General features: G+C 67.2%; 97 protein-coding genes, 3 tRNA genes and 2 pseudogenes. 35 read left to right on the top strand and 67 right to left on the bottom strand.

All coding sequences use genetic code 11. The annotated features are described in order from the left end of the window. The 5 genes and pseudogenes from DIE16_RS19635 to DIE16_RS19665 all read right to left on the bottom strand — a co-directional run. Window positions 1-308, bottom strand: a pseudogene (locus DIE16_RS19635) (cytochrome ubiquinol oxidase subunit II); the annotation flags it as partial. Between the two features lie 329 nt (window positions 309-637). Next, window positions 638-2,167, bottom strand: coding sequence for a NuoM family protein (locus DIE16_RS19645; protein WP_124488279.1), 1,530 nt, complete (start codon window positions 2,165-2,167; stop codon window positions 638-640). Between the two features lie 450 nt (window positions 2,168-2,617). After that, a complete protein-coding gene (locus DIE16_RS19655) occupies window positions 2,618-3,991 on the bottom strand; it encodes a hypothetical protein (RefSeq protein WP_124893269.1) in 1,374 nt (457 codons plus the stop codon). 185 nt (window positions 3,992-4,176) lie between these two features. Beyond that, window positions 4,177-4,270, bottom strand: a tRNA-Ser gene (locus DIE16_RS19660). Between the two features lie 111 nt (window positions 4,271-4,381). Beyond that, complete coding sequence (locus DIE16_RS19665) at window positions 4,382-5,635, bottom strand: aspartate kinase (RefSeq protein WP_040144529.1); 1,254 nt, start codon at window positions 5,633-5,635, stop codon at window positions 4,382-4,384. On the opposite strand from DIE16_RS19665, the pseudogene DIE16_RS37550 reads away from it, so the two are divergent. Next, window positions 5,618-5,855 (top strand): annotated as a pseudogene (locus tag DIE16_RS37550) (hypothetical protein); the annotation flags it as partial. The gene DIE16_RS19665 and the pseudogene DIE16_RS37550 sit on opposite strands and share 18 nt — an antisense overlap. 122 nt (window positions 5,856-5,977) lie before the next feature. Here the strand turns inward: DIE16_RS37550 and tilS are convergent. From tilS to cysS, 4 genes are all read right to left on the bottom strand, one after another. Next, window positions 5,978-7,384 carry a tRNA lysidine(34) synthetase TilS gene (gene tilS, locus DIE16_RS19670; protein WP_124522113.1) on the bottom strand — a complete coding sequence of 469 codons (1,407 nt, stop codon included), beginning with the start codon at window positions 7,382-7,384 and terminating at the stop codon, window positions 5,978-5,980. 43 nt (window positions 7,385-7,427) lie between these two features. Continuing rightward, window positions 7,428-8,399, bottom strand: coding sequence for an acetyl-CoA carboxylase carboxyltransferase subunit alpha (locus DIE16_RS19675; RefSeq protein ID WP_006478433.1), 972 nt, complete (start codon window positions 8,397-8,399; stop codon window positions 7,428-7,430). A 99-nt stretch (window positions 8,400-8,498) separates the two neighbouring features. Beyond that, on the bottom strand, window positions 8,499-9,368 hold the full coding sequence (locus DIE16_RS19680) for a DNA-3-methyladenine glycosylase (RefSeq protein ID WP_124488283.1): 870 nt from the start codon (window positions 9,366-9,368) through the stop codon (window positions 8,499-8,501). A 43-nt stretch (window positions 9,369-9,411) separates the two neighbouring features. Then, entirely contained in the window at window positions 9,412-10,809 is a 1,398-nt protein-coding gene (cysS, locus tag DIE16_RS19685) for a cysteine--tRNA ligase (protein WP_044847975.1), read from the bottom strand. 234 nt (window positions 10,810-11,043) lie between these two features. On the opposite strand from cysS, the gene DIE16_RS19695 reads away from it, so the two are divergent. The 4 genes from DIE16_RS19695 to DIE16_RS19710 all read left to right on the top strand — a co-directional run bounded on the left by DIE16_RS19695 (window position 11,044) and on the right by DIE16_RS19710 (window position 13,788). Further along, a complete protein-coding gene (locus tag DIE16_RS19695) occupies window positions 11,044-11,766 on the top strand; it encodes a tetratricopeptide repeat protein (protein WP_185735488.1) in 723 nt (240 codons plus the stop codon). A gap of 39 nt (window positions 11,767-11,805) precedes the next feature. Beyond that, window positions 11,806-12,381, top strand: a complete 576-nt coding sequence (locus tag DIE16_RS19700; protein WP_012364186.1) for a peptidylprolyl isomerase — start codon at window positions 11,806-11,808, stop codon at window positions 12,379-12,381. Between the two features lie 88 nt (window positions 12,382-12,469). After that, complete coding sequence (locus tag DIE16_RS19705) at window positions 12,470-12,961, top strand: peptidylprolyl isomerase (protein WP_006483987.1); 492 nt, start codon at window positions 12,470-12,472, stop codon at window positions 12,959-12,961. A gap of 26 nt (window positions 12,962-12,987) precedes the next feature. Further along, entirely contained in the window at window positions 12,988-13,788 is an 801-nt protein-coding gene (locus DIE16_RS19710; protein WP_044847977.1) for a UDP-2,3-diacylglucosamine diphosphatase, read from the top strand. 48 nt (window positions 13,789-13,836) lie between these two features. On the opposite strand, the gene cysE is transcribed toward DIE16_RS19710, so the two are convergent. Together cysE and DIE16_RS19720 are read right to left on the bottom strand one after the other, a co-directional pair. After that, window positions 13,837-14,610, bottom strand: coding sequence for a serine O-acetyltransferase (gene cysE / locus DIE16_RS19715; RefSeq protein ID WP_044847978.1), 774 nt, complete (start codon window positions 14,608-14,610; stop codon window positions 13,837-13,839). 335 nt (window positions 14,611-14,945) lie between these two features. Then, a complete protein-coding gene (locus DIE16_RS19720; RefSeq protein WP_124522115.1) occupies window positions 14,946-15,770 on the bottom strand; it encodes an RNA methyltransferase in 825 nt (274 codons plus the stop codon). 281 nt (window positions 15,771-16,051) lie between these two features. Between DIE16_RS19720 and DIE16_RS19725 the strand changes: the two genes are divergently transcribed. From DIE16_RS19725 to DIE16_RS19745, 5 genes are all read left to right on the top strand, one after another. Beyond that, a complete protein-coding gene (locus tag DIE16_RS19725; RefSeq protein WP_044847980.1) occupies window positions 16,052-16,855 on the top strand; it encodes an inositol monophosphatase family protein in 804 nt (267 codons plus the stop codon). A gap of 66 nt (window positions 16,856-16,921) precedes the next feature. Next, window positions 16,922-18,544 carry an NAD(P)/FAD-dependent oxidoreductase gene (locus tag DIE16_RS19730; RefSeq protein WP_124893271.1) on the top strand — a complete coding sequence of 541 codons (1,623 nt, stop codon included), beginning with the start codon at window positions 16,922-16,924 and terminating at the stop codon, window positions 18,542-18,544. 211 nt (window positions 18,545-18,755) lie between these two features. Continuing rightward, window positions 18,756-19,661 carry an AraC family transcriptional regulator gene (locus tag DIE16_RS19735; protein WP_124893273.1) on the top strand — a complete coding sequence of 302 codons (906 nt, stop codon included), beginning with the start codon at window positions 18,756-18,758 and terminating at the stop codon, window positions 19,659-19,661. Window positions 19,662-19,996: 335 nt separating this feature from the next. Next, complete coding sequence (mutS, locus tag DIE16_RS19740) at window positions 19,997-22,654, top strand: DNA mismatch repair protein MutS (RefSeq protein ID WP_124893275.1); 2,658 nt, start codon at window positions 19,997-19,999, stop codon at window positions 22,652-22,654. After that, window positions 22,635-23,909 (top strand): hypothetical protein, encoded by a 1,275-nt coding sequence (locus DIE16_RS19745; RefSeq protein ID WP_124893276.1) that lies wholly within the window; start codon window positions 22,635-22,637, stop codon window positions 23,907-23,909. The genes mutS and DIE16_RS19745 overlap by 20 nt, the downstream gene beginning before the upstream one ends. Here the strand turns inward: DIE16_RS19745 and DIE16_RS19750 are convergent. Further along, entirely contained in the window at window positions 23,889-24,431 is a 543-nt protein-coding gene (locus DIE16_RS19750; RefSeq protein WP_044847987.1) for a peptidylprolyl isomerase, read from the bottom strand. The genes DIE16_RS19745 and DIE16_RS19750 overlap by 21 nt on opposite strands. Before the next feature lie 32 nt (window positions 24,432-24,463). On the opposite strand from DIE16_RS19750, the gene DIE16_RS19755 reads away from it, so the two are divergent. Both DIE16_RS19755 and DIE16_RS37555 read left to right on the top strand, forming a co-directional pair. Beyond that, the gene (locus DIE16_RS19755; RefSeq protein WP_124893277.1) at window positions 24,464-25,684 is read left to right on the top strand and encodes a cupin domain-containing protein; all 1,221 of its coding nucleotides are present in this window, start codon (window positions 24,464-24,466) and stop codon (window positions 25,682-25,684) included. A 54-nt stretch (window positions 25,685-25,738) separates the two neighbouring features. Next, window positions 25,739-25,984, top strand: a complete 246-nt coding sequence (locus DIE16_RS37555; protein ID WP_011657350.1) for a hypothetical protein — start codon at window positions 25,739-25,741, stop codon at window positions 25,982-25,984. A 20-nt stretch (window positions 25,985-26,004) separates the two neighbouring features. Here DIE16_RS37555 and DIE16_RS36650 read toward each other — a convergent pair whose 3' ends face one another. From DIE16_RS36650 to DIE16_RS19815, 11 genes are all read right to left on the bottom strand, one after another. Continuing rightward, complete coding sequence (locus DIE16_RS36650; RefSeq protein WP_185500420.1) at window positions 26,005-26,187, bottom strand: hypothetical protein; 183 nt, start codon at window positions 26,185-26,187, stop codon at window positions 26,005-26,007. 122 nt (window positions 26,188-26,309) lie between these two features. Then, window positions 26,310-27,086 carry an MBL fold metallo-hydrolase gene (locus DIE16_RS19770; protein ID WP_124893278.1) on the bottom strand — a complete coding sequence of 259 codons (777 nt, stop codon included), beginning with the start codon at window positions 27,084-27,086 and terminating at the stop codon, window positions 26,310-26,312. A 4-nt stretch (window positions 27,087-27,090) separates the two neighbouring features. Then, window positions 27,091-28,236, bottom strand: coding sequence for an outer membrane protein assembly factor BamC (gene bamC, locus DIE16_RS19775; protein ID WP_044847990.1), 1,146 nt, complete (start codon window positions 28,234-28,236; stop codon window positions 27,091-27,093). A 111-nt stretch (window positions 28,237-28,347) separates the two neighbouring features. Then, the gene (dapA, locus tag DIE16_RS19780; RefSeq protein ID WP_044847991.1) at window positions 28,348-29,253 is read right to left on the bottom strand and encodes a 4-hydroxy-tetrahydrodipicolinate synthase; all 906 of its coding nucleotides are present in this window, start codon (window positions 29,251-29,253) and stop codon (window positions 28,348-28,350) included. Window positions 29,254-29,300: 47 nt separating this feature from the next. Further along, the gene (locus tag DIE16_RS19785) at window positions 29,301-29,903 is read right to left on the bottom strand and encodes a bifunctional 2-polyprenyl-6-hydroxyphenol methylase/3-demethylubiquinol 3-O-methyltransferase UbiG (protein WP_124522129.1); all 603 of its coding nucleotides are present in this window, start codon (window positions 29,901-29,903) and stop codon (window positions 29,301-29,303) included. Between the two features lie 9 nt (window positions 29,904-29,912). Further along, window positions 29,913-31,115: a tryptophan--tRNA ligase gene (locus DIE16_RS19790; protein ID WP_044847993.1), complete on the bottom strand. Its 1,203-nt coding sequence runs from the start codon at window positions 31,113-31,115 to the stop codon at window positions 29,913-29,915. 8 nt (window positions 31,116-31,123) lie between these two features. Beyond that, on the bottom strand, window positions 31,124-31,786 hold the full coding sequence (locus DIE16_RS19795) for a site-2 protease family protein (protein WP_044847994.1): 663 nt from the start codon (window positions 31,784-31,786) through the stop codon (window positions 31,124-31,126). 45 nt (window positions 31,787-31,831) lie between these two features. After that, window positions 31,832-32,464 carry an L-threonylcarbamoyladenylate synthase gene (locus tag DIE16_RS19800; RefSeq protein WP_124522131.1) on the bottom strand — a complete coding sequence of 211 codons (633 nt, stop codon included), beginning with the start codon at window positions 32,462-32,464 and terminating at the stop codon, window positions 31,832-31,834. A 79-nt stretch (window positions 32,465-32,543) separates the two neighbouring features. Then, on the bottom strand, window positions 32,544-33,374 hold the full coding sequence (locus DIE16_RS19805; protein ID WP_124488296.1) for a 3',5'-nucleoside bisphosphate phosphatase: 831 nt from the start codon (window positions 33,372-33,374) through the stop codon (window positions 32,544-32,546). An 82-nt stretch (window positions 33,375-33,456) separates the two neighbouring features. Further along, window positions 33,457-34,347: an alpha/beta fold hydrolase gene (locus DIE16_RS19810; protein WP_124522133.1), complete on the bottom strand. Its 891-nt coding sequence runs from the start codon at window positions 34,345-34,347 to the stop codon at window positions 33,457-33,459. A 208-nt stretch (window positions 34,348-34,555) separates the two neighbouring features. Then, window positions 34,556-35,413 (bottom strand): ferritin-like domain-containing protein, encoded by an 858-nt coding sequence (locus DIE16_RS19815; RefSeq protein WP_124570259.1) that lies wholly within the window; start codon window positions 35,411-35,413, stop codon window positions 34,556-34,558. Between the two features lie 144 nt (window positions 35,414-35,557). Here DIE16_RS19815 and DIE16_RS19820 point away from each other — a divergent pair, with 144 nt between their 5' ends. From DIE16_RS19820 to DIE16_RS19830, 3 genes are all read left to right on the top strand, one after another. Next, a complete protein-coding gene (locus DIE16_RS19820; RefSeq protein ID WP_057925213.1) occupies window positions 35,558-36,082 on the top strand; it encodes a gamma carbonic anhydrase family protein in 525 nt (174 codons plus the stop codon). Between the two features lie 25 nt (window positions 36,083-36,107). Next, a complete protein-coding gene (gene hslO, locus DIE16_RS19825; protein WP_124488299.1) occupies window positions 36,108-37,058 on the top strand; it encodes an Hsp33 family molecular chaperone HslO in 951 nt (316 codons plus the stop codon). A gap of 137 nt (window positions 37,059-37,195) precedes the next feature. Then, window positions 37,196-37,555: a hypothetical protein gene (locus tag DIE16_RS19830; RefSeq protein ID WP_124667269.1), complete on the top strand. Its 360-nt coding sequence runs from the start codon at window positions 37,196-37,198 to the stop codon at window positions 37,553-37,555. A gap of 94 nt (window positions 37,556-37,649) precedes the next feature. On the opposite strand, the gene ftsB is transcribed toward DIE16_RS19830, so the two are convergent. From ftsB to DIE16_RS19875, 9 genes are all read right to left on the bottom strand, one after another. Further along, a complete protein-coding gene (ftsB, locus tag DIE16_RS19835; protein WP_044848176.1) occupies window positions 37,650-38,075 on the bottom strand; it encodes a cell division protein FtsB in 426 nt (141 codons plus the stop codon). A gap of 82 nt (window positions 38,076-38,157) precedes the next feature. Further along, window positions 38,158-39,441 (bottom strand): phosphopyruvate hydratase, encoded by a 1,284-nt coding sequence (gene eno, locus DIE16_RS19840; protein WP_011885396.1) that lies wholly within the window; start codon window positions 39,439-39,441, stop codon window positions 38,158-38,160. A gap of 106 nt (window positions 39,442-39,547) precedes the next feature. Next, window positions 39,548-40,402: a 3-deoxy-8-phosphooctulonate synthase gene (gene kdsA / locus DIE16_RS19845; protein WP_124488301.1), complete on the bottom strand. Its 855-nt coding sequence runs from the start codon at window positions 40,400-40,402 to the stop codon at window positions 39,548-39,550. 3 nt (window positions 40,403-40,405) lie between these two features. After that, window positions 40,406-42,058 (bottom strand): CTP synthase, encoded by a 1,653-nt coding sequence (locus DIE16_RS19850; RefSeq protein ID WP_124488302.1) that lies wholly within the window; start codon window positions 42,056-42,058, stop codon window positions 40,406-40,408. Window positions 42,059-42,233: 175 nt separating this feature from the next. Further along, complete coding sequence (locus tag DIE16_RS19855; protein WP_044848179.1) at window positions 42,234-43,079, bottom strand: alpha/beta fold hydrolase; 846 nt, start codon at window positions 43,077-43,079, stop codon at window positions 42,234-42,236. 330 nt (window positions 43,080-43,409) lie between these two features. Beyond that, window positions 43,410-45,917 (bottom strand): DNA internalization-related competence protein ComEC/Rec2, encoded by a 2,508-nt coding sequence (locus tag DIE16_RS19860; RefSeq protein WP_124893279.1) that lies wholly within the window; start codon window positions 45,915-45,917, stop codon window positions 43,410-43,412. A 57-nt stretch (window positions 45,918-45,974) separates the two neighbouring features. After that, entirely contained in the window at window positions 45,975-46,763 is a 789-nt protein-coding gene (locus tag DIE16_RS19865; RefSeq protein ID WP_044848181.1) for a TatD family hydrolase, read from the bottom strand. 64 nt (window positions 46,764-46,827) lie between these two features. After that, window positions 46,828-47,586, bottom strand: a complete 759-nt coding sequence (gene lolD, locus DIE16_RS19870; RefSeq protein ID WP_081051465.1) for a lipoprotein-releasing ABC transporter ATP-binding protein LolD — start codon at window positions 47,584-47,586, stop codon at window positions 46,828-46,830. After that, window positions 47,579-48,832 carry a lipoprotein-releasing ABC transporter permease subunit gene (locus DIE16_RS19875; protein ID WP_124893280.1) on the bottom strand — a complete coding sequence of 418 codons (1,254 nt, stop codon included), beginning with the start codon at window positions 48,830-48,832 and terminating at the stop codon, window positions 47,579-47,581. Before DIE16_RS19875 ends, lolD begins: the two co-directional genes overlap by 8 nt. Before the next feature lie 146 nt (window positions 48,833-48,978). Between DIE16_RS19875 and DIE16_RS19880 the strand changes: the two genes are divergently transcribed. The 5 genes from DIE16_RS19880 (at window position 48,979) to DIE16_RS19900 (ending at window position 55,753) form a co-directional block, all read left to right on the top strand. Further along, a complete protein-coding gene (locus DIE16_RS19880; RefSeq protein ID WP_185735489.1) occupies window positions 48,979-50,055 on the top strand; it encodes a regulator in 1,077 nt (358 codons plus the stop codon). 10 nt (window positions 50,056-50,065) lie between these two features. Further along, window positions 50,066-51,763 carry a single-stranded-DNA-specific exonuclease RecJ gene (gene recJ / locus DIE16_RS19885; RefSeq protein ID WP_124893282.1) on the top strand — a complete coding sequence of 566 codons (1,698 nt, stop codon included), beginning with the start codon at window positions 50,066-50,068 and terminating at the stop codon, window positions 51,761-51,763. Between the two features lie 181 nt (window positions 51,764-51,944). Beyond that, window positions 51,945-53,049 (top strand): peptide chain release factor 2 gene (prfB, locus tag DIE16_RS19890; RefSeq protein WP_124488306.1). Its coding sequence is split into 2 segments (ribosomal slippage): window positions 51,945-52,025 and window positions 52,027-53,049, totalling 1,104 coding nucleotides; the frame shifts between segments, so codons are not numbered across the junction. A gap of 75 nt (window positions 53,050-53,124) precedes the next feature. Continuing rightward, complete coding sequence (gene lysS, locus DIE16_RS19895; RefSeq protein WP_124488307.1) at window positions 53,125-54,651, top strand: lysine--tRNA ligase; 1,527 nt, start codon at window positions 53,125-53,127, stop codon at window positions 54,649-54,651. A gap of 346 nt (window positions 54,652-54,997) precedes the next feature. Further along, a complete protein-coding gene (locus tag DIE16_RS19900; protein ID WP_124522148.1) occupies window positions 54,998-55,753 on the top strand; it encodes a glycine zipper 2TM domain-containing protein in 756 nt (251 codons plus the stop codon). A gap of 126 nt (window positions 55,754-55,879) precedes the next feature. Here DIE16_RS19900 and iscX read toward each other — a convergent pair whose 3' ends face one another. From iscX to DIE16_RS19960, 12 genes are all read right to left on the bottom strand, one after another. Beyond that, a complete protein-coding gene (gene iscX / locus DIE16_RS19905) occupies window positions 55,880-56,089 on the bottom strand; it encodes a Fe-S cluster assembly protein IscX (RefSeq protein WP_040144569.1) in 210 nt (69 codons plus the stop codon). Window positions 56,090-56,133: 44 nt separating this feature from the next. Beyond that, on the bottom strand, window positions 56,134-56,475 hold the full coding sequence (gene fdx, locus DIE16_RS19910; RefSeq protein ID WP_040144570.1) for an ISC system 2Fe-2S type ferredoxin: 342 nt from the start codon (window positions 56,473-56,475) through the stop codon (window positions 56,134-56,136). Window positions 56,476-56,563: 88 nt separating this feature from the next. Continuing rightward, window positions 56,564-58,432, bottom strand: coding sequence for a Fe-S protein assembly chaperone HscA (gene hscA, locus DIE16_RS19915; RefSeq protein ID WP_044848190.1), 1,869 nt, complete (start codon window positions 58,430-58,432; stop codon window positions 56,564-56,566). A 54-nt stretch (window positions 58,433-58,486) separates the two neighbouring features. Next, window positions 58,487-59,014, bottom strand: a complete 528-nt coding sequence (gene hscB / locus DIE16_RS19920) for a Fe-S protein assembly co-chaperone HscB (protein WP_044848201.1) — start codon at window positions 59,012-59,014, stop codon at window positions 58,487-58,489. Window positions 59,015-59,108: 94 nt separating this feature from the next. Beyond that, on the bottom strand, window positions 59,109-59,432 hold the full coding sequence (gene iscA, locus DIE16_RS19925) for an iron-sulfur cluster assembly protein IscA (protein ID WP_011885413.1): 324 nt from the start codon (window positions 59,430-59,432) through the stop codon (window positions 59,109-59,111). 64 nt (window positions 59,433-59,496) lie between these two features. Further along, a complete protein-coding gene (iscU, locus tag DIE16_RS19930; RefSeq protein WP_009691729.1) occupies window positions 59,497-59,904 on the bottom strand; it encodes a Fe-S cluster assembly scaffold IscU in 408 nt (135 codons plus the stop codon). A 68-nt stretch (window positions 59,905-59,972) separates the two neighbouring features. Then, entirely contained in the window at window positions 59,973-61,196 is a 1,224-nt protein-coding gene (locus tag DIE16_RS19935) for an IscS subfamily cysteine desulfurase (RefSeq protein ID WP_044848191.1), read from the bottom strand. Between the two features lie 63 nt (window positions 61,197-61,259). Then, window positions 61,260-61,799: a Fe-S cluster assembly transcriptional regulator IscR gene (gene iscR / locus DIE16_RS19940; RefSeq protein WP_006760276.1), complete on the bottom strand. Its 540-nt coding sequence runs from the start codon at window positions 61,797-61,799 to the stop codon at window positions 61,260-61,262. Window positions 61,800-61,916: 117 nt separating this feature from the next. Beyond that, window positions 61,917-62,399 carry a low molecular weight protein-tyrosine-phosphatase gene (locus DIE16_RS19945; RefSeq protein WP_124488311.1) on the bottom strand — a complete coding sequence of 161 codons (483 nt, stop codon included), beginning with the start codon at window positions 62,397-62,399 and terminating at the stop codon, window positions 61,917-61,919. A 101-nt stretch (window positions 62,400-62,500) separates the two neighbouring features. Further along, window positions 62,501-62,728 carry a hypothetical protein gene (locus DIE16_RS19950; protein ID WP_044848193.1) on the bottom strand — a complete coding sequence of 76 codons (228 nt, stop codon included), beginning with the start codon at window positions 62,726-62,728 and terminating at the stop codon, window positions 62,501-62,503. A 127-nt stretch (window positions 62,729-62,855) separates the two neighbouring features. Continuing rightward, window positions 62,856-64,268 carry a lactate utilization protein B gene (locus tag DIE16_RS19955; RefSeq protein WP_044848194.1) on the bottom strand — a complete coding sequence of 471 codons (1,413 nt, stop codon included), beginning with the start codon at window positions 64,266-64,268 and terminating at the stop codon, window positions 62,856-62,858. A gap of 35 nt (window positions 64,269-64,303) precedes the next feature. Next, complete coding sequence (locus DIE16_RS19960; RefSeq protein ID WP_044848195.1) at window positions 64,304-65,026, bottom strand: (Fe-S)-binding protein; 723 nt, start codon at window positions 65,024-65,026, stop codon at window positions 64,304-64,306. A gap of 182 nt (window positions 65,027-65,208) precedes the next feature. Here DIE16_RS19960 and DIE16_RS19965 point away from each other — a divergent pair, with 182 nt between their 5' ends. After that, a complete protein-coding gene (locus tag DIE16_RS19965) occupies window positions 65,209-66,018 on the top strand; it encodes an IclR family transcriptional regulator (RefSeq protein WP_124488314.1) in 810 nt (269 codons plus the stop codon). A gap of 99 nt (window positions 66,019-66,117) precedes the next feature. Here the strand turns inward: DIE16_RS19965 and pbpG are convergent, their stop codons facing one another. After that, the gene (pbpG, locus tag DIE16_RS19970; RefSeq protein ID WP_044848196.1) at window positions 66,118-67,269 is read right to left on the bottom strand and encodes a D-alanyl-D-alanine endopeptidase; all 1,152 of its coding nucleotides are present in this window, start codon (window positions 67,267-67,269) and stop codon (window positions 66,118-66,120) included. Window positions 67,270-67,924: 655 nt separating this feature from the next. Here pbpG and DIE16_RS19975 point away from each other — a divergent pair. Beyond that, window positions 67,925-68,491, top strand: coding sequence for a phasin family protein (locus DIE16_RS19975; RefSeq protein WP_044848197.1), 567 nt, complete (start codon window positions 67,925-67,927; stop codon window positions 68,489-68,491). A gap of 207 nt (window positions 68,492-68,698) precedes the next feature. Here DIE16_RS19975 and lpdA read toward each other — a convergent pair whose 3' ends face one another. From lpdA to aceE, 3 genes are all read right to left on the bottom strand, one after another. After that, entirely contained in the window at window positions 68,699-70,468 is a 1,770-nt protein-coding gene (lpdA, locus tag DIE16_RS19980) for a dihydrolipoyl dehydrogenase (RefSeq protein ID WP_124488315.1), read from the bottom strand. 274 nt (window positions 70,469-70,742) lie between these two features. After that, the gene (aceF, locus tag DIE16_RS19990) at window positions 70,743-72,395 is read right to left on the bottom strand and encodes a dihydrolipoyllysine-residue acetyltransferase (RefSeq protein ID WP_124488316.1); all 1,653 of its coding nucleotides are present in this window, start codon (window positions 72,393-72,395) and stop codon (window positions 70,743-70,745) included. 70 nt (window positions 72,396-72,465) lie between these two features. After that, window positions 72,466-75,162 (bottom strand): pyruvate dehydrogenase (acetyl-transferring), homodimeric type, encoded by a 2,697-nt coding sequence (gene aceE, locus DIE16_RS19995; RefSeq protein WP_044849249.1) that lies wholly within the window; start codon window positions 75,160-75,162, stop codon window positions 72,466-72,468. Window positions 75,163-75,432: 270 nt separating this feature from the next. Between aceE and fixL the strand changes: the two genes are divergently transcribed. The 4 genes from fixL (at window position 75,433) to DIE16_RS20015 (ending at window position 82,058) form a co-directional block, all read left to right on the top strand. Next, window positions 75,433-77,949 (top strand): oxygen sensor histidine kinase FixL, encoded by a 2,517-nt coding sequence (gene fixL, locus DIE16_RS20000; protein ID WP_124488317.1) that lies wholly within the window; start codon window positions 75,433-75,435, stop codon window positions 77,947-77,949. Further along, window positions 77,946-78,584 carry an oxygen response regulator transcription factor FixJ gene (gene fixJ, locus DIE16_RS20005; protein WP_006493245.1) on the top strand — a complete coding sequence of 213 codons (639 nt, stop codon included), beginning with the start codon at window positions 77,946-77,948 and terminating at the stop codon, window positions 78,582-78,584. Before fixL ends, fixJ begins: the two co-directional genes overlap by 4 nt. 244 nt (window positions 78,585-78,828) lie before the next feature. After that, on the top strand, window positions 78,829-79,686 hold the full coding sequence (gene folD, locus DIE16_RS20010; RefSeq protein WP_124893283.1) for a bifunctional methylenetetrahydrofolate dehydrogenase/methenyltetrahydrofolate cyclohydrolase FolD: 858 nt from the start codon (window positions 78,829-78,831) through the stop codon (window positions 79,684-79,686). A 284-nt stretch (window positions 79,687-79,970) separates the two neighbouring features. Continuing rightward, a complete protein-coding gene (locus DIE16_RS20015) occupies window positions 79,971-82,058 on the top strand; it encodes a M3 family metallopeptidase (protein WP_124893284.1) in 2,088 nt (695 codons plus the stop codon). A gap of 60 nt (window positions 82,059-82,118) precedes the next feature. Here DIE16_RS20015 and dinB read toward each other — a convergent pair whose 3' ends face one another. Continuing rightward, window positions 82,119-83,528, bottom strand: coding sequence for a DNA polymerase IV (gene dinB / locus DIE16_RS20020; protein ID WP_124893285.1), 1,410 nt, complete (start codon window positions 83,526-83,528; stop codon window positions 82,119-82,121). 209 nt (window positions 83,529-83,737) lie between these two features. Here dinB and DIE16_RS20025 point away from each other — a divergent pair, with 209 nt between their 5' ends. After that, complete coding sequence (locus DIE16_RS20025; protein ID WP_124893286.1) at window positions 83,738-84,430, top strand: aspartate/glutamate racemase family protein; 693 nt, start codon at window positions 83,738-83,740, stop codon at window positions 84,428-84,430. Between the two features lie 83 nt (window positions 84,431-84,513). On the opposite strand, the gene DIE16_RS20030 is transcribed toward DIE16_RS20025, so the two are convergent. After that, window positions 84,514-84,590 (bottom strand) — tRNA-Met (locus DIE16_RS20030). A 181-nt stretch (window positions 84,591-84,771) separates the two neighbouring features. On the opposite strand from DIE16_RS20030, the gene xth reads away from it, so the two are divergent. Continuing rightward, window positions 84,772-85,548, top strand: coding sequence for an exodeoxyribonuclease III (gene xth / locus DIE16_RS20035; protein ID WP_124522161.1), 777 nt, complete (start codon window positions 84,772-84,774; stop codon window positions 85,546-85,548). A 25-nt stretch (window positions 85,549-85,573) separates the two neighbouring features. Here xth and DIE16_RS20040 read toward each other — a convergent pair whose 3' ends face one another. From DIE16_RS20040 to glnA, 4 genes are all read right to left on the bottom strand, one after another. After that, a complete protein-coding gene (locus DIE16_RS20040) occupies window positions 85,574-87,691 on the bottom strand; it encodes a prolyl oligopeptidase family protein (RefSeq protein ID WP_124893288.1) in 2,118 nt (705 codons plus the stop codon). An 81-nt stretch (window positions 87,692-87,772) separates the two neighbouring features. After that, window positions 87,773-89,296, bottom strand: a complete 1,524-nt coding sequence (gene ntrC, locus DIE16_RS20045; protein ID WP_124893289.1) for a nitrogen regulation protein NR(I) — start codon at window positions 89,294-89,296, stop codon at window positions 87,773-87,775. A 46-nt stretch (window positions 89,297-89,342) separates the two neighbouring features. Continuing rightward, window positions 89,343-90,485: a nitrogen regulation protein NR(II) gene (gene glnL, locus DIE16_RS20050; protein ID WP_044849106.1), complete on the bottom strand. Its 1,143-nt coding sequence runs from the start codon at window positions 90,483-90,485 to the stop codon at window positions 89,343-89,345. Between the two features lie 161 nt (window positions 90,486-90,646). Beyond that, window positions 90,647-92,062 (bottom strand): type I glutamate--ammonia ligase, encoded by a 1,416-nt coding sequence (gene glnA, locus DIE16_RS20055; RefSeq protein ID WP_044849105.1) that lies wholly within the window; start codon window positions 92,060-92,062, stop codon window positions 90,647-90,649. Window positions 92,063-92,467: 405 nt separating this feature from the next. Here glnA and DIE16_RS20060 point away from each other — a divergent pair, with 405 nt between their 5' ends. Beyond that, window positions 92,468-92,932, top strand: coding sequence for a rhodanese-like domain-containing protein (locus tag DIE16_RS20060; protein ID WP_044849104.1), 465 nt, complete (start codon window positions 92,468-92,470; stop codon window positions 92,930-92,932). 147 nt (window positions 92,933-93,079) lie between these two features. On the opposite strand, the gene DIE16_RS20065 is transcribed toward DIE16_RS20060, so the two are convergent. From DIE16_RS20065 to hrpA, 5 genes are all read right to left on the bottom strand, one after another. After that, window positions 93,080-93,895 carry a molybdopterin-binding protein gene (locus tag DIE16_RS20065; protein ID WP_124893290.1) on the bottom strand — a complete coding sequence of 272 codons (816 nt, stop codon included), beginning with the start codon at window positions 93,893-93,895 and terminating at the stop codon, window positions 93,080-93,082. Next, on the bottom strand, window positions 93,892-94,719 hold the full coding sequence (locus DIE16_RS20070; protein WP_044849102.1) for an EI24 domain-containing protein: 828 nt from the start codon (window positions 94,717-94,719) through the stop codon (window positions 93,892-93,894). Before DIE16_RS20070 ends, DIE16_RS20065 begins: the two co-directional genes overlap by 4 nt. A 111-nt stretch (window positions 94,720-94,830) precedes the next feature. Beyond that, a complete protein-coding gene (locus DIE16_RS20075) occupies window positions 94,831-95,805 on the bottom strand; it encodes a sterol desaturase family protein (protein WP_124488325.1) in 975 nt (324 codons plus the stop codon). 16 nt (window positions 95,806-95,821) lie between these two features. Further along, window positions 95,822-96,811, bottom strand: coding sequence for a beta-propeller fold lactonase family protein (locus DIE16_RS20080; protein ID WP_044847670.1), 990 nt, complete (start codon window positions 96,809-96,811; stop codon window positions 95,822-95,824). A gap of 179 nt (window positions 96,812-96,990) precedes the next feature. Further along, complete coding sequence (hrpA, locus tag DIE16_RS20085) at window positions 96,991-101,196, bottom strand: ATP-dependent RNA helicase HrpA (protein WP_124893291.1); 4,206 nt, start codon at window positions 101,194-101,196, stop codon at window positions 96,991-96,993. A gap of 23 nt (window positions 101,197-101,219) precedes the next feature. On the opposite strand from hrpA, the gene argA reads away from it, so the two are divergent. Together argA and DIE16_RS20095 are read left to right on the top strand one after the other, a co-directional pair. Beyond that, window positions 101,220-102,599, top strand: coding sequence for an amino-acid N-acetyltransferase (gene argA, locus DIE16_RS20090; RefSeq protein ID WP_044847668.1), 1,380 nt, complete (start codon window positions 101,220-101,222; stop codon window positions 102,597-102,599). A gap of 49 nt (window positions 102,600-102,648) precedes the next feature. Then, on the top strand, window positions 102,649-102,924 hold the full coding sequence (locus DIE16_RS20095; RefSeq protein WP_006478357.1) for an oxidative damage protection protein: 276 nt from the start codon (window positions 102,649-102,651) through the stop codon (window positions 102,922-102,924). A gap of 250 nt (window positions 102,925-103,174) precedes the next feature. On the opposite strand, the gene DIE16_RS20100 is transcribed toward DIE16_RS20095, so the two are convergent. The 3 genes from DIE16_RS20100 to DIE16_RS20110 form a co-directional block, all read right to left on the bottom strand. Further along, window positions 103,175-104,587 carry an MFS transporter gene (locus DIE16_RS20100; protein WP_044847675.1) on the bottom strand — a complete coding sequence of 471 codons (1,413 nt, stop codon included), beginning with the start codon at window positions 104,585-104,587 and terminating at the stop codon, window positions 103,175-103,177. 190 nt (window positions 104,588-104,777) lie between these two features. Next, window positions 104,778-106,016 (bottom strand): CaiB/BaiF CoA-transferase family protein, encoded by a 1,239-nt coding sequence (locus tag DIE16_RS20105; protein WP_124893292.1) that lies wholly within the window; start codon window positions 106,014-106,016, stop codon window positions 104,778-104,780. Next, window positions 106,013-107,767 (bottom strand): acyl-CoA dehydrogenase family protein, encoded by a 1,755-nt coding sequence (locus tag DIE16_RS20110; protein WP_124893293.1) that lies wholly within the window; start codon window positions 107,765-107,767, stop codon window positions 106,013-106,015. Before DIE16_RS20110 ends, DIE16_RS20105 begins: the two co-directional genes overlap by 4 nt. A 173-nt stretch (window positions 107,768-107,940) precedes the next feature. On the opposite strand from DIE16_RS20110, the gene DIE16_RS20115 reads away from it, so the two are divergent. After that, window positions 107,941-108,843, top strand: a complete 903-nt coding sequence (locus DIE16_RS20115; RefSeq protein ID WP_124522172.1) for a LysR family transcriptional regulator — start codon at window positions 107,941-107,943, stop codon at window positions 108,841-108,843. Window positions 108,844-108,887: 44 nt separating this feature from the next. On the opposite strand, the gene DIE16_RS20120 is transcribed toward DIE16_RS20115, so the two are convergent. The 4 genes from DIE16_RS20120 to DIE16_RS20135 form a co-directional block, all read right to left on the bottom strand. Next, entirely contained in the window at window positions 108,888-110,306 is a 1,419-nt protein-coding gene (locus DIE16_RS20120) for an amino acid permease (RefSeq protein ID WP_124893294.1), read from the bottom strand. Between the two features lie 92 nt (window positions 110,307-110,398). Continuing rightward, window positions 110,399-111,469 (bottom strand): porin, encoded by a 1,071-nt coding sequence (locus DIE16_RS20125; protein WP_409364461.1) that lies wholly within the window; start codon window positions 111,467-111,469, stop codon window positions 110,399-110,401. Between the two features lie 100 nt (window positions 111,470-111,569). Continuing rightward, a complete protein-coding gene (locus tag DIE16_RS20130; RefSeq protein ID WP_124667281.1) occupies window positions 111,570-111,956 on the bottom strand; it encodes a RidA family protein in 387 nt (128 codons plus the stop codon). A 30-nt stretch (window positions 111,957-111,986) separates the two neighbouring features. Next, window positions 111,987-113,201, bottom strand: a complete 1,215-nt coding sequence (locus DIE16_RS20135; protein WP_044847661.1) for an amino acid aminotransferase — start codon at window positions 113,199-113,201, stop codon at window positions 111,987-111,989. Between the two features lie 191 nt (window positions 113,202-113,392). Between DIE16_RS20135 and DIE16_RS20140 the strand changes: the two genes are divergently transcribed. The 3 genes from DIE16_RS20140 to cysC all read left to right on the top strand — a co-directional run bounded on the left by DIE16_RS20140 (window position 113,393) and on the right by cysC (window position 114,848). Continuing rightward, window positions 113,393-113,875 (top strand): Lrp/AsnC family transcriptional regulator, encoded by a 483-nt coding sequence (locus tag DIE16_RS20140; protein ID WP_124488334.1) that lies wholly within the window; start codon window positions 113,393-113,395, stop codon window positions 113,873-113,875. An 83-nt stretch (window positions 113,876-113,958) separates the two neighbouring features. After that, a tRNA-Val gene (locus tag DIE16_RS20145) sits at window positions 113,959-114,033 on the top strand. Window positions 114,034-114,308: 275 nt separating this feature from the next. Beyond that, the gene (gene cysC / locus DIE16_RS20150) at window positions 114,309-114,848 is read left to right on the top strand and encodes an adenylyl-sulfate kinase (RefSeq protein WP_124488335.1); all 540 of its coding nucleotides are present in this window, start codon (window positions 114,309-114,311) and stop codon (window positions 114,846-114,848) included. Between the two features lie 18 nt (window positions 114,849-114,866). Here the strand turns inward: cysC and DIE16_RS20155 are convergent. Beyond that, the coding region (locus tag DIE16_RS20155) for an aminotransferase class III-fold pyridoxal phosphate-dependent enzyme (protein ID WP_124893296.1) at window positions 114,867-115,263 on the bottom strand (397 nt) is incomplete at its 5' end.

Here is a 115,263-nt window from a genome sequence, read left to right on the forward strand (position 1 = left end):
CCGAGGAACAGGATGATCAGCGTCGGCACCGTCCAGATCACGACCTCGATCGCGGTCGAATGCGACCAGTTCGGCGCATAGGCGGCGTTGCGGTTCGATGCGCGGTAGCGCCATGCGAACCACAGCGTGAGCAGGATCACCGGCACGACGACGATCAGCATCGCCCATGTCGAGGTCGCGATCAGCGCCTTTTCGGCGGCCCCGACGCTTCCTTTCGGATTTAGTACATCTAAATTACAGCCTGACAGGCTCAGCGCCGCGCCGATCGATATCAGCGCCGTCCAGCCTTTTGAAGCTCTTCTTTTCATCACACAGCCCGAGGGTCATTGAATCCGTTGCGTTTGCCCGATGCGCATTCGATCCACGAAAGTGGCCGAATCATACGTCGCGCGGGCGCGGCGAAAAACCGGTGGGTGCGACAAATCATCATTGCAGAATCCGCAGTGAGACAGATTGTCGCGGGGCAATTTCACGCAGCCGGGAGGCGGCCGCGGGCCTCGGGTCTCACGCCGAGGGCCTTGAGACGGCCGAAATCGGCGAAAAACCGCGGGCTCGTGTCCGCCCTGCCCCGATGAATGCGCGCGCAACGAGGTCCGCATCGGCACGCGATGCGGACCTCGTGCGCGGCGTCACGCGCTCAGCCGTGCGCCGCGGCCATGTACGCCGGCTGCGCCGGTGCGCCGCCGTCCCCGGCCGGCAGCTTCGAACGGCTCGCTTCCTCGATCAGCCGTGCGACGGTCGGATCGATCGCGTCGGTGAACGGCTTCGGATCGACGCCCACCATCAGCACGATCAGCGCGAGCGACGCGAACATCACGATCTCGCGACGGCTCAGGTCGGCGAGCTTCGCGATACGCGGACCCGCGATCTTGCCGAACACGACGCGCTTGACCATCCACAGCGTGTACGACGCGCTGAGGATCAGCGTGAGTGCCGCGATCGCGCCGATCCAGAAGTTGACGCGGATCGCGCCCATGATGACCATGAACTCGCCGACGAAGCCCGACGTGCCCGGCAGGCCGACGTTGGCCATCGCGAACAGCAGCGCGAACGTCGCGAAGCGCGGCATCACGCCCGCCACGCCGCCGTACGCGGCGATCTCGCGCTGCTTCGTGCGATCGACCAGCACGCTCACGCACAGCAGCATCGCGCCCGCGACGAAGCCGTACGACACGAGCTGCACGATCGCGCCTTCGACGCCGATCTGGTTGAACAGGAACAGCCCGAGCGTGACGATCCCCATGTGCGCAACCGTCGAATACGCGAGCAGCTTGCCGAGATCGGTCTGGGCGAGCGCGATCAGGCTCGCGTAGACGATCGCGAACAGCGACAGCGCGATCACGGCCGGCGCGAAGAAGTGGCTCGCGTCCGGCGTGATCGGCAGCGCGAAGCGCAGGAAGCCGTAGCCGCCGAGCTTGAGCATCGCGAGCATCAGCGCGGCACCCGTCGGGCCGTCGGTGTAGACGTCGCGCAGCCACGTATGAACCGGCCACATCGGCACCTTGACCGCGAACGCGGCGAAGAAACCGAGGAACACCAGGAGCTGCGGCGCGAAGCCGAGCTGCAGCGTGCGCCATGCGTTCATGTCGAACGTATGCGACTTCGCGTACAGGTACAGCATCGCCATCAACAGCAGCAGCGAACCCGCGAACGAGATGAAGAAGAACTTCACGGCCGCGTAGACGCGATGCTCCCTGCCCCACGTGCCGATCAGCAGGTACAGCGGAATCAGCGTCGCCTCGAAGAAGATGAAGAACAGCAGCCCGTCCTGCGCGACGAACACGCCGACCATCAGCCCCGACAGGATCAGGAACGACGCGTAGTACTGCGCGACCCGCACCGTCACCGCTTCCCACGACGCGATCACGACGACGAGCGTCGTGAAGGCGGTCAGCACGACGAGCCACAGCGACGCGCCGTCGATCCCGACACGCCAGCCGGCGTTGAAAGCCGCCAGCCAGTTGCGGGTTTCGGCGAACTGCATCGCGGCCGAGTGCGAATCGAAACCGGTGACGAGCGGCACGACGGCGGCCAGCCCCGCGAGTGCGCCGACCAGCGCGATCAGCCTCGTGCGATGCGGATGACGGTCGGAACCGGCGCGCAGCAGGCACGCGCCGAACAGGATCGGAACCCAGATCGCCAGGCTCAGAAAGGGGAAATCATGCATGTCAACAGGCCTTGAGAGGGTCGCGCGCTGCATCGGAAACAGGCGTGACGAAGGAAACGAAATCAAATCGACAGATAGATTTCGCGGACCGCCAATGTTGGCAAAATGTAAAGCGGAATCAGGGCAAAGCTTGACGCCGCTCAAGCGCAATCGGGTTAACCAGCATAAGGCGAATGATTATTTTTTGCATCGCAGCAGAGGAGCTTTTCACGACGCCCGGATAGATCGCTGATTTTTATGTGTAATTTTTCGTATTGTGATGCGACGCCGAGCGCACGAATCGGTGCGATGCCGCATTTTTGGCCGGAAGACCGATTCTTCGGGGCGCAAGCGTGGAATGCGGGGAAGGATGAATGAGAGCGATTCAAACCTTACACGGATACTTTCATTTTTATTTCACCGGCCGCCGATCGCCGCGATCCGGAACACCGGAAATCGCGGCGCATTCCGTCAGCGCTGATGGCTCAGCCTGTCCCATACGCGCATCGTCACCGCGCGATAGTGGTTGTGTTGCGCGGGGAAATGGACGAAGCGGCTGTCGCGCGTCGCATAGACCGGCGATGACGCGAGCGACATCGCATCGACGATGTAGCGCGCGTCGATCATGCCCGCCTCCAGCAGTTCGACATAGATCGCCTGCTGGTCGCCGCCGCTCGCATAGACCGACGACCGATCGCCGATGCGCTCGATCCGCGCACATATGCGTTCGACCAGTTCGCGCATTGGTGCGACGTTACGCACGCCGATCATGCACGAGTTGATCGCCCAGGCCGTGTGGTCGGTGCCGATCACGAAATCGCGGCCGTCGACCACGCCGTCGACCGTCTGGCGCTGGTCGATCGCGAGGATGTCGGCGTCGACCCAGAACACGAACGCGTGATCCGGCAGATGTTCGCGAATCAGGTGCAGCTTCGCCCAGTTCGCATCGACGCCGGCCGGCAGGAGCGCGGGCGGTTCGCGATACGCGTGGTACGCATAGCCGTGTCGCGTGCAGTAGCGAACGAAGTTCTCTTCGTGAAGATCGCCGTAACCGGCGATGTGCGACGTGTGCAGGCTCACGAACGCAATGCTTGCATGCGGGTTCAGGTGTCGCGCCGGTTCGCGCGGGCGTTGCTGCGCGGTGCGCCAGTCGTCCATCGCGCTCGGCTGCTCGCCCCGCTGGACACGCGCCGCGTCGTCGACGAGCGCGAGCACGTAGCGAAAGTCGTAGTCGGGCGTCGGCGCCCATACGCCATCGATCTGCTGCCATTCGGGCGCCTGGTGCGCCACGAGCGGATGCGCGCCGACGACCGCGTCGATCGCTAGCCCGTCGCGCCATACCGTCTGGGCCGACGCGAAATGGCCGGTCGCGAGCGGCTGATCGAACGGCAGCGGCGGGAAGTGCTCGGCAAGCAGCGTCGCCTCGCATGCGTGTTGCCGCTCGGGCAGGCGCATCGCCCACTTGCCGAGCTCGACCACCAGCTTGCGCAAGCACTCGCGCACGTCGGGCACGTTGCGAAAGATCATGCCGCTCGCGGCGGGCAACGACGACTTCGAGGTCTGCGTCGTGACGATCGCGTCATAACCGTCCGCGACGGCCGGCAACGCATGCTGGCCGAACACGACCGAGAACGGATCGAGCACGAGCAGCAACGCGCCCTGCTCCATCGCGACGAGCTGCGCGATGATCGCGTGGTACTTGTGCAGCACCTGCTGGCGCTCGCCGTACACGTGCGTGCCGTCGACGATCGCGTGCCGGTAGCCGTGGGCCCGCGCGTAACGTTCGTGATTGTCGACGAGCCCGTCGACGGGACGGTGCGAAAGGATGGTCAGTACGGAATGCATGCGTGCCGGAACTCCCGATTGAGCCGCGCGAGGCGATACGCCTATTTAGCGCATGAGCGCCGCTCGAGTCGAGCATTGATTGGCTGTCCGGACGAAGCGTGGCGCCGGGCGGTGCGTGCGGAAACGACGCCGGAAAAGAAAAAGCCCCGCAAGTCCGAGAACTTGCGGGGCTTTGTCACCGCTTTTGGCGGAGACGGAGGGATTCGAACCCTCGATCCAGGTTTTGGCCCAGATGCTCCCTTAGCAGGGGAGTGCCTTCGACCTCTCGGCCACGTCTCCCAAACTTTCGCTCGCACCAGGGAGGCAGTGCGACGAGAACGAGATAATATAGGGTTTCGAACCGTGAGTCAATTTCCGTGATGCATTTTCTTCAATGCATCACGAAAAAATTCACGCGGCCTGGTCGAGTTCGAATGCCTTGTGCAGCGCGCGGACGGCGAGCTCCATGTATTTCTCGTCGATCAGCACCGAAATCTTGATTTCGGACGTCGAGATCATCTGGATGTTGATGCCCTCTTCCGACAGCGTGCGGAACATCTTGCTCGCGACGCCCACGTGCGAACGCATGCCGACGCCGACGACCGACACCTTCGACACCTTCGGGTCGCCCTGCACGCGCTCGGCGCTCACATGGCCCTGCACCTGGTTGGTGAGGATGTCCATCGCCTTCTGGTAGTCGCCGCGGCCGACCGTGAACGTGAAGTCCGTCTTCCCTTCGACGCTCTGGTTCTGGATGATCATGTCGACGTCGACGTTCGCGTCGGCGACCGGGCCGAGGATCTGATACGCGATGCCCGGCTTGTCGGGCACGCCCATCACCGCAATGCGTGCTTCGTCGCGCTGGAACGCGATGCCGGAAATGACTGCCTTTTCCATGGTCTCGTCTTCTTCAAAAGTAATCAGGGTGCCCGAGCGCATTTCTTCGTCGAGCGCAATCAGCGGATCGGTCAGGCTCGACAGCACGCGCGTCTTCACCTGGTATTTGCCGGCGAATTCGACCGAGCGGATCTGCAGGACCTTCGAGCCGAGGCTGGCCATTTCCAGCATTTCCTCGAACGTCACGCGATCGAGGCGTCGCGCCTCTTCGACCACGCGCGGGTCGGTCGTGTAGACGCCGTCGACGTCCGTATAGATCAGGCACTCTTCGGCATCCAGCGCGGCCGCGACCGCCACCGCCGACGTGTCCGAGCCGCCGCGGCCCAGCGTCGTGATGTGGCCGTCCGGATCGACGCCCTGGAAGCCCGTGATGATCACGACCTTGCCGGCGTTCAGATCGGCCTTCACGCGCTCGTCGTCGATCGAGTGGATGCGCGCCTTCGTGAACGCGCTGTCCGTCTTGATCGGCACTTGCCAGCCGGCATAGCTCACGGCCTCGACGCCGATTTCCTGCAGCGCGATCGACAGCAGGCCGACGCTGACCTGCTCGCCGGTCGACGCGATCATGTCGAGCTCACGCGGGCTCGGCTGGCTCGAAATCTCTTTCGCGAGACCGAGCAGACGGTTGGTTTCGCCGGACATCGCGGACGGCACGACCACCATCTGGTGCCCGGCCTGATGCCATTTTGCGACGCGTTTCGCGACGTTCTTGATGCGCTCGACCGAGCCCATCGAAGTGCCGCCGTATTTGTGTACGATGAGTGCCATTGTCGTTCTGAACTGGAGGAGAAGCCGCACGGGCGCGCTGGGCAGGCCGCGTTGCCGTTCGGTCACGCGGCTTGTGGCTGTGGACGGACGACGAGGGGGACGGCTGGGACGCAACACGCAAGCGTGACGGATTTTGCCCGGAAGGCCGATCAGGCCGCGCAAACCGGGTACGTCACGCGGAAAACCTGCACAAATCGCTCAAAAATCGAGCCGAGCAAACGACCGAGCGTACCCGATAGAGGCCCGCTTGACAAGCCGCTCGCCGGTTCGGCAAGCGTTCCGGCGCTGTTTACCAAATGGTGAAAACCGGCGCGCGATCGCGCGGCGGCAAGCGTGTCGCCGCTATGCGATCAGCAGGTCGGGACGCCATTCGATCCGGCGCCACGCGCCGGCATCGGCCAGCCCGTCGCCGTGATTCACGCCGAGCCGCGGCACGTAGACGAGCCGCTCGCCCGCAAACAACAGCGGCACGTCGCGCTGCCAGGCCGGCACGCCGCGCTCCTGGAACAGGTTCTTCAGCGTGCGGCCCGGGCCGCCGGGCGACGTACGCAGCCGCTCGCCGCCCGCGCGGGCGCGCGCGGCGAGCGTCGCGCCGCGCAGCAGCGCCTCCGGCACCGCGCCGTCGCTGCCGGCCTCGGCCGGCGCGAACACGAACGTGCCGCGCCATGCCGGCACGCGCCAGACTTCCTGGCCGTCCCACGCGAGCGAGGATTCGGGATGCGGCGTTCCGGTGCCGTCGTCGGCCGGCTCGGCGCTGTCGCCCGCCTCCCAGTACACGGTGTCGCGATAGAGCCGCAGGCACTGCCCCGCGTGATCGACCCGCAGCGCATGCGCGTCGTGCGCGGCGCGCAGCTGCCGCATCATGTTCGCCAGCCGCCCCGCCGACGCACCGGGCAGCCCGAGCCGGCGCATCCAGAAACGCAGCAGGTTGGCGCCGCGCGTATCGTCGAACGCGACCAGCGCATCGCGCGACAGCGCGCGGCCGTCGTCGCGCGCGGCGCCGGCGAAATCCAGTTCGGCGAGATCGTCGAGCAGCCGCTGCGCGGCGGCCGCATGCTGGGCCGCGCGGCCCAGCGCATCGCGAAAACCCGGGAAATGCACGGCGAGCGCCGGCAGCACGTCGATGCGCAGCGCATTGCGCGCGTAGCGCGTGTCGCCGTTCGATTCGTCGTCGATCCACGTCAGCGCGCGCTGCGCCGCATAGCGCTCCAGTTGCGCGCGCAACAATCGCAACAGCGGCCGCACGCGCTCGACGCTTGCGCCGTCAGGCCGATAACGCGGCGCCATCGCGGCCAGGCCCGCGATCCCCGCGCCGCGCAACAGCTGAAGCAGCACGGTCTCCGCCTGGTCGTCCGCATGCTGCGCGACCCAGAGCGCGGCCACGCCGTGGCGCTCGCACATCGCGTCGAGCGCCGCATAACGGCGCTCGCGCGCGGTCGCCTCGATGCCGAGGCCGCTGTCGCGCGGCACATCGACACGCTCCGACTCGAACGCGACGCCAAGTTGCCCGGCCGTCGCCTGCGCATGCGCGACCCATGCGTCAGCGTTCGCGCTAAGGCCGTGGTGCACGTGCAGCGCGACGCAACGCGCGGCGCCCGCCACACGCACGGCCGCGTCGAGCAGCACCGTCGAGTCGAGGCCGCCGCTGTACGCGATCGCGATGCGCGCATCGGCCGGCAGATCGGCAAGCGCAACGCCGACCGCGTCGAGGACGACACGGTCGGCGGAGAATTCGGTCGGGGGGATCACGAGCGAGACGCGCGCCGGACGGCGCGCGATGCGAACACGCCGGTCATGCGCCGGGCGTGGTTTCCTTGAACTTGCCGTAGGCCATCAGGCGCTCGAAGCGGCGCTCGCGCAGCGCATCGATGCTCATGCCCTGGAACTGGCGCAGCGAATCGGCGAGCGCACGGCGCAGCAACGCGGCCATGCCCTTCGGATCGCGGTGCGCGCCGCCGAGCGGCTCGTTGATGATCTTGTCGATCAGGCCCAGCGCCTTCAGGCGATGCGCGGTCAGGCCCAGCGCTTCCGCGGCCTCGGGCGCCTTCGCGGCGCTCTTCCACAGGATCGACGCGCAGCCTTCCGGCGAGATCACCGAGTAGGTCGAGAACTGCAGCATCATCACGGTGTCGGCCACGGCGATCGCGAGCGCACCGCCCGAACCGCCCTCGCCGATCACGGTCGTGATGATCGGCGTCTTCAGTTCGGCCATCACGTACAGGTTGCGGCCGATCGCCTCCGACTGGCCGCGCTCTTCCGCGCCGATGCCCGGGTATGCGCCCGGCGTGTCGACGAACGTGAAGATCGGCAGCCCGAATTTCTCGGCGAGACGCATCAGCCGTTCGGCCTTGCGATAGCCTTCCGGACGCGGCATCCCGAAGTTGCGCGCGGCGCGCTCCTTCGTGTCGCGGCCCTTCTGATGGCCGATCACCATGCACGGATGGCCGCCGAAGCGCGCGAGGCCGCCGACGATCGACAGGTCGTCCGCGAACGCGCGGTCGCCATGCAGTTCGTGAAAATCGGTAAACAGTTCCGCAACGTAATCGAGCGTGTACGGACGCTGCGGATGCCGCGCGATCTGCGAGACCTGCCACGGCGACAGGTTCGCGTAGAGGTCCTTCGTCAGTTGCTGGCTTTTCTTCGACAGCCGCTCGATTTCTTCCGAAATATCGACAGCCGAGTCGTCCTGCACGAATCGCAGCTCTTCGATCTTGGCCTCGAGTTCGGCGATCGGCTGTTCGAAATCCAGAAACGTGGTCTTCATGTGTTCGAATCCTTGGGTCTTGCGGCAGCGCGTATTCTACCCGCGCGGGCGACGTGCAAAACCGGCTCTCAACTATTGATGTTTAAAACCCGATAGCCGTCAATCGGCGTCGGCGTCCGGTGCGTCGAGGCTGCGCCACATGTACCAGGTCGCGACGGTACGCCACGGCTCCCAGTTGGCGGCCACTTCACGCGCCTCGCTGCGCGTAACGGGCTCCCCGCTGAAGTAATTGACGCTGATCGCGCGGATCAGGCCCGGATCGTCGAGCGGCAGCACGTCCGGCCGCGACAGGTTGAAGATCAGGAACATCTCGGCCGTCCAGCGGCTGATGCCGCGGATCTGCGTGAGTTCCGCGATCACGTCCTCGTCGTCCATCGACGTCCATTTGTCGACGTGCAGCGCGCCCGACACGAAGTGTTGCGCGAGATCGAGAATATATTCCGTCTTGCGCTTCGACAGCCCGCACGCGATCAGCTTGTCCGCGCCGAGCCGGATGACCGGCTGCGGTGCGAGTTTCGGACACGCATCCTCGATGCGCGCCCACAGCGCCTGCGCGGACGGAACCGAGATCTGCTGGCCGACGACCGAACGCGCGAGCGTGACGAACGGGTCGCCGCGCTTCACGAGATGCGCGGGGCCGAACTTCGGGATCAGCTTCTTCAGGATGCGGTCGCGCTTGACGAGATCGGCGCTCGCTTTATCCCAGTACGCGGGACGCACGACGCCATCGGCGCCGTCGACTGCCGCATCGGCGGCCCGCACCTTGCGGGCCGCGTCGGCGGCCGCCATCGCGACCTCCGGCTGCGCCGCGTCCACGCCCTTCGCGCGCGCGGGCTTTGCATGACCGTTGAGCGCGCCGTTCGGCACGGCGCGCGTCGCGTCCGCCTTCGCCGCTGGCGCGCGCTTGGCTGCCGGACGCGCGGCGAGCGGAGTCGCACGCCTGACCGGCGCTTTTCTGGCCGTTGCCATCCTGCCTCCTACCTGACGGATCGGTCAGTGGAACGCATCGCGCTCATACGCGACGCCATTCGGTCGATCCGCCCGGTTTGTCTTCAAGTGCGATACCGGCGTCGAGCAGTTCCGCCCGAATCCGGTCCGCTTCGGCATAGTCCTTCGCTTGCTTCGCCGCGACACGCGCGGCGATCTTCGCTTCGATTTCGTCGGCTGCGAGCCCGCCCGCCTGCGCGGCACCGGTGCCCTGCTGCAGGAACGCGCGCGGTTCGCGGCCGAGCAGGCCCAGGAGGCCCGCCAGTTGTTTCAGTTGCCGCGCGAGCGATGCATCGCGCGTGCGATTGACTTCACCCGCCAGTTCGAACAGCGTCGCCACCGCGACCGGCGTGTTGATGTCATCGTTCATCGCGGCCGCGAAACGCTGCGCGTGCGGCTCGTTCCAGTCGAGCGCGAGCGTGTCGGGCTCGACATCCTTCAGCGCCGTGTACAGGCGCGTGAGCGACGCGCGCGCGTCGTCGAGATGCACGTCGCTGTAGTTGAGCGGCGACCGGTAGTGCGTGCGCACGATGAAGAAGCGCATGACCTCGGCGTCGTACCGCTCGAGCACTTCGCGGATCGTGAAGAAGTTGCCGAGCGATTTCGACATCTTCTCGTTGTCGACCTGCACGAAGCCGTTGTGCATCCAGTAGTTGACGAACGTCTGGCCGGTCGCGCCTTCGCTCTGCGCGATCTCGTTCTCGTGGTGCGGGAATTGCAGATCCTGCCCGCCGCCGTGGATGTCGAAATGCTCGCCGAGCAGCGTGCAGCCCATCGCCGAGCATTCGATGTGCCAGCCCGGCCGGCCCATCCCGTACTTCGATGCCCACGACGCACCGTCGGGCTCGTCCTCCTTCGCGCGCTTCCACAGCACGAAGTCGAGCGGATCCTGCTTCGCATCGTTTGCGGCAACGCGCTCGCCCGCGCGCAGGTCGTCGAGCGACTTGCCCGACAGCTTCCCGTAGTTCGCGAACTTGCGCACCGAATAGTTGACGTCGCCGTCGCTCGCCTGGTACGCGTAGCCGTTCGCCTCGAGCTTCTCGATCATCCCGAGCATCTGCGGAATGAACTGCGTCGCGCGCGGCTCGATGTCCGGACGCTGGATGCCGAGCGCCGCCTCATCCTCGTGCATCGCGCCGATGAACCGGTCGGTCAACGACTTGATCGTCTCGCCGTTCTCGACCGCGCGGCGGATGATCTTGTCCTCGATGTCGGTGATGTTGCGCACGTACGTGACCCGATAGCCGATCGCACGCAGCCAGCGCTGGACGAGGTCGAACACGACCAGCATGCGCGCGTGGCCCACGTGACAATAGTCGTAGACGGTAATCCCGCATACGTACATCCGCACTTCGCCTGACTGGCGCGGCACGAAAACTTGCTTGTCACGCGCGAGCGTGTTGTAGATGCGCAGTGATTCCATAGAGATGAACCGTGAGCCGAAGGAAACCGCCCTGGCGAAGCTCGCCCAGCATGCGAAACGGACGGACCACCTGCTGCGGCTCGCCGCCGCGCGTCCTCGTTATCACATGGGGCGGTCAGGCTGCAAGCACAGCGGTGACGGCCACGAGAGGCAAAGAAAGACTGTCTGCCGCTCGCCGGAACGCGCAGACGTTTTGTTAGAATGGCTCGGAGTATAACATTCCGATTTACGCCTATGAAACCTCATCGCGGCCGCGCGCCGAGCGCTGCGACCCTCGTTGCGACCGCCGTCATGGGCGTCGCACTGACGCTGTTCGCGGCCCCCGCGGCGCATGCGCAGAAGGCCCCGGCCACCGCCGACGGCACGCCCGAAATCGACGCGTCGATCTCCGGCAAGCAATGGAAACAGGCGCTCGCGCAACTCGACGCGCGCATCGCGGCGAATCCGCACGACGTGCAGGCGCAGTTCAAGCGCGGCACCGTGCTCGCCCGCCTGAACCGCGACGACGACGCGATCCAGCAGTTCGTCGCGATCACGCAGGCCTACCCCGAACTGCCCGAACCGTACAACAACCTCGCGGCGCTCTACGCGAAGCACGGCCGCTACGACGAAGCGCGCAGCGCGCTCGTCACCGCGACGCAATCGAACCCGAGCTACTCGCTCGCGTACGAGAACCTCGGCGACCTCTATCTGCGCCTCGCAGCCGAATCGTACAAGCGCGCGCAAGCGCTCGGCCGCACGAGCGGCGCGACCGCACAGCGCCTCGCCGACCTGCAGAAGATCGTGTCGCCGCCGAAGCCGGCCGCCAACGCGCGCGCCGTCACGCCGGCCACGCGCGCGTACTCCGATCGTGCCGCCGCAAACGTGAGCACCACCACGCTGCCGATGTCGCCGACGTTCCAGTTCAACGGTCCGTCCGGTGCGCTGGCAGCGCCGTACGTCGCGCCATCGCAGTAAGCGGCGCAACCTTCCCTCCCTCCCAACCTGAGGATCGCAATGAAACGTCTGTTGCTGGCGCTTGGCGGCGCCGCCCTTCTCGCGACCGCGCCCGCGTTCGCGCAATCGGCCACCGCGCACCCCGTCGTGCAGCTGAAGACCTCCCAGGGCGACATCCGTGTCGAGCTCTACCCGGAGAAGGCGCCGAAGACGGTCGCCAACTTCCTCGACTACGTGAAGGCCGGCCAGTACAACGGCACGATCTTCCATCGCGTGATCAAGGGCTTCATGATCCAGGGCGGCGGCTACAAGACCAACTTCGAGGAGAAGCCGACCCGCGCGCCGATTCCGCTGGAAAGCCGCAATGGTCTGAAGAACCTGACGGGCACGATCGCGATGGCGCGTACCAGCGATCCGAACTCGGCCACCGCGCAGTTCTTCATCAACACGGTCGACAACAGCGGCCTCGACTACCCGAACCCGGACGGCAACGGCTATGCGGTGTTCGGCAAGGTCGTGTCGGGCCTCGACGTCGTGAAGAAGATCGAAGGCGTGGCGACGACCTCGCGCGGCCCGATGCAGGACGTGCCGGCCCAGCCGGTCCTGATCGAATCGGCCAGCATCGTTTCGAAATAAGCACCTGCCGGCACGTCCGGCGCCACACGCGGCCGCGTCGCACGACCGGCCGCGTGCCATTTAAACCGCCTCACCGAAGGAATTCATCATGGTTGAACTGCACACGAACCACGGCGTGATCAAGCTCGAGCTGGACGCCGCGAAGGCACCGAAGACGGTCGAGAACTTCCTCAACTACGTGAAGAAGGGCCACTATGACGGCACGGTGTTCCACCGCGTGATCAACGGCTTCATGATTCAAGGCGGCGGCTTCGAGCCGGGCCTGAAGCAGAAGCCGACCGACGCGCCGATCGACAACGAAGCGAACAACGGCCTGAAGAACGACAACTACACGATCGCGATGGCGCGCACGAACGATCCGCACTCGGCAACCGCCCAGTTCTTCATCAACGTGAACGACAACGATTTCCTGAACCACTCGTCGCCGACGCCGCAGGGCTGGGGTTACGCTGTGTTCGGCAAGGTTGTCGAAGGCCAGGACGTGGTCGACAAGATCAAGGGCGTCAAGACGGGCAACGCGGGCTTCCACCAGGACGTCCCGACCGACGACGTCGTGATCGAAAAGGCCGTGGTGGTCTGACCCACAGCCGTTACGGAGGCACTTCGATGTTGCAGGAGAGTCCGCCGCGAAGCGTCTCCGCGGGCGTGCCGGGCGAGCGCGAATACGCGCAAGCCGCACGCCCGTTCCTGTTTCTCTCCGATCTGCACCTGAGCGAGGCGATTCCGAAGACGGTCGCCGCGTTCGAGCATTTCGTGAAATACACGGCCGACAGCGCCGACTCGGTGTTCATCCTCGGCGACCTGTTCGAATACTGGATCGGCGACGACGTGCTCGACCACGATCCGTTCGCGGCACGCATGGCCGCGCTGATGCATACGTTCTCGGAGCGCGGGATCGCGCTTTACGTGATGCACGGCAATCGCGATTTCCTGCTCGGCCGGCGCTTCATGAAGGCGGCCGGCGCGATGCTGCTGCGCGACCCGGCGCTGATCACGTCGTTCGGCCAGCGCATCGTGCTCACCCACGGCGACGCGCAATGCACGGCCGATCGCGGCTATCAGATATTTCGGCGGTTTGCCCGCAATGGCGTCGCGCAGGCGCTGTTTCTCGCGTGGCCGTTCCGCTGGCGCCGCGCGCTCGCGCAACGGATGCGCTCGAACAGCGAAGCGGGCCGGATGCGCCCCGCTTCGGCGATCTACGATGTCACGCGTGAAGGCATCGCCGCGCTGTTCCGGAAGAGCCGTGCGAGCGTGATCATTCACGGCCACACGCATCGCCCCGCGCGCCACCTCGAACCGGGCGGGATTCGCTGGGTACTGCCCGACTGGGATCTCGACCACGGCATGCCGCGCGGCGGCTATCTGCGCGTCGACGCCGAAGGCATCCACGCGATGCCGCTCGACTGACGCGAGCGACACGACCGCAGCTGCCGGCGGCCGCCGGCACGCGCCGCGTTACGCCTGGCGCTCGACCGCCTTGCCTTCCAGCACCGCCGACAGCCTGCGCAGATCGAGACGCGCCGCGTCCGCGCCCTGCAGCGTTTCCAGATGCGTGCCGAGCTGCTCGAGCGCCGCGACGATCTCGTCGACGCGCCGGCTTTCCTTCGCCGCGTGGTCGATCAGGCCGTGAATCGCGAGCGACATCGGGTCGTCCGCGTTCGGCGTGATCCCGTACGCGCAGAACGCGGCGCGCTCGGGCTGCGGCTTCGGTTGCGCCGGCATCACGATGCGCGCCGGATTGCCGACCGCGGTGCCGCCTGCCGGCACCGGCTTCACGACGACCGCGTTCGAACCGATCTTCGCGCCCGCGCCGACGGTGAAACCGCCGAGCACCTTCGCGCCCGCACCGACGATCACGCCGGCCTCGAGCGTCGGATGGCGCTTCGCGCCGCGCGTGAGCGACGTGCCGCCGAGCGTCACGCCCTGATAGATCGTGCAGTCGTCGCCGACGATCGCGGTTTCGCCGATCACGACACCCATCCCGTGATCGATGAACACGCGCCGGCCGATCGTCGCGCCCGGATGGATCTCGATACCCGTCAGGAAGCGCCCGGCCTGCGACGCGAAGCGTGCAAGCCAGTAGCGTTTCGCGCGCCAGCACGCATGCGCGAAGCGATGCAGCACGAGCGCGTGCAGCCCCGGATAACAGGTCAGCACTTCCCAGGCACTGCGAGCGGCGGGATCCCGCTCGCGAATCGTCGCAACGTCTTCGCGCAGTCTGGTGAACATGATCGGGTCTGGGCTGGGGAAAAGGCCGGCACGCCCGCCGGCAACGGCCGGTCGTTATCGCGCCGGGTAATTTGCTTATGATGTTCGGCGATTGTAGGGCCACTCGCCCGCGGCCGCACAGCGTCGCGCGTTCACCCCGTCGGCGGCGCGGGTATTCGCGCGGGGCGCCCGTCGTGGCCAGGTAACGCGGTTATGCGGTTATGCGGTTATGCGTTCATCCGGTGGCCGGGCACGGACCGGGCATCCCCGTCGCGGCGGCCGATGCGACACGCCGGCTGCAGGCGGAGCGCATCCGCCGAACGCATGAGCGCCCGGCCGCGGCGTACTTCGGCCGCTTATGCGTCGCCTTCGGGCGTGCCGGACTTCAGCAGGATGTGCTTCGCGATGCCGCGCAGGATGTTGACCTCCTCGCGCTCGAGGCCGGTGCGCGCGAACAGGCGCCGCAGCCGCGGCATCAGCTTCTTCGGGTTGCGCGGGTCGAGAAAATCGAGCGCGACCAGCGCGTTCTCGAGGTGCGCGTACATCCGCTCGATCTCGTCGCTCTGCGCGAGCGTGCCGACCTCGGGCTGCGCGTCGCGCGGCGACTCGCTCCCCTGCTCCAGGAACGCGACACGCAGTTCATACGCGAGCACCTGCACGGCCTGCGCGAGGTTCAGCGAACTGTAGGCCGGATTCGCCGGGATATGCGCGAGCGCGCTGCACTGCTCGACGTGCTCGTTCGCGAGGCCCGTGCGTTCGTTGCCGAACACGAGCGCGATGTCGCCGGTGCCGACCTGCGTGTGCGCCTGTTCGGCGGCCGCGCGCGGCGCAAGGCGCGGCGGTCCGTATTCGCGCGTGCGCGCGGTCAGCGCGATCGACCAGTGGACGCCGGACAGCGCGTCGCCGAGCGTGGGCACGACGTGCGCGGACGCGAGGACGTCGTCCGCGCCGCTCGCCATCGCGATCGCCTCGGGGTCGCTCTGCACGTGCGGCACGCGCGGCGCGACCAGGACGAGCCTGGAGAAACCCATCGTTTTCAGCGCGCGGGCGGCCGCCCCGACATTGCCGGGATGGCTCGGCTCGACGAGCACGAAACGGGTGGAAGTGAAGCCGCCGGACAGCGGCGGGGACGAAGCCGCGCCCGATTCGGACGGCACGGCGGGGTTCTGCGGGGTTTCCACTACATACGACTCGGTTCGTCAGAATGGCAGTATGGTATCGCCATCGCCCCGGCAAACCCACTCGTCCGGACGGCCAGTGGGGGTTTCCCCGCATCCCGGTCACCTGAAACTCCCGAAAATCGGGTAAAATCATGCGTTTACGCGCCGCACCCCGTGCGACGCGGGTCGTACCCTGCTCTTTGTCAATTCGCGTCTCATCTCGCCCGGCACGTTTTGCGCCGTTCCGGGCGGTGTGTTCCACTTCGTGGCGGCCCGTGCCGCCGGCTACAGGATCCAGGCTCATGCATCCCATGCTCAACATCGCTGTCAAGGCTGCGCGCCGCGCCGGACAGATCATCAACCGTGCCTCCCTCGACCTCGACCTGATCGAGATCCGCAAGAAGCAGCAGAACGACTTCGTCACCGAAGTGGACAAGGCCGCCGAAGAGGCGATCATCGAGACGCTGAAGACCGCCTACCCCGACCACGCGATCCTCGCGGAAGAATCGGGCGAATCGGAGAACGAATCCGAATTCAAGTGGATCATCGATCCGCTCGACGGCACGACCAACTTCATCCACGGCTTCCCTTATTACTGCGTATCGATCGCGCTCGAGCACAAGGGCGTCGTCACGCAGGCCGTCGTCTACGATCCGAACAAGAACGACCTGTTCACGGCCACCCGCGGCCGCGGCGCGTACCTGAACGACCGCCGCATCCGCGTCGGCCGCCGCGACCGCCTGGCGGACGCGCTGGTCGGCACGGGCTTCCCGTTCCGCGAGAAGGACGGCCTCGACGCCTACGCGCGCCTGTTCACCGAAATGACGCAGGCCTGCACGGGGCTGCGCCGCCCGGGCGCGGCCGCACTCGACCTCGCGAACGTCGCGGCCGGCCGTCTCGACGCGTTCTTCGAGCAAGGCATCAACGTGTGGGACATGGCGGCGGGCAGTCTGCTGATCACCGAAGCCGGCGGCCTCGTCGGCAACTACACGGGCGACGCCGATTTCCTGCATCGTCATGAGATCGTCGCGGCGAATCCGAAGATCTACGCGCAGATGATCCCGATCCTGAACCGCTACAGCTACATGCATCCGGCAGCGGAGTAAATCCGCGCCGCGCCCGCGCCCGTCTCAACACCGCCACGACTTCGTGGCGACCGTATCCGAATATTCATGTTACGGCTAAGCGAACTTAAACTCCCGCTCGACCACCCCGAGAGCGCCCTCGAAGCCGCGATTCGCGCGCGCCTCGCGGAGCTTGGCGTGGCGGCAGACGGGCTCCTCCGTTACACGGTGTTCCGCCGTGCGCACGATGCGCGCAAGCGCTCCGACATCAAGCTCACGTACATCGTCGATGTCGAGGTCAAGGACGAAGCGGCCGTGCTTCCGCGACTCGCCGGCACGCCGCATTGCGGCGTGACGCCCGACATGGCGTACCACTTCGTCACGAAGGCGCCCGAGCACGGCAACTTCCTGCGCCCGGTCGTCATCGGCATGGGGCCGTGCGGCCTGTTTGCGGGGTTGATCCTCGCGCAGATGGGTTTCCGCCCCATCATCCTCGAACGCGGCAAGGCCGTGCGCGAGCGCACCAAGGACACTTTCGGCCTGTGGCGCAAGAGCGTCCTCAATCCCGAGTCCAACGTGCAGTTCGGCGAAGGCGGGGCCGGGACGTTTTCCGACGGCAAGCTGTACAGCCAGATCAAGGATCCCCATCACTACGGCCGCAAGGTGCTCGACGAATTCGTCAAGGCCGGCGCGCCGGAGGACATCCTCTATCTGAGCCGGCCGCACATCGGCACGTTCCGCCTCGTCAGCATGGTGGAAAAGATGCGCGCGACCATCCACGAACTGGGCGGTGAAGTGCGCTTCGAAACCCGGGTCGAGGACATCGAGATCGATCAGGGCAAGGTGCGCTCGCTGACGCTGTCGAACGGCGAAACGCTCCGGTGCGATCACGTGGTGCTGGCCGTGGGCCACAGCGCACGCGACACGTTCCAGATGCTGCACGATCGCGGTGTGTATGTCGAAGCGAAGCCGTTCTCGCTGGGTTTCCGGATCGAACATCCGCAGGGGCTAATCGATCGCAGCCGCTTCGGCAAGTTCGCGGGCCACAAGCAGCTCGGCGCGGCCGACTACAAGGTGGTTCATCACTGCAGCAACGGACGCGCGGTCTACAGCTTCTGCATGTGCCCCGGCGGCACGGTGGTCGCGGCGACCTCCGAGCCGGGCCGCGTGGTCACCAACGGCATGAGCCAGTATTCGCGCGCCGAGCGCAACGCGAACGCGGGCATCGTCGTCGGCATCACGCCGGAGGACTATCCGGGCGGTCCGCTCGCGGGCATCGCGTTCCAGCGCAAGTGGGAAGAACGCGCGTTCGAACTCGGAGGCGGCGATTACAGCGCGCCGGGCCAGCTGGTCGGCGATTTCATCGCAGGACGGCCGTCGACGTCGCTCGGTTCCGTGGTGCCGTCGTACAAGCCGGGCGTGCGCCCGACCGACCTCAGCACCGCGCTGCCTGACTACGTGATCGAAGCCATTCGTGAAGCGCTGCCGCAGATCGACAAGAAGATCGCCGGCTTCGCGATGCACGACGCGGTGCTCACCGGCGTGGAAACGCGCACGTCGTCGCCGATCCGGATCCGGCGCAAGGACAATTACCAGAGCGTGAACGTCAAAGGGTTGTATCCGGCCGGTGAAGGCGCCGGGTATGCCGGCGGCATCTATTCGGCAGCCATCGACGGTATCGAGGTCGCGCAGGCGGTGGCGCTCGATCTGATGTCGGCGCACGCGTCCTGATATTGCCCGTCAGGCCCGGCGCACGAAGGTCCGTGCGCCGGGTGATCCAGCAGTATCTGCACCCTGCCTGACAAGGTTCGCCACGCGAAGCTACCCCCTCTTTGCGATGCGCCGCGGCCATTAGTAGTCAATGTGCCGAACACGGCCGATGCCAGGCCAAATTTCGCTTTGGTATACTCCGCGGCCGAATTCTCCACGTTTCCACGAATCCATGACCGCCGCACAGTCGGACAACGCGTCATCTGATTTCATGCCGGCCGACCTCAGGCAAAGCGTGGTCACGCAGACGCTGCCGCACGCCCAGGTCGGCATCAGCCGACTGCAGACATCTCGTAGAAATATTGGCCGAACCGCGCCATACGAACTTGAAGACGCCGATCTCATCGTGTTGCAATTGCGCGCGTTCGGCGAACAGGAATTGTGGCTTGACGGACGTGTTGCTCGTTTCGTCCCCTATGACGCAGGGACCGTCACGATTCACGACCTCGATCGCAGCTGGGTTTCCGACCTGAAGGGGGCGTTCGACTGCATCCATTTTCACCTCCCGCGCCGAACGCTGGAGGAGACAGTCGATGAAATCGGTGGCAGGCAGCGGCCCCAGCTTTACTTGCCGCCGCATTTGAGTGCGACGGATCCGGTCATCCATCGCCTGGGCCAAGCCCTGCTCCCCGCCCTGGCGCGGCCCGAGCACGCATCCCAGCTGTTTATCGACCACGTCGCGCTCGCCTTCCAGACGCATGTCGCGCGTCTGTACGGCGGCATCGGCGAGCGGCGGGAGAAGTCGACCGGCAAACTCACGGCGTGGCAGGAGCGCGTGGCGAAAGGCTTTCTGCTCGAACACCTTACCGGCAACATCTCGATCGCCGATGTGGCGAAAGCGTGCGGCCTGTCTCGTGGCCACTTCGTCAAGGCCTTTCATCAGACCACCGGGTTACCGCCCCATCGCTGGCTGATCAATCAGCGCATCGAACGCGCAATGATGTACATGCGCACATCGTCGATGCCGCTGCAAATGATCTCGGATGCATGCGGCTTCGCCGACCAGAGCCACTTCACGAGAACATTCACGCGCGTGACCGGTGTTACGCCGCGTCGTTGGCGCATGGACAACGTTTGAGGAGCGTGGCCGACGCGGCTCTTGCGAGTCACATGAGCATCCGACCGACGGCCGCACCTGCAAAGTGACGGCAGTCAGCTGCACCGCACGAGATCGAATGACCGATATCGGCCATCAATCCGGTCGGTGCATGGACGACCGACGTCCCGCTTACGGTCAACGGCCCCGTATTGAGATGATCCACAATCTCGATGCCGACGCCGAGAAGCGGAAATTGCCTGCGCGGAACTACCCCCCCTCGTCGCCGGCAACTGGCCGAACGGCGAACTTCGCGCGTGCACATGGAAGCGACTGGTAAACTCGGGCAACCAAAGCAACAACTTCCTGCCTGACCTATGACCACGCTGTCGCCCGAAGCCTTCGCCGGCCATACTCCGATGATGCAGCAGTACCTGCGCATCAAGGCCGATCACCCCGACACGCTCGTCTTCTACCGGATGGGCGACTTCTACGAGCTGTTCTTCGAGGATGCGGAGAAAGCCGCACGCCTGCTCGACCTGACCCTCACGCAACGCGGCGCCTCGGCCGGGACGCCGATCAAGATGGCCGGCGTCCCGCATCATGCGGTCGAACAGTATCTGGCGAAGCTCGTGAAGATGGGCGAATCGGTCGCGATCTGCGAGCAGATCGGCGACCCCGCCACGTCGAAGGGGCCGGTCGAGCGCAAGGTCGTGCGCGTCGTCACGCCCGGCACGCTGACCGACGCGGCACTGCTGTCCGACAAGAACGACGTCTACCTGCTCGCGATGTGCACGGGCCACAACAAGCGCGGCGTCGCGGTCAACATCGGCCTCGCGTGGCTGAACCTCGCGAGCGGCGCACTGCGGCTCGCCGAGATCGAACCCGACCAGCTCGGCGCCGCGCTCGAACGCATCCGGCCAGCCGAAATCCTGACGGCGGACGGCGCGACCGACGCCGTGCCCGCGGGCGCCGGCGCGATCAAGCGCGTGCCGGCATGGCACTTCGATATCGCATCGGGCACACAGCGCCTGTGCGACCAGCTCGACGTCGCGGGCCTCGACGGCTTCGGCGCGCATTCGCTGACGAGCGCATGCGGAGCCGCCGGCGCACTGCTGCTGTACGCGGCCGCCACACAGGGTCAGCAATTGCGTCACGTGCGCAGCCTGAAAGTCGAGAACGAAACCGAATACATCGGGCTCGATCCGGCGACGCGCCGCAACCTCGAGCTGACCGAAACGCTGCGCGGTACCGAATCGCCGACGCTGTACTCGCTGCTGGACACCTGCTGCACGACGATGGGCAGCCGCCTGCTGCGTCACTGGCTGCATCATCCGCCGCGCGCGTCGGTCGCCGCGCAGTCGCGCCAGCAAGCGATCGGCGCACTGCTCGACGCGCCCGCGAACGCGAGCCTCGACGCACTGCGCAGCGCGCTGCGCCAGATCGCCGACGTCGAACGGATCACCGGGCGGCTCGCGCTGCTGTCCGCGCGGCCGCGCGACCTGTCGAGCCTGCGCGACACGTTCGCCGCGCTGCCCGCGCTGCGCGAGCGCATCAGCGCAATCGTCGCGAACGCGGATGCGCTTGCCCGCGTCGACGCGGCGCTCGCGCCGCCCGCCGAATGCCTCGACCTGCTGACGAGCGCGATCGCCCCCGAGCCGGCCGCGATGGTGCGCGACGGCGGCGTGATCGCGCGCGGCTACGACGCGGAGCTCGACGAACTGCGCGACATCTCCGAGAACTGCGGGCAGTTCCTGATCGATCTCGAGGCGCGCGAGCGCACCCGCACGGGCATCGCGAACCTTCGCGTCGAATACAACAAGGTGCACGGCTTCTACATCGAGGTCACGCGCGGCCAGACTGACAAGGTGCCCGACGACTATCGCCGCCGCCAGACGCTGAAGAACGCCGAGCGCTACATCACACCCGAACTGAAGACCTTCGAGGACAAGGCGCTGTCCGCGCAGGAACGCGCGCTGGCCCGCGAGCGCGCGCTGTACGACGGCGTGCTGCAGGCGCTGCTGCCGTTCATTCCGGAGTGTCAGCGCGTCGCGTCGGCGCTCGCGGAGCTCGACGTGCTCGCCGCGTTCGCCGAGCGCGCCCGCACGCTCGACTGGGTCGCGCCCGCCTTCACCGACGAAATCGGCATCGAGATCGAACAGGGTCGCCACCCGGTCGTGGAAGCGCAGGTCGAGCAGTTCATCGCGAACGACTGCCGGTTCGGCGCCGAGCGCAAGCTGCTGCTGATCACCGGCCCGAACATGGGCGGTAAGTCGACCTTCATGCGGCAGACGGCGCTGATTGCGCTGATGGCGTACGTCGGCAGCTACGTGCCCGCGAAATCGGCGTGCTTCGGCCCGATCGACCGGATCTTCACGCGGATCGGCGCGGCCGACGACCTCGCCGGCGGGCGCTCCACCTTCATGGTCGAGATGACCGAAGCCGCGGCGATCCTGAACGACGCGACACCGCAGAGCCTCGTGCTGATGGACGAAATCGGCCGCGGCACGTCGACGTTCGACGGCCTCGCGCTCGCATGGGCCATCGCGCGTCACCTGCTCGCGCAAAACGGCTGCTACACGCTGTTCGCGACGCACTACTTCGAGCTGACGCAGCTGCCGGCCGAATTCCCGCAAGCGGCCAACGTCCATCTGTCGGCCGTCGAGCACGGCCACGGCATCGTGTTCCTGCACGCGGTCAACGAAGGCCCGGCGAACCAGAGCTACGGGCTGCAGGTCGCGCAACTCGCGGGCGTGCCGGCGCCGGTGATCCGCGCCGCGCGCAAGCATCTCGCGTATCTCGAACAGCAGTCGGCCGCCCAGCACACGCCGCAGCTCGACCTGTTCAGCGCGCCGCCCGCCGCGGCCGACGAACTCGCGTGCGCGGATGCGCCGGCGCCGGCCGACGCCCCGCATCCGGCACTCGAAAAGCTGCGCGACATCGATCCCGACGACCTCAAGCCGCGCGAGGCGCTCGACCTGCTGTACGAACTGCGCACGCTCGTCCGCTCGCACGATGTCGACGGGCACGCGTAAACGCCTCCCGTCGGGCCGGCCGGCCCGCGCCGCCGCAGCCGCACTGGTCGCGACGACGCTCGCGCTCGTGCAGGTGAGCACGCTCGCGGCACCGCCCAAGCGTGCCGCCGCCCCCTACTCGTTCGCGATCGTGTCGGGCGTCATCAACGCGCCGGCCGACGAGCCGGCCGCGCAGCGGCTGTTCGAATCGATCGCGCGCGAGCGCAATCTGGCCTTCGTCGTCTATGCGGGCGACCTCAAGGGTGCGAAGGAAGCGTGCCGCGACGCGCTGTACACGCAGCGCGGCGCGATCCTGGACGCATCGCGCGTGCCGCTCGTGTTCATTCCCGGCCACGACGACTGGGCAACGTGCAACACGGCGGCCGGCGGCAGCTACGATCCGGTCGAACGCCTGGACTTCCTGCGCCAGACGCTGCTGGCGGACGCCGCGCTGCCCGACGCCGGCGCGCTGCAGATCACCCGTGAAAGTGAAGTCGCGCGGTTCCGGCCGTATCGCGAAAACGCGCGCTGGATGCATGACGACGTCGTCTACGTCGCGCTGAACGCACCGGCGCCGAACAATCACTATCTGACGGCCGGCGGCCGCAACGGCGAATTCGAGGACCGCATCGTCGCGAACGGCTTCTGGATCGACCACGCCGCCGAATACGCGAAGCGGCGCGAAGCGCGCGCCATGGTGGTGATGTTCGAAGGCGATCCGCAGTTCGATCGCTACGAGCGGACCGAACGCTTTGCGTGGTTGCGTTTCAACCGGCCGCGCGTGCGCGATGGCTTCCGTGAACTGAAACGAACGCTGGTGAAGGCGGCGGCGACATTCCGCGGCCCGATTCTGGTGATGCACGCGAGCAGCGAGCCGCTTGCGAATGGTTTCCTGATCGATCGCCCGCTGCATGCGGACGACGGTGTGCTGGTGGGAAATGTGACGCGTGTCGCGATCGGACCGCGTCAGCCGGCGAATCAGTGGGTGAAGGTCAACGTGTCGCCGGCACGGCAGACGATCTTCAACGTGAGCCTGCAGGACGTGCCGAAGAATCTGCCAACCCCGCCCGCGCTGCCGGTCGTGCCGCGCGACGAGGTCCCGCTGCCGCAGATGCCGGAGATCCCGGCCTTGCCGGCCCTGCCCGACTCGTCGTCGGTCGCGCCGCCGCTGCAGGGCGACGGCACGACGCCGGGCGGCGCCTCGTGGCCCGCGCCGCCCCCTGCCTCGGGGCCGGCGCCCGGCCTGCCCGCCAGTTCAGTGCAGGGTGCGCCCTGACGGTGCGTCGCCGTCCTCGTCTTCGTCCTCGTCGACGATTTCGAGGCCTTCCGCGCCGTGCGCGTGCTCATGCTCGATCTCGTCCTCGGTCGCTTCGCGAACGTCCTTGACCGTGAGCGCGAAACGCAGCGCCATGCCCGCGAGCGGGTGGTTGCCGTCGAGCACGACCTTGTCTTCGGCGATGTCGGTGACCGTGTAGATCAGCGAATCCACTTCCTCGTCACCGTCTTCCGGCGTGCCTTCGAACTGCATGCCCACTTCGATCGGCTCGGGAAAACGATCGCGCGGCTCGATCTTCACGAGTTCGGGATCGTAGTCGCCGAACGCGTCCTGCGGCTCGAGCTGAACCTGCGCCTGGTAACCGGGCTCCTGGCCGTCGAGCTGTTCCTCGATCTTGGGGAACGTGCCATCATAGCCGCCGTGCAGATAAACCATCGGCTCGTCGCTTTCCTCGATCAGATTGCCTTGCGCATCCGACAGCTTGTAAGCGACCGACACGACGGTGTTTTTTGCGATTTTCATCCAATTCTCCCAAATACAAGTCTCATTATACGATGCGCAACCGGTCTCAAGCCGAACCGCGGGATGCCGCTGACGCCCCGCTCGGCGCGCCACCTTCCGATCTTCCCACGCCGCTGCTCGGCGGCCTCTCGCCGGCGCAATTCATGCGCCGCTACTGGCAGAAAAAGCCGCTGCTGATCCGCCAGGCGATCCCCGGCGTGAAGCCGCCGGTCACGCGCGACGCATTGTTCGAGCTGGCAGCCGACTATGACGCCGAATCGCGGCTGATCACCCATTTTCGTAACAAGTGGCAACTTGCGCACGGCCCGTTCGAGCCGGGCGCGCTGCCGGCCATCTCGCGCAAATCCTGGTCCCTGCTCGTGCAGGGGCTCGACCTGCACGTCGACACGGCGCGCGCGCTGCTCGACCGCTTCCGCTTCATCCCGGACGCGCGTCTCGACGACCTGATGATTTCGTACGCGACGGACGGCGGTGGCGTCGGCCCGCACTTCGACTCGTACGACGTATTCCTGCTGCAGGTCGAAGGCCGGCGCCGCTGGCGCATCGGTGCGCAGAAGGACCTGTCGCTGCAGCCGGACGTGCCGCTGAAGATCCTCGAGCATTTCGAGCCGAGCGACGAATGGGTGCTCGAGCCGGGCGACATGCTGTACCTGCCGCCGCACATCGCGCACGACGGCGTAGCGGAGGGCGAATGCATGACCTGCTCGATCGGCTTTCGGGCGCCTTCCGCCGGGGAGCTGGGCGCGCAATTCCTGTACTACCTCGCGGAACGCGGCGGCCTGCGCGACGAGCGCGGCGACGCGCTCTACCGCGACCCCAAGCAGCCGGCGGTCGACACCCCCGCGCAACTGCCGCCGGCGATGGTCGAGCGCGTCGCCGAGATCGTCGAGGCGATCCGCTGGCGCAAGCGCGACGTCGCCGAATTCCTCGGCTGCTACCTGAGCGAGCCCAAATCGAACGTCGTATTCGAGCCGCCGGCGCGGCCGCTGTCCGAGGCCGCGTTCGTCGCGCAGGCATCGCGCCGGGGCGTGCATCTCGACAGACGCGCCGCATTGATGTATAACGCGCGATCGTACTTCATTAATGGCGAGGAACAACCGCTCGAGCAAGCCGGCGAATGGCTGCCCGAACTGGCCAATCTCCGCCACATGGAGGCGAAACGGTTTGTAACACTATCCCGGGCTCCCTCGATGACAGCCTTGCTGCACGAATGGTATTGTGCGGGCTGGCTGCGGGTCGGATACCGGATTTAGTGGGCCGCCCCGTATGCCCGTGCAGATCAAATTCTGTATGGGAAAGACAACGTATTGACCCCGCATTTGTCGACGGTCGATAGGAAAGTGCATATAATTTCCGCCCAAGCCGTAGGGAAGATTCACGCTCTAGAAGTGCGTCTCCACCAGCGGCCCAGGTCGGTGTTGGAGCACATTACCGGTATTGTTTCGCGCTGTTGCTTACCTTTAACCATAAAAGGACGTGATCATGAAGAAATCCCTCCTCGTAGCTTCCCTGTTGGCTGCTGTTGCACTGGCTGCTTGCAACAAGAGCGCTGATCAAGCTGCTTCGTCGGCTGCTAGCGACGCATCGGCTGCTGCTTCGTCGGCTGCTTCGGCAGTTGCTGGTGCTGCGAGCGACGCTTCGGCTGCTGCTTCGTCGGCAACGGCTGCTGCGAGCGACGCAGCTGCTGCTGTGGCGTCGGCTGCTTCGGCAGCGACGGCTGCTCCGGCTTCGGGCGCAAGCCAGTAAGCCTCAGCATCAGCTGAAAAAAAACCGGCCCTTCGGGCCGGTTTTTTTACGTCTGTCGGTTCCGCGCATCGCACCCGGCAGGCAAGCAGGCCAAGCCGCCGCCCGCCCCTTCCCGCGCCGCTCTGCGCCCGCTCAACCGAGCGTCAGCCAGTCGAAGCCCGCGTCCTGCGTGGCCACGACCACGTCCTCCCCGTCGGTTCCCAGCACGCCGGCCAACGCCTCGCGGGCCAGCTCGGGCCGGTTGTTCTGCTGGCTCAGGTGCGCCGCGACCAGGTGCTGGAGGCGACTGCGTTCGAGCGATGCGAGGATGCCGGCGGCGGCATCGTTGCTCAGGTGGCCATGATTGCCGCCGATCCGCGCCTTCAGCGACTGCGGATAGCGGCTCCCGGCGAGCATCGCGGTATCGTGGTTGGATTCGAGCACCAGCGCGTCACAGCCGCTCAGGACGGTCGTGATGTGCGGCGTGGCCATGCCGACGTCGGTCAGCACGCCGAGCCGGCGACAGCCATCCATGAAGACGAACTGGAGCGGTTCCCGCGCGTCGTGGGGCACCGTATAGGGCATCACGGCCAGATCGCGTATCGCGGCCGTCTCGTCGCCCCACAACACGTGGAGATCGACATCGGCCTCGTCCGCGCCCACTGCGCGCGCCGTGCCCCAGCTCATGTAGAGCGGCAGCGACCCGCGCCGCGCGAGCGTCAGCGCGCTGCCGACGTGGTCGCTGTGTTCATGGGTGATGAGGATCGCATCCAGATCGTCGATGCCGAGATTCAGGCGGCCGAGGCGGCGCTCGACCTCCTTCGCAGAAAAACCGCAGTCGAGCAGCACGCGGGTGGTCGTCGTGCCGCTCGACACCTCGACGACCAGCGCGTTGCCTTCGCTGCCGCTACCAAGGCTGGCGAAGCGCACGCGGTCAGTTCAGCTGGGCCTGCAGCAGCGAAATGAGCCGCTGCGCGTCCGACGAGTTGTCGACCTGGCCGTTCGCGTCGACCACCGCGACCTGCGTGCCGCCATTGCCCTGCGCGCGCACGTTGACCAGGTATTCCTTGCCCGGCTTGGCCGCCGACGGGCCGCCGTAGAACAGCTTGCCGAACAGCCCGTCGCGCTTCAGCTCTTCCATCGTGTTCGCGTAGCGGACGGTGTACAGGCCCTTCTCGCGGTCGCGATTGTCGACCGCGAAGTTGGTACGGTCGAGCGCGAGACCGACGCGCAGCCACGCGCGGTCGAACGATTCCGCCAGCTGCAGCGTCGCGGCGCCGCCGCTCGTGTCAGCGACCTTCGCCGGCGCCGTCGCGGGACGTGCATCGGTCAGCAGCTGCTTCGCTTGCGCGTCGCTCAGGCCGAACTTCTGCATCAGCTTCGACAGGAACACGGCCTCGAGCACCGGGTTGCGCGGACGCTCTTCCCAGCGCGACGACGTGCCGCCCTGCGGACCGACCATCATTTCTTCCATCGCGCTGTGCGTGATCGAGATGTCGGTGTTGCCGTCCGGCGTGCGGTTCACGAGCGTGCGGAAACGGTCGCGCGTGCCCGACGAGTATGCGAAGTCGATGACCTTGCCGATCGTGCGGCGGAACCAGTCGTCGGGAATGTTCGCGCGGTTCTCGGCCCAGTCGGTGGCCATGATGCCGGTCGACGGTGCGTCGGTCTTCAGCGAGAAGCCGTTTTCCTGCCAGAACTCCTTCAGGATCGGCCACAGCTGCTCGGGCGTGCGCCCGTCCACGACGAGCCAGCGGCGATCGCCGTCGCGCTCGATATGCATGCCGAGCGGATCCTGCGCGCTCGGGACGCCGTCGGTCGCGTTGCCGGAGGCCGTGGTCGCCCGCGGCGGCAGCGTGCCGAGACCGGCGTTGCTCGGCGGCGCGACGAACTGCTGGGTCGTCGGCACCGGCTTCAGGTCGCTCGGCACCGCGAGCGGCGGCGCCGAACCCGTGTTCTTGTAGTTGACCCGGTCAGGAGCCAGATAATCGTTCAGCGTATCGCAGCCGGCGAGCGCGCCCAGCGCCAGCGCCACCACCGAAACCTGGATGGCGCGAGAGGAAAAGGCGAAACGTTTCATGAAATCCTTCGTCTTGCTAGAACGCTCGTCAGGAGCGGCGCCGGACGGAGCCGGCCGGTGCGGGTTGATGAGGGGTCGAGCCGGCGGCCGCAGGACGCGGCCGCCTGAGCCTCAGGCGAGGACGCCGGCCTCGACGAGGGCCGAACGTACGACATCGTGGCAGCGCTCGTCGAGCGGCGTAAGCGGCAGGCGGATGCCGCCCTGCATCTTGCCCATCGCCTGCAGCGCCCACTTCACCGGAATCGGGTTTGCCTCGATGAACAGGTTCTTGTGCAGCGACAGCAGCTTCATGTGCAGCTCGCGCGCCGTTGCGACGTCGCCGGCCAGCGCCGCACGGCACAGGTCGCTCATCGCGCGCGGCGCGACGTTCGCCGTCACCGAGATGTTGCCGTGGCCGCCGAGCAGCATCAGCGCGATCGCAGTCGGATCGTCGCCGCTGTAGATCGCGAAATGCTTCGGCGCGGCCTTGATCAGGTGCGCGGCGCGATCGATGTTGCCGGTCGCTTCCTTCACGCCGATGATGCCCGGCACCTGCGCGAGGCGCAGCGTCGTCTCGTGCGCCATGTCCGCGACGGTGCGGCCCGGCACGTTGTACAGGATCACCGGCAGGTCGACCGCTTCGGCGATCGCCTTGAAGTGCCGGTACATCCCTTCCTGCGTGGGCTTGTTGTAGTACGGCACGACCTGCAGCGTCGCGTCGGCGCCGACGGCCTTCGCGTGCTTCGTCAGTTCGATCGCCTCGGCGGTCGAATTGCCGCCTGCGCCCGCGATGATCGGGATGCGCTTCGCCGCATGCTCGACCGCCGTGCGGATCATCAGGATGTGCTCTTCGACGTTGAGCGTTGCCGACTCGCCGCTCGTGCCGACCACGACGAGTGCGTCGGTGCCTTCCGCGATGTGCCAGTCGATCAGTTTGCGAAACGCCGGCAGGTCGAGACTGCCGTCTTCGAGCATCGGGGTGACGATCGCGGGGATGCTGCCGCGGATTTGAATGCCGTCTTGGGTGCCGTTAGCCATGAAACGCGATTGATTGATGTACCGGTAAACGTTGAGATTGTAGCGGATTAGCCGGGCAGTTCGTAACGTGGAATTCCCGCCCCCGCCGTCGGGGTCGCGCCCTCGCGTACCGCGCAGATGCGCTGCACGAACGCCTCGCGCGGCGCGGCGACGAATCCGTCCTCGTACGCGACCACCCGCAGGCGGCCGCGCACCGCGTCCAGCAGCTCGCCCGGGGCGAGCAGGAACGCTGGATTGGACGGTTTGCCGACCGTTTCGTTTCCTTGCGCGAAGGTTTCGTAGATCAGCACGCCGCCCGGCGCCACCGCATCAAGCAGATGGGGCCAGAGCGGACGATGCAAATAATGGGTGACGATCACCGCCGCGAACGACGCGCCGGCCGGCAGCGGCCAGGGCGCGCCCTCGAGATCGGCGTCGCGCGCGTCGACGCCGGGAATCGCGCGCAATGCGGCCAGCGCGGCCGGATCGCGGTCGAGCGCGACGACCGGATGCCCGTGCGACGCAAACCAGCGCGCATGGCGGCCGCCGCCCGCGGCGACATCGAGCACCGCGCCGCCCGCCGGGACGAGCCGCGACCACCGGCTGACCCAGCGCGACGGCTCGGTCTGGGCGACGTGGCCGCCCGCGGCGGCAATGACGGGTTCGCGCATGCCGTCAGGTCAGGTGTACGACAGGCCCATCGCCTCGCGCACGTCGCGCATCGTCTCGACCGCGTGCTTGCGCGCCTTGTCGCAGCCGTCCGCGACGATCGCGCGCAGCAGCGACGGATCGTCCATGTACTTCTGTGCGCGCTCGAGCATCGGCTGCTGTTCGCGCAGGATCCCTTCGACGACCGGCTGCTTGCAGTCGAGGCAGCCGATACCCGCCGAGCGGCAGCCGCTCTGCACCCACTGGTGCGTCGCTTCGTCCGTATAGACCTGATGCAGCTGCCACACCGGGCACTTGTCGGGATCGCCCGGATCGGTGCGGCGCACGCGCGCCGGATCGGTCGGCATCGTGCGGACCTTCTTCGTGATCGTCTCCGCGTCCTCGCGCAGGCCGATCGTGTTGCCGTACGACTTCGACATCTTCTGGCCGTCGAGGCCCGGCATCCGCGACGCTTCGGTCAAAAGCGCCTGCGGCTCGACCAGGATGATCTTGCGCGCGCCTTCGAGATAGCCGAACAGGCGCTCGCGGTCGCTCATCGACAGGCTTTGCGACTCCTGCAGCATCGCGCGCGCCTGTTCGAGCGCCTCGTCGTCGCCCTCCTGCTGGTACGCGTTGCGCAGTTCGTGATAGAGCTTCGCGCGCTTGCCGCCGAGCTTCTTCGCGGCCTCGAGCGCCTTCTCCTCGAAGCCCGGCTCGCGGCCGTACAGGTAGTTGAAGCGGCGCGCGATCTCGCGCGTCATCTCGACGTGCGGCACCTGGTCTTCACCGACCGGCACGAGCGAGCCGCGATACAGCAGGATGTCGGCCGCCATCAGCACCGGGTAGCCGAGGAAGCCGTAGGTCGACAGGTCCTTGTCCTTCAGCTTCTCCATCTGCTCCTTGTAGGTCGGCACGCGTTCGAGCCAGCCGAGCGGCGTGCTCATGCCGAGCAGCAGCGCGAGCTCCGCATGCTCGGGCACCTTGCTCTGGATGAACAGCGTCGCCTGCGCCGGATCGATGCCGGACGCGAGCCAGTCGATCAGCACGTCCCACACGTTCTTCTCGATGACCTCGGGCGTTTCGTAGTGCGTCGTCAGCGCATGCCAGTCGACCACGCAGAAGAAGCACGGGTACTCGGACTGCAGCTTCACCCAGTTTTTCAGCACGCCGTGGTAGTGGCCGAGGTGCAGCGACCCGGTGGGTCGCATGCCGGAGAAAATACGATCTGGGAACATGATTGTCGTTAGAAAAGCGAGGCGAAGGGAGACAGGATGGCGCTCAGCACGCCGGCCGCGGCGTTCACGAGCGGGCGCAGCCAGAAATTCGTCAGCACGCCCGTCGTGACCAGCACGAGGACGATGATGAAACCGTACGGCTCGATGCGCGACAGCGCGATCGATTGCTTCGGCGGCAGCAGTGCCGCAAGGATACGGCCGCCGTCAAGCGGCGGCAGCGGAAACAGGTTCAGCACGCCGAGCACCAGGTTCGCGCTGACGCCCGCATAGGCCATCCGCGTGAAGAACGGCTCGTCGATGCCGGCCGCGGGCAGCACGATGGTCAGCACGCCCCAGACCAGCGCCTGCACGAAGTTGCAGGCCGGACCCGCGAGCGCAACCCACAGGCTGCCCCAGCGCGGATCGCGCAGGTTGCCGAACGATACCGGTACCGGCTTCGCATAGCCGAACAGGAAAGCGCCGCCGGTCAGGAAATACATCACGAGCGGAATCGCGATCGTGCCGAGCGGATCGATGTGGCGCATCGGGTTGAACGACACGCGCCCCATCATGTAGGCGGTGTTGTCGCCGAGCAGGCGCGCGGCATAGCCGTGCGCAGCCTCGTGCAGCGTGATCGCGAAGATCACGGGCAGCGCGTAGACGGCGATGGTCTGAATCAGGGAAGCGTCCATATCGCGTTATTGTAACAAGCGCACTCGCGCAAAAATGAATGGCGCTTACGCGGCCGACAGCCCGAACGGTTCGAGCGCGCCGCGCCCCGCGCGCACGAGCTGCGGCGCGTCGCCCGTCAGGTCGATCACCGTCGACGGCTCGCGCGGACACGCGCCGCCGTCGATCACGAGATCGACCTGCTTCTCGAGCCGCGCGCGGATGTCGTCGGGATCGTTCAGCGGCTCGTCGTCCGGCGGCAGGATCAGCGTCGTGCCGAGCAGCGGCTGGCCCAGCGACTCGAGCAGCGCGAGCGTGATCGCGTGATCGGGCACGCGCAGCCCGATCGTCTTGCGCGACGGATGCGACAGCCGGCGCGGCACTTCCTTGGTTGCCTGCAGGATGAACACGTACGGGCCCGGCGTCACCGACTTGATCTGCCGGTACTGACGGTTGTCCACCATCGCGAAGTTGGCCAGTTCCGACAGGTCGCGCACGAGCAGCGACAGGTGCTGCTTCTCGTCGAGGCCGCGGATGCGGCGCACGCGCTCGACCGCGTCCTTGTCGTCGAGGTGGCACGCGAGCGCGTAGCTCGAATCGGTCGGCATTGCGATCACGCCGCCCTTGCTGACGATGTCCGCGGCCTGCTTGATCAGACGCGGCTGCGGATTATCCGGATGAATCCTGAAGAACTGGGACATGGGGACACGTAAAGAGGGAGAAGTCGGATGCGCGCCTCGCCGGCAGCGCGAACGGCGAACGGCAAGCGGCCGCGACGCGTCAGAGCCAGCGCTCCCAGACCGGTTTCAGGTCGGGCGGCAACGGCGGCAGGCTGCCGAGTTCGACGCGGCCCTCGCCCGGCGCATGGAAATCCGAACCGCGCGACACCTCGAAGCCGAAGCGGCGCGCGACGTCCGCGTATTCGCGGTATTGGTCGGGCGTGTGGCTGCCCGTGATGACCTCGATCGCCCGGCCGCCGAGATCGATGAATTCGCCGAAGAATGCGTCGAATTCGACCGGCGTATAGCGGTAGCGGCCCGGGTGTGCGACCACGGCCTCCCCGCCCGCCGCGCGAATCCATGCGACGGCGTCGGACAGCGTCGCCCAGCGGTGCGGAACGAACCCCGGCTTGCCGTCGCCGAGCAGGCGGTCGAACACGTCGGACGTCGATGCGGCATGGCCGTTCTCGACCAGGAAACGCGCGAAGTGGGTGCGCGAGATCAGGTCGGGATTCGACACGTACTTCAGCGCGCCTTCGTACGCGCCGGGGATGCCGAGCGTCTCGAGCTGCGCGGCGATCGCCCGCGCACGGGCCGCACGGCCGTGGCGCGTGCGGTACAGGCCGTCGACGAGCGCCGGGTTCGACGGATCGATGTGCAGCCCGACGATGTGCACGGTGCGCGACGCCCACGTGACCGAAATCTCGACGCCGCTCAGGTAGCGCATGCCGAGCGCTTCCGCCTCGCTGCGCGCCGCCGCCTGGCCGCCGATCTCGTCGTGGTCGGTCAGCGCCCACAGGGTCACGCCGCCGGCATGGGCGCGGCGCGCGACGTCGGCAGGCGACAGCAACCCGTCGGAAACATTCGAATGGCAGTGGAGATCAGCGTTCATTGTCAGTATGGCAGGTGAAGCTTCATTCTACTGCAATGCGGCAAATGCGCCGCCCGCCTGCCCCGCCGCTGCCGCCGCCGGCCTATGCGCAGAACGCCTCGATCAGCGCCGCGACCTGCTCCGGCTGGTCGTGATGGACCATGTGGCCGGCATCCTCGACGAGCTTTTCGCGCCAGTCGGGGAACGCGCCGAAGCGCGCCTTGAACTCGGGCAGCGGGATGTCGCCCGCGATGTAGGCGAGCGTCGGCGAATTGATGGCCTCGACGTGCAGCACCTTCGCGCGCACCTGCTTCCAGACGGCCATCACCTCGTCGAGCCGGTACAACTGCGGGCCCGCCATCTTGTGCGCGGGGTCCGCCAGCAGGTGATACAGGCCGTCGTCGTCGCGCTTCGACCAGTGCGCGGCGAGGAACGCCGCGCGGCGCGGATCGAGCCGCGGATTGGTCTTGGTCAGCCGGGCCGCCACGTCGTCGAGCGACGCGTACGGGCGCAGCGCCGGGGGCTCGCGCAGCTCGTCGAGCCAGCCGCGCAGCCGGCGCGGCGCCTGCTCGGCCCGTGCGGGGGCGAGCCCGAACCCTTCGAGGTCGACCACGCGCCGCACACGCTCCGGCCGCGCGCCCGCGTACAGGCACACGACGTTCGCCCCCATGCTGTGCCCGACCAGGTTGACTTCGCCGGTCGGCGCATAGTGATCGACCAGCGCGTCGAGATCGCCCAAGTACTCGTGGAACCAGTAATGACCGCCGCCCTGCCGCGCGACCGGCCAGTCGGACAGGCCGAAGCCGCGCGCATCCGGCGCGATCACCTGCCAGTCGCCCGCGAGCGCGTCGACGACGAACTGGAACGATGCCGCGACGTCCATCCAGCCGTGCAGCATGAACAGCGTCGGCGCATCGGGCCGGCCCCAGCGCCGCACATGCAGCTTGACGCCGCGGACGGTGACGAAATCGGAAACAGAACTCGAGGCATTCATTGCAGTCGCCAAAAAAAGAATGGTCGTTCGATTATAGCGATGGCACTTCCGTTCCGGCGCCCGGCAGTCGAGGCTGCGCTCTAGCGACGGTGAGCCGACGGTACGTGTCCGGCGCATCGGCTGCCACGGAAATGCCGCCGAGCGGCCCGTGTGGCCAGCCGGCGGCAGCGTTCGCCCGCCCGTCTGGAGCCGGCGGCGCCCGCTCGCCCTAACCCGCCGCCGGGCCGTCCGGCACGTCCTGCGCGGCGAGTTCGTCCAGCTCCGCCTGCTCGAATCCCGCGGTGCGGCGCGCGTCGAAATTGAACGGGCCGCGCAGCCGCGGCGCATGGTACTGCTCGGCAAGCTCGCGGTAGGTGGGAACCGGATCGCGGCCGGCGGCGTCGCACAAGTGCCGGAACCAGCGGTTCCCGATCGCGACATGGCCGATCTCGTCGCGCAGGATCACGTCGAGGATCGCCGCGGACGCGTCGTCGCCCGCCTGCACGAGCCGCGCACGGATCGGCGGCGACGCGTCGAGCCCGCGCGCCTCGAGGGTGCGCGGCACGAGCGCCATCCGCGCGAGCACATCGGCCTTGGTCCGCTCGCACATCTCCCACAGCCCGTTGTGCGCGGGGAAATCGCCGTACGCATGCCCGAACCCGGCCAGCCGGTCGGACAGCAGCGTGAAGTGATAGGCCTCCTCGGCCGCGACCTTCAGCCAGTCCGCGTAGAACGCGTCGGGCATGCCGGCGAAGCGCCACACGGCGTCGAGTGCGAGGTTGATCGCGTTGAATTCGATATGCGCGAGCGCGTGCAGCAACACCGCGCGCCCCGCGGGCGAGCGCATGCTGCGGCGCTCGAGCTGGCGCGGCTCGACGAGCGGCGGGCGCGCCGGACGGCCGGGCAGGTCGGCCGGCTCGTCCAGGCCGAGCGCCGGCGCGATCGCGGCCCGTCCGGCCAGCAGCGCGTCATACAGCGCACGGACCTGCGCGGCCTTCGCGGCCGGCTCGGAGATCCGCAGCGCGTCGAGTGCGGCGCGGCGCACGCAACGCGGCGCCGCGGTAAGGGAAGAAGGCTGCATGCTCATCAAACGGGGGCACCATCCGCGCGCATCGCGGGAGCGCAGGCACGCGACGGTTTACAATAAGCGTTTGTGCCGTCACGCAACGCGCCCGGCACGCCAGACGCGCCATTCTACCGGCGCCCATCATCGAAGAGACCAGGAGACTCCGTGACGATCTACAAACTGGGCGAGACGGCCCCGACGATCCACGAAAGCGTATTCGTCGCCGATACGGCGGCCATCATCGGCAAGGTCGTGCTGGAGGAAAACGCGAGCGTCTGGTTCGGCGCGACGATTCGCGGCGACAACGAGACGATCACGGTCGGCACCGGCAGCAATGTCCAGGAAGGCGCGGTCCTGCATACGGACCCCGGCTTTCCGCTGACGATTGCCGAAAACGTGACGATCGGGCACCAGGCGATGCTGCACGGGTGCACGATCGGCGAGGGTTCGCTGATCGGGATTCAGGCGGTGGTCTTGAATGGAGCGGTGATCGGCCGCAACTGTCTGGTCGGTGCCGGCGCGGTCGTGACGGAAGGCAAGACGTTCCCGGACAATTCGCTGATTCTCGGCGCCCCGGCGAAAGTCGTGCGCGAGCTGTCGGCAGACGACATCGCGCGGCTGCGCGCAAATGCGAAGACGTACGTCGAGCGGCGTGCGCATTTCAAGGAGCAACTCGTGCGGATCGGCTGATTCGCGCGGATTTCAAGGAAGAAGAGTGAGCGACCAGTTACAGAAATTCATGTTCAATTCGGCACCCGTGCGCGGCGAGATCGTGTCGCTGCGCAACACGTGGCAAGAGGTGCTTTCCCGCCGTGACTACCCTGCCCCGGTGCGCACGGTGCTCGGCGAGATGATGGCCGCGTGTGCGCTGCTGTCGGCGAACCTGAAATTTCACGGCACCCTGATCATGCAGATCTTCGGCGACGGGCCGGTCCAGATGCTGGTCGTCCAGTGCGGCTCGGACCTGTCGATGCGCGCCACGGCCAAGTTCGCCGGCGACGCGGCGCAGACGATCGGCGACGACATGCACTTCGCGTCGCTCGTCAACGCGAGCGGTCACGGCCGCTGCGTGATCACGCTCGACCCGGCCGAGAAACTGCCGGGCCAGCAGCCGTACCAGGGCATCGTGCCGCTGAACGGCGTCGACGGCCCGCTCGAATCGGTGTCGCAGGTGCTCGAGCACTACATGCACCACTCGGAGCAGCTCGACACGCGGCTGTGGCTCGCGGCCGATCGCGACCGCGCGGTCGGCATGCTGCTGCAGAAACTGCCGGGCGACGGCGGCATCGTGCCGCGCAACGCCGAGACCGACGCCGACACTTGGGAGCGCGTCTGCACGCTCGGCGGCACGCTGTCCGCCAAGGAGTTGCTCGAGGTCGAACCGGAAGTCGTGTTCCGCCGGCTGTTCTGGCAGGAAAACGTGCAGCACTTCGACCCGGCCGGGACGCGTTTCCAGTGCTCGTGCTCGCGCGAGAAGGTCGGCGCGATGCTGCGCATGCTCGGCCGCGACGAAGTCGACAGCGTGATCGTCGAGCGCGGTCACGTCGAGATCCACTGCGAGTTCTGCAACCAGCGCTACGAATTCGATCCCGTCGACGTCGCGCAGTTGTTCGCCGCGCCGGAGCTCGCGACCGGCATCACGCCCGCGACCGACCAGCGTCACTGAGCGAGCCGCGCGTCCGTGCCCGCGATGCGGGCGCGGGCGCATAATGGCGCACGAGCGTCGCCCGTGCGGCTCACGCGCCGCAGGCCCCGCCTTCGGCGCAAACCGCTTTCCACTGCGGCGCGCTGCTGGAGAAACACATGAATCGCCCGTTCCGCACCCTCGTCCTGGCCGGCGTCGCAGCCGGCACGCTGGCCCTCGCCGGCTGCGCGGTGCAGCCGCCTACGTCGACGATCCTGAGCCGCCTGCCCGAGCCAGGCGCGTCGGGCGGCCGGCCGCCCGCCCTGTCGAGCGCGGAGCGCAAACGCTACGACGAGATCGACCGGCAGGTGCTGCGCGAGCAGAACGACGCGATGGCGGCCGAGGCCGCCGCGCGCGCGTGGTCGTATTACTCGCCGCCGCCCGTGACCGTCTACGGCGGCTATTACGGCGGCGGTTGGGGCAACCGGTGGGGCACCGGCATCGGCTATGGCTACGGTTACCCGGGCTGGTGGTGGTGACGCGACATCGCGTCGACCGACCCGATTGACGACTGACAGGAAATAAAAAAGCGCGGCATTTCCCGCGCTTTTTCAATGGTTCGGACTCCCGCGCTCAGTGATGCGCGGCCTTGCCCTTCTCGCCGCCGTGATGCCGCGACGGTTTCGCGATCGACTGCGGGTTCGGCACGACACGCACGGGTGCCGCGGACACGGTACCGCGCGTCGACGTGCTCGACGGCGTGTTGTTCAGCGGGCTGGCCGGCGCGTTCGGCGATACGAACTGCACGAACACTTCGCCATCCTTCACCATGCCCATCTCGTAGCGCGCGCGCTCCTCGATGGCCGCAGTACCGCCCTGCAGATCCTGCACTTCGCCCGCGATCCGTTCATTGCGCAGCTTCTCGTCCGCATTCTTCTGCAGCTGATCGCCGAGCTGCTGGCGCAATTCGTGCACCCGCAACCAGCCGCCGTGTCCCCACCATAGGGGGTACTGAATGAGCGCCAGCAAGGCAATCAGGACGACAGTGACAAGCCGCATGTAAGAGACGCAGATATAAGAAGCGCCGCTCCGCGCGACATGCACAGAGCGGCGTCGAGATGACGAACCCGATAGTAGCGCGTTAGCGCAGGTTATAGAAAGCCGATTTGCCCGGGTAGCTCGCGATGTCGCCGAGATCTTCCTCGATGCGCAGCAGCTGGTTGTACTTCGAGATGCGGTCGCTGCGCGACAGCGAACCCGTCTTGATCTGACCGGCGTTCAGGCCGACCGCGATGTCCGCGATCGTCGAATCTTCCGTTTCGCCCGAGCGGTGCGAGATCACGGCCGTGTAGCCCGCGCGCTTCGCCATTTCGATTGCCGCGAACGTTTCGGTCAGCGTACCGATCTGGTTGATCTTGATGAGGATCGAGTTCGCGATGCCCTTCTCGATGCCTTCCTTCAGGATGCGCGTGTTCGTGACGAACAGGTCGTCGCCGACGAGCTGCACCTTCTTGCCGAGGCGCTCGGTCAGCAGCTTCCAGCCGTCCCAGTCACCTTCGTGCATGCCGTCTTCGATCGACACGATCGGGAACTTGTCGGCGAGCGTCGCGAGGTAGTCGGTGAATTCGGCCGACGACAGTTGCAGGCCTTCGCCCGCGAGCTGGTACTTGCCGTCGTGGTAGAACTCGGAGGCCGCGCAGTCGAGCGCGAGCAGCACGTCTTCGCCCGCACGGTAGCCGGCCTTCTCGATCGCCTGCAGGATCGTCGACAGGCACTCGTCGTTGCTGCCGAAGTTCGGCGCGAAGCCGCCTTCGTCGCCGACTGCCGTGCTCATGCCGCGGTCGCTCAGGATCTTCTTCAGTGCGTGGAACACTTCCGCGCCGCAACGCAGGGCTTCACGGAACGTCGGCTGGCTCACCGGGACGATCATGAATTCCTGGATGTCGAGGCTGTTGTTCGCGTGCGCGCCACCGTTGACGATGTTCATCATCGGGACCGGCAGCTGCATCGCGCCCGAGCCGCCGAAGTAGCGGTACAGCGGCAGGCCGGCTTCTTCAGCCGCTGCCTTCGCGACGGCCATCGACACGGCCAGCATCGCGTTCGCGCCGAGGCGCGACTTGTTGTCGGTGCCGTCCAGCTCGAGCAGCGTCTTGTCGAGGAACGCCTGTTCCGACGCGTCGAGGCCCATGATGGCTTCGGAGATTTCGGTGTTGATGTGCTCGACCGCTTTCAGCACGCCCTTGCCGTTGTAGCGGCCGGCTTCGCCGTCGCGCAGTTCGATCGCTTCACGCGAGCCGGTGGACGCGCCCGACGGCACCGCCGCGCGGCCCATCGTGCCCGATTCGAGCAGCACGTCGCATTCGACGGTGGGGTTGCCGCGCGAATCCAGAATCTCGCGGCCGATGATATCTACGATTGCACTCATGGGTTTCCTCTGAGAATGACGATGGATTCTTCAAACTGCGACGGCATGCGCGCCGACATTGCTTACGCTACTGACGCGCGAAGCCGTCGCATGGTTCATTCGATCTTTAGTTGAAATCGTTTTCCAGGAACGGATTGCGCTTCACCGCCTGGTCGAGCGTGACGAGGGTCTCCAGCAGCGCGCCCATCCGGTTCAGCGGCACCGCGTTCGGGCCGTCCGACTTCGCTTCGGCCGGATTCGGATGCGTTTCCATGAAGAGGCCCGCGACACCCGTCGCGACCGCCGCACGCGCGAGCACCGGCACGAATTCGCGCTGGCCGCCCGAGCTCGTGCCCTGCCCGCCCGGCAGCTGCACCGAGTGGGTCGCATCGAACACGACCGGCGCGTGCGTCTCGCGCATGATCGCGAGCGAGCGCATGTCGGACACGAGGTTGTTGTAGCCGAACGAGACGCCGCGCTCGCACGCCATGAAGCGGTCTTCCGACAGCCCCGCGTCACGCGCCGCGTCGCGCGCCTTGTCGATTACGTTCTTCATGTCGTGCGGCGCGAGGAACTGGCCCTTCTTGATGTTGACGGGCTTGCCCGAGCGTGCGCACGCGTGGATGAAGTCGGTCTGGCGGCACAGGAACGCGGGCGTCTGCAGCACGTCGACGACCGACGCGACCTGCTCGATCTCCTCGATCGAATGCACGTCGGTCAGCACCGGCAGGCCGAGCTGGCGCTTCACCTCGCCGAGGATCCGCAGGCCCTCGTCCATTCCGAGGCCGCGAAACGACTTGCCCGAGCTGCGATTCGCCTTGTCGTAGGACGACTTGTAGATGAACGGGACGTTCAGCTTCTCGCAGATCTCCTTCAGGCGGCCCGCCGTGTCGATCGTCATCTGCTCCGATTCGACGACGCAGGTACCCGCGATCAGGAAGAAAGGCTGGTCGAGACCGACCTCGAAATCGCACAGCTTCATGCTTTACACTCCGCGCGCTTGCTTGTTGGCGAGCGCGGCTTCGACGAACGACTTGAAGAGGGGATGACCGTCACGCGGCGTGGACGTGAATTCCGGGTGGAACTGGACGCCGACGAACCACGGGTGCATCGAGCGCGGCAGCTCCATCATTTCCGGCAGATCCTCGCTCGGGGTACGGGCGCTGATGATAAGGCCGCCGGCTTCGAGCTGGGGCACGAAGCGGTTATTGACTTCATAACGGTGGCGATGGCGCTCGTTCACGTCCTTGCCATAGATCTCTTCGGCCATCGTGCCGGGCTTGATCGGGCAGCGTTGCGAGCCGAGGCGCATCGTGCCGCCGAGATCGGATTCCTCGGTGCGCGTCTCGACCTTGCCTTCGCGGTCGTGCCACTCGGTGATCAGCGCGACCACGCGTTCCGGCGTTTCCGGATCGAATTCCGTGCTGTTCGCCTGCTTCAGGCCGACGACGTCGCGCGCGAATTCGATCACCGCGAGCTGCATGCCGAGACAGATGCCGAGGTACGGCACCTTTGCCTCGCGCGCATAGCGGATCGCCGCGATCTTGCCTTCCGTGCCGCGACGGCCGAAACCGCCCGGCACCAGCACGGCGTCGAGATGCTTCAGGCTGTCGACACCGTTCGTCTCGATCTCTTCCGAGTCGATGTACTCGATGTTGACCTTGGTCGACGTGTGCAGCGATGCGTGGCGCAGCGCCTCGATCAGCGACTTGTACGACTCGGTCAGATCGACGTACTTGCCGACCATGCCGATCGTCACTTCGTGTTTCGGGTTTTCCAGCTTCTCGACGAGCTCCGACCACATGCTCAGGTCGGCGTCCTTCGGCGACAGCTTCAGCTCTTCGCAGATGATCCGGTCGAGGCCCTGGTCGTGCAGCATCTGCGGAATCTTGTAGATGCTGTCGGCGTCCCACACCGAGATCACGGCGTCTTCCGGCACGTTCGAGAACATCGAGATCTTCTTCGATTCGTCGTCCGGGATGCGGCGGTCCGCACGGCACAGCAGCACGTGCGGCAGGATGCCGATCTCGCGCAGCTTCTGCACGCTGTGCTGGGTCGGCTTCGTCTTCAGCTCGCCGGCCGTCGCGACGTACGGCACGAGCGTCAGGTGCACGAAGCACGCGCTGTTGCGGCCGAGGCGCAGGCTCATCTGGCGCGCGGCCTCGAGGAACGGCAGCGACTCGATGTCACCGACCGTGCCGCCGATCTCGACGATCGCGACGTCCGGTTCGCCGCAGGTGGCCGATGCCGCCCCGCGCTCGATGAACGCCTGGATTTCGTTCGTGATGTGCGGAATCACCTGCACGGTCTTGCCGAGATAGTCGCCGCGGCGTTCCTTGCGGATCACCGATTCGTAGATCTGGCCGGTCGTGAAGTTGTTGGCCTTGCGCATCTTCGTGCTGATGAAGCGCTCGTAGTGGCCGAGGTCGAGGTCGGTCTCCGCTCCGTCTTCCGTCACGAACACTTCGCCGTGCTGGAACGGGCTCATCGTGCCGGGGTCGACGTTGATGTAGGGATCGAGTTTGAGGAGGGTGACTTTCAGACCGCGCGATTCGAGGATCGCGGCGAGAGAGGCGGCGGCAATACCCTTGCCGAGGGAAGAAACTACGCCGCCGGTGACGAAAACATATTTGGTCATCGCTGGATGCTCGCGGGAAAAACGGATTATACCGTAAAGCCCGCCCTTCTCTCAGCAATTGACGCGATGATCCCGCCCTTTCGCGCTGTGCCGCGCCAGCCGTGCGCGCCGGGGCGAACCGGCCGGCCGGACGGTGCAACCGCGCACGCCGGACGCGGAGCACCGGACCAAGGCGTCAGGCGCTGTTCGCGAGCGCTGCGCTGTCGCGCGGCACGCCGCCCTCCGCCGTTTTCAGCGAATTCAGCATCCGCTGCAATGCGCGGGCCGTCTCGATCGGCCGCTCCATCGGGAACAGGTGGCTGCCCTCGATCCATTCGATGCGCCCGCGCGCGGCGCGGCGCGTCGCCTCGAGCCCGACCTGCCGCACCTCGCGCGAGCGCGTGCCGGCGAGAAAGCCGAGCGGCACCGGCGCGCCGTGCGCGAGCCGCGGGCCGAGCGTGTGCGGCAGCGTCCGGTAGATCAGGTATTCGACCTGCCGGTCGAATGCGAGCGCGCGTTCGCCGTCGGCGCCCGCCTGCGGGATGCCGTGGTCGATGTAGTCCGACAGCATCCGCTCGTCCCAGCGCGCGAACGCGGGTTTCTCGTGAAAGTGCCGCCAGGCTTCGTCGCGGCTCGCCCAGCGCGTGCGCCGGTTGCGCGTCGCGGCCGCCGGCGACAGCCGCTCGTCGAGCCCGGCCCACTGGCTCGCGCGCAGCGCGCCGGCGCGCCATCCCGCGATGATCGGTGAATCGATCATCACCACGCCGCGCACCCAGTGCGGTTTTTTCAGCGCTGCCATCAGCGACAGGTAGCCGCCGAGCGAATGGCCGACGAGCCAGACCGGGCGCTCGTAGCGGCTGCCGATGTCGTCGAGCAGCTGCTCGACGAGATGCGGCCAGTCGCGCGTCACCGGGTAGCGGCGGTCGTGACCGATGCGCTCGATGTAACGCAGGTCGTAGTCGTCTGCCAGCTCGGCGAAGATCGTCCGGTACGTCGAGGCCGGAAAACCGTTCGCATGCGAGAAGTGGAGGATGTCCTTCAAACGCCAATGTCTCCTTTGTCGACGGGAGTTGGCGCTTCAGCGCCTACTCCTGTCCCATGCTTCGCGGTCGACGGGAGTTGGCGCTTTAGCGCTTACTCCCGTCCCATGCTTCGCGGTCGACGGGAGTTGGCGCTTCAGCGCCTACTCCTGTCCCATGCTTCGCGGTCGACGGGAGCTGGCGCTTCAGCGCCTACTCCCGTCCCATGCTTCGCGGTCGACCGGAGTTGGTGCTTTAGCATTTACTCCCGTCCCATGCTTCGCGATCGGCGGGCTCCGCTGCTCCAGCACGTGTCCGGTCTCTTCGTTCCTGCTGCGCGCCATCACACCAACTCACCGGTCCATCCAGTACCGTCGCTGCGCATCGCGATAACGCTCGAACGCAAAACCGCCGTCCGCCGGCGCGACGTCGAACCGCACGGCCCCGTCGCGATCGGTGCGCGGCAGCGGAATCCCGCGCGCCTCGTAGCGCGCGAGGACCGTCCGGTGCGGATGCCCGAAGCGATTGCGATAGCCTACAGGAAATACCGCGACGCGCGGCCCGACCGAATCGAGGAAAGGCTCGACCGACGACGTGCGGCTGCCATGGTGCGGCACGACGAGGATCTGCGCGGCCAGCGCGTCGCGCGCATCGGCCACCAGGCGGCGCTCGGCGCGCGCCTCGATGTCGCCCGTCAGCAGGGCCGACGTGCCCACCGCGTCGATGCGCAGCACGCACGATTGTTCGTTCGACGGACCGGCCCCCGCCATGCGCGGCGGCCACAGCATCGTGAACACGACACCGTCCCAGCTCCACCGCTGCCCGGCCGCGCAAGGCAACCGATCGGTCACGCCGGCCGCCTGCGCGTCGCGCCACAGCCGGTGCCGCGGCGCGATGCCGGCAAGCAGCTGACGCACGTCGACCGCCGCATAGACGGCCGCCGCGCCGCCCGCGTGATCGGCGTCCGCATGACTGAGCACGAGCGTATCGACGGTCCGGATTCCGCGCGAGCGCAACGACGGCGCAACGATCCGCTGGCCGGCATGGGTCGACTCCGGCCCCGGCCCCGCATCGAACAGCAAGGTCCGGCGCGCGGTCTCGACCAGCACCGACGCGCCCTGCCCGACGTCGAGCACGGTCAGCCGGAAGCCGCCCGGCGGCGGTTTATCCGGCGCCGGCACAAGCAGCGGCAGCCACGTGATCGGCGCGGCCCAGCGCAGCGGCCAGCCGCGCGGCATCAACACCCATGCGACGCCGATGCACGCCAGCATCAACACCGGCCAGTCAGGCATGCGCAGCCAGAATACGCCGGCCGGCCAGTCGGCGAGATGCCCCAGCAGCGCCATCATCGGTTCGAGCGCCGCATGCGCGAGCCGGAACGCATAGCCGTCCAACGGCGCGGGCAACCCGATACCGGCGAGCACGACCGGCGTCACGACGGCGCTGACCCACGGAATCGCGAACGCATTGCCGAACGGGCCGGATACCGAGATCTGCGCGAACCACGCGGCCGTCAGCGGCGCGAGGCCGATCGTCACCGCGTACTGCACGCGCGTGGCCTCCGCGATTCGGCGCCCGGCACGCGCGCACCCTGCTCGCAGCCACCTCCAGCGGTCGACCGCGATGGTGCCATCCCCCGCACCGTCGCCGCTGTCGTGCCTGTCGCCCCCGTCGAATTCGCGCACCGCGCGCCAGCCCGCGACCGCCATCAGGATCACTGCAACCGCGCCGAACGACAGCCAGAACCCGGCGGACAACACGGCCCACGGATCGGCGAGCAGCACGCCGCCGAGCGCCGCGCACAGCACCGTGGACGTCGGCACGCTGCGTCCGGCCAGATAGGCGGCCGCACCGGCCGCGATCATCCACCATGCGCGCTGCGCCGGCACGTTGAAGCCGGCGAGCGCTGCATAGCCGGCGGCTGCCGTCAGCGCGGCAACCGAAGCCACGTAAGGCGCGGGAATCATCAGCGCCGCCGCACGTCCTCGCCAGCGCAGACGCCGCCAGACGATCGATGCGATCCCGCCGGCGAGCGCGCCGACGAGCCCGACGTGCAGCCCGGAGATCGCGACCAGATGACTCGTGCCCGTATTGCGCAGCACGCGCCACGCGTCGTCGCCGATGCCGGATTGATCGCCGACCGCGAGCGCGGTCACGATGCCGTGATGGCGCGCGCCGCTGCCGAGCGCATCGCCGATACCGGCACGCAGCGCGTCGCGCAGCCGATCGATCGACGCGCGCCATCCCGACGCACGCGCGTCGAGCAGTTCCGCCCGCTCGGGCGCGACCACATAGCCGATCGCGCGAATGCCCGCGGCGAGCCATGCCGCCTCGCTGTCTCGCACGCCGGGATTCGCCTCGGCATGCGGACGCTTCAGGCGCACGACGAGGCGCCAGCGCTGCGCGGCGCGCAAATCGGGCATCGCGTCGCGTGCCGCGGGCGCGCCGTACGTGCGCCATGACAACCGGATCACGGGAGGAAACCGGGCCAGCGCCGCATCGTTCGATTCGACGGCAAACAGCAGTCGCGAGCCGGTGTCGTCGATCACCGGCAACCCGCGGATCACGCCAGTGACGACGATGTTGCGCCCTTCCCGCTCGACGGGCAGGCTGTCACGCAGCCGCCATTCGGCGCGCGCGGCCGCATAGCCGAATCCGATCGCACCGGCGGCGCACGCGCACAGCACCCACCGGAGCGCGACGATCGCGCGGGTTCGACGGCGCCGCGCACACCATGCGAGCAGCGCGCCGCAACCGGCCAGCACCGCCGCCCCGCCTGCCCAGCCGCCCGCGCCCGGCAACGCCGCCTGCCGCTGCAGCACGACGACGCCGAGCGCGAACGCGATCCACCACACGCGCATCGCGCCTCCTCGTCGACCTGACGCCGCCGCTATCGAGACGGCGCCTTCCGGCAGCGATTATGCGGACGAAAGGGCGAGTCGCGGCAGCGCGGCGAGCGCGTTAGCCGTTGTGGATAGGGACAGCGCGTGCGCGTCGATCCCGCGCAGCTCGGCGAGCACGGCACCGATGCGCGGCACCTGGTCGGGCGCGTTGCGAGACTTGTACGCCCATTCGGGCGCGATGTCGGGCGCGTCGGTCTCGACGACGATCGCGTCGAGCGGCAACTGCGCGGCGAGCCGGCGGATCTGCAACGCGCGTCCGAACGTCACGTTGCCGCCGAAACCGAGATGCAGCCCCTGTGCGAGATACGCGTCGGCCTGCTGGAAACTGCCGTTGAACGCATGCGCGATGCCGCGCCGCACGCCGAAGCGGCGCAGCCCGGCGAGCACGCGGTCCTGCGACTTGCGCACGTGGCACAGCACCGGCAGGTCGAATTCCCGCGCGAGCTTGAGCTGCCCTTGATAGAAGAATTGCTGCCGCGCTTCGTCGAGCCCCGGCACGAAGTAGTCGAGCCCGATCTCGCCGATCGCGACGAAGCGCGGATCGTCGAGGCTCGCCTCGATCTCCATGCGCAGCCGGTCGAGATCCTCGTCGCGTGCGTGCGGCGTATACATCGGGTGGATGCCGAGCGCATAGACCGCGCCCGGTGTGCGCTGCGCCAGTTCGCGCACGGTCGTGAAGTTGTCGCGCCCGATGCTCGGAATCACGATGCGAGACACGCCGGCCGCACGCGCCGCCTGCGTGACCGCGTCGCGGTCGGCGTCGAATTCGGCGGCATCGAGATGGCAATGCGTATCGATCCACATGGCGGCTTTCCTGCGCCCCGCCGCAACGCCGGGACTCGTCCGGCGGCACGGCGGAGGCGTTCGTTCACACCGGCAGCGCCGGCTCCTCGTGCAGCACGCCGTCGCGCAGGCGCATGATGCGGTCGCAGCGCGCGGCGAGCTCGGGATCGTGCGTGACGATCACGAAGCTCGTTTCGAGCGTCTCGGACAACTCGAGCATCAGGTTGAACACGGTATCGGCCGTCGTGCCGTCGAGGTTGCCGGTCGGCTCGTCGGCGAGCACGCAGGCCGGCTTCGTCACCAGCGCGCGCGCGATCGCGACGCGCTGCCGCTCGCCGCCCGACAGCTCGCCCGGCCGGTGCTTCGCACGCGGGCCGAGACCGACACGTTCGAGCATCGCCTGTGCCTGCGCGCGCGCGTCCTCGGTCGTCATCCGGCGGATGCGCAGCGGCATCGCGACGTTGTCGAGCGCGGTGAATTCCGGCAGCAGGTGATGGAACTGGTAGACGAAGCCGAGCGCGCGGTTGCGCAGCTCGTTGCGCTCGCGCTCGGCGAGCTGCGTAAACGGCTTGCCGAGCAGCGACACTTCGCCCGCGCTCGGCTCGTCGAGGCCGCCCAGCACGTGCAGCAGCGTGCTCTTGCCGGAGCCCGACGCGCCGACGACCGCCAGCTTCTCGCCGCGCCGCACCGTCAGCTCGGTGTTGTTGAGCACCTGCACGTTGAAGCCGCCCTGCACGAACGCCTTCGTGATCCCGCGCGCCTGAAGCACGTATTCCTGCATACCTGCCGAATCCTGTCTGATGGGTTGTCGTGAATCCGCGAATGCGGTCGCGCGATCATTCATAGCGCAGCGCCTCCGCCGGCTTCACCTTCGCGCCGCGCCAGCTCGGATAGAGCGTCGCGACGGCCGACAGCACGAACGCGATCAGGCCGATCTTGATGACGTCGCCCGCGACGAGCTCGGACGGCAGCTCGCTGATGAAGTACACCGACGGCGGCAGGAACTGCACGCCGAACAGATGCTCGATCATCGGGATCAGCCACGGAATGCTCCACGCGATCAGGCAGCCGAGCGCGACGCCCGATGCGGTGCCGACGAAGCCGATCGTCACGCCCTGCACGACGAAGATCTTCATGATCGAGCCCGGCTGCGCGCCGAGCGTGCGCAGGATCGCGATGTCGGCCTGCTTGTTGGTCACCGTCATCACGAGCGACGACACGAGGTTGAACGCTGCCACCGCGATGATCAGCGTGAGGATGATGAACATCATCCGCTTCTCGATCTGCACGGCCGAGAACCAGGTCTTGTTCTGCTGGGTCCAGTCGCGGATGTACAGGCTGCCCGACAGCGTATGCGACAGCTCGACCGCGACCTGCGGCGCCTTCTGCATGTCGGTGAGCCGCAGCCGCACGCCGGTCGGCGCGGCCATCCGGAACAGCGCCTCCGCGTCGCGGATGTTGATCATCGCGAGCGTGCTGTCGTATTCGTAGTGGCCCGACTCGAACACGCCGACGACCGTGAACTGCTTGAGCCGCGGCATCATCCCGGCCGGCGTGATCGTGCCTTCGGGAGCGACGAGCGTGACCTTGTCGCCGACCGTCACGCCGAGGTTGCCGGCGAGCGCGTCGCCGAGCACGATGCCGAACTGGCCGGGCACGAGCGCGGCGAGCTGGCCCGCCTTCATGTCCTTGCCGATGTCCGACACCTCCGGTTCGAGCGACGGCTCGACGCCGCGCAGCATCACGCCGCTCACCGCGTCCTGGCGCGTGAGCAGCGCCTGCGCGTCGACGTACGGCGCCGCGCCCGTCACCGACGGATTGCGGCGCGCTTCCTGCGCGGTCAGTTGCCAGTCGGGCATCGAGCCGGTCGGCGAGAACACCTCGACGTGCGCGAGCACCGACAGCATGCGGTCGCGCACTTCCTTCTGGAAGCCGTTCATCACGGACAGCACGACGATCAGCGCCGCGACGCCGAGCGCGATCCCGAGCATCGACACGAGCGCGATGAAGGAAATGAAGCCGTTGCCGGTCGTGCGTTTGCCGGCGCGCGTGTAGCGCCAGCCGATCTGCCATTCGTACGGAAGTTTCAAGCGAATCCTTTCTGCTGGTTACGGCGGGGATGGCGGCCCGAGGCCGGAGCGCCGCCCGGGGCGCGGTCGAAAAAAGCGGTCGCCGGACGCAATCGGGCCCAATCGGACCGTCAGCCGGCCCGATCACGCGCGCAGTTTGCCATACAATGCGCACCATCATGCACGACCGACGCCTCCATTTTCTCGTTCCGTTCGCGCTGCCGTCGGCGGCCGATGCGGCCTCGTCCCTGCACACGCTGGACAGCCCCGCGCTCGAAAAGTTGCTCGCCCGCGCGAGCCTCGTCGAGCGCGTGGCCGGCGAAGACTTCCAGCGCACGCTGCCGCACGAGCGCTGGCTGGCCCGCCGGTTCGGCGCGACCCAGGGCAACGCCGCCGACGAGGCGCCGCTCGCGCCCTACATGCTGCTGGCGGACGGCGGCGACCCGGGCACCCAGGCCTGGGCGTGCGTCGAGCCCGTCCATGTCGAAATCGCGCACGATCACCTCGTGCTCGTCGACCCGGCGAGCCTCGCGCTCGACGACGGCGACGCCGCCGCGTTGCTGGCGGTCGCGCGCCCGCTGATCGAGGAGCTCGGCGTGCGACTGGAAGCGCCGCATCCGGCGCGCTGGTACCTGTCCAGCGAGCAGCTCGCCCGCCTCGCCGGTGCCGCGCCGCTGCGCGCCAGCGGCCGCAACATCGAGATCTGGTTGCCGCACGAGGCGCACACCGGCGAACGCTCGCGGATGTGGATGAAGCTGCAGAACGAAGTGCAGATGGCGTGGTTTCAGCATCCGGTCAACGAAGCGCGCGAAGCGCGCGGGTTGCCCGCCGTCAATTCGATCTGGTTCCACGCGCAGGGCACGCTGAAGCCGGTCGGCAAGCCGTTCGCGCGCGTGCTGTCCGTGTCGCCCGCCGCGCTCGGCCTCGCGCGCGCGGCGCAGGCCGAGGCCGGCGCCGTGCCGGCCGCATTCGGCACATTGCCCGCCGCCGCCGGCGCGACGCTCGTCGAGCTGCCCACGCTGTCCGCCCCGTTCATCGAACAGGACTGGGCACGCTGGCACGACGCGCTCGCCGCGCTCGAGCGCGACTGGTTCGCGCCCGCCCTCGCCGCGCTGCAGAACGGCGAGCTGGCCGGCGTCGACTTCACGCTGTGCGGCGACACCAGCTCCGTGACGCTGCACGCGACGCGCGGCGACCTGCGCAAGTTCTGGCGCCGCCGCGCGCTGGCATCCCTGTTCGAATAACCCGACCTGTATGACCCGGATCGTTACCCGCCCCGTCGCGCCCGCCGACGCCGAAGCGCTCGCGCGCCACGGCCTGCATCCCGTCCTCGCGCGCCTGTACGCGTCGCGCGGCGTGCAGTCCCCGACCGACATCGAGACGGCGCTCGCGCGCCTCGTGCCGCCCACCGAACTGAAAGGCTGCGCGGACGCCGCGGCGCTGCTCGCCGACGCGATCGCCGACCAGCGGCGCCTGCTGGTCGTCGCCGACTACGACTGCGACGGCGCGACCGCCTGCGCGGTCGCGGTGCGCGGCCTGCGGATGTTCGGCGCGCAAATCGACTACCTGGTGCCGAACCGCTTCGAATACGGCTACGGGCTCACGCCAGAGATCGTCGAACTCGCGGCCGCGCGCAAGCCCGACCTGCTGATCACCGTCGACAACGGGATCGCGAGCGTCGCGGGCGTCGACGCCGCGAACGCACGCGGCATCGACGTGCTCGTGACCGACCACCACCTGCCCGGCGACGCGCTGCCCGCCGCGCGCGCGATCGTCAACCCGAACCAGCCCGGCTGCGCGTTCCCGAGCAAGCACATCGCCGGCGTCGGCGTGATGTTCTACGTGCTGCTCGCGCTGCGCGCCGAGCTGCGCCGCCGCGGCGCATTCGCGAGCAAGGAAGCCGAACCGCGCCTCGACGGGCTGCTCGACCTCGTCGCGCTCGGCACCGTCGCCGACGTCGTGCGGCTCGACGGCAACAATCGCGTGCTCGTCGCACAGGGGCTGCAGCGCATCCGCAACGGCCGCATGCAGCCGGGTATCGCCGCGCTGTTCCGCGCCGCCGGCCGCGAGGCGCGCACCGCATCGGGCTTCGACCTCGGCTTCGGCCTCGGCCCGCGCCTGAACGCCGCCGGGCGGCTCTCGGACATGTCGCTCGGCATCGAGTGCCTGATCACCGACGACATCGGCCGCGCGTGGGACCTCGCGCAGCAGCTCGACGTGATGAACCGCGAGCGCCGCGAGATCGAGGCCGGCATGCAGCAGCAGGCGCTCGCCGATCTCGCCGACGTCGATCCGGCCGACGCATGCACGATCACGCTGTTCAATCCCGAGTGGCACCAGGGCGTGATCGGCATCGTCGCCGGACGGCTCAAGGAGAAATTCCACCGCCCGTCGTTCACGTTCGCGCATGCGGACGAGGCCGGCACGCGGGTCAAGGGTTCCGGCCGCTCGATTCCCGGCTTCCACCTGCGCGATGCGCTCGACCTCGTGTCGAAGCGCGAGCCCGACCTGATCGTCGCGTTCGGCGGCCACGCGATGGCGGCCGGTCTCACGCTCGACACCGACAACGTGCCGCGCTTCGCGGCCGCGTTCGAGGCCGTCGCGCGCGAATGGCTGTCCGACGACGCGCTGGCGCGCGTGATCGAGACCGACGGCGAACTCGAGGAAGCGTATTTCACGCCGCAGTTCGTCGGGTTGCTCGACGAAGCCGTCTGGGGCCAGGGCTTTCCGGCCCCGCTTTTCTCCGGCGAATTCGACGTCGTGTCGCAGTCGCTCGTGAAGGAAAAGCACCTGAAGCTGCAACTGGCGCGCGGCCGCCAGCGCTTCAACGCGATCTGGTTCAACCACACCGAGCCGCTGCCGGCGAGCGCGCTGATCGCGTACCGCCTCGTGGCCGACACGTGGAACGGCGTGACGCGCGTCCAGCTGATCGTCGAACACGCGGCCGGCTGAGCGCCGACCGGCCGGCCACCCGGCCCGCGGCGCCCGCGGGCCATGTGCGAACCATGCGGACCACATGCGCGCCGCGCCGGACGGGGCCGCGGCGCGCGCGCAAGCACACTCCGCGTCACCGGGAAACCCTGCCGATCGGCTATAATTCCGCTTTTTTACGAAGCAAGAACAGCGAACGATCATGGAAGCGGAACGTCTCAACGCGATCGAAAGCTCCCTGCTCGACCTGCGCAACCGCGCGGGCGAGCTTCGGGGGTATCTTTGACTACGACGCCAAAGCTGCGCGTCTGACCGAAGTCAACAAGGAACTCGAGGACCCGAACGTCTGGAACGATTCGAAGAACGCCCAGGCGCTCGGCCGCGAGAAAAAGCTGCTCGAAGGCGTCGTCACGACGCTGACGGCGCTCGATAGCGACCTGCGCGATGCGCTCGATCTGTTCGAGCTCGCACGCGAGGAAGGCGACGAAGACACCCTCGTCGCATCGGAAGACGACGCGAAGAAGCTCGAAGCACGCGTCGGCGACATCGAGTTCCGCCGGATGTTCTCGAACCCGGCCGACCCGAACAACTGCTTCATCGACATCCAGGCCGGCGCCGGCGGCACCGAGGCGTGCGACTGGGCATCGATGCTGCTGCGCCAGTACCTGCGCTACTGCGAACGCAAGGGCTTCAAGGCCGAGGTGCTCGAAGAGTCCGACGGCGACGTCGCCGGCATCAAGAACGCGACGGTCAAGGTCACGGGCGAATACGCATACGGCTTCCTGCGCACCGAAACGGGCATCCACCGCCTCGTGCGCAAGTCGCCGTTCGACTCGTCGGGCGGCCGTCACACGTCGTTCTCGTCGGTGTTCGTCTATCCGGAAATCGACGATTCGATCGAAGTCGAGATCAACCCGGCCGACCTGCGCATCGACACGTACCGCGCCTCGGGCGCGGGCGGCCAGCACATCAACAAGACCGACTCCGCGGTGCGGATCACGCACATGCCGACCGGTATCGTCGTGCAGTGCCAGAACGACCGCTCGCAGCACCGCAACCGCGCCGAAGCAATGGCGATGCTGAAATCGCGCCTGTACGAAGTCGAAATGCGCAAGCGCCAGGCCGAACAGGACAAGCTCGAATCGAGCAAGACCGATGTGGGCTGGGGCCACCAGATCCGTTCGTACGTGCTCGACCAGAGCCGCGTGAAGGACCTGCGCACGAACGTCGAAATGAGCAACACGAGAGCCGTCCTCGACGGCGATCTCGACGACTTCATCAGCGCGAGCCTCAAACAGGGCGTGTAAGCGCCGCGGCGCGGCCCCTCCGGTCGCGCCGCCCTTCCCGTTGCGTTGCCGCACCCACTCCGAATTCCGACCATCATGACCGAACCGACCCAAACGCAGCCCGCCGTCGCGGCGGACGAAAACCAGATCATCGCCGAGCGCCGCGAGAAGCTGCGCGCACTGCGCGAGCAAGGCGTCGCCTATCCGAACGATTTCCGGCCGACGCATCACGCCGCCGATCTCCAGGTGAAATTCGCCGACTCGGACAAGGCCGCGCTCGAAGCGAACCCGGTCGAGGTGTCGGTCGCCGGCCGCATGATGCTCAAGCGCGTGATGGGCAAGGCGAGCTTCGCGACGGTGCAGGACGGTTCGGGCCAGATCCAGTTCTTCGTGACGCCGAACGACGTCGGCGCGGAAACCTACGACGCATTCAAGAAGTGGGACCTGGGCGACATCGTCGCCGCACGCGGCGTGCTGTTCCGCACCAACAAGGGCGAGCTGTCGGTCCAGTGCAAGGAACTGCGCCTGCTGTCGAAGGCGCTGCGTCCGCTGCCGGACAAGTTCCACGGCCTCGCCGACCAGGAAATGCGCTATCGCCAGCGCTATGTCGACCTGATCGTCACGCCGGAAACGCGCGACACGTTCCGCGCGCGCACCAAGACCATCGCGTCGATCCGCAAGTTCATGGACAACGCCGACTTCATGGAAGTCGAGACGCCGATGCTGCACCCGATCCCGGGCGGCGCCGCGGCCAAGCCGTTCGTCACGCACCACAACGCGCTCGACATGCAGATGTTCCTGCGCATCGCGCCGGAGCTGTACCTGAAGCGCCTGATCGTCGGCGGTTTCGAACGCGTGTTCGAGATCAACCGCAACTTCCGGAATGAAGGCGTGTCGCCGCGCCACAACCCGGAATTCACGATGATGGAGTTCTACGCCGCGTACACCGACTACCGCTGGCTGATGGACTTCACCGAGCAGCTGATCCGCCAGGCGGCGATCGATGCGCTCGGCACCGCGACGATCCAGTACCAGGGCCGCGAGCTCGATCTCGCGAAGCCGTTCCACCGCCTGACGATCACGCAGGCGATCCAGAAGTACGCGCCGCAGTACACCGACGGCCAGCTGTCGGACGACGCGTTCCTGCGTTCCGAACTGAAGCGCCTCGGCGTCGACGTGTCGCAGCCGGCCTTCCTGAACGCCGGCATCGGCGCGCTGCAGCTCGCGTTGTTCGAGGAAACCGCCGAATCGCAGCTGTGGGAGCCGACCTACATCATCGACTACCCGGTCGAAGTGTCGCCGCTCGCACGCGCGTCGGACACGGTGCCGGGCATCACCGAGCGTTTCGAGCTGTTCATGACCGGCCGCGAGATCGCGAACGGCTTCTCGGAGCTGAACGATCCGGAAGACCAGGCCGCGCGCTTCAAGAAGCAGGTCGAGCAGAAGGATGCCGGCGACGAGGAAGCGATGTTCTTCGACGCCGACTACATCCGCGCGCTCGAACACGGGATGCCGCCGACGGGCGGTTGCGGGATCGGCATCGACCGTCTCGTGATGCTGCTGACCGACAGCCCGACGATCCGCGACGTGCTGCTGTTCCCGCACCTGCGCCGCGAAGACTGACGGCCGTGCCCGCGTGTGCGCCGCGCCCTGCGGCGCGCACGCGTCAGCTTTGTAACCACGCGTAAATCCCGCCTGCCGGCGTTCACCGGTTTTCGATCCTCCCCCGTTTTATTCCCTCGTCGCGACGGCCTTCTCCGGGTTTTCCCTGTAGCAAACGCCGATCCCGCGCTGCAATTCGTTACACCTTGATACGGTGCGTCGCTCGCTCGTGGACGACACTCCTGTTGCGTCACCACGCATGACCACGGGACCAGAACGAGGCGCCGGAACGCCAAGTCTGCTCGCTCCCGAGCGTGGGATCCGGCCAGCGCCAACGTGCGAAACCGGGTCGACACCGGAGAAGAAAATGGACAACCAGAATCAAACCACGCCGCAAAAGCAACGCCTGCACCCGCTCATCGCGACCGCCGCAGGCGCCGTCATCGTCGCCAGCCTCGCCGCCACTGCCGCGATCACGGGCATCTTCCCGAAGGCCAGCAGCAACAACGCGCAGAACGGCCAGACCCAGGCCGCGCTGATCGCGTCGCAGCCGGCCGTCGATACGGCCGCGGCAGCCAGCGCCGCGCTCGCCGCGCAAGCGCAGCAGCAGGCAGCCGAACAGGCCGCGCAGAAGGCTGCGGCCGAGAAAGCCGCTGCTGAGAAGGCGGCTGCGGCACAAGCCGAGCCGCGGCCCGCGCCGCGCCCGGCAGCCACGCACCACCGCCATACGCCGGCACCGCAACCGCCGCAATACGCGCAACAGCCGTCCGCACCCGCGCAGCCGGCCTATTGCCAGACCTGCGGCACGGTCGTCGCGATCACGCAGACGCGCACGCCGGGCCAGAGCTCGGGGATCGGCGCGGTCGGCGGCGCAGCGGCCGGCGGCCTGCTCGGCAACCAGTTCGGTCACGGCAACGGCCGCACCGCGATGACGATCATCGGCGCGCTCGGCGGCGGTCTCGCCGGCAACCAGGTCGAGAAGCAGGTGCGCGCGGAAACCGACTACCAGGTGCAGGTCCAGATGGAAAGCGGCGCGACGCGCACGTTCACGTACCACAACCCGCCGCCGTTCGGCCAGGGCCAGCGCGTGCGGATCGAGAACGGCACGCTGGTCGGCTCGTAATGCATGACGAATCGCCGCGCGGCTCTTGCGCCGCGCGGAAATGAAAAAGGCTCGTGACGCGTCACGAGCCTTTTTCATTTGCGGGAGCGTTGCCGGCGCCACGCGGTGCGGGCGTCGGCGCGAACCTCAGTCTTCGTCGTCGAAGTCCGATTCGTCGATCCAGTGAGCCTGGATCGCTTCGAGGATCTTCTCGCCCGAGTGCGCCGGGTCGTCGGTGAAGCCGTCCAGCTCGATGACCCATTGGCGCAGGTCGACGAAATTGATCCGCTGCGGATCGACGTCCGGATGCTTGTCTGCCAGCGCGATGGCGATTTCGCGCGAATCGGTCCATTTCATGGCCTGCTCTCCCGTATACGTGGCGAGTCCGCCCCGCCGATCCGTCAGTGATTTTCCTTCGCGTGGTTGATCGAGTACTTCGGGATCTCGACCACCAGGTCCGAATCTTCCTTCACGATCGCCTGGCACGACAGGCGCGATGTCGGCTCGAGGCCCCACGCCTTGTCGAGCAGGTCGTCTTCGTCCTCCTCGGACGGCTCGAGATCGTTGAAGCCCTCGCGGATCACCACGTGGCAGGTCGTGCAGGCGCACGACTTCTCGCACGCATGCTCGATCTCGATGCCGTTGTCGAGCAGGTTGTCGCAAATACTCTTGCCGGGCGTCGCGTCGATCACTGCGCCGTCCGGGCACAGTTCGACGTGAGGCAGCACCACCAGTTGAGGCATGTCCGTTCCGTCAGTCAGGGTGCGGCGGCTGGCGCCGCACGGTTCAATATCGTGCGGGCCGTCGCCGGCCCGCATGCAGTTCGTTCGTTCAGATCTCGTCGAGGCGGCGGCCCGACAGTGCGCGCTTGATGCTCTTGTCCATCCGGCGCGCCGCGAATTCGTCGGTGCCGTCGGCCAGCGTCTTGGTCGCAGTCTCGATCGCGTCCGTGTCGTCGCCCTGCGCGATCGTGCGCAGCGCCGCGACGAGCGCGTCGACCTGCGTGCGTTCGGCGTCGTCGAGCAATTCGCCGTCGGCCGCCAGCGCCGCCTGCGTCGCCTCGATCATCCGCTCGGCCTCGACCTGCGCTTCGCGCAGCGCGCGTGCCCGCATGTCGATCTCGGCGGTCTTGAAGCTGTCCTCGAGCATCTTCGCGATGTCGTCGTCGGCGAGGCCGTACGACGGCTTCACGACGACCGACGCCTCGACGCCCGAATGCTGCTCGCGCGCGAACACCGACAGCAGCCCGTCCGCATCGACCTGGTAGGTCACGCGGATGCGCGCCGCACCGGCCGTCATCGGCGGGATGCCGCGCAGCTCGAAGCGCGCGAGCGAGCGGCAGTCGGCGACGAGCTCGCGCTCGCCCTGCACGACGTGGATCGCCATCGCGGTCTGGCCGTCCTTGAAGGTCGTGAATTCCTGCGCACGCGCGATCGGAATCGTCGAATTGCGCGGAATGATCTTCTCGACGAGACCACCCATCGTCTCGACGCCGAGCGACAGCGGGATCACGTCGAGCAGCAGCCAGTCGTCGCCGCTGCCGCGATTGCCGGCGAGCAGGTCGGCCTGGATCGCCGCACCGAGCGCGACGACCTGGTCCGGATCGAGGTTGACGAGCGGCGGCTGGCCGAAATACTTCGCGACCGCCTCGCGGATCACCGGCATGCGCGTCGCGCCGCCGACCAGCACGACGCCCTTGATGTCGGCCGGGCTCACCTGCGCATCGCGCAGGGCCTTGCGGGTCGGCGTCAGCGTACGCTGCACGAGCGGCTCGACGAGCGCGGCGAACGTGTCGTGCGAGATCGTCTGCACGAGGTGTGCACCGGTCGACAGCGTCACGTCGAGCGACGCCTGCGGCGCGGACGACAGCGCTTCCTTCAGCACGCGCACGCGATCGAGCAGCAGGCGCACGTCCTCGGGCGCGAGCGCCTTCGCGTCGATGCCGGCCTGCGCAAGTACGTGACCGAACAGCGCGTGGTCGAAATCGTCGCCGCCGAGTGCGGAATCGCCGCCCGCGGCCAGCACTTCGAATACGCCCTTCGTCAGCTTCAGGATCGACAGGTCGAACGTGCCGCCGCCGAGGTCGTACACCGCGTAGAGGCCTTCGGCCGCGTTGTCGAGACCGTAGGCGATCGCAGCCGCGGTCGGTTCGTTCAACAGGCGCAGCACGTTGAGGCCCGCGAGGCGCGCGGCGTCTTTCGTCGCCTGGCGCTGCGCGTCGTCGAAGTACGCGGGCACCGTGATCACCGCGCCGACCAGGTCGTCGCCGAGCGTGTCTTCCGCACGGTAACGCAGCGTCGCGAGAATCTCGGCCGACACTTCGACCGGGCTCTTCACGCCGTCGATCGTACGGATCTGCACCATGCCGGGTGCATCGACGAATTCGTACGGCGCGTTCGCCGCGCCTTCGACCTCGGCCTTGCCGCGGCCCATGAAGCGCTTGACCGACACGATCGTGTTGCGCGGATCGGTCGCGGCCTGCTCCTTCGCTTCGTGACCGATGCGGCGGCCGCCCTTCTCCAGATAACGGACCACCGACGGCAGCAGCGCGCGGCCCGCTTCGTCCGGCAGCACTTCGGGCACGCTGTTGCGCACGGCCGCGACGAGCGAGTTCGTCGTGCCGAGATCGATCCCGACAGCGAGTCGCCGCTGGTGCGGCGCCGGCGCCATGCCCGGTTCGGAAATTTGCAGTAAAGCCATCTTGGTTCGTTCGGGCGCTCGGCCCGTTTGCTGCGCGTGCCGCGAGGCACGCGGTTAAGTTTCGAGGCGCTCGATCTGCGCGCCCACTTCCGACGCGACCCGTTCGATGAACATCAGCTGGCGCACGGCCTCGGCGGCGGCCTGGTCGGCCGCGCTGTCGAGCAGCGTGCCGAGGCGCTCGAGGCGCACGCGCTTTTCGTCGCGCAGCTCGGCGAGCAGCGCATCGAGCGCGTCGACGTTGCGGGCAGCCGCGGCATCCTCGATGCCTTCGCGCCACTCCATCTGCTGCATCAGGAACGCGGGCTCCATCGCGGTGTTGTTTTCGGCACCGATGTCGACGCCGCGCAGCGACAGCAAATAGGTCGCGCGCTTCAGCGGATCGCGCAGCGTGCGGTAGGCTTCGTTCGCACGGGTCGCCCATTGCATCGCGATGCGCTTTTGCGCGTCGCCGGCCGCCGCGAAGCGGTCCGGGTGCACCTGCGTCTGCACCGTGCGATAGGCGCTGTCGAGCGCCGTCTCGTCGAGCGCGAATTGCGCCGGCAGGTGAAACAGATCGAAGTGGCTGTCTTTCAGCGAAACCATCGTCGCGTTCAATTCCGGTTCGTCGCGCGGCAAACGCCGCACATTAAAAAGGCGGCCCGTGCCGCCTCTTGCCCGCATCGCGCGGAAACCCGCGTCACACGCGGAACGATTCGCCGCAGCCGCACTCGTCCTTCACGTTCGGGTTGTTGAACTTGAACCCCTCGTTCAGGCCTTCGCGTGCGAAGTCGAGCTCGGTGCCGTCGATGTACGCGAGGCTCTTCGGGTCGACGACGACCTTCACGCCATGGCTCTCGAACACCTGATCCTCGGGAGCCAGCTCGTCGACATACTCGAGCTTGTACGCGAGCCCCGAGCACCCGGTCGTGCGAACGCCAAGCCGCAGGCCCACACCCTTGCCGCGACGGACGAGGTATTTCTGGACGTGCTGTGCTGCTTTTTCGGTCAGTGTAATTGCCATGATGTCCTTGCCGCGGCGCGCCACCCGGGCCCGCCGCGATCCTTCACAAGCCGCTCGATGCCGCTCAGGCAGCTGCCTGATCGCCTTCCTTGGTGTCGTGGCGCTTCTTGTAGTCGGCCACGGCTGCCTTGATCGCGTCTTCCGCGAGAATCGAGCAGTGAATCTTCACCGGCGGCAGGGCCAGCTCTTCGGCGATCTGCGTGTTCTTGATCGACAGTGCCTCGTCGAGGGTCTTGCCCTTCACCCACTCGGTCACGAGCGAGCTCGACGCGATGGCCGAACCGCAGCCGTACGTCTTGAACTTCGCGTCTTCGATCACGCCGTCCGCGCCGACGCGGATCTGCAGCTTCATCACGTCGCCGCAGGCCGGCGCGCCGACCATGCCCGTGCCGACCGCGTCGTCGTCTTTCGCGAACGAACCGACGTTACGCGGGTTTTCGTAGTGATCCAGAACCTTGTTGCTGTATGACATGACTCAAACTCCTTGACTCGTTACGTCTGCGTGCGCAAATCCGCCCGCGAATGTATTCAATGCGGTGTTCAGTGTGCGGCCCATTCGATCGTCGACAGATCGATACCTTCCTGGTGCATTTCCCAGAGCGGCGACAGTTCGCGCAGCTTCGCGATCTTGCTGTTCAGCAGGTTGATCACGAAGTCGACGTCCTGCTCCGTCGTGAAGCGGCCGACCGTGAAGCGGATCGAGCTGTGCGCGAGTTCGTCGTTGCGGCCGAGTGCACGCAGCACGTACGACGGCTCCAGCGACGCCGACGTGCAAGCCGAGCCCGACGATACCGCGACGTCCTTGATCGCCATGATCAGCGACTCGCCTTCGACGAAGTTGAAGCTGATGTTCAGGTTGTGCGGCACACGGTGCTCCATGTCGCCGTTCACGTACGTTTCCTCGATCTGCGACAGGCCGCGCAGCAGCTTGTCGCGCAGCATGCGAATGCGCTCGTTCTCGGTCGCCATTTCTTCACGCGCGATGCGGAACGCTTCGCCCATGCCGACGATCTGGTGCGTCGCCAGCGTGCCCGAACGCATCCCGCGCTCGTGGCCGCCGCCGTGCATCTGCGCTTCGATGCGCACGCGCGGCTTGCGACGCACGTACAGCGCGCCGATGCCCTTCGGGCCGTAGGTCTTGTGCGCCGAGAACGACATCAGGTCGACCTTCAGCTTCGCGAGGTCGATCTCGACCTTGCCGGTCGACTGTGCGGCGTCCACGTGGAACACGATGCCCTTCTCGCGGCAGATCTCGCCGATCGTCTCGATGTCCTGAATCACGCCGATCTCGTTGTTCACGTGCATCACGGATACGAGGATCGTGTCCGGGCGCAGCGCGGCCTTGAACACGTCGAGGTCGATCAGGCCGTCTTCCTTCACGTCGAGATAGGTGACTTCGAAGCCGTCGCGCTCGAGCTCGCGGCAGGTGTCGAGCACGGCCTTGTGCTCGGTCTTCACCGTGACGATGTGCTTGCCCTTGCCCTTGTAGAAGTTCGCGGCACCCTTGATCGCAAGGTTGTCCGATTCCGTTGCGCCGGACGTCCAGATGATCTCGCGCGGATCCGCGTTCACGAGCGCAGCCACCTGTTCGCGCGCTTCCTCGACCGCGCGCTCGGCATCCCAGCCGTACGCGTGGCTGCGCGATGCCGGGTTGCCGAACTGCTCGCGCAGGTACGGCACCATCTTGTCGACCACGCGCGGGTCGACCGGCGTCGTCGCGCTGTAATCCATGTAGATGGGCAGGTGGAGAGTCTCTTGGGTCATCTGTCGCTCCGGGTATTCTGTGCAGGGACTATGTGCGTTATGGGGTGTGCGGCGCGTTCGCGCTCACGAACTCGCGATGTTGAACACCGAATTGGGACCGAGCGGCATCGTGCGCACCGGTTCGGCCGGCGCCGCGGCGGGCTCCGGCGCGCGCCGGTCGCGCAGCACCGCGGGCGCGCCCTCGCGTGCGCGCTGCTGATCGACGAGATCCTGCAGCGATACCGAATCGAGGTATTCGACCATTTTCTGGTTCAGGGTCGACCACAGCTCGTGCGTCATGCAATGGCCGTCGGGCTGCTTCGAGCCGTCGCACGTGCCTTTGCCGCCGCACTGCGTGGCGTCGAGCGGTTCATCGACCGCGATGATGATGTCGGCGACGGTGACGTCCTGCGCGCGACGCGCGAGGTTGTAGCCGCCGCCCGGGCCGCGCACGGATTCGACGATTTCATGCCTGCGCAGCTTGCCGAACAGCTGTTCGAGATACGAGAGCGAAATCCGCTGGCGCTGGCTGATGCCTGCAAGCGTCACCGGGCCCTGCTCCTGGCGCAGTGCCAAGTCAATCATCGCCGTGACGGCGAAACGGCCTTTGGTGGTGAGTCTCATGGTGTCTAGGGGACTGCAATCTTGACGATTTTGGTCAAGTATAAATATTTGACGTTTTTAGTCAAGTATCCATGTCTTCGACAGGGTATTCGCAGACCGCTGAATACCCCGCCACGATCAGCGTGCGGTACCGCTCCGGAGGGTGTCCAGCAGGCCCGCGCACGCGCGCTCGACCTGGTCGAGCACCTGTTCGAAGCCCTGCGCGCCGCCGAAATAAGGATCGGCCACTTCGGTCCCGGCCGCGCCCGGCGCGAATTCCATCAGGAGGCGCACCTTGTCGCGATGCCCAGGCGGGCAGCGCCGCCGCAATTCCGCGAGATTGGCTTCGTCCATCGCCAGCAGCAGGTCGAACCGCTCGAAATCCGCCGCGCTCACCTGCCGCGCCCGCAGCGCCGACAGGTCGTAGCCGCGGGTGCGGGCCGCCGCCTGCGCGCGCGTGTCGGGCGGCTCGCCGACGTGCCAGTCGCCGGTACCGGCCGAATCGACCTCGATCCGGTCGGCCAGCCCGGCCGCGTCCACCTGGTGGCGCATCACGCCTTCTGCAGTGGGCGAACGGCAGATATTGCCGAGACAGACGAAACAGATCGCAACGCGGGTCATCGCACTATCGGAAAGCCGCGGCGAGCCGCGCGGGAGAAGAACGCGCCATTATACAAAGGCGCCCGGAATCGCGCCGCCGCGCGAAGCGACGGCGGCGTGCCTTACAGCGCCTTGGGTGCGGCGAGCACGACGTCGCCGGATGCGGCCGGCAGCGGTTTCGCCGCGTCGTCGACCAGCCCGAACGACACCGCGCGCGCGAGTTCCGCCGATGCCTGATGAACGGCGATCGGTCCGCGCGCCGGCGCGTCGGCCATCGCGTGCAGATAAGCGGCCGCGGCGAGCGGAACGACGATTGCCAGCGGCCAGTACATCGATATTGTCTTTTTCATGATGCGGCTCCTTGACCTCATGCCCCGAAACCCGATTCCGGGGACTACAGGCAGGATTCTATAGACCGCACCTATCAAGATAAATACATGAATAGCGAACGCACTGTTGCCACCCGATGAACAGTCGTCAGCCCAGGTGGCTTTGCGAGGCCGCGTACAGTTCGCGGAACGTCCGGCCGGTCGGCGTCGGCATGTCGCGCGTGTCCATCCAGCCGCCCATCATCGGCAGGCGCCGCAGCGTGCCGCCGTTGCCGCCCAGCCGCTCGAGGATCCGTACCGCGAGCTTGGTCGTCAGCGCGTAAAGGAGCGGCCGGCGCGCGACAAAGCCCCACGCGGCGAGCGCGGCGCGCTCGCGCCACGGCCGCAGGTGCCGCTCGACCTGTTTCTCGCGCAGCGTGCGCAGCAGGTGCGACAGCGGGATTCCGGCCGGGCACACGCTGTCGCATTCGCCGCACAGCGTCGCGGCCTGCGGCAGGTCGAGCGCACGGTCGATCCCGACGTAGCTCGGCGTCAATACCGACCCCATCGGGCCCGGATAGACCCATCCGTACGCGTGCCCGCCGACCTTCTGGTAAACCGGGCAATGGTTCATGCACGCGCCGCAGCGGATGCAGCGCAGCATCTCCTGGAATTCGCCGCCGATCAGGCCCGTGCGGCCGCCGTCGACGAGCACCACGTAGTTGTGTTCCGGGCCGTCCTCGTCGCCGGGGCCACGCGGCCCGGTCAGCACCGAGAAGTAGTTCGAGGTCTTCTGGCCGGTCGCCGAGCGCGGCAGCAGACGCATCGCGGTCGCGAGATCCTCGAGCGTCGGCAGCACCTTCTCGATGCCCGTCACCGCGACATGCACGCGCGGCATCACCGTGCACATCCCTTCGTTGCCTTCGTTCGTGACGAGCGCAACCGACCCCGTCTCGGCGATCACGAAGTTGCCGCCCGTCACGCCCATGTCGGCCGACAGGAAATGCGGGCGCAGCACCTCGCGCGCCTCGCGCGTCATGTCCGGAATCTCGGTCAGCCGCTCCCGGTGGTGCGTGCGCGCGAACAGGTCGGCGATCTCGTCCTTGTCCTTGTGCACGACGGGCGCGATGATGTGGCTCGGCGGCTCGTTGTCGTTGATCTGCAGGATGTATTCACCGAGGTCCGTCTCGATCGACTGCACGCCCATCTCGGCAAGCACCGCGTTCAGGCGCATTTCCTCGGACACCATCGACTTCGTCTTGATGACCTTCTTCACGTCGTGGCGCCGCGCGATGTCGGCGACGAGCCGCGCGGCGTCCGCGGTCGTTTCCGCGAACAGTACCGTCGTGCCGCGCCGCGTCGCTTCGCGCTCGAACGCCTCGAGCCACACGTCGAGGTTCTCCAGCGCACGGTTGCGGCGCGCCTTCAGCGCGGCGCGCGTCGCCTGGAAGTCGATCGCGGTCATCGCATCGGCGCGCGCGGACACGAACTTCGTCGACAGCTTCTTCAGGTTCTGCTGCAGGCGCTGGTCGGCCAGCTTCTGGCCGGCGCGCGCCTTGAAATGCATCGATTGAACTTGCATCGCGGTATCGAGGAAAAGTAGGCGGGAACCGGGCGTCAGACGTCGCCCGCCAGCACCTGCGCGACGTGCAGCACGCGGGTGTCGCGGTCGCCCGTGCGGCGCAACCGCCCTTCGATGTTCAGCATGCAGCCGAGATCGCCGAGCACGACGGCACCCGCACCGGACGCGCGCACGTTCGCGCACTTTTCGTCCGCGATGGCCGCCGAAATGTCGCCGTACTTGACCGCGAACGTGCCGCCGAAGCCGCAGCAGTGCTCGCAGTCCTTCATCTCGGTGACGGCCACGCCGCGCTGCGCGAGCAGCGCGCGCGGCTGCGCCTTCACGCCGAGCTCGCGCAGGCCCGAGCATGAGTCGTGATAGGTGACGGGCCCCGTGAATTCGCCGGGGGCGAGCGTCACCTTCGCGACGTTCGCGAGGAAATCGGTCAGTTCGTAGACTTTCTGCTGGAATCGCGCATAGCGCCCCATCAGTTCGGGGTCGTCGCGGAACAGGTCGCCGTAGTGCGCGCGGATCATGCCGCCACACGAGCCCGACGGCGCGACGACGTAATCGAACTGCTCGAACTCGCGCAGCGTCTTTTCGGCGAGATCCCGTGCGAGCGCGCGGTCGCCCGAGTTGTAGGCCGGCTGGCCGCAGCAGGTTTGCGCGGGCGGCACGAACACCTCGTAGCCGGCTTCGCGAATCAGTTTCAGCGCGGAAAAGCCGATTTCCGGACGCATCAGGTCGACCAGGCAGGTCACGAACAAACCGACTCGCATACGCGCTCCTTCGAGAAAACGGCTCTCATTATCCGCCGTTTGGCCGGCAAGACCAACGCCGGCACGCGCGCAAGTGCGCGATGCCGGAAACGAGGACTTCCTCGAACGGCGTTCGCTTTTTTCACGATACGAGATACAATCGACGCAACACCGCTTGACGCGTCAACCGATTCTCCCCCGACATGAGCCAACCCACCCCGGATTCCAAAACGTCGATCCAGGTGATCGAACGCATGATGCGGCTGCTGGACGCGCTCGCCGCGCACAGCGACCCCGTCAGCCTGAAAGAGCTTGCGCAGCGCACGGAGCTGCATCCGTCGACCGCACACCGCATCCTCAACGACATGGTGACCTGCCGCCTCGTCGACCGCTCCGATCCCGGCACCTACCGGCTCGGCATGCGGCTGCTCGAGCTCGGCAACCTCGTGAAGGCGCGCCTGTCGGTACGCGACGCTGCGCTGATGCCGATGCGCGAATTGCATCGCCTGACCGGCCAGACCGTGAACCTGTCGGTGCGTCAGGGCGACGAAATCGTCTATATCGAGCGCGCGTATTCCGAGCGCTCGGGGATGCAGGTCGTCCGCGCAATCGGCGGCCGCGCGCCGCTGCATCTGACGTCGGTCGGCAAGCTGTTTCTCGCGGTCGACGAAACCTCGCGCGTGCGCGCCTATGCGACGCGCACCGGGCTGTCCGGCCATACGCAGAACAGCATCACCGACATCGCGAAGCTCGAGCGCGAGCTGACACTCGTGCGCCAGCAATCGTGCGCGCGGGACAACGAGGAACTGGAGCTGGGCGTGCGCTGCATCGCGGCCGGCATCTACGACGACTCGGGCAAGCTCGTCGCGGGCCTGTCGCTGTCGGCCCCGGCGGACCGCCTGCAGGACGCGTGGCTCGGCCAGCTGAGCCGCACCGCGCTGACCATCTCGGAATCGCTCGGCTACCGGCCCGCGCCCACGAAGGATGCCGAAGGGCTGCAACGGCACGCGTGAGCCGCGCCGCCCGCCGCATGGCGCCGGATGAAAAAAAGCCCCGCATCGCGGGGCTTTTTCTTTGCGGCGATCGGCACGGCGCGAACCGCCGTGACACGCTCAGGTGCCGCCGTTCGCCGTATTGGCGGCCGTCAGGCGCTCGCCGCCGCCGGCGTCGAGCCAGTTGCGCAGGCGTGCCGCGTCGGCGAAGCGCGAATACTTGCCGAACGAATCCAGCAGCACCATCACCATCGGCCGGCCATGGATCGTCGCCTGCATCACGAGACATTCGCCCGCCTCGTTGATGAAGCCCGTCTTCTGCAGACCGATGTCCCACGAGCCGTTGCCGCGGATCAGCGCGTTCGTGCTGTTGTAGACCAGGTTGCGCTTGCCCGTATTGACGTCGTACGTGCGGTCGGTCGAGAACTGCCGGATCATCGGGTACTGGTACGCCGCGTTGACCATCTTCACGAGGTCGCGTGCGCTCGACACATTCGAGCTCGACAGGCCCGTCGAATTCTCGAAGTGGGTGTCGTTCATGCCCAGCGACTTCGCCTTCGCGTTCATCGCGGCGATGAACGCCGGACGGCCGCCCGGGTAGTAGCGCGACAGCGCGGCGGCCGCGCGGTTTTCCGACGCCATCAGCGCGATGTGCAGCATGTCCTCGCGCGACAGCACCGAGCCGACCGACAGGCGCGAACCCGTGCCCTTCTCGTAGTCGCGGTCTTCGTCGGTGACTTCGATCTGGTCGGTCATCGGTGACTTCGAGTCGAGCACGACCATCGCCGTCATCAGCTTCGAGATCGATGCGATCGGCACGACGGCGAGCGAATTCTTGTCGAACAGCGGCTCGCCGGTGTTCTGGTCGACGACGTACGCGACGCTCGAGCGCAGCGCGAGCGCGTCCGGCGTGTCGTGCAGGCCGAATGCCTGGCCGACCGTCGGGCGACGCGGCTGGAACGCGACCTTGCGCACCGCGCCGCGATGGCCGTGCACGTTCGACGCGAGCGTCGCGCGCTTGCGCGATGCCTTCGGCGCATCGGCCGACGCGACGTTGGCGGATTTCGCGGAGGCGGCCTTCACCGTCCGCTTCTTTTCCGAAGAAGTGGAAGCGGCTTTCTTGGCGGCCTGGTGGGTCTTCGCAGTGGCGGCAAAGGCGTCAGCGGGCGCGACGGACGCGGCGGTCGCCAGCAAGGCGACGGCGACCGACACAGCCGTGCCGAGCGTCATGCTCTGCAACAATCTGCGCGGTGAAAACGATTCGGCTTTCATTGGGGTCTGGACAAAGCGGGCGGGGTTTCCGCAAGTGTAGTTAAAGCTGAAAAAAAGAGCAATATTAGGCACTTACCGATCGTCGTTAAACCGGAATGTAAGGGTCGACCAACGATGACTCGATCAACCCTCGCGCTCCCATCGAAAAAATTCATGGGATGCGCCGCCCGACAGTACCCGTCTCCCGAATTACCACGCGGTTAATTGAGATAACGTCACTTTGGCGACGAATTAAAGCGGGGAAAGTACGTATCCGGCGTTCGGTGTACCAGGCACCGGTCTTGACCGCGGCGGCGGCACATCGCCACGGCATGCGCATCGCGAAACGGCGCGCTTTTCGACAGGAACAGAAGCATAACGTTCCACATGCCTGTCAGGTTTACCTGTGCATGATCACGGTGCGGCGCGCCTGCCCCGGCCAAGTGCGCACCATGTGGGAACACGTCTGAAACCGATTCCGAACCGGCCGCGATAACCCGTTGTTTTATCGATAATTTGTCGTGATTGTGCAATGCACAAAAAGTGCTTGACAAGACTTTTCTCTGCCCTAAAATATGACTCATTGCTGCGTTGCACAAAGCACGCGGCGCCGAGGTTCCCCATCGTAGTGCCCTTTATCCCTGCGATCGACGTGATCGCTTTTCAGGAGCTTGACATGTCCTTGCTGACCCCCGAGCAAATCGCCGCCGCACAGAAAGCCAACCTCGAAAGCCTGTTCGGTCTGACGACCAAGGCGTTCGAAGGCGTCGAAAAGCTGATCGAACTCAACCTGCAGGTCGTGAAGTCGACGCTGACCGAAAGCCAGGAAAACGCGCAGCGCCTGCTGTCGGTGAAGGACGCACAGGAACTGATCGCGCTGCAAGCGAGCCTGTCGCAGCCGGTCGCGGAAAAGGTGCTGTCGTACAGCCGTCACCTGTATGAAATCGCGTCGTCGACGCAAGCCGAGTTCGCGAAGGTTGCCGAAGCGCAATTCGAAGAGCAGAACAAGAAGGTCCAGGCACTCGTCGACAACGTCGCGAAGAACGCTCCGGCCGGTTCGGAAACGGCTGTCGCCGCACTGAAGTCGGCACTGAACGCTGCGAACACGACGTACGAAACGGTCCAGAAGGCTGCCAAGCAAGCCGTCGAGATCGCCGAAACGAACTTCAACGCGGCTGCCGCTGTCGCGACGAAGGCTGCGAGCGCTGCTGCATCGCGCCGTTCGAGCAAGCCGGCCGCGTAAGCGTCCCCTGCTCCTGAAAAAGCCGCGCACTGCGCGGCTTTTTTGTTTCCGGCGACGGAACATCCGGGCATCCGGGCGGCGCCGGTGCGGTGGCGCGGCACGGGCCGGGCACTGCCGTCGGCCGCGGGCAAAAGAAAACGCCGCCGTCCGGGTACCCGGGCGGCGGCGTTTTTCGTGGCCGGCGCGAGGCCGGCCGAGCCGATTGCGTTACTTCTTGCGTTGCGGCGGCAGGTCCGTACAGACGCCTTCGTACAGTTCCGCGGCCATGCCGACCGATTCGCCGAGCGTCGGGTGCGGATGGATCGTCTTGCCGATATCTTCCGCGTCCGCGCCCATCTCGACGGCGAGACACACTTCGCTGATCAGGTCGCCCGCGTTCAGGCCGACGATCCCCCCGCCGATCACGCGATGGGTTTCCTCGTCGAAGATCAGTTTCGTGAAGCCTTCGTCGCGGCCGTTCGCGATCGCGCGGCCCGATGCGGCCCACGGGAACACGGCCTTGCCGTACTTGATGCCTTCGGCCTTGCACTGGTCTTCCGTCTTGCCGGCCCACGCCACTTCCGGATCGGTGTACGCCACCGACGGGATCTGCAGCGCGTCGAAGTACGCCTTTTCGCCGTGCGCGGCTTCCGCTGCGACGTGGCCTTCATGCACGGCCTTGTGCGCGAGCATCGGCTGGCCGACGATGTCGCCGATCGCGAAGATGTGCGGGACGTTCGTGCGCATCTGCTTGTCGACGTCGATGAAGCCGCGGTCGGTGACCGCGACGCCGGCCTTGTCGGCACCGATCTTCTTGCCGTTCGGGCTGCGGCCCACCGCCACCAGCACGAGGTCGTAGCGCTGCGCTTCTGCCGGCGCCTTCTCGCCCTCGAACTTCACGTAGATGCCGTCTTCCTTCGCTTCCGCGCCGACCGTCTTGGTCTTCAGCATCACGTTGCCGAAGCGCTTCGCGTTGTACTTTTCCCAGACCTTCACGAGATCGCGGTCCGCGCCCATCATCAGGCCGTCCATCATTTCGACGACGTCGATCTCGGCGCCGAGCGTCGCGTACACAGTCGCCATTTCGAGGCCGATGATGCCGCCGCCGATCACGAGCATGCGCTTGGGCAGCTGGCGCAGTTCGAGCGCGCCCGTCGAATCGACGACGCGCGGGTCTTCCGGCATGAACGGCAGCTTCACGGCCTGCGAGCCGGCGGCGATGATTGCCTGCTTGAACTTGACGACCTTCTTGCCGTTCTCGCCCTGCACTTCCATGTGATACGGATCGACAAACGCGCCGACGCCGGTGACCACTTCGACCTTGCGCGCCTTCGCCATGCCGGCGAGGCCCGTCGTCAGCTTCTTGACGACGCCGCCCTTGAAGTCGCGCAGCTTGTCGAGATCGACTTCCGGCTTGCCGAACGAGATGCCGTGCGACGCGAGCGCCGCGGCTTCGTCGATGACGAGCGCCGTGTGCAGCAGCGCCTTCGACGGGATACAGCCGACGTTCAGGCAGACGCCGCCGAGCGTCGAGTAACGTTCGACGAGCACCGTCTTCATGCCGAGGTCGGCTGCGCGGAATGCGGCCGAGTAGCCGCCGGGGCCGGCACCGAGCACGAGCATGTCGCATTCGATGTCGGCGGAGCCGCTGTAGCTGCCGGCTTGCGGAGCGACGGCCGGGGCGGCGGCGGGCGCGGCGGCCGGAGCCGGTGCTGCGGCCTTTGCGGGTTCGGCTGCTTTCGCGGGCGCGGCTGCGCCTGCCGCTGCTTCGACGATGGCGATCACGGTGCCTTGCGAGACTTTCTCGCCGGCCTTGACCTTGACTTCCTTGACCGTGCCGGCGACGTCGCTGGGCACTTCCATGGAGGCTTTGTCCGATTCGAGCGTGATGAGCGTCTGCTCTTTTTCGATCACGTCGCCCGGCTTCACGTTGACTTCGATGACATCGACGCCGCTGAAATCGCCGATATCCGGAACCTTGACTTCGATGAGACTCATGTACGTCCCCTTCTTGTTTGGCTGCTGACAGAGGGAGAGGATTCGCGCGCTGCTGAACTACGGCCTGACTGGAGAACGCGAACCCGGGCAGAACCACCTTTGCCGTCCGCCCAAGGACGCGCCTTTCTTTTGGTTACTTTTCTTTGGAAGACAAAGAAAAGTGACCGCCGCCCCGCGCAGGGGCGACGCTGATTGACCGTCAAGCAAACAAGTTCAACGACGGGGCATGGATCACCGACATGGAACCCACGCCCCTGCGAAAACCCTCAGCTCATCAAAGAATGATGCGACGGAAATCGGCCAGCAACGCGCCGAGATACGCATTGAACCGCGCGGCTTCCGCGCCATCGATGACGCGATGGTCATACGACAGCGACAGCGGCAGCGTGAGCCGAGGCACGAACTGCTTGCCGTCCCACACCGGCTTCATCTGCCCGCGCGACAACCCGAGGATCGCGACTTCCGGCGCGTTGATGATCGGCGTGAAGTTGGTGCCGCCGATCCCGCCGAGCGACGAGATCGAGAAGCAGCCGCCCTGCATCTGGTCCGGCTTCAGCTTGCCGTCGCGCGCGGCCTTCGACAACTCGGCCATTTCCTTCGCGATGTCGACAAGGCCCTTCTTGTCCGCGTCGCGGATCACCGGCACGACGAGGCCGTTCGGCGTGTCCGCGGCAAAACCGACGTGGTAGTACTGCTTGAACACCAGGTTGTCGCCGTCGAGGCTCGCGTTGAAGGTCGGGAACTTCTTCAGCGCGGCGACGACCGCCTTGATCACGAATGCGAGCATCGTGAACTTCACGCCCGCCTTCTCGTGCTCCTTGTTCAGCTGTACGCGCAGCGCTTCGAGCTCGGTGATGTCCGCTTCGTCGTTGTTCGTGACGTGCGGGATCATCACCCAGTTGCGATGCAGGTTCGCGCCCGAGATCTTCTTGATGCGCGACAGCGGCTTCGCCTCGAACGGGCCGAACTTCGAGAAGTCGACCTTCGGCCACGGCAGCAGGTTCAGCTCGCCGCCGCCTGCCGGCGCGGCTGCCGCGGCCGGTGCCGCGCGCTGGCCCGTCATCACGCCCTTCACGAAGCCGGTGATGTCGTCCTTCGTGATGCGGCCCTTCGGACCAGTACCCTGAACGCGTGCGACTTCCACGCCGAGCTCGCGCGCGAACTTGCGCACGGACGGCGATGCGTGGCTCGCGCGGTACTCGCCCGACGTTGCGGCGGCCGGCGCGGCAGCAGCCGGAGCCGGTGCAGCCTTCGCGGGTGCCGGTGCGGCGGCGGGTGCCGGCGCGGCAGCGGCCGGAGCCGGCGCGCTCGCCTGCGGCGCGGCGGCAGGCGCGCCGCCAGCGGCGTCGAGCAGCACGATCAGCGTGCCTTCGGACACCGAATCGCCCACCTTGACCTTGATTTCCTTCACGACGCCGGCGGCCGGGCTCGGCACGTCCATCGTCGCCTTGTCGGACTCGAGCGTGACGAGCGATTGCTCCTTCTCGACCGTGTCGCCAACCTTCACGCCGATCTCGATCACCGGGACGTCCTTGTAGTCGCCGATGTCGGGCACCTTCACCTCGAGCGTGCCGCCCGACGTGGCCGGCGCGGCAGCCGGCGCTGCCGCAGCCGGCGCGGGTGCGGGCGCTGCCGCCGGAGCCGGTGCGGCTGCCGGCGCGGCCGCACCATTCACCTGCGCCGCGGCGCCGCCTTCGAGCAGGACGATCAGCGAGCCTTCCGACACGGAATCGCCCACCTTGATCTTCACTTCCTTGACCGTGCCGGCTGCCGGGCTCGGGACGTCCATCGTCGCCTTGTCCGACTCGAGCGTGACGAGCGACTGCTCGGGCTCGACCGTGTCACCCACCTTCACGAGCACCTCGATGACGGGCACGTCCTTGTAATCGCCGATATCCGGCACCTTCACTTCGATCGCTTGACTCATCTTTTTGTGTCTCCATGGCCGCGCGCGCCCCTCCCGGAAGCGGCGCGCGGCATCACACGGCGCGTGTGCGTTAAACGGTCATCGGGTTGGGCTTGGACGGATCGAGGTTGTACTTGGCAATCGCGTCCGCGACCACCTTGCGCTCGATCGTGCCTTCGTCGGCCAGCGCGTTCAGCGCGGCGACGGTGACCCAGTGACGGTCGACTTCGAAGAAGTGACGCAGCTTCTCGCGGGTGTCCGAACGACCGAAGCCGTCCGTGCCCAGCACGACGAAGCGGCGATCGATCTGGCCGCGGATCTGGTCGACCAGCGCGCGCACGTAGTCGGTCGACGCGATGACCGGACCCTGCGTGTCCTTCAGGCACTTCTGCACGTGCGACAGGCGACGCTCCTCGGTCGGATGGAGCAGGTTCCAGCGCTCGATCTCGTGGCCTTCACGCGCGAGTTCGGTGAAGCTCGGCACGCTCCACAGGTCGGCCGCGACGCCCCAGTCGTTCTTCAGCAGGTCGGCGGCAGCGATCACTTCGTTGAAGATCGTGCCCGCGCCGAGCAATTGCACGCGCGGCGCCTTCGCGTCCGCGTCGGCCTTCTTGAACGCGTACATGCCCTTGATGATGTCGGCCGCCACGTGCTCGCCCTGCGGAATCGCCGGGTGCTCGTAGTTCTCGTTCATCACCGTGATGTAGTAGTACACGTCTTCCTGCTCCTGCACCATGCGGCGCAGGCCGTCCTGGACGATCACCGCGAGTTCGTAGCCGAACGTCGGGTCGTAGCTGATGCAGTTCGGCACCGATGCGGCCCACAGGAGCGAGTGACCGTCTTCGTGCTGCAGGCCTTCGCCGTTCAGCGTCGTGCGGCCCGCGGTACCGCCGAGCAGGAAGCCGCGCGAGCGCATGTCGCCCGCCGCCCATGCCAGGTCGCCGATCCGCTGGAAGCCGAACATCGAATAGAAGATGTAGAACGGCACCATGATCTCGCCGTGCGTCGAATACGACGTCGCCGCCGCGATCCAGTCGCACATGCCGCCCGCTTCGTTGATGCCTTCCTGCAGGATCTGGCCGGTTTCCGATTCCTTGTAGAACATCAGCTGGTCGGAATCTTCCGGCACGTACTTCTGGCCTTCCTGGTTCCAGATACCGATCTGGCGGAACAGGCCTTCCATGCCGAACGTACGCGATTCGTCCGGGACGATCGGCACGACGCGCTTGCCGAGCGCCTTGTCCTTCAGCAGGATGTTCAGGATCCGCACGAACGCCATCGTCGTCGAGATCTCGCGGCCTTCGCCCGTGCCCTTCAGCAGCGGCTCGAATGCGTCGAGCGCCGGCACCGGCAGCGACGTCGCCTTCTCGCGGCGATGCGGCAGGTAGCCGCCGAGGTCCATGCGCTTCTGGCGCATGTATTCGAGTTCCTTCGAGCCTTCCTCGAACTTCAGGTACGGCACGTCGGCGATCTGCTCGTCGGTGATCGGCAGGCGGAACTGGTCACGGAACTTCTTCAGTTGCTCGACCGGCAGCTTCTTCTGCTGGTGCGTGATGTTCATCGCCTGGCCCGACTCGCCCATCCCGTAGCCCTTGATGGTCTTCGCGAGGATGACGGTCGGCGCGCCCTTCGTGTTGGTCGCTTCGTGGAACGCCGCGTAGATCTTGTGCGGATCGTGGCCGCCGCGGTTCAGCGCCCAGATGTCGTCGTCCGACCAGTCGGCGACGAGCGCCTTCAGTTCAGGCGTGTTGAAGAAGTGTTCGCGTACGAACGCGCCCGACTCCGACTTGTACGTCTGGTATTCGCCGTCGACGACTTCCATCATGCGGCGCATCAGCGCGCCCGTCTTGTCGCGGGCGAACAGCGCATCCCAGCGGCTGCCCCAGATGACCTTGATCACGTTCCAGCCGGCGCCGCGGAATTCCGATTCCAGTTCCTGGATGATCTTGCCGTTGCCGCGCACCGGGCCGTCGAGACGCTGCAGGTTGCAGTTGATCACGAACACGAGGTTGTCGAGCTTCTCGCGGCTCGCCATGCCGATCGCGCCGAGCGATTCCGGCTCGTCCGTCTCGCCGTCGCCGAGGAACGCCCAGACCTTGCGGCCGGCGGTCTTCGCGATGCCGCGCGATTCCAGGTACTTCATGAAGCGTGCCTGGTAGATCGCCATGATCGGGCCGAGACCCATCGACACCGTCGGGAACTGCCAGAAGTCCGGCATCAGCCACGGGTGCGGGTACGACGAGATGCCCTTGCCGTCGACTTCCTGGCGGAAGTTGTCGAGCTGCTCTTCCGACAGGCGGCCGAGCAGGAACGCGCGCGAGTACACGCCCGGCGACGAGTGGCCCTGCACGAACACGAGGTCGCCGCCGTGCTGGTCGGACGCCGCGTGCCAGAAGTGGTTGTAGCCGACGTCATAGAGCGTCGCGGCCGATGCGAACGACGCGATGTGCCCGCCGACGTTCGTGTCCTTGCCGGCGCGCAGCACCATCGCCAGCGCGTTCCAGCGCGTGTACGAACGGATGCGGTGCTCGAGGTCCTGGTCGCCCGGAATCTTCGCCTGGGCTTCGACCGGGATCGTGTTGATGTACGGGGTGTTGGCGGAGAACGGCAGGTGTTCGCCGTGCATGCGGGCGAACTCGATCTGCTTTTCGATCAGGTAATGCGCGCGGCCGGTGCCCACCGAGGAGATCACGCCGTCGAGCGACTCGAGCCATTCAACGGTTTCTTGCGGGTCGTCGTCACGTTCGGCGGCGACATATTTCATCACTTCGTTCGGTACAGCGGACATTCTCGTCTCCTGGGTCCTGGAATGTGAGGATCGCTCTCGTGCAGACGACGCGGCGCGGCCTGCGGGCAAGCTCCGACGGATTGTAATGAGCGTCGCCGGCCCCGCGCAACAGAATTTTCGAATTATGAGATCTTTTCTCGTAATGCGGAATATTGCTGCGCTGCACCCTTGCGGCGGGCCTCTCCGGCACGCGCCGCAGGCATAAATCCGTTTCCGTTCAACATATCCGGTATAGGTTTTCCATGTATTGCGCTGCGCTACAATCCTGCCATGTTGACCGATCGGCTTTTCGCACGCTCGGCGCGACCGTCGGGCCCGCCGGCGGAGTCGCAGCCGTCCCGCTGGCACCACGGACCGTGGTGGTCCAATTCCTATTTGCTGACGCCGCTGCTGTCGATCCTCGTGTTCCTCGTGGTGATGAGCCTCATTCTATGGAGCCTCAATCGCCGCGAACAGCAGCAGCAGGAAGACACCCTGTTCCGTAACGTCGCGTGGGCGCAGCAGCAGATCCGCCTGTCGATGACGGGCGCGCAGGAGCAACTGCAGGCGCTGTCGCGCGATCTCGCGTCCGGCCGCCTCGACCAGAACGCATTCCAGATGGCCGTCGCGGACGTGATGCAGACGCATCCGGAAATCCTCTATCTGAACTGGTACACCGCGCCCGGCGTGCAGCGCTGGCCGACCGTGCATCCTCCGCTGCTCGGCCAGCGGCTCGCGAAACCCGGCGACGCGCAGATGCAGGACGCCGTGCGCGGCGCGTACGACGAAGCGCGCAGCACGCGCCGCCAGGCCTATTCGCCGCTGATCTACGACGACTTCGGCAACGGCTTCATCACGCTGCAGACGCCCGTGATGCGCGGCGACCGCGAATATCTCGGCTCGCTCGCCGCGGTGTTCTCGGTCGAAGGGATCCTGAAGCACGACATCCCGCAGGAGCTGTCGTCGAAGTACAAGATCTCGATCACCGACTCGAACAACCGCGAGCTGTCGTCCACGTCGACGCGCCCGCGCCTGCCGCGCGACTCCCACTACGACCTGCCGCTCGACCCGCCCGGCCAGGGGCTGACCGTGCGCGTGTATGCGTTCCCGCAGCTCACGAACCTGACCAACAACACGCTCGTGTGGCTCGTGGCCGGCCTGTCGTGCTTCGTGCTGTGGAGCCTCTGGAGCCTGTGGAAGCACACGCGCCAACGCTTCGAGGCACAGCAGGCGCTGTATGCGGAGGCGTTCTTCCGCCGCGCGATGGAGAATTCGGTGCTGATCGGCATGCGCGTGCTCGACATGCACGGCCGCATCACGCACGTGAACCCCGCGTTCTGCCGTATGACGGGCTGGGACGAAACCGACCTCGTCGGCAAGGTCGCACCGTTCCCCTACTGGCCGCGCGACTCGTATCCCGAAATGCAGCGCCAGCTCGACATGACGCTGCGCGGCAAGGCACCGAGCTCGGGCTTCGAGCTGCGCGTGCGGCGCAAGAACGGCACGCTGTTCCATGCGCGCCTCTACGTTTCGCCGCTGATCGACAGCTCGGGCCGCCAGACCGGCTGGATGTCGTCGATGACCGACATCACCGAGCCGAAGCGCGCGCGCGAGGAACTCGCGGCCGCGCACGAGCGCTTCACGACGGTGCTCGAAAGCCTCGACGCCGCGGTATCGGTGCTGGCCGCCGACGAAGCCGAGCTGCTGTTCGCGAACCGCTACTACCGCCACCTGTTCGGGATCCGCCCGGACGGCCACCTCGAGCTGTCGGGCGGCGGCTTCGACCGCGCGCAGGCGTCATCCGACTCGATCGACATGGTCGATGCGTTCGCGGGCCTGCCGGCCGCCGCGCTGACGAGCAGCACGGCAGACGCGCAGGAGGTGTACGTCGAGAGCATCCAGAAGTGGTTCGAAGTGCGCCGCCAGTACATCCAGTGGGTGGACGGCCACCTCGCGCAGATGCAGATCGCGACCGACATCACGACCCGCAAGAAGGCGCAGGAACTCGCGCACCAGCAGGAAGAGAAGCTGCAGTTCACGAGCCGATTGATGACGATGGGTGAAATGGCGTCGTCGATTGCACACGAATTGAATCAGCCGCTCGCCGCGATCAACAACTATTGCTCGGGCACGCTCGCGCTCGTGAAGAGCGGCCGCGGCACGCCAGAGACGCTGCAGCCCGCGCTGGAAAAGACCGCGCAGCAGGCGCTGCGCGCGGGGATGATCGTCAAGCGGATCCGCGAATTCGTGAAGCGCAGCGAGCCGAAGCGCCAGCCGGCGCGGGTCGCGGACATCGTCGCCGACGCAGTCGGGCTCGCCGAAATCGAGGCCAGGAAACGCAGGATCCGGATCGTCACGGAAATCCTCGCAAGAATGCCTATTATTTATGTCGACCCCGTGCTGATCGAGCAGGTGCTCGTGAACCTGATGAAGAACGCGGCCGAGGCAATGGCCGACGTGAAGCCGGCGTCGGCGGACGGCGTGATCCGCGTCGTCGCCGACATCGATGCGGGTTTCGTCGACATCCGCGTGATCGACCAGGGTCCGGGCGTCGACGAAGCGACCGCCGAACGCCTGTTCGAACCGTTTTACAGCACCAAGTCCGACGGCATGGGCATGGGGCTGAACATCTGCCGTTCGATCATCGAATCGCATCGGGGGCGTCTGTGGGTGGTCAACAATGTCGAACCGGACGGCCGCATTTCCGGCGCGACATTCCACTGCAGCCTGCCCATTGGGGAACCCGCTGATCTCGGCCAAGGGGGGCGCGAGGCATCGGCATCACATACCGTTACGGGAGAACTATGAATAGCCCTGTCACCACCACTCAGGAAACTGTCTTCGTCGTCGACGACGACGAGGCCGTACGGGACTCGCTGCGCTGGCTGCTGGAGGCGAACGGCTATCGCGTGCAATGTTTCTCGAGCGCCGAGCAGTTCCTCGATGCGTACCAGCCGGCGCAGCAGGCCGGCCAGATCGCCTGCCTGATCCTCGACGTGCGGATGTCGGGCATGAGCGGCCTCGAGCTGCAGGAGCGCCTGATCGCCGACAACGCCGCGCTGCCGATCATCTTCGTCACGGGCCACGGTGACGTGCCGATGGCCGTGTCGACGATGAAAAAGGGTGCGATGGACTTTATCGAGAAACCGTTCGACGAGGCCGAGCTGCGCAAGCTCGTCGAGCGGATGCTCGACAAGGCCCGAAGCGAAAGCAAGAGCGTCCAGGAACAGCGCGCCGCGAGCGAGCGCCTGTCGAAGCTGACCGCGCGCGAGCAGCAGGTGCTCGAGCGGATCATCGCCGGCCGCCTGAACAAGCAGATCGCCGACGATCTCGGGATCAGCATCAAGACGGTCGAAGCGCACCGCGCGAACATCATGGAAAAGCTCAACGTCAACACGGTCGCCGATCTGCTGCGCCTCGCGCTGTCGAAGAAGCAGGCCTGAACGTTGCGCGCGGCCGCCGGGCGCCTGCCCGGCCGGCCGCACCGCCGCACCGCCGCGCCGCGCGATGCGGCCCACTCGCGCGGCACGGCACGGCGCCGCCTCCCGGGGCGCCGGCACCGCCGCCATGACGCTTTCCTTGTATTCGCTGTCGGACGACGGCAGGCGACCGGTATAATTCCGTGTTTTGCTGCGGCGTTTCGCGCGCCGTACGCCCGCATTCCAACTTCCCGGCAGGACCACCACCATGACAGCCCTCCTCATCGACGGCAACGCCCTCTCGAAGACCTTGCGCGCGCAGGCCGCCGAACGCGCCGGCGCCCTGACCGCACGCGGCCACCAGCCCGGCCTCGCGGTGATCCTCGTCGGCGCCAACCCGGCGAGCGAAGTCTACGTGCGCAACAAGATCAAGGCGTGCGAGGACAACGGCTTCTTCTCGCTGAAGGATGCGTACCCCGACACGCTGTCGGAAGCCGACCTGCTCGCGCGCATCGACGAACTGAACCGCGACCCGAAGATCCACGGCATCCTGGTCCAGCTGCCGCTGCCCGCGCACATCGACAGCCACAAGGTGATCGAGGCGATCGCGCCGGAGAAGGACGTCGACGGTTTCCACGTCGCGAACGCCGGCGCACTGATGACGGGCAAGCCGCTGTTCCGCCCGTGCACGCCGTACGGCGTGATGAAGATGTTCGAAGCGCACGGCATCCCGCTGCAAGGCGCCAACGCCGTCGTGATCGGCCGCTCGAACATCGTCGGCAAGCCGATGGCGATGCTGCTGCTCGAAGCCGGCGCGACCGTGACGATCTGCCACAGCAAGACGCGCGACCTCGCCGCGCACACGCGCCAGGCCGACGTCGTGGTCGCCGCGGTCGGCAAGCGCAACATCCTGACGGCAGACATGGTCAAGCCCGGTGCGACCGTGATCGACGTCGGCATGAACCGCGACGACGCGGGCAAGCTGTGCGGCGACGTCGACTTCGCCGGCGTGAAGGAAGTCGCCGGCCACATCACGCCGGTGCCGGGCGGCGTCGGCCCGATGACCATCACGATGCTGCTGATCAACACGATCGAAGCCGCCGAGCGCGCCGCCGCGGCCGCCTGAGCGCCTTCGACCCTCTCGCCCGTCCAGCCGGCGCGCATGCGTGCGCCGGCGTCCCGCCGGCCGCCCGCCGCGGCCGCGTCAGCGCCCTGCCACACTGTCGCGCTCCGCTTCATTCCGCCCCTTTCGACCCTTTCCGGCTCCGCGTCGCGCTCCGTCAATCGCCTCGTTAGAAACTAACGATTGGAAAGCGCGCGTTGCGCCCCAATAATGTCGATATCGGGCGCCGCCGCATCGCGCCTCACCCTTTTCACCCCGGTTCATCCGGCAACAGACAGGGAGTCTTAATGTCCGCCAGCGCCAATACCAATCCGCTCCTCGATTTCTCCGGCCTGCCCCGCTTCGGCGAGATTCGTCCGGAACACGTGACGCCCGCGCTCGACACGCTGCTCGATGCCGCCAACCGCGCGGTCGACACGGCGAGCGCACCCGCGACGCCGGCGACCTGGGCCGCGATCGTCGAGACGGTCGAGCAGGCGACGGAGCCGCTCGGGCGCGCATGGGGCGTCGTCGGCCACCTGAACGCGGTCGCCGATACGCCGGAACTGCGCGCCGCGTACGGCGAAAACCTGCCACGCGTGACCGAATTCTGGTCGAGCGTCGGCCAGAACCTCGCGCTGTACGAGAAGTACAAGGCGATCGCCGCGAGCGCCGAATACGCGACGCTGTCCGCCGAGCGCAAGAAGATCCTCGACAACGCCCTGCGCGATTTCCGCCTGTCGGGCGCCGAGCTGCCCGAGGATCAGAAGCCGCGTTTCGCGGAATTGCAGGAGCAGCAGGCCGCGCTGTCGAAGGCATTCTCCGACCACGTGCTCGACGCGACCAACGCGTATGCGTATTTCGCGCAGGACGAGGCCGAGCTGGCCGGCCTGCCGGGCGATGCGATCGAAGCGGCCCGCGAGGCCGCGCAGAAGGAAGGCAAGGAAGGCTGGAAGTTCACGCTGCACTTTCCGTCCTACTTCCCGGTGCTGCAGTACGCCGAGAACCGTGCGATGCGCGAGACGCTGTACCGCGCGTATGCGACGCGCGCGTCTGAACTCGGGCCGCAATACGGCGGCGGCAAGGCCGAGTGGGACAACACGGCGATCGTCGAGGACGAGCTTAAGCTGCGCCGCGAAGAGGCGCAGATGCTCGGCTACCGCAACTTCGCCGAAGTGTCGCTCGCGCCGAAGATGGCCGAATCGCCGCAACAGGTGATCGCGTTCCTCGAGGATCTCGCGACGCGCGCGCGTCCGCACGCGGACAAGGACTGGGACGAACTGCGCGCGTTCGCCGCGAAGGAACTCGGCCTGACCGAGCTCGCCCCGTGGGACGTCGCGTTCGCGGCCGAGCGGCTGCGTCAGCAGCGCTACGCGTTCTCGGAAAACGAGGTCAAGCAGTACTTCCCGGAACCGGCCGTGCTGAAGGGCCTGTTCAACGTCACCGAAACGCTGTTCGGCGTGCGGATCAAGCCGGACGACGCACCGGTGTGGCACAAGGACGTCCGCTTCTTCCGCGTGGAGAACCGCGACGGCTCGCTCGTCGCGCAGTTCTATCTCGACCTGTACGCACGCGAAGGCAAGCGCGGCGGCGCGTGGATGGACGATGCGCGTGCGCGCGCCAAGCGCGGCGACGCCGTGCAGACGCCGGTCGCGTACCTGACCTGCAACTTCTCGGCACCCGTCGGCGGCAAGCCCGCCTGCTTCACGCATGACGAGGTCATCACGCTGTTCCATGAATTCGGCCACGGGCTGCATCACATGCTCACGCGCGTCGACGAGCTCGGCGTGTCGGGCATCAACGGCGTCGAATGGGATGCGGTCGAGCTGCCGTCGCAGTTCATGGAAAACTTCTGCTGGGAATGGGACGTGCTGTCGTCGATGTCGTCGCACGTCGATACGGGCGCCGCGCTGCCGCGCGAGCTGTTCGACAAGATGATCGCCGCGAAGAACTTCCAGAGCGGCCTCGGCACGCTGCGCCAGATCGTGTTCTCGATGTTCGACATGCTGCTGCACGTCGACTTCGACCCGTCCGGCACGACCGGTGTGAATGCGTTCGCACGCGAGATCAACGAGCGCTACCACGTGATCCCGCAGGCCGCGTTCTCGCGCTGGCCGAACACGTTCAGCCACATCTTCGCGGGCGGCTATGCGGCCGGCTACTACAGCTACAAGTGGGCCGAGGTGCTGTCGGCCGACGCGTACGCGGCGTTCGAGGAAGCGGCCGCCGCCAGCGGCAGCGTGCTCGACGCGGCGACCGGCACGCGCTATCGCCGCGAAATCCTCGAAGTCGGCGGCAGCCGGCCGGCGATGGATTCGTTCAAGGCGTTCCGCGGCCGCGAGCCGGAAATCGACGCGCTGCTGCGTCACAACGGGATGGCCTCGCCCGCGCACTGAGCGCGCGCTGTCCGGCTTGTCCGGCTGCGTCGAAAGGCACCGCTGCGGCGGTGCCTTTTTTCATGGCGCGGAGGTTTTGTCGTTGGCGGCGTTCGCCTCGTTCGCCTCGTTCGCCTCGTTCGCCTCGTTCGCCTCGTTCGCCTCGTTCGCCTCGTTCGCCTCGTTCGCCTCGTTCGGGTCGTTCGGCTCGTTCGGGTCGTTCGGGTCGTTCGGGTCGTTCGGGTCGATTGCGTCGGTTTCCGCGTTGGCGTTGGCGTTGGCAGCGGCAGCGGCAGCGGCAGCGGCAGCGGCAGCGCCGTCAGTATCAGCCCCCTCGTCCGCTTCGTCATCGAACAGCGAAAACTGCCCGTGACGCTCGGCCGTGTCCTCGTCGATGCGCACGCCGACGCCGAGCAGCCGCACGGCCTGCGCGCGCCGTTGCAGCCCCTTCGCGAGCAGCGTGACGGCCGTCTGCGCGTTCGTCGCGTCGGCCACGCACTCGACCGTCGTACGCTGGAAATCGGCGAAGCGGATCTTCACGTACAGCTTGCGGATCGTGCGGGCCGCGCCCGCGCGCGCGATGCGCGCGTCGAGCTGCACGACGAGGCGGCGGATCTCGTCCGCGCATTGCTCGAGCGTCGTCAGGTCGGTCACGTAGGTCGTCTCGACGCTGACCGACTTGCGCTCCTGGTCGGCCCGCACCGGCCGCTCGTCGATGCCGCGCGCCAGCTGGTACAGCCGCCGGCCGAACGCACCGAACTCGCGATGCAGGTCGATCAGCGACCAGCCGCGCAACTGCGCGCAGGTCTGGATGCCCAGCCGGTCGAGCCGCGCGGCCGTCACCTGGCCGACGCCGTGCAGCTTGCGCACCGGCAGCGCCGCGACGAACGCATCGACCTCGTGCGGCCGCACGACGAACAGACCGTCGGGCTTGTTCCAGTCGGACGCGATCTTCGCGATGAACTTGTTCGGCGCGACACCGGCCGACACCGTCACGCCGACCGTGTCGTACACGCGCTGGCGAATCTCCCGCGCAATCAGCGTGGCGCTGCCCTGGCACAGCTGCGAACCGCTGACGTCGAGGTACGCCTCGTCGAGCGACAGCGGCTCGACGTCGTGCGTGTAGTCGCGATAGATCGCCATGATCTGCCGCGACGCCGCACGGTATTTGTCCATCGCGGACGGCAGGATCAGCAGGTCCGGACACTTGCGCATCGCGAGCGCCGACGACATCGCGGAATGCACGCCGTAGCGTCGCGCCTCGTAGTTGCAGGTCGCGATCACGCCGCGCTGGTCGGGCCGGCCGCCGACGGCGAGCGGCCGGTTGCGCAGCGACGGGTCGTCGCGCATCTCGACCGACGCGTAAAAGCAGTCGCAGTCGCAGTGGATGATCTTGCGCACGCGCGACGGCGCGTCGCCGGGCGGCGACCCGCGCGGATCGGCAGGCGGGATGATGGTCGGATTCACGGTGCCGATACTGTACAAAAACACAGTGCCCGTTTCAACTGTCGCGTGCTACCGCGTTCGGCCGACGGCCGACGCCCGGCGCAGCCGGAACGCCTCGGATCGCCTCCACCCGCTCGCCGGCCACCCCCGACCGGCAATGCCGTACCGGTCCGCTTCGCGCGGATCGTACCGCCGCGCGCCCGGGCCGCCCCCTATACTCGTCTGCCACGACATACGAAACGCACAGGTGACGGATGAAAACGATCGGACTCATCGGCGGAATGAGCTGGGAATCGTCGGCCGAGTACTACCGGATGATCAATCGCCATTCGAAGGCGCTGCACGGCGGCCATCACAACGCGAAGAGCGTGCTGGTCACGGTGGATTTCGCGGAGATCGAAGCGCTGCAGCGCGCGCAGGACTGGGCCGCGCTCGGCGAACGGATGGCCGATGCCGCGCGTCGGCTCGAAGCGGCCGGCGCCGATCTCGTCGTGCTGACGACCAACACGATGCACCGCGTGCACGGCGCGATCGAGGCTGCCGTATCGCTGCCGTTCCTGCACATCGCCGATCCGACCGGCGCCGCGCTGCGCGCCGCCGGCGTCGAGCGCGTCGCGCTGCTCGGCACGCGCTACACGATGGAGCTGCCGTTCTATGCGGAGCGCCTGCGCGACAAGTTCGGCCTCGACGTGCTGGTGCCGGACGAATCCGCACGCAACGACGTGCACCGGATCATCTACGACGAGCTGTGTCACGGCGTGATCGATGCCGGGTCGCGTGCGACCTACGTGTCGATCATCGGGGAACTGGCGAAACGCGGCGCACAGGCTGTGATACTCGGCTGTACGGAAATCACGCTGCTGATCGGCGCGGACGACGCGCCGCTGCCGGTATTCGATACGACCGCGCTGCATGCGAAGGCGGCGGTTGAATGGGCGGCGGGCTGAAAAACAAAAAACCCGGCACGGGGCCGGGTTCCTGTCGACGAAGCGCGCATCGGTCACTTGCGCTGCACATCGCCTGGTGTGCTTGGTTGCGGGGGTAGGATTTGAACCTACGACCTTCGGGTTATGAGCCCGACGAGCTGCCAGACTGCTCCACCCCGCGTCAGAGAAATAAATTATAGGGTGATGAAGCACTCACGTCAATACTTTTGTCACAAATTCTTCGCAGGCCGTCGATATCGACACGCACGGCACCGGCTTCGCATCGTGTGTCGCGCGCGTTCGCGCCCCGTGCTCGCGGTAAGATGGCGGCCTTCGCATTCACCCCGCACGCATTCCCGTTCATGAAAATCGCCACCTGGAACGTCAACTCGCTCAACGTCCGCAAGCAGCACGTGCTCGACTGGCTCGCGCAAAGCGGAGCCGACGTGCTGTGCCTGCAGGAACTGAAGCTGCCGGACGAGAAATATCCGCGCGCCGATCTCGAAGCGATCGGCTACCGCAGCTGGTTCGCGGGCCAGAAGACCTACAACGGCGTCGCGATCCTCGCGCGCGACACGCTCGCCGTCGACGAATCGGACGTCGTGCGCAACATCCCCGGCTTCGACGACGCACAGCAGCGCGTGATCGCCGTGACGGTCGAAGGCGTGCGCATCGTGTCCGCATATTTCCCGAACGGCCAGGCACCCGACTCCGACAAGTTCGTCTACAAGATGCAGTGGCTCGACGCGCTGCAGGCGTGGCTGGGCACCGAGATGCAGCGCTACCCGAAGCTCGCGCTGCTCGGCGACTACAACATCGCGCCGGAAGATCGCGACGTGCACGACCCGGCGAAATGGGAAGGCCAGAACCTCGTGTCACCGCAGGAGCGCGCGCATTTCGCGAAACTGATCGAACTCGGCTTCGTCGATGCGTTCCGCCGCTTCGAGCAGCCCGAGAAGACCTTCACGTGGTGGGACTACCGGATGTTCGCGTTCCGCCGCAACGCGGGGCTGCGCATCGACCACATCCTGCTGTCGCCGGCGCTCGCCGAAACCTGCACGTCGTGCGAGGTCGATCGCGTGCCGCGCACGTGGGAACAGCCGTCCGACCACACGCCCGTGATCGCGGTCGTCAGCTGAACGCCCTGCCCGCTCGCGCCTGCGCTCAACCGCGCGCGGGCGCGGGCCCGAGATGCGCCCACAGGAAGCCGAATTCCGCCGCATCGGATTCGGCACGCTCAAGATCGTCGGCGCTGCCGTGGCCGCCGTCGGTGTTCTCCCAGTACCACACCCGTTCGTGTCCGAGCGCATGCATGCGCGCGGCCATCTTGCGCGCATGCGCGGGATGCACGCGATCGTCGCGGGTCGACGTCGTCAGCAGCAGCGGCGGATACGCAACGCCTTCGCGCACGCGGTGATACGGCGAGTAGGCGGCGAGCGCCGCGCCCTCGCGCGCATCGTCCGGATCGCCGTACTCGTCGAGCCATGCGGCGCCCGCGTGCAGCTTCGGATAGCGGCGCATGTCGAGCAACGGCACGCGGCACAGCACCGCGCCGAACAGTTCCGGGCGCTGCACCATGCATGCGCCGACCAGCAGCCCGCCGTTGCTGCCGCCCTCGATGCCGAGTTGCGCAGCCGTCGTCACGCCGGTGCGGATCAGGTCCTCGGCCACCGCGATGAAGTCGTCGAACGAGCGCTGCCGATGCTCGCGTTGCGCGTCGACGTGCCAGCCCGGTCCGAATTCGCCGCCGCCGCGGATGTGCGCGAACGCCGCGACGCCGCCGCGTTCGAGCCATGCGATGCCGAGTGCATCGCTGTAGCCCGGCAGGTTCGGAATCGCGAAGCCGCCATAGCCTGACAGCAGGCACGGCCGCGCGACGCGAGCGCTGCCGTCGGGATGCGCCAGGCCATCGAGCGCATCACGCGGCCCGATCAGCGTGTACGGCACGACCGTGCCGTCGCGCGAGCGGGCATTCGCGCGACGCACGACGAGCCCGGCCGCATCGAATCGCACCGGCGGCCGGTCGAGCAGCACGCGACGCGACGGCGCATCGGCCGCGCGGTCGGCCAGATCGGCGAGCCAGCATTCGGGCGGATCGAGATAGGTGTCGACGTCCACGTACACGTCGTCGTTCAGCGTCGACTCGACCGGCTCGACGTCGATCTGCGCGTCGCCCGGCCATTCGAACGGCCGCGCGTGCCACGTCCACGCGCCGTCCTCACCCTGGCGCGGCTGCCACAGCATCGTGCGGTTGTGCACGTCGTCGAGCCAGCTCGCGATCAGCATCGTGCGCGTGTGCGTCCACGTGCAGGCGGACGTCGTCGGTCGCGGCTCGAACAGCGTCGTGAGTTCGCGCGACCCGGCGAGGAACGCCTGCTCGCGGATCGCGAGCAGCGAGCCGCCCGCGTGACGCACGCCGCCGCAGTCCCAGTCGAGCCGCGGCTCCAGCATCAGCCAGCCTTCCCAGAAACCGACCTCGACGTGCGTCGGCACGTCGTAGCGCGCCCACTCGCCCGCGTCGGTCAGCCGGTATGCATGCACGTCGAAGAAATCGACGCTGCGCCACGCGACGTGGCGGCCGTCGATCGGATCGAACCCGGCGCCCGCGCTGATGTCGTCGGGTTCGCCGCGGAACACCACCGGCGCATCGGCGAGCGGCGTGCCGCGTACCCAGCGGCGCGCTTCGTACGGATAGCCGGCGGCGGTCGCATGCGCCTCGCCGCGATCCCAGCTCACGTAGACGGTATCGCGGTCGATCCAGCCTATCGTGTGATTCCCGGGCACGTCGATCGTGAAGCCGCCGTCGACGAAACGGCGCTGCACGAGGTCGAATTCGCGCACGACGACCGCGTCGGCGCCGCCCGGCGACAACGACAGCAGCGCGCGGTCGCCGTCCGGGTACAGGATCGCGTCCTGCTCGAACACCCACGACTCGCCCTCTTGCGCGCCGAGCGCGTCGACGTCGAGCAGCGTTTCCCACTCGGGCCGGCCCGCGCGCCAGTCGTCCCAGCGCGCGCGGCGCCACAGTCCCTTCGGATGGAGATCGTCCTGCCACAGGTCGTACGCCCAGTCGCGCCAGCGGGTCGGAATCACCGGGCGTTCGCGCGGCAGATACGCCTGCGCGAGCCGCGCGGTCAGCGCGCGATACGCGTCGTCGTCGCGCAGCGCGACCCGTGTGCGCGCGTTCTGCTCGTCGACCCACGCACGGGCACGCTTGCTGTCGAGCGCTTCGAGAAAACGGAAGGGATCGGCCCCGGCGGGCCAGCGGAAGGAATCGGACATGACGGGAGCGCACGTGACGGCAAACCGCGATTATGTCCGATCGCGGCATGCGCGACGCACGCGCATGCCGCGACAGAGGCTTTACGGCTCCAGATGCAGTTCCTGGATCTTGCGCGTGATCGTGTTGCGGCCGATGCCGAGCCTCTCCGCCGCCTCGACCTTGCGGCCGCGCGTGAAATCGAGCGCCTCGCGGATCACGGCCGCCTCGAAGCGGCGCGCGAGCTCGTCCATCACGTCGGCCGAATTCTCGCGCAATAGCCGCGCGACTTCCGTGCGCAGCCCGCTTTCCCACATCGGATAGCCGGCCGGCGCGCCATTCGGCGCGGCCGCGACGGGGGCTGCCGTCAACGACGCTCCCGCCGCCGGCTGCACGCGCGCGATGTCGCCACCGCCCACGCCGGTGCCGGCGTGCGCATCCGCGCCGTCGGCCGTCGCCGTCACCGGCGCGCCTGCCGGCACGAGGTCGGGCGGCAGGTCCTTGATCTCGACCGTCTGCGCGGGCGCCATCACGGTCAGCCAGTTCGCGAGATTCTCGAGCTGACGCACGTTGCCCGGAAACGTGAGCGACGTCAGATACGCGAGCGCTTCGTCGGACACGCGCTTCGGCTCGACGCCGAGATCGCGCGCGCTCTTCTGCAGGAAGTGGCGCGTGAGCAGCGCGATGTCCTCGCTGCGTTCGCGCAGCGGCGGCAGCCGCAGCCGGATCACGTTGAGCCGGTGGTAAAGGTCCTCGCGGAACAGCCCCTGCCGCACGCGCGACTCGAGATTCTGGTGCGTCGCGGCGATCACGCGCACGTTCGCGCGCAGCGGGTTGTGGCCGCCGACCCGATAGAACTGGCCGTCCGACAGCACGCGCAACAGGCGCGTCTGCAGGTCGAACGGCATGTCGCCGATTTCGTCGAGGAACAGCGTGCCGTTCTCGGCCTGCTCGAAGCGGCCCTGGCGCGTCGTCTGCGCGCCGGTGAACGCGCCGCGCTCGTGGCCGAACAGTTCGGATTCGAGCAGGTCCTTCGGAATCGCCGCGGTATTCAGCGCGATGAACGGCCCGTTGGCCCGCGGGCTGTGACGGTGCAGCGCCCGCGCGACGAGCTCCTTGCCGGTGCCCGACTCGCCGGTGATCAGCACGGTCGCGGCCGAGTGCGACAGGCGGCCGATCGCGCGGAACATGTCCTGCATCGCGGGCGCCTGGCCGAGCATCTCGGGCGCTTCGGCCACACGCTCGTCCTGCGGCGCGCCGCCGCGCAAGCTCTCCTCGACCGCGCGGCGAATCAGCTCGACCGCCTTGTCGACGTCGAACGGCTTCGCGAGATATTCGAACGCGCCGCCCTGAAACGCCGCGACGGCGCTGTCGAGATCGGAGAACGCCGTCATGATGATGACGGGCAGGCCCGGCAGGCGCTCGTGCATCGCCTGCAACAGCTCGAGGCCGGAGCCGCCCGGCATCCGGATGTCGGACACGAGCACCTGCGGCGTCTCGTGGTCGAGCGCGGCCAGCGCGTCGCGCACGTTCGCGAAGCTCTTCGTCGCGAAGCTGTCCCGGGCGAGTGCCTTTTCGAGCACCCAGCGGATCGATTGATCGTCGTCTACTATCCAGATCGGCTTCATAGGTCGGTCAGGTATGGGTGAATCCGGTGAATCGCCATGCCGCCGCTCAATGATCGAGCGGCAGCAGGATCTGAAATTCGGTACGACCGGGCCGGCTCTCGACCTCGATCATCCCGTCGTGCTGCTGCACGAACGTCTGCGCGAGCGTGAGGCCGAGGCCGCTGCCGTCGTCGCGCCCGGACACGAGCGGGTAGAAGATCCGGTCGCGGATCTCCTCCGGAATGCCGGGCCCGTTGTCGACCACGTGCAAGTCCAGTGCCAGCCTGTACAGGCGCTTCGCGATCGTCACCTTGCGTGCGATACGCGTGCGCAGCTCGATCTTCGCGTCGCCCTGCGCGATCCGCTCGCGCAGCGCCTGCGCCGCGTTGCGCACGATGTTCAGCAGCGCCTGGATCAGCTGCTCCTTGTCGCCGCGCAAGTCCGGCACGCTCACGTCGTAGTCGCGCTCGATGGTGAGCCCGCGCGGAAATTCCGCGAGCATCACCGCGCGCACGCGTTCGCATACTTCATGAATGTTCACGTCGCCGACGATGTGCGGATGCCGATGCGGCTCCAGCAACCGGTCGACGAGCGTCTGCAGGCGGTCGGACTCCTTGATGATCACCTGCGTGTATTCGCGCAACTCGCCGCGCTCGCGCCCGCTCAGTTCGAATTCGAGCAGCTGGGCTGCGCCGCGAATGCCGCCGAGCGGGTTCTTGATCTCGTGCGCGAGGTTGCGGATCAGTTGCTTGTTGACCGCGGTCAGGTCGTGGATGCGCTCCTCGCGATCGGTGCGCGACTGCCGTTCGTTCTCGAACAGCTCGACGAGCACGAAATCGGGCACGGTCTCGAGGAAGCCGACGATCGCATGCACGTGCAGCGGCTCGCGGCCGGGCCGGTCGAGCACGGTATCGAGATGCGTCGCGTGAAAGCGCTCCTGGCCGATCGCGGTGATCGTCGACGCGAGTTCGTTCGCATTCGGGAAAATCTCGCCCCACGGCCGCTGCGCGAGCTGCCGGCGCGAGATGTCGAGCATCGCCTCCGCGGACGGGTTCGCGAACGCGACCCGCAGCGTCTTGCGGTCGAGCACGATCACGGCCGTCGGCAGCGCTTCCAGCCCCGCAAGCAGGCCCGAGCGCGCGAGCCGCTCGTCTTCCGTCAGTCGCTCGGGCTGCCCCGTCTTCGCCTTGATGAGATTCTTCAGAGCCATCGTGCGTGTCGTCGCGCGTTACCGGGTCGGAAATTGGAAATTTTCGGAACAAAAAAGGGACGGCTGGACGCCGTCCCCCTTCAGACTCCGCGGTTCCCGCCGCAGGCCACGCGACGGGAACGAACCGGCATGACGGCGCTGAATCGAAGCGCCATCGCCGATTACAGCGAGTAGTACATCTCGAACTCGATCGGATGCGTCGTCATGCGGAACTTCGCCAGCTCCTGCTCCTTCAGCGCGAGGTACGCATCGATCATGCCGTCGGTGAACACGCCACCGCGCGTCAGGAACTCGCGATCCTTGTCGAGCGCTTCCAGTGCCTGGTCGAGGCCTGCGCAGACGGTCGGGATCTTTGCGTCCTCTTCCGGCGGCAGGTCGTACAGGTTCTTGTCCGCGGCTTCGCCCGGATGGATCTTGTTCTGGATCCCGTCGAGGCCGGCCATCATCAGCGCCGTGAAGCACAGGTACGGGTTCGCCATCGGATCCGGGAAGCGCGTTTCGATACGGCGACCCTTCGGGTTCGACACGTGCGGAATGCGGATCGATGCCGAACGGTTGCGCGCCGAGTACGCGAGCTTGACCGGTGCTTCGAAGTGCGGGACCAGACGCTTGTACGAGTTCGTCGTCGGGTTCGTGATCGCGTTCAGCGCACGGGCGTGCTTGATGATGCCGCCGATGTAGAACAGCGCCAGTTCCGACAGGCCCGCGTAGCCGTTACCCGCGAACAGGTTCTGGCCGTCCTTCCAGATCGACTGGTGAACGTGCATGCCCGAACCGTTGTCGCCGACGACCGGCTTCGGCATGAACGTCGCCGTCTTGCCGTACGAGTGCGCGACGTTGTGGATGATGTACTTCGACCATTGCGTCCAGTCGGCGCGCTGCACCAGCGTCGAGAACTTCGTGCCGATTTCGTTCTGGCCCTGGCCCGCCACTTCGTGGTGGTGCACTTCGACCGGGATGCCGAGCTGTTCGAGCAGCAGACACATTTCCGAACGCATGTCCTGGAACGTGTCGACCGGCGCGACCGGGAAGTAGCCGCCCTTCGTGCCCGGACGGTGGCCCGTGTTGCCGCCTTCGAATTCCTTGGCCGACGACCACGGTGCTTCTTCCGAGTTGATCTTCACGAAGCAGCCCGACATGTCCGTGTTCCACTGGACCGAGTCGAAAATGAAGAATTCCGGTTCCGGACCGAAGTAGGCGGTGTCGCCGATGCCCGTGCTCTTCAGGTACGCTTCGCCGCGCTTCGCGAGCGAACGCGGGTCGCGCTCGTAGCCCTTGCCGTCGGCCGGCTCGACCACGTCGCAGGTCAGCACGAGGGTCGACTCTTCATAGAACGGGTCGACGAATGCGGCGCTCGGATCCGGCATGAGCAGCATGTCCGACGCCTCGATGCCCTTCCAGCCGGCGATCGACGAGCCGTCGAATGCATGGCCGCTTTCGAACTTGTCTTCGTCAAACGCCGAAACCGGCACCGACACGTGCTGTTCCTTGCCGCGCGTATCCGTGAAGCGGAAATCGACAAACTTGACGTCCTCGTCCTTCACGAGCTGCATGACGTCGGCGACGGTTTTACTCATAACCTCTTCTCCTGATTGAACAATTCCGGCGGACTGGGAACCGCCTCGTTTATCGAGCTGCCCGGAGTCTGGCTTTGGCGCAGCGTGCCCCGGGTCGACCGAATTCTATATAGCAGCTTCCGTGCCAACCATCGCAAAACCGGCGCGAATCACGCCGACCCGCGCCGTAGCGGGGCCCGGCTGCGCGATTCCGGGGCCGGGCGCCGCACCGGCGGCGGCGCCTGCGCACCGCAACGGTGCAATCCCGGGGAGGCGACGGCGTCGACGAATCTTTTTGGTGCATTCGTGCCATTCTGCACTCTTTTGGTGAGCGCGTGGGCGGTGCATGCGCCGCCGGGCACGCGGACATCCGCGCGGCGGCGCCGCGCTAGAATGTTCGTTTGACCGATACGGAGACCTCCTGCCATGAGTACGCTCGACCAGCTTTACGCGAAGGCCGAAGAACGCCGCGCCCAAGGCGCGCTCAACTATGCCGGCGCCCTGCTGCCGGCCGAGGCATTCGAACTGCTGCAGCTCGACCCGTCGGCACGCCTCGTCGACGTGCGCACCCGCGCCGAGCTCGACTGGATCGGCCGCCCGCTCGTCGGCGACGGCCAGTACCTGCACCTCGAATGGACGCGCTATCCGGGCGGCGTGCCGAACGCCGAATTCATCGATCAACTGAAAGCGGCCCTCCCGGCCGATACGCCGATCCTGTTCCTGTGCCGCAGCGCCGCGCGTTCGAAGCTCGCCGCGGTCGCGTCGACGCAGGCCGGCTTCACGAAGGCCTTCGACCTGCTCGAAGGCTTCGAGGGCGGCAAGGATGCCGAAGGCCACCGCAAGACGGTCGACGGCTGGTGCTTCCGGAAACTGCCGTGGATCGGCGCCTGACGGCGCATCCGCCCAGGCACGCCCGACTGCCACATCGTCGAGCCGGGCGATGACATCCCGATGACGGGCCGCGTTGCGCGGCCCGTGGTTTTTGCGGGGCCGTTCAACGGCCCGCATGCGCGATCGACGCGCGCGGCCTTCAGGCCTTCAGGCGCGCGGCGTCTCCGGTTCGACCACGTCGCCGCCGAGCAGGTGCACGCCTTCGCGCAGCTTCACGAACGCGGCCGCGACCGCCTCCGGCTCGCCCTTCACGCCGAGGTCGATATGCCGGCGCGCATAGATCCCGCCGCGCTCGGCATCGCCGACGCTCGGCAGGCTGAACACGCGCACGCTCGGGAAATCGCGCTCGATCTTCTCCATCAGCGGCGTGAGCGTCGACTCCGGCAGTTCGAACACGTACAGCGAGCGCTCCGCGTGCGGCGTCGCATGATGGAGATGCCGGTACTTCGTGTCGAGCACCCATTCGATCATCGGCCACGCCATCACCGGGAAGCCCGGCACGAAATGGAGATCGCCGACCGAGAAACCGGGAATCCGGTTATAGCCGTTCGGGATGATCGTCGCGCCCGCCGGGAACACGCCCATGTTGAAGCGATGCTGGTTTTCCGGCGATTCGAAGTCGACCGGCGTGGCCGCATCGGTGTGCGTCTCGCGAATGCGCGCCGAGATCAGCGCCTTCGCTTCCGGATGCAGCACGAGCGGCACGCCGAGCGCGGCGGCCGCGCACTGGCGCGTGTGGTCGTCCGGCGTCGCGCCGATCCCGCCCGTGGAGAACACGATGTCGCCCGACGCGATCGCGCGCGCGAGCGTCGCGGTGATCCGCGCCGGATCGTCGCCGACGTATTCGGCCCAGTCGAGCGCGAGGCCGCGCGCGCCGAGCAGTTCGATGACCTTCGCCAGATGCTTGTCCTGCCGGCGGCCCGAAAGGATTTCGTCGCCGATGATGATGATGCCGATGCTCATGCCTGCCCCATGTCGATTGCGGTGGCGCGCGAACTCGCACGCAGGTCGTCCAGCGCGCGCAGGCAATAGTGCCCGAACCACAGCGCCGAGAAGACGAGGATGAAAGCGTAAACCCAGATCATGGCCGCCGCCACGAACGGAAACAGCACCATCATCCAGACCGACGACACCCACACGAAGGTCGGCACGGTGCCGAGCAGCCCGGTCGCGACGCCGATGCCGATCAGCGGCCAGCGATGCTGGCGCACGAGCGCGCGGCGTTCGTCGCGGCTCGCGTGCTGCGCGAGCGCGTCGTAGGTCATCACGCGGTACGTGAGCCAGCCCCAGATCACCGGCGGCAACAACGCGAAGAACGGCGGGATCAGCCACAGCGGAATCGTGACGACGAGCAGCACGACGCCCACGATCGCCGCGCCGAGCGAATTGAACACGCTGCCGAAGAACGTGCCGCCCCGCTTCGCCTCCAGCGCGGCGAACTGCCGGTTCGACAGATGCCTGATCACGACCGGCATCGAGATCGTCGCGATCAGCAGCAGCACGGTCAGCACGATCAGCGGAATCGCGAGCGACACGACGACGAACGGCGCGACGACCGCATGCAGCTGCGACATCCCGAGCGCGTCAAACGCGCGGTACAGCGCCGCGGTCAGCACGAAGCCGTCGAGCGCGCCGCGCGCGGCGTCGATCAGCGTCTGCCACGAGAACCACAGCACGACGCCCCACAGCAGCGCGGAGACGACGAACGGCATCAGGGTGAGCCACAGCATGCGCGGGTGCAGCGCGCTGGCGAACGCCCGGACGAAGGAGCGCAGCAAGTCGTTCATGCGAACCTGTATCGACGATGAAAAACGGGAAAAGGATAAACCACACGGCCCGCAGGCGCCAAAGCGCATGCGGGCCGTGCGGGAAAGCCGTTCAACGGGAAAGTGACGCGCTCAGGCCGACGCCGCGCCGCGCTTCGCGGGAAAGAGGCGCCGGAAGATCCGCACGAACGCGAGGCCGTGCTGCGCCCAGAAGCCTTCGCCGTAGGACACGCCTTCGACCTGCTCGCGGATGCCAGTCGGCTCGACTGTGCGGTTCCACGACGCGGTGCCGAACATCATGTCCCACCACGGGAACAGCACGCCGAAGTTGCAGCCGTACTTGGTGCCTTCGTGGCCGTAGCCGACCGCGTGGTGGCGCCGGTGGAAGGTCGGGCTCACGAGCAGCCGCTCGCCGAGCCAGCCGAACGACAGCCGCGCATTCGTATGCTGGATGCTCTGCACGAAGTTCGTGACCGCGGTCAGCACGACGAACTGCGACGGCGTCACGCCGATCACGAGCGCGATCGCCGCGAAGAAACACGATTGCAGCACGTTGTCGAGCAGGTGGTTGCGGTCGTCGCACCACAACGACATCTGCCGCTGGCTGTGATGCACCGCGTGCAGCTCCCACCAGATGCCGAACTTGTGCTGCCAGCGGTGATACCAGTAGCCGGCGAAGTCGAGCACGACGAGGTAGATCGCGAACGCGACGATCGGCCGCGAGGTCACGCCCGGCCACAGATAATCGAGGTTGACGTTCGCAACGCCGTGCAGGCGCAGCCACGCCTGGAGGCGGTCGAACACCGGCTGCAGCGCGAAGAAGAAGAACAGCGTGTAGATGCCGAGCTTCGAGATCGCGGTATAGATCACGTCGACCCGCACCGCGCGGCGGTTCTTCCAGCGCTCGACGGGCGCGAGCGCCTCGAGCGGGCGCAGCAGCGCGAACATCAGCACCATCTGGAGCGCGCCGATGATCACCCAGTACAGCGCGTCGTAGGTGTCCTCGTCATAGTCCATCAGGTTGAACTTGAAGAGGAGCGGCTGCACGACGTCGACGTACAGCCAGGTCTGGATGTCCGACACGAACGCATCGATCAGGTGCAGCATCGTCCGCCTCCGCCCGTCACGCGCCGTTCGCAGCCTTCCACGGCGCGCGGTCGTAGAAGTAGATGCCGTGCGGCGAACGGCCGACGGAGATCGTCTGCACCAGCTTGCGCGAGGCCAGGTCGATGATCCCGACCTTCTTCGCGAAGCGGAACGTCACCCACAGCGTCTTCTTGTCGGCGGACAGCTCCATGTCGTCCGGGCCCGGCAGCAGGCCGGTGATGTCGCCGACCTTGGTGAGCGTGTTCTCGTCGATGATGCTGATCGTGTTCGCGACCCGGTTCGTGATCGCGACGTGCGTGCCGTCCGCGAGCGAGCGGAAGTTGTGCGCGCCCTTGCCGGTCTGGATGGTCTTCACGACCTTCTGATTGCGCCAGTCGACGACCGCGACGTAATCGGCGCCCGTCATGCCGACCAGCAGGTACTTGTCGTCCGGCGTCATCCACAGGCCCGCCGGCACGTTGCCGACCGGCATCTTCCACTTGACCGTCTGCGTCGCGAGGTCGACCGCCGCGATCTCGCCGGACACCTGCAGCGACACGAGCACGGTCTTGCTGTCCTTCGTGAACGCGATGTGACTCGGCATCACCGCGAGCGGCAAGCGCTTCACGAGATGCAGGTCGCGGCCGTCGTAGCTGTAGATGTCGAGCCGGTCGAGGCGCAACCCGGTCGACACGAACCACTTGTTGTCGGGCGAGAAGCCGAGCTGGTACGGATCCTCGATGCCTTCGACCGTGCGCTGCAGCTTGCCCGTCTTCGGATCGACGAACATCAGGCTGTTCGAGACCGAATTCGCGACGATCAGCGACGAATTGTCCGGCGTCGCCATCAGGTGGTGCGGCTCCTTGCCGGTCGGCATCGTGCCGACGACCTGGCGGGTCTGCTGGTCGATCAGGGAAAGCGTCGCTTCGGCCGAATTGAGGATGATCACGTTATTCGCGTGCGCGGCAGGCGCCAGCACGGCGGCGGCCAGCGCAAGCGTGCGGCCGAAGGAAAGGAAAGTGCGCATGAAGACTCACGTCGTGGAACAGCAGTGATTGTAAAACGCTCGACCGGCCCTGCCGGTTGACGGAAGTCGGCCCTGCGCCACTTCGACGCACGCCGCGGCCGCCGTGCGGCCTGCCGCGGCAGGCGCCGCGCGGCCGGCCGGGCCAGCCGCCGGTGCGGGCCCGGACAACCGCCGTTACGCTAGCGCTGCATCGACTCCCAGACCTTGTGCAGACGCTTGACAGAGACAGGCATCGGCGTGCGCAGTTCCTGCGCGAACAGCGAAATTCGCAGTTCCTCCAGCAGCCAGCGGAATTCCGCGAGCCGCGGGTCGGCGACGCCGCCGCGCTGCGACACCGCGCGCTGGTACTGCTGGACGAGCGGCAGCAGCTCGCCGGACTGCTTCGCGTCGCGCGCCGGGTCGGCCTTCAGCTTGTCGATCCGCAGCGCGATGCCTTTCAGGTAGCGCGGGAAGTGTGCAAGCTGCACGTAAGGCGTGTCGATCACGAAGCGCTTGCCGACCAGCGCGGCGAGCTGCTGCTGCAGATCCGCGTGGGCCTGCGCGAACGGCTTGGCCTGCGCGAGCTTCTTCGCGAGCCCCGCGTATTCGGCGAGGATCTGCCCGACGAGCCGCGCGATCTCCTGCGCGAGCAGGTTCAGGCGGCTGCGGCCTTCGTCGCGACGCGCGTGGAAGCTCGCGTCGTCGTCGGGCAGCGGATCCTGCAGGCACGCGCGGTCGAGCGCCGTGTCGATCAGCTGGTCGCGCAGCTCGTCCTGCGTGCCGAGCGACATGTACTGCATCGCCATCTCGCGCAGCCCCGGCAGGTTCTTCTCGAGGAACTTGATCGGCTCCTTCAGCTGCAGCGCGAACAGCCGCCGCAAGCCGGCCCGGTGGATCCGCGCGGCCTCCTCCGGCGAGTCGAACACCTCGACGTCGCAATGCGTGCCGCGATCGACGAGCGCCGGATAGCCGTACAGCGTCTGGCCGCGCCGGCGGATCTCCAGCAGCTCGGGGAGCTTGCCGAAGTTCCACGTCGTCAGGTTCTCGTACAGCGCGGTCGCGCCGGCTTCCGCCGGGGCGGCCGTGTGCGGTGCGACGCCCTTGCCCGGCTTGCCGCCCTTCGCCGCCGAAGCCGCGGAACCTGCCGTGGCGGCCGGCGCCGGCGTGGCACCTGCGTCGTCCGCGCCGGCTTCGCCGCCGGGAGCGATCGTCGACGCCGCCGCGATCTTCTGGAACTGCTGCTGCGCCTGCGCGCCGAGTTCCTGGCGCAGTTGCGCGAGATTGCGCCCCATCGCGAGCTGGCGGCCGTGCTCGTCGATCACCTTGAAGTTCATGAACAGGTGAGCGGGCAGCGTCTCGAGCTTGAAGTCGGCCGTCTTCATCGCGACCTGCGTCTCGCCGCGCACGTCGGCGATCAGCGCCTCGACGAGCCCGCCCGCGCCGAAGCGCTCGCGGCCCGTGCGCTCGACGAAGCCGGCTGCGTACTCGGGCAGCGGCACGCAATGCCGGCGCAGCTTCTGCGGCAGCGACTTCAGCAGCAGTTGCACCTTTTCCTTCAGCATCCCCGGCACGAGCCATTCGCAGCGGCGCGCGTCGACCTGGTTCAGCGCGTACAGCGGCACCGCGAGCGTCACGCCGTCGCGCGGCGTGCCGGGCTCGAAGTGGTAGGTCAGCGCCATCTCGACGCCGGCCATCGTCGCGCGCTTCGGAAACAGCTCGGTCGTGACGCCAGCCGCCTCGTGGCGCATCAGGTCGTCGCGCGACAGGTACAGCAGGCGCTGCTTGTCCTCCGCCTGGCCGCCCTTCTTCACTTCATCCCGATACCAGCGCTCGAACGCGACGCCCGTGTGAATTCCTTCCGGAATCGCCTGGTCGTAGTACGCGTAGATCAGCTCGTCGTCGACCAGCACGTCCTGCCGGCGCGACTTGTGCTCGAGCTGCTCGATGTCGGCGAGCAGCTTGCGGTTGTGCGCGAAGAACGGCAGCTTCGTGTCGAATTCACCTTCGACCAGCGCGCCGCGGATGAACAGCTCGCGCGCCCGCGCCGGGTCCTGCTTGCCGAACGCGACGCGCCGGCGGTGGTAGATCGGCAGCCCGTACAGCGTCGCGCGCTCGAACGCGCTGACCTGCGCGGGACGCTTTTCCCAATGCGGCTCCGACAGCGATTTCTTCAGCAGGTGCGCGCCGATCTTCTCGACCCACTCCGGCTCGATCTTCGCGAGGCAGCGCGCGTACAGCCGGCTCGTCTCGACGAGTTCGGCCGCCATCACCCAGCGGCCGGCCTTCTTCGCGAGCGCGGAGCCCGGCCACAGGTAGAACTTGATCCCGCGCGCGCCGAGGTAGTGCGGATCGTCGTCGGCCTTCATGCCGAGGTTGCCGAGCAGGCCCGTCAACAGGGCCAGATGCACCTGCTCGTAGGTCGCCTCGACCTCGTTGAGGCGCCAGCCGTGTTCGCGCACGACCGTCAGCAGCTGCGAATGGACGTCGCGCCATTCGCGCAGCCGCAGGTGCGACAGGAAATTCTGCCGGCACGCGTCGATCAGCTGGCGGTTCGACTTCTTGTGCGCGACGGCCTCTTCGAACCACGCCCAGATCTTCAGCCACTGCAGGAATTCGGAGCGCTCGTCGGCGAACCGGCGGTGCGCCTGGTCGGCCTGCTCCTGCGCTTCGATCGGCCGGTCGCGCGGGTCCTGCACGGACAGCGCGCTCGCGATGATCAGCACCTCGCGCAGCGACTGCTGGTCGCGCGCGGCGAGAATCATCCGGCCGACGCGCGGATCGAGCGGCAGCCGCGCGAGTTCGCGGCCCAGCGGCGTCAGTGCGTTGTCGTCGTCGACCGCGCCGAGTTCGTTGAGCAGCTGGTAGCCATCCGCGATCGCGCGGCCGGGCGGCGGCTCGAGGAACGGGAACGATTCGATCGCAGTCAGGTGCAGCGATTTCATCCGCAGGATCACCGACGCGAGCGACGAGCGCAGGATTTCCGGATCGGTGAAGCGCGCGCGCGCCTGGTAGTCGCTTTCCTCGTACAAGCGGATGCAGACGCCGTCGGCCACCCGGCCGCAGCGGCCCGCGCGCTGGTTCGCGGCGGCCTGCGAGATCGACTCGACCTGCAGCTGCTCGACCTTGTTCCGGTACGAATAGCGCTTCACGCGCGCGAGGCCGGTGTCCACGACGTAGCGGATGCCCGGCACCGTCAGCGAGGTTTCGGCCACGTTGGTCGCGAGCACGATGCGGCGCGCGTTCGACGCCTTGAACACCTTGTCCTGGTCGGCCGCCGACAGCCGCGCGAACAGCGGCAGGATCTCGGTGTGCGGCGGATGGTGCTTGCGCAGCGCCTCGGCCGCCTCGCGGATCTCGCGCTCGCCGGGCAGGAACACCAGCACGTCGCCGGGGCCTTCGCGGCACAGTTCGTCGACCGCGTCGACGATCGCGTCCATCAGGTCGCGCTCGGCCTCGCGCGCGGTCTTCACGCGGTCGCGGCCGCCCGTGCCTTCGGCGTTTTTCACCGCCGGGCGATCCTCGGCCACCGGGCGATAGCGCATCTCGACCGGATACAACCGCCCGCTCACCTCGATCACGGGTGCCGGGCGCTCGTCGGTGCCGAAATGGCGCGCGAAGCGATCGGCGTCGATCGTCGCGGATGTGACGATCAGCTTCAGGTCGGGCCGCCGCGGCAGGATCTCCTTCAGGTAGCCGAGCAGGAAGTCGATGTTCAGGCTGCGCTCGTGCGCCTCGTCGATGATCAGCGTGTCGTACGCCTTCAGCAGCGGATCGGTCTGCGTCTCGGCGAGCAGGATACCGTCCGTCATCAGCTTGACGGACGCGCCCGGCGCGAGATTGTCGGTGAAGCGCACCTTGTAGCCGACCACCTCGCCGAACGGCGTGCCGAGTTCCTCGGCGATCCGGCGGCCGGTCGACGATGCGGCCAGGCGCCGCGGCTGCGTATGGCCGATCAGGCCCGTGCCGCCGGCGCCGAGGCCGCGGCCGAGATCGAGACAGATCTTCGGCAGCTGCGTGGTCTTGCCCGAACCCGTCTCGCCGCAGACGATGACAACCTGATGACCGGCGATCGCGCGCGCGATTTCGTCGCGCTTGCCCGACACCGGCAGGCTTTCGGGGTAAGTGATCGGCGGAACGGGATTCGGCGCGACGGTGGCGCGCGGCGGACGCTCGCGGCGCGGAGCGCGCTCGCCGGCGGCCTGCGGTGCGCCCTTCGCGGACGGCTGGCGCGCATCGCCACGCCGTTCGTCGCCGCGCGGCGCGTGGGCCGGCTTGCCCGCCGGCTTTTCCTGCTGCTGGCGCGGCTGCTGGCCCTGCTGCTGACGCGCGTCGGCCGCACCATCCGGGTGCTTCGCCGACGGCGCTTTGGCCCGCGTCGGCGCGGGACTTTTAGGTACATTCGACATGGGGGCGCATTATAATCCCGCCCATGAATTCCCAAACCGACCTCCCTCCCGCCCAGACCGGCGCCGCGACGCCGCCGGCCGCCGACGATTCGGCCGCCAGCCACGCGCAGTTTGTCGACTGGATGCGTTCCGTCGCGCCCTATATCCACAAGTTCCGCAACAGCACGTTCGTCGTGGGGTTCGGCGGCGAGGTGGTGCAGCAGGGCCTGCTGAACGCGCTCGTGTCCGACATCGCGCTCCTGCAGGCGATGGGCATCCAGATCGTGCTGGTGCACGGCTCGCGGCCGCAGGTCGAGGAGCAGCTGAGCCTGCATGGTGTCGAATCCGAGTTTTCGCACGGGCTGCGCATCACGGATGCGCGCGCGCTCGAATCCGCGAAGGAAGCGGCCGGCGAAGTGCGTCTCGACATCGAGGCCGCGATCAGCCAGGGTCTGCCGAACTCGCCGATGGCGCACGCGCACATCAGCGTCGTGTCCGGCAACTTCGTGACCGCCCGGCCGGTGGGGATTCTCGACGGGGTCGATTTCGCGCACACGGGCATCGTGCGCAAGATCGACGCCGAATCGATCCGTCATTCGCTCGCGAGCCGCAAGCTCGTGCTGCTGTCGCCGCTCGGCTTCTCGCCGACCGGCGAGGCGTTCAACCTGTCGATGGAAGACGTCGCATCGGCCGCCGCGATCGCGCTGCGCGCCGACAAAATCATCTTCCTGACCGAAGCGCCCGGCATCGTCGACGACGAAGGCGGGCTGATCCGCGAAATGTCGCTCGACGCGGCCGCCGAACTGCTCGATTCGGGCAACATCCAGGGCGACGACGCGTTCTTCCTGAAGCACTCGATCCGCGCGTGCCGCGGCGGCGTGACCCGGGCCCACCTGATTCCGCAGTCGCTCGACGGCAGCATGCTGCTCGAACTGTTCCTGCACGACGGCGTCGGCACGATGATCTCGTACGAGAACCTCGAGAGCCTGCGCGAAGCGACGCCGGACGACGTCGGCGGCATCCTGTCGCTGATCGAGCCGCTCGAGTCGGACGGCACGCTGGTGCGGCGCGGCCGCCACCAGATCGAACGCGACATCGACCACTTCTCGGTGATCGAGCACGATGGCGTGCTGTTCGGCTGCGCGGCGCTGTATCCGTACCAGCAGGAAAAGATCGGCGAGATGGCGTGCCTGACGGTCGCGCCGGAAGCGCAGGGCTCGGGCGACGGCGAACGCCTGCTCAAGCGCATCGAGCAGCGCGCCCGCGCGCGCGGCCTCACGCACATCTTCGTGCTCACGACGCGCACCGAGCACTGGTTCCTCAAGCGCGGCTTCGTCAAGGTCAGCGTCGACGACCTGCCGGAAGACCGCCGCAAACTCTACAACTGGCAGCGCAAGTCGCTCGTGCTGATGAAGCAGCTCTGAGCGCAGGCACGACTGCCCTCCCCCAGACCGATTACAGGAGAAGTACACGATGGCTCGAATGATCCAATGCGCGAAGCTCGGCAAGGAAGCCGAAGGTCTCGATTTCCCGCCGCTGCCGGGCGAACTCGGCAAGCGCATCTACGAAAGCGTGTCGAAGGAAGCGTGGCAAGGCTGGCTCAAGCAGCAGACGATGCTGATCAACGAGAACCGCCTGAACATGGCCGACCCGCGCGCGCGCCAGTACCTGATGAAGCAGACCGAGAAGTATTTCTTCGGCGACGGCGCCGACCAGGCGTCCGGCTACGTGCCGCCGACGGAAGGCTAAGCACCGCGCATCGCGATGGCCGCCGTGCCGGCCTCGTCGCGAAGTGAAGCAACCGCCAGGCAAACGGCACCGTGGATCGCACGGTGCCGTTTGCTTTTGGGACGCGTGATTTGGCGCGAGTCGAGGCCATGCGGCGCGCGATCCGTCCGGCGCGCGATGTCGCCGGAGCGGCGAATTACCGCCTCACCGCATTACCGCATTACCGCATTACCGAATCGCCAGCGTGCCGAATCACGTCGGCCTCCCCGTCTCACCCCGCCGGTTTCAACGCGCCGCGCTCGCCTGGCTGCGTGGTCTCGCCGGCCGGACTTTCAGCGCTCGCACTTTCGGCGCCCCACTCGGCCGCATCGCTGCGCTCGGCCGTCGACAGCTCGTCCGCGCGGTAGCCGGTGCGATTCAGCAGCGCGAGCATGCACGCGAGCGACACGAGCGCGTACAGCCCCGACGCGATCGCGACGCCGACGATGCTGCCGGTCGCGTTCAGGATCGCCTGCGCGAGCACCGGCGTGCCGCCGCCGACGACGAGGGCGCTCAGCTGGTACGCGAGCGACAGGCCCGTATAGCGGATGTTGGCCGGAAACACGCGCGCGAGCACGCCGCCGACCGCACCGTAGAACATCGCCGACGGAATCGTCGAGATGCACATGCCCGCGACGGCGACCCAGTACGAGCGCGTCGCGAGCGCATGGAACATCACCGGCATCAGCACGATCTCCGGAATCAGGATCCAGCACATCGCGCGCCGCATGTCGACCTTCGACACGAACCACGCGCCGACCGGCTGCATCAGGAACTGCACGACGAGCGAGATCGACAGGATGCCGAGGAACGTGCCCTGCGCATAACCGAGCTCCTTGGTCGCCCACGACAGCGCGAACGTGCTGCGAAAGTACGTGACGTTGATCACCGGCAGCGTGCCGGCCGCGAGCAGCACGACGGGCCAGTGGTCGCGCACGACGTCGCGCAGCGGCAGCTTCACCGTGCGCTTGCGCGCGAGCACGCGCTGCATGTCGATCGATTCCTCGAGCCGCAGCCGGATCACCATCCCGATGATCACGAGCACCGCCGACAGCAAAAACGGAATGCGCCAGCCCCACATCAGGAACGACGGCGTCGGCAGCGCGCTCAGCGCGAAGAAGGCAGCGGTGGCGAGCAGGTTGCCGGTGGGCGAACCCTGCTGCGCGAACGCCGCATACAGGATGCTGCGATGCTTCGGCGCGTTCTCACTCGCGATCAGCACCGCGCCGCCCCACTCGCCGCCGACCGCGATGCCCTGCAGCACGCGCAGCACGACGAGGCCCGCGGGCGCCCACACGCCGATCGACGCATAGCCGGGCAACAGGCCGATGCCGGTCGTGGCAAGCCCCATCATCACCAGCGTGATCACGAGCGCGGTCTTGCGGCCGACGCGATCGCCGAGATGCCCGAACACGATGCCGCCGAGCGGCCGCGCGGCGAAGCCGGCCCAGAACGTGACGAACGCAAGCAGCGTCGCGACGCCGGGATTCATCGTGCTCGAAAAGAACACCTTGCCGAATACGAGCGCGGCGGCGGTGCCGTAGATGTAGAAGTCGTACCACTCGATCGTGGTGCCGACGAACGCCGCGAGGGCGGCACGGCCGGGCCGCGGCTGCGCGGCGGACGGGGATTGCGGACGGCTCATCGATGTCTCCATGTTTGTGATCGGCGGCGCGACTGTCGCGCGCGTTGCCGGATGGCCGGCCTTGCGCCGCCGGCTGGCGGAGTTGCGTTACGAGCGATTGCTCGACGCGGGGCAGCTTTACGCTGCCCAACGTCGCTTTACGTCGCGATCTGTCGGTCCAGGTCACTCACCTGCAGGGCCACTCGTCCGGTCACGCCGGGTCCGGCGCGACCTTCAGCACGCCCGCGTCGAGCAGCTGCTGCTGGAGCGCGGGATCGACGCCGAGGCGGTCGAGCACCGCGCGCGTGTCGCGGCCGAGCGCGGGCGGCGGCGAACGATAGGTCGCCGGCGTGCGCGACAGCTTCATCGGCGATGCGGTGCCGCGATACGCGCCGATCTCGACGAACAACTCGCGATGCAGCGCATGCGGATCGCGCGCAACGTCGGCGACCGTGCGCACCGGCCCGCACGGCACGCCCGCCGCCATCAGGTCGCGCGCGAGCGGCTCGCACGGATGCGCGGTGAGCCGTGCCTCGAGTTCGGCCTTCAGTTCGGGCCGGTGCGCGCAGCGGCTGCGGTTGTCGACGAAGCGCGGATCGCCGGCCAGCGCCGGCGCGCCGAGATGCGCGACGAGCCGCGCGAACTGCCGGTCGTTGCCGACCGCGAGGAAGATCGGCACGGTGGCCGTGCGATAGCTGTCGTACGGCGCGATGTTCGGGTGCGCGTTGCCGCTGCGCTCGGGCACGCGCCCCGAGCCGAAGAAGTTCGGCAGGTGCGGATGCAGCAGCGACACGCCGCAGTCGTACAGCGCGATGTCGATCGACTGGCCCTGCCCGCTCTGCTCGCGCTCCGCGAGCGCGAGCAGGATGCCGGCAAGCGCGTTGAGTCCGGTGACCATGTCGACGATCGGCAGCCCGATGCGCGTCGCGTCGCCGTCGCGCTCGCCGTTCATGCTCATCAGCCCGGCCATCGCCTGGATCACCGCGTCGTAGCCGGGCAGCCCGCCGAGCGGGCCGTCGTCGCCGAAGCCCGTCACCGCGCAGTGGATCAGGCGCGGGAAACGCGGCTGCAGGTCGCGCGCGTAGTCCATGCCCCAGCGCGCGAGCGTGCCGGGCTTGAAGTTCTCGACGAGCACGTCGGCGCTCTCGAGCAAACGCCACAGGATCGCGCGCCCTTCGTCGCGGGACAGGTCGAGCGCGACGCCCTCCTTGTTGCGGTTCACGCCCATGAAGTACCACGCGGTGTCGCCGAGGAACGGCGGCCCCCAGCCGCGCGTCTCGTCGCCGTCGGGCGGCTCGATCTTGATCACCGTCGCGCCGTGGTCGGCGAGCGCCTGCGTGCAGTACGGGCCGCCGAGCACGCGGCTCAGGTCGACGACCTTCAGGCCGTCAAGTGCGCCGCGTGTCGCTTTCGTCGCTTTCGTCGCTTTCGTCGCTTTCGTCGTGCTCATCGTTCGACCTCCGGCAGCAGGTCGAGCGCCATGTCGAGCGGTACCGGCGTGCCGCGCAGCAACGCATCGAACGCCGCTGCCTCGTCGTCGCGCGACGCCGGCGCGAGCGGATCAACCGGCAACAGCTTGTGACGCACGATCAGGTGCGCGAGCGCGAGGCGCCGGTAATCGGGCGCGAGCCGCGCGCCCTCGCATGCCATCAGCACGGCCGCGCTCGCGTAGTACAGCGCCGACGCGGCCTGCCGCACGCGCGCGTCGTCGCCTTCCGCCGCGACCCCGGCGAGCGCATCGCACGCGCGCGCGAGAATGCGCCGCAGCGCCGCGCGGCTCGCGTCGGGCAGCGGCGCCGCGCCGAGCCGGTCGGCGAGGAACGTGCGCAGCGCATCGAGCGCCTGCTCGCGCTGCGCGGCGCGCGCGACGTCGAGCGCGACGATGTTGCTGGTGCCTTCCCAGATCGAGCCGAGATGCGCATCGCGCACGAGGCGCGCATCGCTCCATTCCTCGATGTAGCCGGTGCCGCCGCGCACCTCCATCGCGTCGCCCGTCACACGGCGTGCGTCGCGGCACGCGCGAAACTTGATCAGCGGCGTCAGGATGCGCACGCAGCGCGCGGCCTGCTCGTCGCCCGCATCCGCCTGCGGCAGCAGCAGCGCGATCTGCATGAACATCGCGCGCGCGGCCTCGGCGGGCAGCAGCATCTTCATCAGCTGGCGCTGCATCAGCGGCATCTCGATCAGCGTGCGGCCGAATGCGGCGCGGTGGGCGGCCACGTGCAGCGACTCGTTCAGTGCGCGCCGCATCAGGCCCGCCGCGCGCACGCCGTTCGACAGCCGCGACATGTTGATCATGTCCGCCATCTGGTGAAAGCCGCGGCCGATCTCGCCGATCAGGTATGCCTGCGCGCCTTCGAGCGCGATCTCGCCGCTCGCCATCGAACGGCTGCCGAGCTTGTCCTTCAGCCGCACGATCCGGTAGCGGTTGCGCGTGCCGTCCGGCAGCGTCTTCGGCAGCAGGAACAACGCGAGCCCCTTGATGCCGTCCGGTGCGCCGTCGGGCCGCGCGAGCACCATCGCCAGGTCGGCGTCCGCGTTCGAGCAGAACCACTTGTCGCCGAAGAGGCGCCACACCGCCTCGCCCTGCGCGTCGGCTTCGCGCACTGCGCGCGTCGCGATGCGCGCGACGTCGGAGCCGGCCGCCTGCTCGGTCATGAACATCGCGCCCTGGAACAGCGTGTCGAAATCGCGCGATGCGAGCATCGGCAGATAGCGCTCGACGAGTGCCGGGTCGCCGAAGCGGCGCAGCGTGCGCGTCAGCGAATCGGTCATGCTGACCGGGCAGCACAGCCCGAATTCGGCCTGCACGAACAGGAACGTCAGCGCGTACTTGACGAGCGGCGCGACCGCCTCGGGCTGGTGGCTCAGCGACGCAAGCCCGAGTTCCGAATATGCGACGCGTTCGAGCGCGACGTACGCGGGATCCTTGTCGATCCGCTGCACGGCTTCGCCGCGCCGGTTGCGGTGTTCGAGCACGGGCGGATGCTTGTCCGCGCGCGACGCCCATGCGTCGAGCTCGCCCGACACGCGCGCGCCGAGCGCGTGCAGCTGCGGTTCGAGTTCCGCGTAGCGCGCGTCACCGAGATGCAGTTTCAGCAGCGCGCCGAGATCGGGATCGGCCGTGAAGAAATTGATGCCCCGGCTATCGGGGATGTTGTTGGCCGCGCCGGTGTCCGGCGTGCGAGCGATGTCGTTCATGCATGCGTCTCCAGGATGGCCCGGCTACCGGCCGGCGCCCGCGCGGCGGCGGCGCGGCCGGCTGATGCCAGGCGTTCAGCAGAGCGTAGGCGCGCGATCGATAAGCGTCCAATACAGGATTTATCCGGTACGATAGACGACGCTTATCGATGCCGATGCGGGAAGGAGACAGCATGGAACTGAGGCAGTTGCGCTACTTCGTGGCGGTCGCCGAGGAACTGCATTTCGGGCGCGCGGCGAAGCGCCTGTTCATCTCGCAGCCGGCGTTGAGCTTCGACATCCGCAAGTTCGAGGACGCGCTCGGCGTGCAGCTCTTTTCGCGCACCAACAAGACGGTCGCGCTGACCAACGCGGGCGCGGTGCTGCTCGGCGAAGCGCGCCGGCTGCTGCTGCAGGCGGCCGAGGCCGAGCGGCTCACGGTGCGCTCTGCGTCCGGCCTCGCGGGCCGGCTGCGGATCGGCTTCGTCCATTCGATGCTGTATCGCGGGCTGCCCGATGCGGTGCGGCGCTTCGAGGCCGATTACCCGGGCGTCGAGATCGTGCTGAGCGAGATGAACACGCAGGCGCAGGTGCAGGCGATCCAGCGCGGCCAGATCGATCTCGGCTACGCGCACTGGGGGCACTGCCCGCCCGAGGTCGAATCGGCGCCCGTCTACGCGGAACCGTTCGTCTGCTGCCTGCCGGCCGCGCATCCGCTCGCGCGGCGCCGTCAGGTCGCGCTCGCCACGCTGGCCGAGGAACCGTTCATCCTGTTTCCGCGCGACGCGGCGCCGCACTATCACGACCTGATCATCGCGCAATGCGTGAACGCGGGATTCAGCCCGCTGATCCGTCACGAGGCGCGGCTGTGGCAGACGATCCTGTCGATGATCGAGTTCGGCATGGGCATCGCGCTGGTGCCGCGCGTGCTGCAGCAGGTGAAGAGCGACCGCCTCGCGTTCCGGCCGCTGAAGGATGCGTCGCTCGAATCGCGCACGCTCGAACTGAAGCGCAGCGGCACCGCCGAACCGGTCGCACTGCGCTTCGCCGACTACGTGCGCGCATCGATCGACGCGCTGCCCGCGCTCGCGGGCTGAGCCGGCGCGCCGGCGCGCCGGCATTTCGCGCCGGCACTTCCCCGTTACTTCGCTTCCGGCTGCAGCGCCGGCTGCGCGCGCCGGTACCACACCGCGTACACGACGGACAGCGCGATCAGGAACGGAATGCCGAAGATCAGCGTCATGTGGAATTCGGCCGTGAAGTAGGTCGTCACCATCACCGCGAGCATCAGCGCCGCGCCGAGCAGCGTCAGCAACGGAAAGCCGCGCATCCGGAACGCGGGCGCCGGCAGGCCGAGCGCCGCGCGACGCCGCCGGAAGCAGTAATGCGTGACGAAGATCATCATCCACGTGAACAGCGCGCCGAACATCGACACCGCCATCATGATCGTGAACGACGCGTCCGGGTACAGCACGCTCAGGACCGTCGCGAGCGCGATGCCGAGCGTCGACAGCAGCAGCGCGCCGAACGGCACGCCGCGCGCGTCGACCTGGCCGAGTGCCTTCGGCGCATAACCCGCGCGCGACAGGCTGAACATCATCCGCGTCGTGATGTAGAGCTGGCTGTTCATCGCGGACAGCGCGGCGATCAGCACGACGAAGTTGATCAGCCCGGCCGCGCCCGGCAGGTGGATCGCCTCCATCACCTTCACGAACGGGCTCTCGTCGCGCCCTGCCGCCGTCCACGGCACGATCGCGAGCATCAGCGCGAGCGTGACGAGGTAGAACAGCACGAGCCGCACGATCGTCGAGCGGAACGCGCGCGTCACCGCGCGCTCGGGATCCTCCGCCTCGCCCGCCGCGACCGCGATCATCTCGATGCTCAGGTAGCTGAAGATCGACACGATCACCGCGACCCACGTTCCCCACATGCCCTTCGGGAAAAAGCCGCCGTGCCCGGTGTAATGGTGGAAGCCCGCGCGGGCCGCACCGTCGCCGACCAGTGCCGGATTGCCGAACACGACGTACGCGCCGAGCACGATGAAGCCGACGATCGCCGCGATCTTCACGACCGAGAAGCCGTATTCGACCGCGCCGAACACGTCGACGCTGCGCGCGTTGACGAACACGAGCAGCGCCGAGAAGCCGACGATCCACAGCCAGCCCGGCACGCCCGGGAACCAGTACTTCATGTACAGCGCGATCGCGGTGACTTCGGTGCCGACCGCGAGCACGATGCACGCCCAGTACGCGTAGCGCACGAGGAACCCGGCCCACGGGCTCACGTAATGTTCGGCGTATGCGCCGAACGACCCGGAGGTCGGATGCGCGACCGTCATCTCCGCGAGACAGCCCATCAGCAACAGCGAGATGAACGCGCCGATCGCGTAGCTGACGAGCACGCTCGGGCCCGCGAAGCCGATCGCGAACCCGCTGCCGAGAAAGAGACCGGTACCGATCGCACCGCCGATCGCGATCATCGCCATCTGCCGTGCGGAAAGTGTGCGGCGCAGACCCTGCTCGCGCGCCGCGATGTGCTGGAATTGCCCTTCTGGTTGCATCGAATGACCTCGTTCGAAAGCGTGTGTCCGGCCGAAACGTCGACGGCGCACGGACCGGTGCCGGACCGCACCGGCCACCGCGCGCCGCATGCTCAGAACAGGTGGCGCAAGCCGGCCGCGATGCCCGTCTGGTTGCCGCGTCCGGGCATTTCGGTGAACGCGCCGCCGGTCACCCGGTTGTAGTCGACCGTCGCGTAGACCTGCGTCGCCTTCGACAGCGCGTACTCGGCCTCGAGCACGCCCGTGTAGCGCTTTCCGCCGTTACCGGCGATGCCGTTGACGTTGCGGATGTCGTCGTAGTACGCGACGCCCGTCACCGAAACCGCCGGCGTGACCGTCACGCTCGCGCCGGTATAGAAGATCGCGTCGCGGCGCGGATTGTCGGCGAACGCACCGTAGGTCACGTCGCGGCCCGGCGCGTTCAGCAATTGCCGGTCGAGCATGCCGGTGCGGTCGATGCCGCCGAGATAGCCCGCGTACAGCGTCGCCGCGCCGAACGCGTAACGTGCGCCCGCGCCCCACGCCTGCTGCGCGCGGCTCGTCAGGTCGCGCACCTGCTGGTAGGTCGTGCCGACCATCAGTCCGCCGAGCGTGTACGACACGCGCGTGCCCCAGTACGCATTCGCGCCGAGGCTGCCCGCGACGCCGCCGAAGCCGTAGCTCGCGCCGACGTTCAGCCCGCCGAACGTGCCGTCGTAGCTGACCACGTTGCTCGCGCGGCCCTGCGTGAGGAAGTACGGCCACATGTTGGCCGTGTAGTTGCCGACCGTCAGCGGATCGAGATCGCCGAACAGGTTGAATGCCTCGGTCGCCTGCCGGCCGAGCTTCACGGTGCCCCAGTCGCTCGCCAGGCCGACATACGCGTAGCGGCCGAACAGCGCGCCGTCGAGCTGCCCGTTCTGCGGCTCGAAGCCGCTCTCGAGCCGGAAGATCGCCGTCAGGCCGCCGCCGAGCGCTTCGCTGCCCTTCAGGCCCCAGCGGCTGTTGGTGATCGCACCGTTGGTCATCTGCACGCTCGCGTCGTTCGACGCGTTCGCATGCGTCGTGTAGCGAATGCTCTGGTCGACGATGCCGTACAGCGTCACGCTGCTCTGCGCCATCGCGCCGCTCGCGGCGAGCAGGCCGGCAATCGTCGGTAGTGCGAACCTATTGATACTCTTCATCTTCGTCTCCATCCTTGTCTGAATATTTGATGTTCGTCGGGGTGTGTTGGTGCTTGTCGGTAATCGTGGGTACTGCAATCTTCGCGCGGTCGCGTGCCGGCTAGCCGCGTGCCGCCGGCAACGCCACGTATGCGACGAGTTCGACGCACATGTCCGGGTGCGCGAAGCCCTGCACGCCCACGCACGTGCGGTTCGGGTACGGTTCGCGAAAGTGGCGCCGGTATTCGGCGTCGAATTCGGGCATCGCCTTCACGTCGGACAGGTAGACGAGCACCTGCGCGACGTCGTCCATCGTCGCGCCGGCCGCCGCGACGGCCTTCGCGAGATTGCCGAGCGTGAGGCGCGCCTGCCCCGTCATCGTGTCGCCTGCGATCGCGCCGGACGCATCGACCGGGCCGTGGCCGGTAAACATCAGCCCGCCCGCGCGGGTCGCCCACGAGAACGGCTGCGCGAGTTGCGGCAAGTCGACCGGGATCGTGTCTGCCATCGTGTCCTCCTTCGGTTCGGGATCGGCCGCTCAGGCAGCCTGGCGCGACGTGCCGCCGAGCACGTCGGCGATCGCGTACGCGACGTGCTCGACGTTCGCGTCGTTCAGGCCCGCGATGCACATGCGGCCCGAACGCAGCAGGTAGACGCCGTGCGACGCGCGCAGCCGGTCCACGTCGGCCGCGGCGATGCCCGTATAGCTGAACATGCCGCGCTGCGTGACGAGCGCGTCGAACGCGGGCCCGGCCAAGCGCGCGTCGAGCCGCGCCTTCAGCGCGCCGCGCATGCGCTTGATGCGCGTGCGCACCTGGGCCACCTCGTCTTCCCAGCACGCGCGCAGGACGTCGTCGTTCAGCACCGCCGACACGAGCTGCGCGCCGAACAGCGGCGGGCTCGAGTAGGTGCGGCGCACGCCGGCCTGCAGCTGGCTCAGCACCGTCGCCGCTTCGCCCGCGCTCGCGCAGACGATCGACAGGCCGCCGACGCGCTCGCCATACAGCGAGAAATTCTTCGAGAACGAGTTGCTGACGATCGCCGGCAGCCCGGCTTCGACGATCGCGCGCACGGCCCATGCGTCGTCGTCGAGACCATCGCCGAAGCCCTGGTACGCCATGTCGAGGAACGGAATCAGCCCGCGGCGCGCGAGCACGTCGATCACCGCGCGCCACGCGTCGCGGTCGAGGTCGAGGCCCGTCGGGTTGTGGCAGCACGGCTGCAGCAGCACGATGCTGCGCGCGGGCAGCGCGTCGAGCGCCGCGAGCATCGCGTCGACGCGCAGGTCGTTGCGCGCTGCGTCGTAGTACGGATACGTGTGCACGTCGAGGCCGGCCGCCGCGAAGATCACGCGATGGTTGTCCCACGTCGGATCGCTGATCCAGATCGCGCTGTCGGGGAAATAGCGCTTCACGAATTCGGCGCCGAGCCGCAGCGCGCCCGAGCCGCCGAGCGTCTGCAGCGTCGCGATGCGTCCTTGCGCGAGCGCCGCGCAACCGGCGCCGAACACGAGGCGCTGCACGCCCTGCCGATACGCGGCGAGCCCCTCCATCGGCAGATACGTATGCGGCGCGCCGGCTTCGCGCAGGCGCTCGGCCGCGAGGCGCGTGCTCTCCAGCACGGGGATGCGGCCCGCGTCGTCGTAATAGAGGCCGATGCTGAGGTTGACCTTGTGCGGATGGGCATCCTGCTGGAACGCCTGGAACAGCGACAGGATCGGATCGCCCGGATAGGCGGGAATGTGTTCGTACATGGCGGAATGACGGTCGGGGTTGAAGGCGGCGATACGGCCGGCGGCGTGACGGCACGTCAGGCCGTGCGGTCGAGGCATGGGGCGCATGTTATCGAGGACGAAATAGAATGAGCTTCACTTTTCGATGACGAATCCCGCCGATTGCAGTAGAGTCTGCGCCTACCATCTAAAAAATGACGGGATTCTGCGAAATGAATCTGGATCGAACCGACATGCGGATCCTCCGGCACCTCGAGCGGGACGGACGCATCAGCAATCAGGACCTCGCGAACGCGGTCGCGCTGTCGCCGTCGGCGTGCCTGCGGCGCGTGAAGCTGCTCGAGGAACGCGGCGCCATTTCCGGCTACCGCTGCACGATCGAGCCGAAGAAGGTCGGCGTCGCATTCGAGGCGCTCGTGCACGTGTCGATGCGGCCGGACGTGCCCGAATGGCACGACCGCTTCGTGGAGGCGATCCAGCAGTGGCCGGAAGTCATCGCCGCGCAGATCGTGACGGGCGGCTCGAACTACGTGCTGACGGTGCGGGCGCGCGACCTCGACCACTACTCGGACTTCGTGATCAACCGGCTGCATCGCGCGACGGGCGTGATGTCGATCAATTCGAGCATCGTGCTCGCGACGCTCAAGCGCGACGGCTCGATCCTCGATCTCGTCGAGCCGTCGACGGCCGGCTGACGCACCTTTTGCACCGGCCTGAAAAATATTTGAAGAAAGTGCTTTACGAACCCGAAAAGCTCTGACATAATTTCAGCTTCTTTGGGCGGTTAGCTCAGCGGTAGAGCACTGCCTTCACACGGCAGGGGTCACTGGTTCGATCCCAGTACCGCCCACCAAAGAATTCAAGGGCCTGCGTCTCACGACGCAGGCCCTTTTCGTTTTGTGCGTCGCACTCGTAATGCACACGTCCAAGAGATAATCGCGTGATTCCGACGCGCGCCATCGGCCAGTACGTAATAATCGGTAACGAATTGGTAACGGTGTACGAATAGCGGCTGACTAGAATCGACCACCATGACAGCCGGCCGAGCGGCACCGGCTCCCCACCATCAAGAAGACGAACGGAATCCGGCACGCGCATTGCGGCTGGTTCACGCCGTCGCGACACATCATGACATTGCCGAATTCACATACCCTGTGGTTGACCGGCCTGAGTGGTGCCGGTAAATCCACGCTCTCGCGCGAGATAGCCGCGTACCTGCGCACGCACGACATTCCGGTCTGCATTCTCGACGGCGACGAACTGCGCTCGGGCGTCTCGCACGATCTCGGATTCCGGCGCGACGACCGGGCCGAAAACTGCCGACGTACCGCCGAAATCGCGAAGCTGATGAACAATCAGGGCATCATGGTGATCGTCGCGCTGATTTCCCCGTATGCAGCCGACCGGCAACTGGCGCGGGAAACCATCGGTGACGAGCGCTTCGTCGAAATCTATCTGAAGACCGATATCGAGACCTGCTCCGCGCGCGATCCGAAACGCCTGTACGCGAAGGCCATGACCGGCCAGACGCGCCAGTTCACCGGCATCTCCGATCCCTATGAGGCACCCGTCGCGCCCGATCTCGTTGTCGAGACCGGAACGATGTCCGTCTCCGCGTGTGTCGCGCGCATCATCGAGTTCGATCAACAGCGCTTCGACTACGCCTGACCGAAGCGCCGCGTTCGCTCACCTCACCCGCCCGACCCGTTCCGCGGTCGCATCGAACGCGCGCTTCGCCTTGTCGACGATCTCGTCGACCTCCCCCTCGCGAATCACGAGCGGCGGCGACAGCAGCATCCGGTCGCCAGTCGCGCGCATGATCAGGTTGCCGTTGAAGCAGAAGTCGCGGCAGATCGTGCCGATATCGGCGCCGGCGTCGAACCGCTCGCGCCGCGCGCGATCGCGCGCGAGCTGTACGCCCGCGACCAGCCCCGCGCCCGCGATCTCGCCGACGATCGGATGATCGCCGAGCGTTTCGCGCAGCCGACGCTGGAAGTACGGCCCGATGTCGTGCTTCACGCGCTCGACGATCCCTTCGTCGCGCAGCAGCTTCAGGTTCGCGACCGCCACCGCCGCCGCGACC

Source organism: Burkholderia sp. Bp9090, assembly GCF_003857985.1.
In the GTDB taxonomy this organism is placed as follows: Bacteria; Pseudomonadota; Gammaproteobacteria; order Burkholderiales; family Burkholderiaceae; genus Burkholderia.

Coding starts and splice junctions, on each gene's coding strand:
- xth (WP_124522161.1), top strand. CDS start 84,772: ATGAAAATCGCCACCTGGAACGTCAACTCGCTCAACGTCCGCAAGCAG.
- DIE16_RS20095 (WP_006478357.1), top strand. CDS start 102,649: ATGGCTCGAATGATCCAATGCGCGAAGCTCGGCAAGGAAGCCGAAGGT.
- DIE16_RS19705 (WP_006483987.1), top strand. CDS start 12,470: ATGGTTGAACTGCACACGAACCACGGCGTGATCAAGCTCGAGCTGGAC.
- glnA (WP_044849105.1), bottom strand. CDS start 92,062: ATGAGTAAAACCGTCGCCGACGTCATGCAGCTCGTGAAGGACGAGGAC.
- folD (WP_124893283.1), top strand. CDS start 78,829: ATGACAGCCCTCCTCATCGACGGCAACGCCCTCTCGAAGACCTTGCGC.
- DIE16_RS20025 (WP_124893286.1), top strand. CDS start 83,738: ATGAAAACGATCGGACTCATCGGCGGAATGAGCTGGGAATCGTCGGCC.
- DIE16_RS19790 (WP_044847993.1), bottom strand. CDS start 31,115: ATGTTCCCAGATCGTATTTTCTCCGGCATGCGACCCACCGGGTCGCTG.
- hscA (WP_044848190.1), bottom strand. CDS start 58,432: ATGGCTTTACTGCAAATTTCCGAACCGGGCATGGCGCCGGCGCCGCAC.
- DIE16_RS20105 (WP_124893292.1), bottom strand. CDS start 106,016: ATGAGCACGACGAAAGCGACGAAAGCGACGAAAGCGACGAAAGCGACA.
- DIE16_RS19860 (WP_124893279.1), bottom strand. CDS start 45,917: ATGCGCGTGTGGTGGATCGCGTTCGCGCTCGGCGTCGTCGTGCTGCAG.
- DIE16_RS19725 (WP_044847980.1), top strand. CDS start 16,052: ATGCATCCCATGCTCAACATCGCTGTCAAGGCTGCGCGCCGCGCCGGA.
- hscB (WP_044848201.1), bottom strand. CDS start 59,014: ATGGTTTCGCTGAAAGACAGCCACTTCGATCTGTTTCACCTGCCGGCG.
- DIE16_RS20120 (WP_124893294.1), bottom strand. CDS start 110,306: ATGCAACCAGAAGGGCAATTCCAGCACATCGCGGCGCGCGAGCAGGGT.
- fixJ (WP_006493245.1), top strand. CDS start 77,946: ATGAATAGCCCTGTCACCACCACTCAGGAAACTGTCTTCGTCGTCGAC.
- fdx (WP_040144570.1), bottom strand. CDS start 56,475: ATGCCTCAACTGGTGGTGCTGCCTCACGTCGAACTGTGCCCGGACGGC.
- cysE (WP_044847978.1), bottom strand. CDS start 14,610: ATGTTCACCAGACTGCGCGAAGACGTTGCGACGATTCGCGAGCGGGAT.
- DIE16_RS19945 (WP_124488311.1), bottom strand. CDS start 62,399: ATGACCCGCGTTGCGATCTGTTTCGTCTGTCTCGGCAATATCTGCCGT.
- DIE16_RS20040 (WP_124893288.1), bottom strand. CDS start 87,691: ATGTCCGATTCCTTCCGCTGGCCCGCCGGGGCCGATCCCTTCCGTTTT.
- iscX (WP_040144569.1), bottom strand. CDS start 56,089: ATGAAATGGACCGATTCGCGCGAAATCGCCATCGCGCTGGCAGACAAG.
- DIE16_RS19755 (WP_124893277.1), top strand. CDS start 24,464: ATGCGCAACCGGTCTCAAGCCGAACCGCGGGATGCCGCTGACGCCCCG.
- DIE16_RS19935 (WP_044848191.1), bottom strand. CDS start 61,196: ATGACCCAAGAGACTCTCCACCTGCCCATCTACATGGATTACAGCGCG.
- DIE16_RS19655 (WP_124893269.1), bottom strand. CDS start 3,991: ATGCATTCCGTACTGACCATCCTTTCGCACCGTCCCGTCGACGGGCTC.
- DIE16_RS19805 (WP_124488296.1), bottom strand. CDS start 33,374: ATGAACGCTGATCTCCACTGCCATTCGAATGTTTCCGACGGGTTGCTG.
- iscA (WP_011885413.1), bottom strand. CDS start 59,432: ATGGCAATTACACTGACCGAAAAAGCAGCACAGCACGTCCAGAAATAC.
- iscU (WP_009691729.1), bottom strand. CDS start 59,904: ATGTCATACAGCAACAAGGTTCTGGATCACTACGAAAACCCGCGTAAC.
- bamC (WP_044847990.1), bottom strand. CDS start 28,236: ATGAAACGTTTCGCCTTTTCCTCTCGCGCCATCCAGGTTTCGGTGGTG.
- fixL (WP_124488317.1), top strand. CDS start 75,433: ATGTTGACCGATCGGCTTTTCGCACGCTCGGCGCGACCGTCGGGCCCG.
- DIE16_RS19665 (WP_040144529.1), bottom strand. CDS start 5,635: ATGGCACTCATCGTACACAAATACGGCGGCACTTCGATGGGCTCGGTC.
- DIE16_RS19850 (WP_124488302.1), bottom strand. CDS start 42,058: ATGACCAAATATGTTTTCGTCACCGGCGGCGTAGTTTCTTCCCTCGGC.
- DIE16_RS19830 (WP_124667269.1), top strand. CDS start 37,196: ATGAATCGCCCGTTCCGCACCCTCGTCCTGGCCGGCGTCGCAGCCGGC.
- DIE16_RS19900 (WP_124522148.1), top strand. CDS start 54,998: ATGGACAACCAGAATCAAACCACGCCGCAAAAGCAACGCCTGCACCCG.
- DIE16_RS20110 (WP_124893293.1), bottom strand. CDS start 107,767: ATGAACGACATCGCTCGCACGCCGGACACCGGCGCGGCCAACAACATC.
- DIE16_RS19800 (WP_124522131.1), bottom strand. CDS start 32,464: ATGTCCCAGTTCTTCAGGATTCATCCGGATAATCCGCAGCCGCGTCTG.
- DIE16_RS36650 (WP_185500420.1), bottom strand. CDS start 26,187: ATGCTGAGGCTTACTGGCTTGCGCCCGAAGCCGGAGCAGCCGTCGCTG.
- DIE16_RS19710 (WP_044847977.1), top strand. CDS start 12,988: ATGTTGCAGGAGAGTCCGCCGCGAAGCGTCTCCGCGGGCGTGCCGGGC.
- DIE16_RS19700 (WP_012364186.1), top strand. CDS start 11,806: ATGAAACGTCTGTTGCTGGCGCTTGGCGGCGCCGCCCTTCTCGCGACC.
- DIE16_RS19750 (WP_044847987.1), bottom strand. CDS start 24,431: ATGAAAATCGCAAAAAACACCGTCGTGTCGGTCGCTTACAAGCTGTCG.
- DIE16_RS19695 (WP_185735488.1), top strand. CDS start 11,044: ATGAAACCTCATCGCGGCCGCGCGCCGAGCGCTGCGACCCTCGTTGCG.
- DIE16_RS19675 (WP_006478433.1), bottom strand. CDS start 8,399: ATGAAGACCACGTTTCTGGATTTCGAACAGCCGATCGCCGAACTCGAG.
- DIE16_RS19815 (WP_124570259.1), bottom strand. CDS start 35,413: ATGAGCATGCAGCCTTCTTCCCTTACCGCGGCGCCGCGTTGCGTGCGC.
- DIE16_RS20135 (WP_044847661.1), bottom strand. CDS start 113,201: ATGTACGAACACATTCCCGCCTATCCGGGCGATCCGATCCTGTCGCTG.
- DIE16_RS19865 (WP_044848181.1), bottom strand. CDS start 46,763: ATGTGGATCGATACGCATTGCCATCTCGATGCCGCCGAATTCGACGCC.
- mutS (WP_124893275.1), top strand. CDS start 19,997: ATGACCACGCTGTCGCCCGAAGCCTTCGCCGGCCATACTCCGATGATG.
- ftsB (WP_044848176.1), bottom strand. CDS start 38,075: ATGCGGCTTGTCACTGTCGTCCTGATTGCCTTGCTGGCGCTCATTCAG.
- DIE16_RS20070 (WP_044849102.1), bottom strand. CDS start 94,719: ATGAACGACTTGCTGCGCTCCTTCGTCCGGGCGTTCGCCAGCGCGCTG.
- dapA (WP_044847991.1), bottom strand. CDS start 29,253: ATGGCTAACGGCACCCAAGACGGCATTCAAATCCGCGGCAGCATCCCC.
- DIE16_RS19965 (WP_124488314.1), top strand. CDS start 65,209: ATGAGCCAACCCACCCCGGATTCCAAAACGTCGATCCAGGTGATCGAA.
- aceF (WP_124488316.1), bottom strand. CDS start 72,395: ATGAGTCAAGCGATCGAAGTGAAGGTGCCGGATATCGGCGATTACAAG.
- eno (WP_011885396.1), bottom strand. CDS start 39,441: ATGAGTGCAATCGTAGATATCATCGGCCGCGAGATTCTGGATTCGCGC.
- pbpG (WP_044848196.1), bottom strand. CDS start 67,269: ATGAAAGCCGAATCGTTTTCACCGCGCAGATTGTTGCAGAGCATGACG.
- DIE16_RS19880 (WP_185735489.1), top strand. CDS start 48,979: ATGCGCACCATCATGCACGACCGACGCCTCCATTTTCTCGTTCCGTTC.
- lolD (WP_081051465.1), bottom strand. CDS start 47,586: ATGAATGATCGCGCGACCGCATTCGCGGATTCACGACAACCCATCAGA.
- DIE16_RS19975 (WP_044848197.1), top strand. CDS start 67,925: ATGTCCTTGCTGACCCCCGAGCAAATCGCCGCCGCACAGAAAGCCAAC.
- recJ (WP_124893282.1), top strand. CDS start 50,066: ATGACCCGGATCGTTACCCGCCCCGTCGCGCCCGCCGACGCCGAAGCG.
- kdsA (WP_124488301.1), bottom strand. CDS start 40,402: ATGAAGCTGTGCGATTTCGAGGTCGGTCTCGACCAGCCTTTCTTCCTG.
- DIE16_RS19810 (WP_124522133.1), bottom strand. CDS start 34,347: ATGAATGCCTCGAGTTCTGTTTCCGATTTCGTCACCGTCCGCGGCGTC.
- DIE16_RS19680 (WP_124488283.1), bottom strand. CDS start 9,368: ATGGCAACGGCCAGAAAAGCGCCGGTCAGGCGTGCGACTCCGCTCGCC.
- DIE16_RS19785 (WP_124522129.1), bottom strand. CDS start 29,903: ATGCGCGAACCCGTCATTGCCGCCGCGGGCGGCCACGTCGCCCAGACC.
- iscR (WP_006760276.1), bottom strand. CDS start 61,799: ATGAGACTCACCACCAAAGGCCGTTTCGCCGTCACGGCGATGATTGAC.
- cysC (WP_124488335.1), top strand. CDS start 114,309: ATGACATTGCCGAATTCACATACCCTGTGGTTGACCGGCCTGAGTGGT.
- DIE16_RS19645 (WP_124488279.1), bottom strand. CDS start 2,167: ATGCATGATTTCCCCTTTCTGAGCCTGGCGATCTGGGTTCCGATCCTG.
- DIE16_RS20130 (WP_124667281.1), bottom strand. CDS start 111,956: ATGGCAGACACGATCCCGGTCGACTTGCCGCAACTCGCGCAGCCGTTC.
- DIE16_RS20060 (WP_044849104.1), top strand. CDS start 92,468: ATGAGTACGCTCGACCAGCTTTACGCGAAGGCCGAAGAACGCCGCGCC.
- lysS (WP_124488307.1), top strand. CDS start 53,125: ATGACCGAACCGACCCAAACGCAGCCCGCCGTCGCGGCGGACGAAAAC.
- DIE16_RS19960 (WP_044848195.1), bottom strand. CDS start 65,026: ATGCGAGTCGGTTTGTTCGTGACCTGCCTGGTCGACCTGATGCGTCCG.
- lpdA (WP_124488315.1), bottom strand. CDS start 70,468: ATGAGTCTCATCGAAGTCAAGGTTCCGGATATCGGCGATTTCAGCGGC.
- aceE (WP_044849249.1), bottom strand. CDS start 75,162: ATGTCCGCTGTACCGAACGAAGTGATGAAATATGTCGCCGCCGAACGT.
- argA (WP_044847668.1), top strand. CDS start 101,220: ATGAATTCCCAAACCGACCTCCCTCCCGCCCAGACCGGCGCCGCGACG.
- DIE16_RS19735 (WP_124893273.1), top strand. CDS start 18,756: ATGACCGCCGCACAGTCGGACAACGCGTCATCTGATTTCATGCCGGCC.
- ntrC (WP_124893289.1), bottom strand. CDS start 89,296: ATGAAGCCGATCTGGATAGTAGACGACGATCAATCGATCCGCTGGGTG.
- DIE16_RS20100 (WP_044847675.1), bottom strand. CDS start 104,587: ATGAGCCGTCCGCAATCCCCGTCCGCCGCGCAGCCGCGGCCCGGCCGT.
- DIE16_RS20125 (WP_409364461.1), bottom strand. CDS start 111,469: ATGAAGAGTATCAATAGGTTCGCACTACCGACGATTGCCGGCCTGCTC.
- DIE16_RS20080 (WP_044847670.1), bottom strand. CDS start 96,811: ATGCGCACTTTCCTTTCCTTCGGCCGCACGCTTGCGCTGGCCGCCGCC.
- DIE16_RS20140 (WP_124488334.1), top strand. CDS start 113,393: ATGAATCTGGATCGAACCGACATGCGGATCCTCCGGCACCTCGAGCGG.
- DIE16_RS19795 (WP_044847994.1), bottom strand. CDS start 31,786: ATGGACGCTTCCCTGATTCAGACCATCGCCGTCTACGCGCTGCCCGTG.
- DIE16_RS20065 (WP_124893290.1), bottom strand. CDS start 93,895: ATGAGCATCGGCATCATCATCATCGGCGACGAAATCCTTTCGGGCCGC.
- DIE16_RS19955 (WP_044848194.1), bottom strand. CDS start 64,268: ATGCAAGTTCAATCGATGCATTTCAAGGCGCGCGCCGGCCAGAAGCTG.
- DIE16_RS19730 (WP_124893271.1), top strand. CDS start 16,922: ATGTTACGGCTAAGCGAACTTAAACTCCCGCTCGACCACCCCGAGAGC.
- DIE16_RS19745 (WP_124893276.1), top strand. CDS start 22,635: ATGTCGACGGGCACGCGTAAACGCCTCCCGTCGGGCCGGCCGGCCCGC.
- glnL (WP_044849106.1), bottom strand. CDS start 90,485: ATGGCTCTGAAGAATCTCATCAAGGCGAAGACGGGGCAGCCCGAGCGA.
- DIE16_RS19950 (WP_044848193.1), bottom strand. CDS start 62,728: ATGAAAAAGACAATATCGATGTACTGGCCGCTGGCAATCGTCGTTCCG.
- hrpA (WP_124893291.1), bottom strand. CDS start 101,196: ATGTCGAATGTACCTAAAAGTCCCGCGCCGACGCGGGCCAAAGCGCCG.
- DIE16_RS20115 (WP_124522172.1), top strand. CDS start 107,941: ATGGAACTGAGGCAGTTGCGCTACTTCGTGGCGGTCGCCGAGGAACTG.
- DIE16_RS20075 (WP_124488325.1), bottom strand. CDS start 95,805: ATGCTGCACCTGATCGATGCGTTCGTGTCGGACATCCAGACCTGGCTG.
- DIE16_RS20015 (WP_124893284.1), top strand. CDS start 79,971: ATGTCCGCCAGCGCCAATACCAATCCGCTCCTCGATTTCTCCGGCCTG.
- cysS (WP_044847975.1), bottom strand. CDS start 10,809: ATGGAATCACTGCGCATCTACAACACGCTCGCGCGTGACAAGCAAGTT.